Below are 113,576 nucleotides of genomic sequence, written 5' to 3'. Positions count from 1 at the left end.
CAGAACCTTCGCAAGATGGCCAAGCTGATCCCAATGCCCACCTTGGGGTAGAAACCGCCAAAGCCATTGGGCCGCATCGCGCTGACGCCAATACATCCGATTACTGTTTCCCTTTTTCAACGGAATCGGTCAAAAGGCGAAGAACTCAACCTGAGCAAATTTGGCTCGCCGTGCCCCAATGAGCGGACTCCCACGAAGTGCGCTGCTACTTCGCTGCTGGGCCATTTCCCGACATTGTATCCTGGTTGCGAGTCCCGGAGAGGAAGGCATGACTACCCGCGCTCGGTGTCACCGGTCGTTGCTGTCGGAGCTCAAGGCGTGCTTGATTAGTTCTGTTCGCTCATCCTCGGAAAAGCGGTGTCCTATGTCGACCTCATGATGTTGCCAGCAATCGGCAAAGGCGTCGTTGTAATGCTGAACTCGAATCAAGGCGCGATGGCGGCTAAGGGCCAACAGGCGACATCGCAGGCTTAGCGCTGACATGAAAGAGGCCGCCAATTGGAGCGGCCCCAACTTGTTCTGTCGCGCCAACTTCGCCATCAGCGAACGGTGCCGCTCACTCTGTCGTACGGTTGAGCGCTGCACCATTGAGAAGTGGTATTTAGATCCCAAGCCCACTTCTTTCCGGCTGCCTGGCAAGCTTCGAAAGTGGCCCACTTGGGAGGCCAAGGCTCACCTGGATTCCATACCGGCGCTGTCTGTGGTTTCTGGATCTTTTGGGTATCGCGGGCATTCGTCGATGCCACCGACAAGATCGCGACAACGATACCTATGGACAAAAGTGCTGAGACTTTCACTGCTATGTCCTCCTAGATTACCAAGACAGCAAACGCCATCCCAAGAGGCATGATAGCACATTTTCAACCAACGGGATTCCGAACGTTGTTCTTCTTCGGGTCAAACGCGGTAGTTCTCTGAAAGAGCGGGATAATTCCGCCTTGCCTCCGAGACCGGACATCCGCGCTTATCGCACCGCGCCCTCGTCTCGTCGCGTTCAGGCGCCGCGAAACAGCGAATAGCCCCAGCGGGTGAATTTCAGCGGCAGATGAAAATGCTCGTTGACATCCTTGATGCGAAAGCGGAACGGCGTCACGGTGAGAAAACCGTCGCTGTCGCCAAAGAACTCGCCGAGATGAAACAGGACCTCGTACACGCCCGCCATCACGCCTTCGCCTTGTGCGACGGGATGATCGAGCACGCCGTTGGCGCCGAGCCGCCCGTCGGCGATGCGCTGGGAGTCCGGATCGATCCGCCAAATCTCGACGCGCAGCCCCTGCGCAGGGCGCCCGCTCGCCACATCGACCGCGTGAATGGAAATGCCGCCTGCCACCTTGCCGATCCTCCCGTGAGCACTGCGCCATGGTAGACGCAAACACGGCCGTTCGGCCAGCGCCGGCGCTGCTGCCGGCCCTGGGGGCGATGACCTCGCTTCAGGCGCTGGTGGCGCTCGCTTTGTTCGCGCCGGGCGTGGTCGCGCCGCGCGCCCATATCGAGGTCTGGCAGCTCTCGCTGTTCTCATGCGCGGTGTTCGCGGTCGGCATCCCCGCTTCGTTCTGGGGCGGCAGCTTCATCGCCCGGATGGGTTCGCTCAGGATCGCAAGCCTGTGTGCGGCGGCCATCGTCGTCAGCATGGCGCTGGCCTCGCTCGGATCGAGCGCCGCTCTGCTTGCCGCGGGGCTCTGCCTCGGTCTTGCCATGGGGCCCGAGACGCCCGCGAGCGCGGCGCTGCTGGCGCGGCTCGTGACCGCCGAGCGGCGCGCCTTCGTGTTCTCGGTGCGCCAGACCGGCAACCAGATCGGCGCGGTCTTGGGGTCGCTGGCCCTGCCCGCGATCGCGATCTCGTTCGGGCCGGCCTGGTGCTATGCCGCCGTTGGCGCCTGCGCGCTGCTGGGGATTTTGATGTTCGAATGGCTGCGGCCGGCCTATGCCGACAAGGTCGCTCCGCCGCCGAAGCTCGATCTGCGTGCGCGGCTGGCGCTGATGACCGCGGACCGGCGGATCGCGATGCTGGCGCTGGCCTCGATGCCGTTCAGCGCGATGCAGGTGTCGCTCAACACCGTCTTCGTCACGCTCGGCACGCGAGAGCTCGGCCTCAGCCATATCGAAGCCGGCATGGCGCTCGCCTGCGCGCAAGCCAGCGGCCTGGTCGGCCGCCTCGGCTGGGGATACCTCGCCATGCGCCTCGACGCCTCACGCGCAGTGCTCGTCGTGATCGGCCTCGGCATGGCCTTCTGCGCCGCGCTGCTTGGCCTCGCTGGCGCATCGCTCGGTCGCTCCGTGCAGTTCGTTGTTGCGGCGCTGTTCGGACTGACGGCTTCGGGCTGGAACGGCGTCTTCATCGCCGAAATCGCCCGCCTCGCCCCGCAGGACCGGATCGGCGAGACCACGGGCGCGGTGCTGACGGCGTCCTATATGGGCCTGCTGGCCGCACCGGTGCTGGTGTCGATCCTCGATGGCGCCGCCGGCCTCGGCGCGGCCCTTGCCACCTTGGCGTGCCTTGCCCTCGGTGGCACACTGGCGCTGATCTGGGGGAGGCCATGACAAGCCGAAACAATAGCGCGCGCGAGATCGCAGCCGACGTCACGGCCGGACGAACCAGCGCGGTCGAGACCGCCACAGCCGCGCTCGGGCGTATCGAGGCCGCCAGGGCGTTGAACGCGGTGGTGACGATCGATCCCGCGCGCACGCTGGCCGATGCCGCAGCAGTCGACGAGCGCGTGCGCGCTGGCGAAAAGATGCCGCTCGCGGGCGTTCCCATCATCGTCAAGGACAACATCTGGGTCGGCGGCTGGCGCATCACGCAGGGATCGCGCCTGTTCGCCGATTTCGTCGCGCCGCAGGATGCGATCGCGATCGAGCGACTGCGCAAGGCCGGTGCCGTCATCGTCGGCATCGGCGCAACCTCAGAGTTCGCCAGCAAAGGTGTCACGACCTCCCAGCTCTACGGGCCGACGCGGCATCCGCTCGGTCCCACGCTGACGCCCGGCGGCTCATCCGGCGGTCCTGCCGCCGCGGTCGCAGCCGGGCTCGTGCCGCTCGCGATCGGCACCGATGCAGGCGGCTCCAGCCGCAGGCCGCCGGCTCATGTCGGCGTCGCCGGCTTCAAGCCGTCCTACGGTGCGATCCCCTACGGGCCCAGTTTCGCCGAGCCGTTCTTCGGCCTCTCGGTCACTGCGCCGATCGCTGCCGATGTCAGCGATATCATGCTGGCGTTCGAAGTCATGGCCGGCACCGATCCGCGCGATCCGGATTCCGCCGACATCGCGCAAAAGGCCGATGACATCGCCGGCTTGCGCATCGCCTTCTCGCCGCGCCTCGGACTTGATATCGCCGTCGATGATGTCGTCGCCAATGGGCTCATTTCCACCGTTCAACGTCTCTCCGACGCGGGCCTGCATATCGCCCACCGCGATCCCGTCTGGCCGGCGGGCGCAACGGAAGAGGCCATCATGCCGCTGCAGCATGCCGGCCTCGCCGCGCTCTATGGCGACACCTTCCGCAACGACCCTGATGTCTTCGACCCCGATATCGCCAGGCAGATCGAGCGAGGGCTATCCTGGTCGGGCACCGACGTTGCGGGCGCCCTGGTCGCAAGCGCGGCGATTGCCAATGCCTTTGCGGCCTTCTTCACCGAGGTCGATCTGCTGCTGACACCAACAGTCCCCTGCGTCGCCTGGCCGTTCGCCCAGCTCGGCCCCGACATGATCGGCGGCCGCCCTGCCAGTCCCCGCGGGCACGCCGTGTTTACGCCCTTCGTCAATCACGCCCGCCTGCCGGCGATCTCGATTCCGTGCGGGACCGATGCGAACGGTCTTCCCTTCGGCCTCCAGATCATTGCCCGGCGCGGACAAGACCGCTCGCTGCTGCGCGCGGCCGGGCATATCGAAATGATGATTTCGGAATAATAGCAGTATGCTCCTGTTTTGCCCGACGTGTCAAATCGCACCATCACCTGCGTAAGCCGTTGATTTTGTTTTCACCGGCTACTGTGCATGGGGTTGTTTTTGAATTTTATGTTCGATCGAGTGTCCTAAGACAGCAACAACCGCCGCCAGCCGATCACAATGCCTGACATGGAGAACACCAACCCGACCGCGCAGAGGCCCACGATCACGACATCGCGTAGTCGCGGATGCGCCACAAGGAACGGAAAATCGAGCGTGTGGAGCGCGCTGTAGACCCAGCGATAGGCCCGCCGCGAGGCATCGAGCCTCTGCACCACGCTGCCATCCGCACCATCGATGTCGAACCAGAGGTCGCCGCAACGAGAACGGTAGACGGGTGCACCTGGGACGATGGACTGCGCGGGATAATCGTCATTGCTGGCGACAACGGACGGCGCGCCGCAGCCGGCCGCGAGGCGCGCCACCAAGCGCTCGACCTCTTGCGCGCTGAGCGCCTTTGCTACTCGCTCGTCCGGTCGCACCAGAACCTGCTTGTCGAGACCGATCCGCTCACGCCGATAGATCCTGCCGTCATAGCCAAACCATTCGACCTCGCGCGCCGAGGACGATATCGGCTTCCGATCGAGCGCGACGGCCGTTGTCCAGCCCGGCACAGAATTCGTCGTGCCAGCCTCAGCCGCGGTCAATTGCCCGCGCGAGAACAGCCGGCCATGGTCCATCGAGAGCCAGCCGCTGAAAATCCAGGTCAGCACGAAACTTGTCGCGATGAGACCAATGACATGATGCAGCGCGTGCCAGCCACGGTAAGGCGTTGCGATCCGGCCTGCCCGCATCTTCGCCCGCACAACACCGAGCACCGCGCCCAGCACCGCCGCGATCAAGGCCAGCAGCGACAACGTCCAGACCACGCCGTCCCACAGCGCCCAGTTGCTTCTGAGGACCGTTGGGTAGATCCAGTGCAAAACGCTGCCGGCAAGATTCCAGCCGCGTTCGCTCCGCGTCGTGTCCAGCACGACCTCGCCGGTCTGCGAGGAGACGTAAACCTCCGTGCCGGCGGCATCGCCAAGCGCGACACGGAACAGCGGCCGGTGGCGATCAAAGCCGTTCGGAACGCTCCATTGATCGTGGTCCGCGGAAGCAACGACAGCCGCATGCGCGGCATCGAGCCCGCGCTGGCCCGCATGAGCCTTCGCGATGGCGAGCGCGACCTCGGGCGACGACACCGATGCACCCTGCCCATCCGAAGCGCGGACCGCACGAAGCCGCGACGGTCCCGACACGACGTAGGCCGGTCCATCGCTCCGCCGGATCAGGCGCACGCGTGTGGCATCGGCAATGCCGCTCGCCGCCACCACATCGGCAATCGCCATGCTTGGCTGCGCACGATCGACAGGAACAAGCCCGGTAAAGCGCTCCGCTTCCGTCAACGACGGAAACGGAACGAAGTGCATCACGATCCCCGTCGCGAACCACATCGCGAACAGCAGGCAGAACGCGATCCCGAGCCAGCGATGCAGCAGGACGATCGCGCCCATCATGTGGTCAGCGTCCTACCATTTGAACGCCGCCGAGATCTCGTAGGTTCGGGGCGCACCAACCAGGATCTGGTCGGGATAGAACGGATCGCCCCAGATGGCGTAGCGCTTATCAGCGATGTTGCGCACGCGAAAAGTCAGGCGGGCCTGGTCGACCGCGTTGAACACCGTTTTGGGGATGTCGACGAACGCATAGACGTCGGCGACGGTGTAGGCCTTCAGCGTCACCACATTGGCGTCGGTGTTGTAGCGGTCGCCGACATGGCGGCCGGTGATGCCGAACTCGACAGGCCAGGGCGTGAAGAACCGGTACGACGCGCCGGCATTGGCAACGATGCGCGGCACGTTCGGCGGCGTGTTGCCGGAGAACGAGCCGCCGACGAAATTGTAGTCGGCATAGCGCGCATCGACATAAGCGATGTTGCCCCAGAGACGCAGAGGCTCGATCGGACGCACCGAGGCGGCAAGCTCTACGCCCTTCGACTCCTGCCGCCCGGCGATGTTGAGCGCCATGCCGCCGGCCGCCGCATAGACGTTCTTGCGCAGGATGTCATAGGCCGAGAACGACCACTCGGCCCGGTTGTCCCAGAACAGGTGCTTGACGCCGGTCTCATAGGTGCGCGCGGTGGTCAGGTCGAGCGGCTGCGTCGGCGCGAGCAGAAAAATGTTGTTGGCGGAGATGTCGGCGCCGGTGGCGTACTGGCTGAAGAAGGTCAGGCCCGGGACAGCTTCCCACGTGTAGCCGATACGGCCGGTCACCGGCGCCCAGTCTTTCGTGAACGGGAAGCTCGCCTTCTCCAGCCCGTTCTTGTCGGTCGAATTGCGATCGAGCCCGATATGCTCGACGCGCAGGCCGCCAATAAGCGCGAAAGTCCGCGTCAGCTTCAGCCGGTCCTCGAACGACAGAGCCTCGTTGTCGATACGAGCGGTCTGCTGCTGTGTCGTCAGCAGGCCGTAAGTACCGCGCGCGGGATCGACCAGTGAGACAGAATCGCCCGGGAAGTTTGCAGCACCCGGCCTGACGAAATCGAGATAGCTCGACGACAGCGTCGTGACCATACGGTTGTCGAAGCCCGCGATGTTCGCGTCCCAGATCAGGTCGGTGATGTTGCCGACCAGACGCTGACTGTGCGCGACGTAGAAGCGCTCACGATCGACCGTGTTCGTACCGGCGTTGAACGCCTCGACCTCGTTGTTGAACCACGTGCGCTCGGCGCCATACCCATAAGCCTGGCTCTTCAGCGTCAAGTCAGGTGCGAGCTTCAGCTCGAAGCCGCCGCGCAGCCACACCTCCTGTGCGACGTTGCGATTGTCGAGGACGTTGTAGTTGGTGTTGAAGGTGCGGTCGTCGATGGTGACCGCGCCGAGATTGGTTCCGTTGTAGTTCGAGATGTAATTGCCGGAAACGATACCGCTCGTCGCATGCGAGCCGCTGAAGGCGACCGGCACCAGTGGCGCGCCCCAATACGCTTTCGACCGATCTTCGCGGTACTCGATCGCGCCCCAGACCTTGAGACTGTCGGAGATGCGGTAGTTGAGCTGGCCCGACACATCCAGCGTCTTGGTGTTGGTGTCGTCGGCAAAGCCGTTGAGCGAGGAGCGGCTGATATCGAAGCGGTAGTCGAGGCCCTGCACGTTAGTGCTGCCGCCCGAGCCGTAATGCGCGCGGAACGAGTTCAGCGAGTCCCAGGAGAAATCCGCCTCGTTGCTGATAGCTCCGGTGTGCGGCTGCTTGGTGACGAAGTTGATCGCGCCGCCGGCGGCGCCTTCGCCCGAGATCAGCGAGGCCGGACCTTTCAGGATTTCCACCGCCTCCAGATTGGCCGTGTCCATGACCCGCGAGGTCATGTTCTGCGGGCCGATCTTGATGCCGTTGTAGAGCGTGTTGATCTGGCTGTTGGTGAAGCCGCGCATCGAGAAGGCGGAAGGCTCGGCCGGATTGTCGCCGGAGGTGACGCCGACCGCGCCCTGCGCGACCTCGGACACGGTGCGATAACCCTGCTCGCGCATGGTCTCGGCCGAGATCACTTCGACCGTTGCGGGCGTCTCGCGCACGGTCAGGCCGAGCCGCGAGGCGCTTTCCGCCACCGCGTTGCTGTTGAGCGGCGTTTGCGCCGTTGCCGCCGGCACGGCGGGCTTGGGCGCAGTCGATGCCGCCACAGGCCTGCGCGCTGGAGCGCGATGCGCGCTCTGCGCATCCCGGCCGGCGGGCTTTGCTTGCTTGCGGGGTTGGGCGGGCGACACCTCGACCGGCGGCAGCGGTTCGCGGGCCTGCTGCGCCAATGCGGCAGGCGGATCAAGCGCGGCAAAGGATGTCAGCGCGGCGGAGGCAAGCAGGAATCTGCGCGAGCGTGGAATGCGGATGGACAACACGGCTTTGAACCTCGGTATGACGTCAGTGGCACGTCACAGCGAACCAAGGTCCCACCTTCGGCCTTCAGGCCTCCCGATGAAGCCGAATGTCTGTACTCCCCGACCGACATCTTCGCGTGTGACCACGGCTGACGGCAGGTCTCCTGGCTCGCGGGTCGTTACCTTGCATCGCCTTCCCGGGACCGAGATACCCAGTGGCTCGTGACACAAGATTCGCCGCTTACAGTTGCGGGGGCAGCCACGGCATTGGGGACAATGTCCCCGCACCGCATTCCCTTTTCATCCCCTCTCGGGGAAACCGTCGAAGCCATCTAGGATTACGATCAAGACAGAGTCAATGTGCAAGCTGCGGCGTTATTGCCACAGCGACCAACTTCCTTGGGAGATCTGCATGGAAGGCGAGACCTTCCTCTGGCTGATACGGCATGCCCCCGTCGACGGCATCAAAGGGACGATCCATGCGGCCGACGCGCCAGCCGATCTCGGCGATCGCGCACAGCTGGAAGCGCTGCGGCAGAGCCTGCCGCGGGATGCCGCCAGCTATGCCAGCCCGTCACGACGCACGGTCGAGACCGCGCGGGCGCTGGGGCTCGACCCCAGGTTGGTGCCCGAGTTTAGCGAACAGAATTTTGGTGGCTGGACCGGCCGCCGGCATGACGAGCTCGCTGCGACCGGTGGCGAGGCCTATACGCAGTTCTGGAGTGATCCGGCGCGCGGAAAGCCGCCGGGCGGTGAGAGCTTTGAAGATCAGGTCGCGCGCGTCCGGCTGGGGCTCTTGCGAATCGGCGCCGGACCAGCAACGCTGGTCGTACATTCCGGCACGATCCGCGCTGCGCTCTGTGTTGCACTGGATCTCACACCACAAGCAGCCTTGCGCTTCGTGATCGATCCGCTGTCGCTGACCCGGATCGACCGGCTCGCGAACGGCTGGCGCGTCGTCTCGGTCAATCAGCGGATCAGCTAGGTCTGTCAGGCACATTGGCCTGCGCAAACGTCGCCATGCCGTTGTGGAGGCTGCATGCCAACCGCACCAGTGGCAGCGCGATGGCGGCGCCCGATCCCTCGCCGAGCCTGAGATCGAGGCTGATCAGCGGCTGCACGTTCAGCGCGCGCAGCACCAGCCGATGCCCCTGCTCCGCCGATTGATGCGACGGCAGCAGGAATGGCTGGCACGACGGGTTGAGCCGCGTCGCCGCCAAAGCTGCGACCGAGACAATGAAGCCGTCGATCAGCACCGGAATGCGGCGCTGTGCAGCCGCGATGATCGCGCCGCAGATCGCCGCGATCTCGAGACCGCCGACGGCAGACAGAATTTCTTCAGGCGCCGCGCCAGCAACGCCATGCCGCCCAATCGCGGCATCGATCACACGCGCCTTGTGCGCGCGGCCGGCCGCATCGATACCGGTGCCGCTGCCCGCAATCTCCTCGGCGCTGATGCCGAGCAGGCTCGCGGCAATTGCGGCCGAGGTCGTGGTGTTGCCGATTCCCATCTCGCCGAAGATCAGAAGATCGGGTTGGCTGGTCGCGGCGCGCGCAACCGCGCGCTGCCCAGCTTCAAAGGCGAACGCCAGCTCGGACGGCGCGAGCGCCGGCTCGACGCTGAAATCGCGGGTGCCGTTGCACGGCTTGTCGGTGACCACGCCCGGCATCTGCTCCTGCGCCAACGTGCCGGCGTCGACCACTTCCAGGCTGGAACCAAGTTCGCGTGCGAGCACGGAGATCGCTGCGCCGCCGGAGGCAAAATTTGCCATCATCGCGATGGTCACGGCTTGCGGATAGGCCGACACACCCTGCGCGACGATGCCGTGATCGCCGGCGAAGATGATGATGGGCACCCGCGCCGCGCGCGGCTGCTCGGTCGCTTGCAGGCCTGCAAGCTCGATCGCGAGTTGCTCCAGCCGGCCGAGCGCGCCAGTCGGTTTCGTCAGTTGCGCCTGCCGCGCAATCGCCGCGTCGCGGTGGACCGCGGAGACATCGGGGCACTTCTTGTAGACCCATTCGGGGAGCATGCTGCCTCGCTTACGGCCTGCGCTTGAGAATGTAGCTGTCCATGATCCAGCCGTGCCGCGCGCGCGCGTCCTGCCGCGCGGCGACGATGCGTGCGCCCGCTTCGGCGAGCGCGCCGGACATGATGATCTGATCGGGCATGCCGAGATACGCGCCCCACCAGATATGAAGACCTTCCGGATCGAGCGACTGGAATGCGGTGCCGCCGTCGAGCATCACCACAACGGTATCGACGCCTTGCGGCCAGCCGCCTTCGAGCAAGCGACGGCCTGTCGTGACCAGAAATGGCTCGCCGATGTCGTTGAGCGGCAGCGCGTGCGCCGCGCACAGCGCCTGGATCGAGGTGATGCCGGGCACGACCTCGATATCAGGCAAGGGATCGAGCCGCCGCGCAATGCGCAGCGAGGAATCGTAGAGCGAGGGATCGCCCCAGATCAGCAGCGCGATCCTGCCGTCACTGCCGAGATGATCTGCGATCGTCTGCGACCACGTCGCAGCAACCGCATCGTGCCAATCGTCCACGCCCTTGCGGTAATCGGCTTCGGCTGCGTCGCGCACGGGAAGATCGAACTCGGCGATGCGCGTCTTATCGCTAGTGAGCACATCGGCGCAGATTGTCCGCCGCAAATCTGCGAGATCGGATTTCGCGATCCCCTTGCGCGGGATCAGGACGAGATCAGCCGCATTAATGGTACCAATCGCGGCGCGCGTGAGCTGGGCGGGATCGCCGCAACCGATGCCTATCAGGGAGAGCGTGAGCATCGCGTGTGGGGGCGGCCATCGCGGCCGCCCCTTGGTCTCTTAAGCCGCGTTGTGCAGGCGCGGCGTGACGAAGCCGGACGCGGTGACACCGCGCAGCGACTTCGCCAGCGCCAGCACACCGAGATCAGCCAGCGGCTCGATCACAATGACCAGCGCATAGGAGGCCGCGAACGTCGCGATGCTGGCGAGGTTGCTCATGGCGAAGCCGGAGCCGTAGAGCGCCCAGAACGCCACCCAGGCGATGACGCCCGCCTGATAGGTCGTGGAAAGCGCCAGCGCCTGGCGATACCTGAGGTCTACATACGCAGTGCTGCGCGGAATGATCCGCGCGGCAATCGCCTGGATCGCGAACAGCGGCACCAGCAGCGTGGTGACGTTCATGCCGTATTGCGGCAAGTCGGGCGGCTCAAAGAAGATGCCCTGGAACAGAAGGCCGAACGCGAGGCCGAAGGCCGCGGGCGCAGCGCCAAACAGCAGGAACAAGGTCGAGCCGAGGATGAAGTGCACCTCGGAGACGCCGACCGGGAAGTGCGGCATGATCTCGAAGAAGATGAAGACGAGGCCGGTGGTGGCGAGCGTCCGCGCGGCGAACGAGACGATGCCCTGCTCGCGCACGGTCTCGACCGCGAGCTTCAAGGCAACGCCGCCTGCGGCGATGCCGGTTGCGTAACTCAATACAAGCTTGGCGCCCGTCACGATTCCGGGTTCGATATGCATGGCTCAGATCCTTCCTGCCGTCACACCCGACGGCCTTGGCCTCAAAACATGCACGGCCGGTCTCCTGGCTCGCGGTTCACTGGGTTCTCCGGCCTTCCCGGACCTTGCGGCCCAGTGGCTGATCGGAGTCCCTCACCGCTTACAGTCGCGGGGGCGGCTGGGGTTTTGGGCGCCGCAACTGGGTCCGCCCATCCCCATTCCCGATTATGCTCTAAGCGCTTTGCGCCGCGTCGAGCACCATGCCTCCCATGTGTGCCCCTTTCGCCAGCGGGGCGTCAAGGGGCGACCGACGGCCGGGGCCGTCATGACCGATAATCCCCCGCCAGCGCGCCGAACAGGATGACGGCAGCGGTCGAAGCCGCGCCTCCCCGGGCAAGTTGCTCGGCCAGCTCGGCAATCGTGGTGCGGACCAGCCGTTCGTCGGCACGGCCAAGGGATTCGGCGAATAGCGCGGGGGTCGTTGGCGCGAGGCCATGTTCGATCAACTTTGCGACAAGCGCCGGAAAGGTACGACGGCCCATATAGACCACGGTCGTCGCTTCGGGATCGGCCAGCGCCGCCCAGTTCAGGTTCTGCGGCAGCTCGCCGGTGACGTCGGCCCCGGTCACGAACTGCACCCGGCGCGAGGTATGGCGCCGGGTCAGGGGAATGCCGGCTTGCGCAGCCGCAACGCAGGCCGAGGTGACGCCCGGAATGATCTCGTAGCCGATGCCGGCCTCGCGCAGCGTCTCGAGCTCCTCCTCGAGCCGGCCGAAAATGCCGGCATCGCCAGATTTCAGCCGCACGACGCGCACGCCGGTGGCGGCATAGTCGACCAAGAGGCGGTTGACGTGATGCTGTTTTGTGGACGGCCGCCCCGCCCGCTTCCCCACCGCCACCAGATTGGCGCCAGGCCGGGCGAGATCGAGGATCGCACCCGAAGCGAGGTCATCATAGAGCACGACATCGGCCTCGCGCAGGCGCGCAGCCCCCTTGAGCGTGAGCAGCTCGGGGTCGCCGGGACCGGCGGAGATGAAGGAAACAAAACCGCTCACCGGTCCTCCGCGATCAGATGGAAGAACGTGCCGGTGGCCTGTCCCCGCCGCGAGCCGGTCTCGGCGATGACCGCGCCCGTCGCGTCATGCACGACCGCCAGCGGCGTGTCGGGCTGCGCGAGGATCGTCGAATAGTGGAACTCGTGGCCGCGCAGACGCGCACCCGCCTGATGCCCCGGCATTGGCGCTGCGAGCGCGGCGAGACGATAGCCCAGATGCATGCGGCGTTTGGCAAAGCTCGTCTCCAGGCCGAGCAGACCCGCCATCTCGTGACGGACGCCCTCGGCGTCGGTCAAACCTGCGCCCAGCACCATATAGCCTCCGCATTCGCCGTGCACCGGCCGTGACTCGGCGAAGGTCCGCAAGCCGCTGCGGAAGCGCGCATTGGCCGCGATTGTCCCGGCATGAAGCTCGGGGTAACCGCCGGGCAGCCAGCAGACGTCCGCGCTCCTATCGGGCGCTTCGTCGGCAAGCGGCGAGAAAGTCGAGATGTCCGCGCCCGCCGCGCGCCAAGCTTCCAGCATATGCGGGTAGACGAAGGAGAATGCCGCATCGCGGGCAAGGGCGATGCGCTGACCGGGCGGTGTTACGTTAAGACCATTGGCGGAAGGTTGCGGCGACCAGCTGGCGGCCGACCGCAGCACCGCATCGAGATCGACATGCTCGGCAACAAAGCGCGCGGCCTCGTCGATCAGCTTGCCTATTTCGGCCTGCTCCTCGGCCTGCACGAGGCCGAGATGCCGCTTCGGCAGGCTGATCTCGGCATGGCGTGGCAGCGCGCCGAACACGGCGACACCAATTTCGTTCAGCGCATGCCGCACGAGAGCTTCATGGCGCGGGCTGGCGACGCGGTTGAGCACGACGCCGGCGAGCCGCACACCGGGACGATAATCACGGAGGCCTGCCGCGATTGCGGCCGCCGTCTGCGCCTGTCCGGAAGGGTCGATCACCAGCACCACCGGCCAGCCCAGCATCTCCGCGAGATCAGCGGTCGCGCCGGTGCCGCAGACACCGCGCGCGGCGACGCCGTCGAACAGGCCCATCGAGCCTTCGGCGAGCACGACATCGGCATCCGCGCCGCGGCTGACGAGATGTGTGATCGCTCCGCGGTCCATAGCCCAGCTATCGACATTGACGGAGGCGCGTCCCGTCGCGGCCGCATGAAAGGCAGGATCGATGTAATCGGGCCCGCTCTTGAAACACTGCACGTTCAATCCGCGATTGCGCCAGGCCCGCGCGAGCGCCAGCGTCAGCGTGGTCTTGCCAACGCCGGAGGCCGGCGCGGAGATGACGAGCCCTGCCGCCATCACGTCGCCTCCGGAAAGCGCGGCTCGGCGCCGACGGGGCGATAGCGGCGGTCGTAATCGGCGGCATAGAGGCGGCTCTCGTCGAAATCCGCCGAGCCAAGCGTCTTGCCGACCAGAATGAGTGCAGTGCGCTCCATCTCGCTGCCGACGGCCGCATCGAGCGTCGCCAGCGTGGCGCGAACGATGCGCTGATCCGGCCAGCTCGCGCGCCAGACGATCGCCACCGGGCAGTCCGCACCATAATGCGGCGTCAGCTCGACGACGACCTTGTCGAGCAGATGGATCGACAGATGGACGGCAAGCACCGCGCCGGTCGCGGCGAAGGCGGCGAGCGTCTCGCCTTCGGGCATCGCGCTGGCGCGGCCCGGCGTGCGTGTTAGCACCACCGTCTGGGCAAGGCCGGGCAGCGTCAGTTCGGCCTCCAGCGCAGCGGCGGCGGCCGAGAATGAGGGAACGCCCGGCGTGACCGTGTAGGGAATGCCGAGCGCGCGTAGGGGGCGGAGCTGCTCGCCCATCGCCGACCAGATCGAGAGGTCGCCGGAATGCAGCCGTGCGACGTCCTTGCCCTCCGCATGGGCGGCAGCGATCTCCGCGATGATGTCGTCGAGCGACAGCGGCGCGGTGTTGACGATCCGTGCGCCCGGCGGGCAATGCGCCAGCACGCCCTCGGGTACCAGCGAGCCGGCATAGAGACAGACCGGACAGGCCGCGATCAGGTCGCGTCCGCGCAGCGTGAGCAAATCGGGAGCACCAGGTCCGGCGCCGATAAAATGCACCGTCATGCGCCGTCTCCTTCGGCGATCGCCGCGGTCGCGGTGCGATCCCGCGAGATCACCCGCGTCGCAATCAATCGTGCGCGAGGGCCGGCCGCAGCGAGAGCCGCAGCTTCGGCAACCGATCCCGTGCCAAACTTTTCCGCGACGAGTTTCGACTGCGTCGGCGTGTCGATGCTGGCCAGCATTTCGGCCGGAACGGCTTTGATCGGCACACCGCATTCGCGCGCGAGCTGTTTCAGCACCTCCGCATCAGCCTTGTCGCTGACGGTCGCCACCGCCGCAAGGCCGTCGGGGCCGCCGGCCGCCACAAGCGCCTCACGCAACGAAGCCAGCGTGACATCCTGTTTGAATCCGAGCCCGGCGACCTTCATCGGGCCGTACTCCACTGCACCACCGGTCGCGATGCCTCCCAGGACCGGTAGCGGCCGAGCGGACCGGCATGCGCGATCTCGACCCGCATCAACTCGCCGCCATGCTGCTGATGCAATTCCCCGAGCAGCGCTTCGGTCTCCAGCGTCACCGCATGCGCGACGAGCCGCGTACCGGGTGCGACGCGTGACCACACAGCATCGAACATTGCGATGTCGAGGCCGCCGCCGATGAACACGGCATCCGGCGCTTCCAGAGCGGCAAGAGCTTCGGGCGCCTTCCCCGTAATGACGGTGATCCGATGCGCCAGCCCGAACGCCTCCGCATTGCTGCGGATATTGGCAGCCCGATCATCGCGCCCCTCGACGGCGATCGCCGTCCCGCCGCACAGCGCCCATTCGACCGAGATCGAGCCCGAGCCGGCGCCGATATCCCACAAGCTCATGCCAGGACAGGGCCAGAGCGCCGACAGCGCCAGCGCGCGCACCGGCCGCTTGGTGATCTGGCCGTCGTGCGCGAAGAGAACATCCGGCAGCCCCGAGCTGCGAGACAGACCGTCCGCCCCCCTCGCCTCCAGCGCGACCGCAACCAGCTTTTCCGCGTCAGCGCGGGTATAGCTCTCAGCACGATACTCGCGAACCCTTTCATGTGGCCCGCCGAGCGCGGCGAGAGTCCAGAATGCCGAGGCTCCCCATCCACGCTCCCTCAGCCATCTCGCGAGATCGCCGGCAGCTTTGCCGTCGCGCACGAGACAGACGATCCGCGCGCCTCGCGCCAGATGCGGCACGAGGCGCTCAAACGGCGCGGCATGAAGCCCGAGACATGTCATGGCTTCGAGGCGCCAGCCAAGCCGCGCGGCAACGAGTGAAAACGTCGAGGGCGCCGGATGCGCGATCCACTCACTGGCGTCAAGCTTTTCGGCAAGGCCGGCACCGGCGCCGTACCAAAACGGATCGCCGGAGGCGAGCACCGCGGTCGGCCGGCCACGGCAACTCAGCACGATGTCTGCGTCGAACGGCACCGGCCACGGGCGGCCGCGACCACCCACATCAGCAAGCGCAAGATGACGCTCACCGCCGAAGACAGTTTCTGCCTTGGCGAGCGCCTTTCGGCTTGCCTCCGACAGCCCGGCAAGGCCATCTTCGCCGACACCGATGATGGTCAGCCAGGGATCAGCCATGACGCGCGCCCTCATTCTGGGCGGAACGAGCGATGCGAGCCAGCTTGCAGCGGAAATCGCGCGCGCGGGCATCGAGGCCGTCTATTCCTATGGCGGCCGCACCCGCATGCCTGCCGATCAGCCCTTGCCGACCCGCATCGGCGGCTTCGGTGGCGTGAGCGGACTTGCCGATTACATCCGGCGAGAAAGCATCACGCATGTGATCGATGCGACGCATCCCTTCGCCGCCGAGATGAGCCGTAACGCAGTCGAAGCGTGCAAGGAAACCGGCACGCCGCTGATTGCGCTGGAACGCGCGCCTTGGGTAAGAGCGCCCGGCGACAACTGGATCGAGGTCACCGACGTGGGTGCCGCAGTCGCCGCTCTGCCTGAGACGCCGGCAAAAGTGTTTCTCGCCATCGGCCGCCAGCACATCGCGCCATTCGCGACCAAGCCGCAGCATCCCTACACGTTGAGATTCGTCGACCCGCCCGAAGCCCCGCTGCCCTTCGCGGCCGAAATGATCGTGTCGCGCGGACCGTTCACGCTCGATGGCGAACTGGAGATGCTGCGTACGCGCGGCATCGCCTGGATCGTTGCCCGCAATTCCGGCGGCGACGGCGCGCGCGCCAAGATCGACGCCGCCCGCATGCTCGGCCTGCCCGTGATCATGATCTCGCGACCAAAACTGCCCGAGCGTCAGCAGGTTGAAAGCGTCGCCGAGATTATGCAGTGGCTCGGTCATCGCGACCGCCTCGGCGCATAGATCCAGCGGCCGACGCGGCGCGTCTGCGAGTTGCCGACGATCACCAGCGTGCGCATGTCGGCCATCTCGGGCGTCGCTTCGTTCAGCGTGACGGTCTCAATCCTCTCATCGTCGGTACTGATCGCGCGCGCGAAGATCACGAGGTGCTCGCCGCAGCCGACCTCTTTCAGCATCGCGAGCGCGCGGCCGAAGCCGTCCGGCCGGCTCGCCGAACGGGGATTATACATCGCGATCGAAAAGTCGGCTTCGGCAGCGAGAAGCAGCCGTTTCTCGATCACGGCCCATGGCTTGAGATTGTCGGAGAGATTGATCGCGCAGAAATCGTGGCCGAGCGGCGCGCCGGCCCGCGCGGCCGCCGCCAGCATCGCGGTGATCCCTGGCAGCACGCGGATCGGCAACTCCTGCCATTGCGGCGCCTGTTCCAATGCCTCGAACACGGCGGAGGCCATCGCGAACACGCCGGGGTCGCCGGAGGAGACAACGACGACCTGGCCGCCTTCGGCCGCAAGCCGCAGCGCCTCGCTCGCTCGCGCGAGCTCTTCGCGGTTATCCGACGGATGCAGTTTGAGCCCCGGTCGTGGCGGCACCCGCGAGACATAGGGCGCATAGCCCAGAATGTCGGTCGCGGAAGCAAGCGCGGCGGAGACCTCGGGCGTCACCAGCACATCGCTGCCCGGCCCGAGACCCGCGATGGTCAGCGTGCCCGTCATTCGGCGGCATCCAGATGCCGGCCCTTGCCGTGCACGAGCACGATCGCAAAGTAAGGACACTCGGCGGCATCGATCTCGGCGAGCCGCACCATGCGCTCGCCGGGCATGGTGCCGCGCTCGACCAGCCAGGCATCATCGAGCCGCCCGGCGGCGGCGAGCGCGCGGCGCACTTTTGCGAGATTGCGGCCGGTCTTCATGATGACGAGCGCATCGGAATCGCGCATGCGCCGTCCGAGTTCGTCTTCAGCGAGCGTGCCCATCAGCACCGTGGTGACGTCGTCGCCGAGCGCGATCGGCTGTCCCACACCGTTCCAACAGCCGACCATGCCGGGAATGCCCGCGATCACCTCGATCTCCACCCGGCCTTGCAGGCGCGTGTGCAGATGCATGAAGGAGCCGTAGAAATAGGGATCGCCCTCGCAGAGCACGACGACGTCCACCGCGCGCGAAAGTCGCGCCAAACGCTCCGCCCATTCGTCGTAGAAGCCGGCCAGCAGCTGCACATATTCAGGACTGTCGAAGGCGATCTCGGTCGTGACCGGATATTCCATCGGATATTCGACGACATCGTCGGCGAGCATGCCTTCAACGATGCGCCGTGCCTGGCCGGGCCGGCCCTTCTTGCGGAAATAGGCGACGTGTTTCGCAGCCCGCACCGTGCGGTCGGCGCGCACGCTCATGAGATCGGGATCGCCGGGGCCGAGACCGCAGCAGATGATGCGCCCCATCTCTATTCGCTCCGGCTCGCCAGCGCGTTCACGGCGGCAACCGTGATCGCGGAACCGCCGAGGCGGCCCTCGACCGTGAGCGCCGGCACAGGCGGATCGGCCATCAGTGCGGCCTTGGACTCGGCCGCGCCGACGAAGCCGACGGGACAGCCGATGATCGCCGCCGGCCGCGGGCAGTCGCGATCCTCCAGCATGTTGAGGAGATGAAACAGCGCGGTCGGCGCGTTGCCGATCGCGACGATCGCGCCGTCGAGATGCGGACGCCACAGCTCCAGCGCGGCGGCCGAGCGAGTGTTGCGCATGGATTGCGCCAGCGCGGGGACGGACTCGTCACCAAGCGTGCAGATGACGGCGTTGGCCGCAGGCAATCGAGCGCGCGTAATTCCCTCCGAGACCATGCGCGCGTCGCAGAGGATCGGCGCGCCCTTCTGCAAGGCGGCACGCGCAGCGGTCGCCATGCCTGACGTAAAGCGGATATACGCCTCCAGACCCACCATGCCGGCGGCATGGATCATCCGCACCACGACCTGCTCCTCGTCCGCCGTGAAGCGGGCAAGATCGGCCTCGGCGCGAATGGTCGCAAAGGACTGCCGGTAGATCGCCGTACCGTCGGTTTCGTAAATGTGCGGCATCAATGCCCTCCCATCAGGATGGAGGGATTGCCAATGATGTCGTCGCGATCCAGGCCGCGCAGAATGGGCTCATCGCGCGTCGATCCGCCGCGCACAAGGTCGAAGCCGGCGCCGGTCGCAACCAGCGTGATCGCGGCCGCTCCGGAATGCGCGCACCCCTTGGCACAGCCTGAGACGTGAAGCCGCGCGGCTGAGCCAATGTTCGGAGCAAGCGCCGCTGCCAGCGCGCGGGTATCGGCATGCGCCTCGCGGCAGCGCGGGGCGCCGCTACAGGCGACGACGCGCAGCGCCGGATCGTAGGCCTCGGTGATGAGGCCGGCGGCGGTCGGCATCGTCCGCTTGCCTTCGCTCAAAACCATCCGCCATGGCGTCATGCGCAGCGCATGCCCGCAGCCGGCAAACTGGGCGAGCGTCGCGTGCGGCATTTGCCCGAAAGCGGCGCCGACCATCGCGCCCTGCGGATAAAGGCCGGGGCGCGCCGCGGCCATGATCGGCGCCGGCTCGGCCTCCCCGCGCAAAGTCTCAGGCAAGATTGCACCGGCAGCGAGATGCGCCGCCATGCGCCCTCTTCCGTCCCTGGCACCGCCGGAGGCGACGAACCAGTTTGCAAGTGTGAGTGCGATCGTCACAGCCTCGCCGCGCGCGACGGAGCGGCCGAGCTTCGCGCCATCGGCCCGCACCAGCAGTCCGCCGGCACGATCGCGCTCGATCCGCACGTCTGCGGAATCGCCGGCGAGCACGCGCGAGGTGCCGTCATCGATCGCGAAGCCGAATTTCGTCGGAAGCGCGAGCGCGCACGCCTCGAGCGCCTCCTCGAGCTCGGCGGCCAGCGCCTGGGTCTCGTCGCCATCGCGCCAGAACGGCGTCACCAGGATGTTGCGACGGGATTCGGTCTCGGCGTCGGGGTCAAGCAGCGCCAGCTGCGAAAGACCGTCGAGCAGCAACCGGTGGCTGGTCTCGCTGACGCCTCTGATCTGGAGATTGGCGCGGCTGGTCACGTCGAGCAGGCCGTTGCCGTGGCGTTCGGCGAGATGCGCCAGTCCGGAAATTTGCGCCGCATCCAGCCGCCCACCGAACGGGCGGACGCGAACCACGAGCCCGTCGCCCGACTGCATCGGCCGCAGCGCACCGGGGCACCAGCCCTTGACCAGAGATGCGCTCATGAGGCCTCCCGCAGCGCCGCCGCGATCGAGTTGCGGCGCGTGAGCCAGAGCGAGGCCTCGTGGAGGCTGTTAAAACACGCCTCCATCGCCGCGAGCGCCGCCGGATTTTCGCGGGCCATGAAGGCGCGGACGTCGGCGTTGCCGAGCGTCGCGTCATAGTAGAGGTCGAACAGATGCGGCGGCACGGCATCCGCCAGATGCGCGAAGGCGGCCATATGCTCGAGCGTCGCCGTGATCTCGGCGGCGCCGCGAAAACCGTGGCGCATCATGCCGGCGATCCAGTCGGGATTGGCCGCGCGCGCGCGGACGACGCGCGAGATTTCTTCCGTCAGCGTGCGCGCGTGCGGCTGCTCTGGGCGCGTCGCGTCGAGATGATAGAGCGATGGCGCGGTCCCGCCCAGATGTGCGGCGGCCGCCGCAACGCCGGCCTCATGCGCGGCATAGTCGGCGGCGAGCAGCAGATCGGTTTCCGGCAGATCCTGGACGTGGACAAAAGCATCGGCTGAAGCGAGCCGCTGTTCGATGCCGGCGCGATCCAGCCTGATCTCGCCATCCGCGGAGAAGGCCCAGGACGATGCCGACAGCCAGGCTTCGCCGGCGGCATCGCGGGTCTCGGACGTGAAAGCGCCCGGGATCGCCGAGAGGCCAACACCGTATTGCCCGGGTCGCGGCGCGAACACGCGAGAAGTGCGGTGGCGATAGGGATTCTCCTCGCCCTCGTCCGCGCGGCTTGCGAGCGCTTGGGCCGCCGCTTCGAACAATTGCGCGAGGCCCGAGAAAACATCACGGAACAGGCCGGATACGCGTAGTGTAACGTCGATGCGGGGGCGGCCGAGCTCGGCCGGCGCGATGATGTCGTAACCGGTGACGCGGCCGGAGGCATGATCCCAGCGCGGTGCGAGGCCGGCCAGATGCAGCGCCATCGCAAACTCTTCGCCCGCAGTGCGCATCGTCGCCGAGCCCCAGAGATCGACCACAAGCCCCTTCGGCCAGTCGCCGTGATCCTGCAGATGGCGACGCAGCAGCTCTTCCGCGAGTTTTATCCCCTGCGCATGCGCCGACGGTGTCGGAACCGCGCGCGGATCGACGGCGAAGAGATTGCGCCCCGTGGGCAAAACGTCATGGCGCCCGCGATAGGGCGAGCCCGACGGTCCCGGCGCGACGCGCTGTCCCGCAAGCGCGGCACGCAGCGCATCCCGCTCCTCTATGCCGCAGGCGCCGCGACCGAACACGTGCAGGCCATCGCCGAACTGGCTTTCCTTGAGATCGCAGACGAAACGATCGATCCGCGGGATCGCTTCGGCCGGCGCGGCCGAGGCATCGAGACCAAGATCGTCTTCGAGCCCCGCAGCGCGCGCCTCGTCACGGATCGCGGCGATCAGACGCTGGCGGCGGGCGGGATCGAGACCGTCGGCAGTCGAGTATTCGTCAAGGAGACGTTCGAGCCGGCGCAACCCTTCCGGCACCGCGGATTGTTCCAGCGGCGGCGGCAGATGGCCGATCGTGACGGCGCCAATGCGCCGCTTGGCCTGCGCGGCTTCGCCGGGATCGTTGACGATGAAGGGATAGATGACGGGGAGATCGCCGATCAGCGCTTCCGGCCAGCACGCAGGCGACAGTGCCACCGATTTTCCGGGCAGCCATTCGAGCGTGCCATGCGCACCCATGTGCACGACGGCGTCGATCCCCCGCTGCCGGAGCCAGAGGTAGAACGCCACATAGGCGTGGCGCGGCGTGCGGGCGAGATCGTGATAATCGGCATCGCGCGTGGTCGCATCGCCGCGCTCCGGCTGGACCGCGACGATCGACTGGCCGCTTGCGATGGCTGCGAAGTGGAACGCACCATCACGGCAACTGGGATCGCTCTCCGGTACGCCCCAGGCTTGCGCGAGATCATCCTGCAAGGATTGCGGCAGGCGCGAAAGCGCCGCGCGGTAATCGGCGACACTCCAGGTCAAATTTTGCTTGAGCAGCGTCTCGCCGAGTGCATGGACCGGCGCGACATCGAAGCCGGCCTCCGCGAGATCAGACACCAAGGCCTCGACTGAAGCCAGTGCATCCAGACCAACGGCATGCGCGATCTGATGCGGACGGCCCGGATAGTTCGAGAGCACGACCGCCAGCCGCTTCTCGGCGGCAGGCTTCTCCGCGAGGCTGTGCCAAGCCGCAACGCGCGCCGCAACAGCCGTCACGCGCTCATCATCGGGCCTGTGTGCCAGATGCAAAAATTGCAGATCGGGATCGCGCACCGACGCCGACTTGAAACTCACGACGCCGGTGAACAGGCGGCCATCGACCTCGGGCAGCACCACATGCATCGCGAGATCGCCGGGCGACAGGCCGCGCAGCGATTCCGCCCAGTCCTCGCGCCGCGCCGATGAGAGCGCGACCTGGAAGACGGGACATGACGCCGCATCGAACGGTGTCGTGCCGTCCTCGCCCATCGCCGAGAACGCCGTTGCATTGACGATCGTCGCCGGAGGATTCTTCGCAAGATAATCCCGCAGCCAATCCGCAACGCCCGTGGCTTTCAACGACGTGACGAACACGCCGTAGGCGTCAAACCCCTTCCCGCGCAGCGCGGCAATCAGGGCATCGACCGGGCCGGTGTCCGCGGCGGTGAGATAGGAGCGATAGAACGTCACCAGCGCGCGCGGTTTGCCCTCATCCGCCAGCGGCGCAGCAATGACGCCCCGCGCGGGATCATAAAAACCCATCTCAGGCACCGTCATCTCGCCGACAACCGGGCCGGCATAGAGACCCGAGGCCAGTGCGAGCTGCGCGATCGCCGCTTGCGCCGCGACCGGACCACCGGTGTCGCAGAGCACCTTGAGCCGGCGGAGGGTCGAGACCGGCAAGGTCGAGTACGCGTCCAGTCGCGTGTCGTCGCGGCCGTCGGCCGGCAGCACGGCCAGCACGATGTTTCGCTCCTTCGCGAGCTGTTGCAGGGCCGCGAGACCATACGGCCAGTAGGACTCACCACCGATCAGGCGCACCAGAATGCCGCGCGCCTGCGACAGCGTGCGCTCGACATAGGTGTCGACCGAGAGCGGATGACGGAGTTCTGCGAGATTGGCGAGCCGCAGCGACGGCAGGCTGTTGCGGCCGCGGCGCCAGCCGGCCGCGAACGCCGCAAGATCGGAATCCGAGTACGAGAGCACCACGAGATCGGCCGGGTCCTGGCCGATGTCTCTTGGCGTCGCGGTCTCCTCCAGACCGCGGCTCTCGCGGAAGACGACGTGCATCAGACTCCCAATCCCGCTCTTATCGCGGCCTCGTCGATATCGCCGTGCTCGCCGATCACGACGAGCTTCGACTGCCTCAAGCCTGCGCCCCAGGGCTTGTCGAACTGGTGGCGCACGCGCTCGCCGACCGCCTGGAGCAGCAGCCGCATCGGCTTGCCCGCGACCGCGATGTACCCTTTGGCGCGCAGCACGTTCTGCTCGCGCGCGAGCTTCTGAACCGATGCGACCAGCGCGTCGACATCGGCCACCTCAGGAAGATCGATCACGACGGACGCGAAATCATCATGCTCGTGCTCCTCCTCGCCGTCGTGATGCGAGGGGCGCGCGGCAAGATCGTTCTCGGCGGCAGCGCCGAGACCGAGGATGAGGCGGGCATCGATCGCGCCGTCAGTGACGGGGAGCATCGGCACGCGACGCGGCATCTCGGCGGTGATCACAGCCTTGGCGGCCTCGATGCCAGCACTGCCTGCGAGATCGGCCTTGGTCAGCAGCACGATATCGGCGCAGGCGATCTGATCCTCGAACACTTCCGACAGCGGCGTCTCGTGATCGAGATTTTGGTCCGCCGCGCGCTGCGCTTCGACCGCGATCGGATCCGGCGCGAAGCGGCCGGCTGCGACAGCCTCGGCATCGGCAAGCGCGATCACGCCATCAACCGTGATGCGCGAGCGGATCTCCGGCCAGTCGAACGCCTTGAGCAGCGGCTTTGGCAGCGCAAGGCCCGAGGTCTCGATCAGGATGTGATCGGGCCGCACCGGGCGCGAAAGCAACTTCTCCATGGTCGGAATGAAGTCGTCGGCAACGGTGCAGCAGATGCAGCCATTAGCGAGCTCGACGATGTTCTCCTCCGGGCAATTTGCGTCGGCGCAGGACTTCAAGATCTCGCCGTCGACGCCTTCGCTGCCGAACTCGTTGACGAGCACGGCAAGCTTCTTCCCATTGGGGTTTGCGAGCAGATGCTGGATCAGCGTCGTCTTGCCGGAGCCGAGAAAACCGGTGACCACCGTGACAGGAACTTTTGCGAGCGAGTTCATTCGGCGGCCTCTGGCACAACGGTAAGGGGAGGAATGCGGGCAAGCGACTGCTTGCGGAAGATTTCCGGCCGGCTGCGCCAGGGCACGAGGCCGTCGGGCGCGGCCGCATAGGCGGCAGCGCCTGCGACGACGTCCTGTGCATTCGCATCCGACAGGCGGCCATAGACATAGGACCAGCGGCCGGGCGCGCTGAGCGCGACCGAGCAGCCCTGGCTGCATGCAGAGAGGCATTCGACGGGAACCACATTGACGCCGTCAGGCACGCCGGCCTCGAGGATCGCGCCATGCAAGCGCTTGCCGGGTGTCGTCTCGCCCTCGCCAGGCGTCTCGCCGGCGCGGCAGGTGATGCAGACGTGAAGTGTGACGGTCATCGCCTCTTCCAGAATAAACAGCGGGAAGCGAAGAGGCCCACGGACCCTGACTCGAGAGGTCCGTTTCCCCGTCGCGGAACACCCCGTCCGCCGGTCCAAAAAACGTCCGCGCTGGCAGGTCTCCCGGCTTGCGGAGCAGGGTTTTCACCCTTCGATCCCCGCCTTCCCGATCCCAGGGGGATCAGTGGCCTCGGGCATCTCTCCGGTCACGGTCGCGGGGGCGGCTGCAGTTTGGATCCAAATCTTGCCGATTCGGACCCTATCGCATTCCCTCTTCGCCTGTCATAGGACAGGAACCAACGCCGGGCCACCATTTGCCCCCGGCCGCCTCTTGTCAAGCCGAAGGACCCCGTCCGATGACCTCCGAACCGGATACCCAAACGGGCGAGGAAACCGACGCCCGGCACGCCCAGAAAATGGCGAAGAAGAAGGTCGCCCGCGACAAGATCATGGCGACCAAGAGCGGCGAAAAGGGCCTGATTATCGTCCACACCGGCGCCGGCAAGGGCAAGTCCTCCTCGGCCTTCGGCATGATCGTGCGCTGCGTCGCCCACGGCTTCCCCTGCGCCGTCGTACAGTTCATCAAGGGCGCCTGGGATACCGGCGAGCGGCGCCTGCTCACCGGCCATTTCGGCGAGCTCTGCCAGTTCCATGCGATGGGCGAAGGCTTTACCTGGGAGACGCAGGATCGCGCCCGCGACATCGCCGCCGCGCGCGCCGGCTGGGAGAAGGCCAAGGAGCTGATCCTCGATTCTAACTTGCGCATGGTCGTGCTCGACGAGATCAACATCGCGCTGCGCTACGACTATCTCGACATCGCCGAGATCGTTGAATTTCTGACGACGCAAAAGCCGCCGCTGACGCATGTCGTGCTCACCGGGCGCAATGCCAAGGACGAGCTGATCGAGATCGCCGACCTCGTCACCGAGATGACGCTGGTCAAGCACCCCTTCCGCTCAGGCATCAAGGCGCAAGCCGGCGTCGAGTTCTAAATTCGATGGCACGCGCGCTGATGATCCAGGGGGCCGGCTCGGACGTGGGCAAATCGCTCATCGTCGCCGGCCTCGCGCGCGCCTTCACGCGTCGCGGCCTGCGCGTGCTCCCGTTCAAGCCGCAGAACATGTCGAACAATGCGGCCGTCACCGTCGATGGCGGCGAGATCGGCCGCGCCCAGGCATTGCAAGCGCTTGCCGCCAGCGTCGAGCCGCACACCGACATGAATCCGGTGCTGCTCAAGCCCGAGACCGATGTTGGCGCACAGGTCATCGTGCAGGGAAAACGTATCGCCACTGCGCGGGCGCGCGAATATGCGGAGATGAAGCCTTCGCTGATGGGCGCCGTGCTGGAGAGCTTTGAGCGGCTGAAAGCGCGCGGCGATCTCGTGCTGGTCGAAGGCGCCGGCAGCCCCGCCGAAGTGAACCTGCGCAAGGCCGACATCGCCAATATGGGTTTTGCGCGCAAGGCCGACGTGCCGGTCGTGCTGGTCGGCGACATCGACCGCGGCGGCGTCATCGCCCAGCTCGTCGGCATCAAGACGGTGATCGACCCCGACGATGCCGCGATGATCCAGGGTTTTGTCATCAACAAGTTCCGTGGCGATCCCACGCTGTTCGACGACGGCTACAGACTGATCGAACAGAAGACCGCATGGCGCGGCCTCGGCGTGCTGCCCTGGTTCACGCGCGCCGGCGAGCTGCCGGCCGAGGATGCGTTGGGCCTGAGTGACGCGCGCAAGCCGGGCCAGTGCAAGATCGCCTGCCTCGCGCTGTCGCGGATCGCCAATTTCGACGATCTCGATCCGCTCAAGCTCGAGCCTGGCGTCGATCTCGTGATGGTGCGCCCGGGCGAAGCGATTCCGGGCGATGTGCGTCTCGTCATCATTCCCGGCTCGAAATCGACGCGAGGCGATCTCGCCTTCCTGCACGCGCAAGGCTGGGACATCGATCTGCTGGCGCATCACCGCAGGGGCGGCCATGTGCTCGGCCTCTGCGGCGGCTATCAGATGCTTGGACGCAGCGTCGCCGACCCTGATGGCATCGAAGGTCCTGCGGGCGACACGCCGGGGCTCGGACTACTGGATGTCGAGACGGCGATGAGCCCGCATAAGACGTTGACGCGTGTCGCGGCCATACATGCCGCGACGGATCAGCCGATCGAGGCTTACGAAATCCATATCGGGCGTACCGATGGGCCGGATCGTGAGCGTCCATTCGCAATGCTGAATGGCGAGCCGGAAGGCGCGATCTCGCGCGATGGCCGCGTGCAGGGCAGTTATCTGCACGGCCTGTTCACGTCGGATGATTTCCGTAAGGCGTTTCTGGCGAAGCTCGACATTCCCGCGGGCGAAGAGCCGTATCACGCGAGGGTCGAGAGCGCGCTCGATGCGCTCGCCGATCACATCGAAAAGCATCTCGACGTCGACGGCCTGCTCGCGCTAGCGCGTTAGGACCTCGGCAAGGCGGGTCCATTCGGACTCGCTGCCCGGGAGCCCCAGCCGCAGCCATGCCGGCTCTCGCGCGAAGACGCGCGACCAGGTATGGCCACGCGCGAGCCTCTCCTGCGCGGCAAGCGCATCAGGCGTCTCATAGAGGCGAAACAGCGACGTGCCGCCGACAAGCCGCCAGCCTTGCGCTTGCGCCATTTCGTCGAGGCGAACACAGTCGCGCGCGAGCCGCGCTGACGTGGCCTCGGCCCACGCATCATCGCGCAACGCGCGGCAACCGATCGTGATCGCCGCACCCGAGACCGGCCATGGCCCCGACATCGCAGCGAGCTTTGCGACGTCGGCCGCATTGCCAAGTGCAAAGCCCAGCCGCAGACCGGCAAGACCATAAAATTTGCCGAACGAGCGCAGGATCAGCAGTCCCGGCCGGTCCGCCTCAGATGCGAGCGACAGCTGCGGAACCGCGTCAGCAAAACTCTCGTCGACGACGAGACGGCCGACGCGCGGCAGCAGTGCGAGCAAATCCTTTGGCGCGGATTGCCGGCCATCGGGATTGTTGGGATTGACGACGATAGCGAGATCCGCGCCCGCCAGCGCGTCGAGCTCGCCGACCTCCTGGACATCCCAGCCCGCGACCGAGAGAACACCTGCATGCTCGTTATAGGTCGGTGCGAGGATGCGCGCGCGGCCGCGCGGCGCCAGTTGCGGCAACAATTGAATCGCGGCCTGCGCGCCGCCCATCGCGACGATCGCAGCGTTCGTGCGGTAGGCATGCCGCGCCGCCTGATGCAGCGCCTCGATCTCGGCGCGCGCCGGCAGCGCGCTCCACGCGCGCGCGTTCACCTCGCCCACGGGATAAGGCAACCGGTTGATCCCGGTCGACAGATCGATCCAGTCTTCCGCGCGTCCGCCAAAACGCCGCTGGGCCAGATCGAGATTTCCACCGTGCTCGCGCATGCCCCGTTCTTTCACGCGAAGGCCAGGATCGCAAGGAGGCCTGCGAGCAGCAGCATGGCGCGGCGATAGACCGTCAATCCCCCCCCGATATCGGCGGCAAGCGGATCGCGCGCCCCTTCGTTGAGCCAGGGCTCGTTCGTGGTGCTGCCGTGATAGATGCGGGGACCGCTCAGCCGCACACTGAGCGCGCCCGCCATAGCCGCTTCCGGCCAGCCGGCGTTCGGCGAGCGATGACGGCGCGCATCCCGTGTCATGCACGACAGTGCGCCCGATCGGCGCGATGCGAGCAGCACGAACAAAGATCCGGTCAGGCGCGCCGGAATGAAGTTTGCGACGTCGTCGATGCGCGCCGCGGCCCAGCCGAAGGCCTCGTGCCGGTCGCTGCGATGGCCGATCATGGAGTCGAGCGTGTTGATCGCCTTGTAGCCCAAAATGCCGGGCAGACCGAACAGCGCGCCCCAGAACACCGGCGCCACGATGCCGTCGGAGGCGTTTTCGGCGAGGCTCTCGATCGCCGCGCGCGCAATGCCGGCCTCATCGAGCGTCGCGGGATCGCGGCCGACGATGCGCGAGACTGCTTCGCGCGCAGCGGTGAGATCGCCGGCCTGCAAAGGCTTGGCGACGGCGGCGACGTGATCATGCAGCGAACGCAGTGCGACCAGCGGCCAGGCCAGGATGCCGACAAGCACGATCTCGATCCAACCCGACGGGAGTACGAACTGAAGCAGCCAGCCGAGTGCGACGGAGAGCGCGATCACCAAAAGCGCTCCAGCAACGCCGGCAGCGCGGCGTAGCGCCGGCGGATCGGACGCGCGATTCCAGCTGGAATCGATGGCGCCAATCAGCCGCCCCAGCCAGGTCACGGGATGGCCGATCCGCGCGAACATCCACGACGGCCAGCCCAGGAGGGCATCCACCGCCATCGCCACCACCATCGCGCCCGCAAAACCCACATTCGTCTCCTGTCCCGCCCCTGTTGCGCAAAGCGAGGGGCGAGCGCAAGCCCCTGCCCGGCTGATTTCGGCTTTGTCTTTGGCCGCGTTTGGTGATTAGTCAGGCCACGGGAGACATTCATGGCCATCATCTTGATCACGGGCGGCGCGCGATCGGGCAAGAGCGCCCACGCGGAAAAGCGCGCGCTCGGCTTTCCGGGCCAGCCGATCTACATCGCGACGGCCGAGGCGCTCGACGCCGAAATGGAGATTCGCATCGCGAAGCATCGTAGGAAGCGCAAGGCCGTCGACTGGATCGAACGGGAGGTCCCGCTCGATCTCCTGCAGGCGCTGATCGACACCGATGGCGGCGGCCCAAGGCTGGTGGACTGCCTGACCTTGTGGCTCTCCAACATGATGCATGCGGGGCGTGACTGGGAGCACGAGGTCACGAAGCTCGCAGCCTTCATGGGCGGCCAGAAGAGCCCCGTCGTTTTCGTCACCAACGAGGTCGGCCTCGGCATCGTGCCCGACAACGCGCTTGCGCGCAGCTATCGTGACGCTGCCGGCATCATGAACCAGTTCATCGCGGCCGTTGCCGACGAGGTCGAGTTCATCGTCGTCGGCCTGCCGATGAAATTGAAATGATGCCGCGCGCCGAGCTTCTCAAGGACGTCATCGCCGATCTCAGGATGGCGGCGTCGTTCGTGACGATCCTTCCCGTCGCATCGACGAAGCCCGCAGCCGACGGTGCCGTCGCGCGGGCGACCTGGGCGCTTCCCCTCGCGGGGCTGCTGGTCGGCCTTGCCGGCGCGTTGATCTACAAGATCGCCATCCGGTTCGGACTGACACCGAACCTTGCTGCCCTGCTCGCACTCGCGACGACCGCCCTCATCACCGGCGCGCTGCACGAGGACGGGCTTGCCGACACCGCCGACGGGCTCGGCGGTGGCCGTACGCGCGATCGCAAGCTCGAGATCATGCGCGACAGCCGGACCGGCACCTATGGCGTCTGCGCGCTGATTCTGTCCTTTGGCCTGCGCTGGAGCGCGCTCGCGGCAATCGCGAATCCGTGGGCCGTCACGCTTGCGCTTTGCGCCGCGCATGCCGCGGCACGTGCGGGCGTGCCGGCCTTCATGTCGCTGGTCCCACCGGCACGGCCGGATGGGCTTTCGGCGAGCGCCGGAGCGCCGCCGGGCCGCAGCGTGGCCGTCGCATTTGCTGTTGGAACGCTCGCGCTCGCGCTCGCGCTTGGGCCGGGCAAGGCGCTGGTCGGCCTGATCCTGCTGTCGCTCGCCGGCCTGATACTGGCGCGCCTCGCCATCCGCCAGATCGGCGGGCAGACCGGCGACATCCTCGGCGCATTCGAGCAGACAGGTGAGATCCTGATCCTGCTGGTTGCCGCAGCCTTCCAGATGGGACGCTGACCTCATGGTCGAGTTCGACGATGCCTTTCGCCAACAACTGCACGAGCTGTTCGTGTGGCGCCGCGACGTGCGCCGCTTTCGCAGCGATCCGCTGCCGGACGGCGCGATCGACCGCCTGATCGAGACCGCCTGCCTCTCGCCCTCGGTCGGCCTGAGCCAGCCCTGGCGCTTCGTCATCGTCGACGATGCCGCGCGGCGTCGCGCGGTGATCGACAACTTCAGGGCATGCAATGCCGATGCGCTGAATTGCTATTCCGGCGAACGTGCCGCACGCTATGCCGCGCTCAAACTGTCGGGCCTCGAACAGGCCCCCGGCCACCTCGCCGTGTTCGCCGACAAGGCCAGCGATATCGGCCACGGCCTCGGCCGCGCCACCATGCCGGAGACGACGGAATATTCCGTGGTCGCCGCCATCACCGCGATGTGGCTCGCCGCGCGTGCCGAAGGCATCGGGCTCGGCTGGGTGTCGATCCTCAATCCGGATCGCATCCACGCCATTCTCGACGTGCCCAGTACCTGGAAATTCATCGCCTATCTCTGCGTCGGCTATCCCGAGGCCGAATGCGACCAGCCCGAGCTGGAACGGGCGAAATGGGAGCACCGGCGGGAAGCGAGCGAGTTCACACTGCGGCGTTAATCAGGCGCTCCATCCTCCGTCATTGCGAGCGCAGCGAAGCAATCCAGAGTCTTTCCGGGGAGACAGTCTGGATTGTTTCGTCGCAAGGGCTCCTCGCACTGACGAAGAGAGAGAAGCACCCAGCCGCTACGACTTGCTCTTGCCCGCCACCGCCGCCACGGGCGCGCGGCTTTCCGGCTTCTCGAACATCAACAGCGGACGCAAGATGACACGGCCATAGGCCTCGTAATGGTTCTGGGTCGAGACCGCCATCTTCAGCGGCGTCGCATAATTCGCCTCGAACGTCATGAACGACGCATAGGTCCAGGAGAAGCCGACGCCGACCGAGGCCAGTTCGGTGACGCCGGGGAATGTCGAATACACTCCGCCCCAGTCGGCGAAGATGTAGGTGTCAAAACCCCTCAGCCATTGCGACCAGTTGTAGTGCAGCTCGGCGTTGAAATAGTAGCCGCTGTCGCCGGACGCCGAGTTGGAGGGATAGCCGCGCACGGTCGTGGGGCCGCCGATCGAAAAGATCTGGTCGCCCGGCAGCAGCTTCTCCTGCGTGTATTGCCAGCTCGCCAAGACGTTGGCGCTGAAATTCGCCGGCCCCGCGGTGCTGGATGCGATCAGCGAGCCGGTATAGGTGTTGAACGCGCGGTTGTTGCCGAGCACATGGTCCTGCCACGCGATGTAGTTCACCGCCGGCGAGACCGTGATCGAATAGGTGTTGCCTGAATTGGTCACCGAGACGCCGGCTGTGGCCTTGTCGTAGTGATCCTCGGTGACGGCGACCGTGGCGAAGCGGCTGACGGTCTTGCCCTCGGTCTCCGCGGCGTTGAGCAGCACCAGCCAGTTCTGCGTCACCCAGACCGGCTGGCTGACATTGACCGCGGCCTGGCTCGAGCGCCCGGTGACGTCGAGCGCGACGAACGGTCCCTGGACGATCTTGATCTTGCCTTCGGTATAGCTGACGCCGACGCGGCCGCCCCACGGATTGACGGGAATGCTGTAGGCGACGTTGCCGTTGAGATTGCCGTCGGACCGCACGCCGTAGAAGGTCAGGCGGTCGTCGACGCCGAACAGGCCGTGTCGCTTGTAGAAGGCCCCGCCCTCCCAGCGCCCGGTATTCTCGGAGCCCTGATTGTCGGTGAAGAGCTGCAAGGTGTCGATCGGCGGCTCGATCACCGCGAACTGGAGGTCGGTCAGGCCAAAACTCGTGCCGGGCTGGAGCAGTGCCTTGATCTGCACATCGTTGGTCCGGTTGAACCAGATCACGTCGCGATTGAGTTTTGGAACGTCAAGGATCTCGCCTTCGGGCTCCCTCACACGCTGCAGGATGTAATCGGTGCGAGTCTGCTTGTTACCCTCGATGGTCGTTTTCTGGAGCCGGCCTTCGGTGAGCTTGATCTTGACCACGCCGTCCTTCGGATCCTGTTCCGGCAGCGTCGCGATGCCCGTGACGATGCCGCGCGCGGCGTAGACGGCGTTGATGTCGGCGACGAGCTGCAACAGCGCGGCAATGTCGACGTTCTGGCCGACATATTTCTTCGCGATCTCGTCGAGCTCCGACGGCGTGATGAATTTGGAGGAGCCGAACTCGACCTTGCGCAGGCGGAATTTCGGTCCGCCCGGCTTGAGCAGCTGGGATTTCTCCCGCTCGCCGCCGATCACCGCGGGACCGTTGAGTTTTGGCGGCGCGCTCTGCTGTTCGAGCTGGCGGCGCTGCCGGTCGACGTCGGTCTGGATCACGCCGGGATTGATCGAGGGCACCTGGGCACGCGCGGGCATGATGCAGCACGCTGCAAGCCCCACCCCCAATGCTGCCCCCCAAATCCGCATCCCGAATCCCGTTACCATGCCTGTGCGAGACGGCCAACGGCCGGCTTCGCCGTCTCAACAGAAGCGTCCTTCCATCCCGGGCGACCCGCACGCTGCCCGTTGCGGCGCAACTTGCGCATGTCGATCAGTCCCTCGATGTTGACGGCGGGACCGGAGCCGATGGTCTCGACCGGCCGCGGCGTCAGCAGCGCATCCAGCCGGGCCTGACCGGAGAGACCGAGCAGGTAGAACATCCCGCCGTCCTTCTTCGCGAGCCAGGTCTCGATGTTCTCGCGGCTCTCGCCGTCGACCGGGACGTTGCGCACCATGCTGGCCCCGGTGAAGCCGTAGCAGCAGGTGTGGCCCGGCCCGTAATTGGTCACGCTCGCCGAGATGTCGCCGGTGTAGAACACCACATAGGCGTTGCTGACATTGGCGTTGCCGACCTGGGTCATCGTGAACACGCCGCCTGGCTGGTAGAGCTGGAGCGTCGGCCCGTTGGACGGCGCCGGCGTGCGGTTGTTGAGCAGCACCTGCTGGGTCGCCGTGGTCAGCATCAGCTGGCCCGGGACATAGCCGTTCAGGATCGTGACCGCGTGCGCGTCGGTGAAGACGTTCGCGTCCACGACCCTGAACTGGTTGATGATGACGTTGTCCGGGTCGATCGAGATGTTGGCAGACTTCGCGACGCCGCCGTTATAGCCGGTGATGTTCATGATCAGCGGGATCGCCGGGTTCGAGCGAACCTGCTCGCCCTTGACGTTGATCGTGTCAGCCGCGAGGTCGAGCTCCCTCACGACGCTGACCCAGCCGATCGTCAGGTCACCCGATGAAGTCATCTTGACGATGTCGCCGCTGATCCGGTCGAACGAGACCGATCCGGCCACATCGAAATGCGTCTCGCCGTTGGCTGTGATCGATCCGCCGTGGAGCGAGCCGGTGTCAGACTTGACGTTGAGGGCGCCGGCATCGCCCGGGATCCCGGTCGTGGTGAGCTGGCTGAAGACGATGTCATTCACGGCATGCAGGGTCTGCGTGCCGCCGCTGATGGCGGTGCCGAGGGTGATCCCTCCAGCGGTCGCGGTGACGTCGAGCGTGCCGCCCACGTTGAGATTGTCCCAATGAACGACCGTGCCGCTCAAGACTGCGTTGCCGGTCGTGGCCGTGAGGCTGTGACCGGTGTTGGTGCCCGCCGCGATCAGCCTGGCCGAGCCGTGGGCCGAAACCGAGCCCAGCGTCGGCACGCCGCCAGCCATCACCGTCTGCGCCAGGATGAAGCCGTTGTCGGCATTGACGATGATATTGCCGACGTCGCCGTTGATGCCCGTCGCCGTCAGCGCGTTGAAGGTGACATTGTCGTGGGCGTGGATGGTCTGCGTGCCGCCGCTCTGCGCGGTCTGGAAGGTGATGCTGCCCTGGCTCGCGGTCGCGCCCAGCGTCGTCCCGACATTGAGGACGTTCCAGTTGACCGGGCCGGCGGCGGTCAGCAGGCCCGCGCCGGCCGTGGCGGCGAGCGTGTTGCCCGTGATCGTCGTGGCGGCAACGAGGCTCGCCGAGCCGTTGGCCGAAACCGAGCCCTGCGTGGCCACGCCGCCCGACATCACCGTCTGCGCCAGGATGAAGCCGTTGTCCGCGGTGACGTTGATGCTGCCGGCGTCGCCACTGACACCTATCGTCGTCAGCGCGTTAAACGTCACGTTGTCATGGGCGTGGATGGTCTGAGTGCCGCCGCTCTGCGCGGTCTGGAAGGTGATGCTGCCCTGGCTCGCGGTCGCGCCCAGCGTCGTCCCGACATTGAGGACGTTCCAGTTGACCGGGCCGGCGGCGGTCAGCAGGCCCGCGCCGGTCGTGGTGGCGAGCGTGTTGCCGGTGATGGTCATGGCGGCCAGCAGCGTCGCGGAGCCATGGGCCGAGAGCGAGCCCAGCGTGGTCACGCCACCCGAAATCACCGTCTGCGCCAGAATGAAGCCGTTGTCGGCGGTGACGTTGACGTTGCCGACGTCGCCATTGATGCCCGTCGTGCTCAGCGCGTTAAACGTCACGTTGTCATGGGCGTGGATGGTCTGAGTGCCGCCGCTCTGGGCGGTCTGGAACGTGATGCTGCCCTGGCCCGAGGTCGCACCCAGCGTCGTTCCGACATTGAGCGTGTTCCAATTGATCGGGCCGGCGGCGGTCAGCAGGCCCGCGCCGGTCGTGGTGGCGAGCGTGTTGCCGGTGATGGTCATGGCGGCCAGCAGCGTCGCGGAGCCATGGGCCGAGAGCGAGCCCAGCGTGGTCACGCCACCCGAAATCACCGTCTGCGCCAGAATGAAGCCGTTGTCGGCGGTGACGTTGACGTTGCCGACGTCGCCATTGATGCCCGTCGTGCTCAGCGCGTTAAACGTCACGTTGTCATGGGCGTGGATGGTCTGCGTGCCGCCGCTCTGCGCGGTCTGGAACGTGATGCTGCCCTGGCTCGCGGTCGCACCCAGCGTCGTTCCGACATTGAGCGTGTTCCAGTTGATCGGGCCAGCCGCGGTCAGCAGGCCCGCGCCGGTCGTGGTGGCGAGCGTGTTGCCGGTGATGGTCATGGCGGCCAGCAGCGTCGCGGAGCCATGGGCCGAGACCGAGCCCAGCGTGGTCACGCCACCCGAAATCACCGTCTGCGCCAGGATGAAGCCACTGTCGGCGGTGACGTTGATGTTACCGGAATCGCCGCTATTGCCGGTGGTCGCGAGCGAGTTGAACGTCACGTTCTGGGTGGCGTGGACGGTCTGCGAGCCGCTGCTCTCGGCGGTGCCGATGACGATACTGCCGTTGCTCGCGACCGCGCTGAAAGACCCGCTCGCGCCGGTCGCGGTGCCCGCCACCACCTGGTCGAGGGTCAGCCCGCCGGTGCCGATGATGTCCACGCTGCCCTTCACGGCGGACAACAGGGTCGCCTCCGTGTCGGTGAGCGCCTTCAGGTAGATACCGCCGGCGCTCGCGCTGGCCGACAGCCGCGCGGCGTTGACGGTGAACCGGCTCGCCGCACTGCCGATGCCGTTCGACGCGCTCAGCGAAACCTCGGCACCCGCACCGGAGGCCACGAACTTGGTCTGGCCGTCGCCATTGTCGAGGATTGCGCCGAGCGAAGCAACGCCGCCGGCGGTGACGATGACCGAGGGTGCGTTCGACGCCGTCGCATAGGACAGCGAGGAATTCAGCTGGCCGATCGTCGCATCGCCTGTGGTGGTCACAGAGATCAATCCGGCCGCGTTGATGGCCGAATAGGCGCCCATCGACAGCGTCGCGGCGACCAGCGTCACACCGTCGGAGCTACTGGTCGCAACCACCGGCGCCGTGCTCGTGCCGGCTGCGAAGGTCATGCCGCGGTTGGCGAGCAGCTGCATCAGGCCGCCGCTGGTGATGTCGGCATTGATGGCGAGCGCGCCGCGCGCAACGTTCAGCGTCATCGCGCCGCCGGCCGTCAGCGTCCCATTGGCGCCGCTGGTGCCGACCATGAGATCGCCGGTGACGGCGAGGAGGCTGAGGTCGCCGACCGCCGAGCCGGTCACCGCGCCGGAGATGTTCACCTGCAGCGGCTGGAAGGTCGAGCCGTTGAATCCGATGCTGCCGCCGGCGCGCAGGTCGAGGTCGGCGCCGAGGATGTGGATCGCCGAACGGTCCGCGAAGCCGGCTTCGGCGTAGATGCTGCCGGTCGCAGCCAGCTGGATCGCATTGCCGGCGGAGATGTTGCCGAGGATCAGATCGCCGGTGGTCTGCTTCACATAGATGCCCTGCGCCGACGCGACCTGGTCGAGCTGGTCGTTGGACGGGTCGGCGAATGCGATCTGAAGCGCGTTCGAATTGGCCGCGGGATTGCTTCCGGCGGCACCGGGGGCGCCGACATTGCCGTGCTCGGCGATCAGGGTCAGGTTGGCGATATCACCCGAGATCACGGGCCCGCTCACATTGGCGGAGATGCTGTTGACGGCGTCGAGCTTGACGTCGCCGCGGCCGGTCACCGCGATGCCGTTGGCCTGCGCGGCCGAGATCGGGCCGTAATTCGCGGTGACGCCGCCGAGCGCGAGGCTGTTCTTGCTGCCGAGATAGACATTGGTCAGCGCCTTGGCCGAGATCGCGATCGGGTTGTCGACGACGACGAGGTTCTGCTGCGACAGGCTGACCGTATAGGTCGTGACGTGGGTCGTCGGGTCGGTGACCGCGCCGACGGTGAGCTGGCCGGGACCGGCCGTGGCCAGCAATCCCCTCTGCTCCGGCGTCAGCGACGAGGAATCGACGCTGGTGAAGGTGAATGTCTGGGGCGCGGCCGAATTGCCGACCGAACCGCGCGGCGCGTACAGCATGATCTGGTTGGCGCTGACATTGGCCACGACGTTCTCGTCGATCGGCGGCGGTGCCGCGCCGACGGCCGACGACGACACCGTGTAGGCGAGCTGGCTCTGGGTCCACTGCGAACCGGCGGTGATGATGCCGTAGACCCGCTCGGTAGATGCGAGCGTATAGGCGTAATTTGCGTTGTAGGTGTTCAGCGCCGTTTGCAGCGCCGTGTTGCTCGGCATGCGCTGATTGGATGTCGAGACGCCGTCGAACAGCTTCGTGAACAACGTCGTCGACAGCGAGCTGCCGAACACCGTCCCCAGCGGATCGGTGGGAACGGTGCCGAGCAATGTCGTCAACGAGGTCTTCAGCTCATCGGTGGTGATCTTGCCGAGCAGGAACTGGTCCCGCAGGAAGCGCGTCGTGGCCTCGGTCTTCATCTGCGTCGTCGTGACGTTGGCGGGGTCGATGCCGAGCTTGGCCGCCACCTGCGCCCGCAGCACCGTCAGCCCCACCGAGGTCGGGTTGTAGGTGCTGCCGTTCGGGAAGGCGATGTTCTTGAGCTGGAAGTAGTCGTTATAGGCCGACGTCACCATCGACTGGTAGCTGTTGACCGCGTTGGTGGCGGCGTTGCCGCTGAGCAGGTCGAGGCTCGCCCAGACGTCCTGCAGATGCTGGCTCTGCGCCTGGGTCAGACCGACCGCGGCCCGGCCGTTCAGGATGCTGGCCTGGTTACCGTCGGAGCCTGCCGCTTCCAGGAAGACCGGGCCGCCGGTCGACTGGATCGTGCCGAGGCGGAGATCGCCCTTGGACTGGATGATGTAGGTGCCGGTGGCCGAGGCGCTGTCGAGAACGCCGCCATCGACGGCGCCGTTCGCCTGAACCGTCCCCGTCGCCTGGATCACCAGCGGATTGATGTTGGTCAGGGTGGACGCGCCATTGACGACGGCACTCTTCGCGCCGATCGCACCCGAGGTGGAGTTGATCTCGATGTTCTTGCCGATCACCACGGGGTTGGCGACGTTGTAGGCGGACGCCGAGTTGATGTCGCCCGTTGCCGAGAGGAAGACGTTGCCCTGCGGCGTTGCGCCGGCCGAGTTCACCTTCACCTGGTTGATCGACAGCGCGCCGATCGCGGAGATCGCGATGTCGTGGTCGATCGAGCTGGCGGTCAGGCTGCCGCCATAGAGCTGCACCTGGACGGGAGCCTTGGTGGTGCCGAGCGTGCCGATGCCGCCGTCACCCCGAAGCGTTACGCTCGTCCCCGAGATCACCGGGTTGTTGGCATTGGCGCCGACCGTGATGGACGAGTTGGCGCCGGTGGCGGCGAGCGTCGTCGTCCCCTGAAGGTTGTTGATCGACCCGTTGATGACGATACCGGAGGTCGAATTGACCACGACGTCGCTGCTGCTGCCGCCGGTGAACTTGATGTTGATCGGATTCGATGCCTTGACCGTGTTGGTCAGCGTGAGCGTCAGATGATCGTAGATCTGCTGGTACCAGTTGTACTGGGCATCCGCGCCGCAGCAAGCGTTGGAGTGGGTGTTGAGTCCAACGGGGGTCCCGTCCGGGTTCACGCCTCCCGCCCAGTGATAGCTGCCGGTGGCGGTGGTGACCTTCTGGTAGTTGCTGGTCTGCGTGCCCGAAACCAGGCTGGTCGCGCGGGTCCAGTCCTGGCCGGCGGTCTGCGTGAAGCTCCAGCCGTAGTCGAACTGCGTGCTGGTCGGCAGACGATCCAGCGTCGCGGTGTCGACCCACTGATAGAGCATGTTCTCCTTCGTCGCGTACTGGATGCCTGCCGTACCGGTCCTGGCTGCAAGCATCGAAGGGTCGATCGCGTTCGCGGTGACGCTGTTGACCTCGTACCGCGACACCTGCTGGCTGCTCGCAGCCTTGGGATCGTAGACCCACCACGTCGTTTTCCCCTTCAGCTGGTCGACGATCTCGACCACGCTCTGGGCGGTAGCCCCGGTATTGATGGTGTTGGTGACGAGCGCAAGCCCGCTGGTGTTGTTGACCGTGACCGTGCCGGCGCCGCCTTTGATCTCGATGTTGCCCTGGGTCTGGGTGCTGTCGGTCGAGGTCGAGATGATCTTGCCGTTCAGATACACGTAGCCGCCGGCGCCCTGCGCCACGCCATTGAGGATGAGCTGGTCGGTGAGCGCGTTGTACCTGACCCCGATCTTGGCGTCGCCGCTGGCCGACGCCGTCACGGAGCCCGAAATATCATAATAGACGCCGTTCCGTGCGTTGGCCTGGGCCGCGGCAAAGTCCGCGCCATTGTTGCGGTTCTTGAGGCCGTTGCTGCCATTGATGGCATCGTAGGCGGCGGCGCCGATGTCGACCGAGTAATTGCTGCTTGAGCCGGCCTGGATGGTGCCGTTGATGTTGATCACCGACGCCGAGATGATGACCGCCTGGCCGGTGATGGTCCGGGTGTCCGTCGCGGTGGCCGGCGCGTCCGCGGTCTTCGGCGTGATCGCATCCGGCTGGATGTTGATGACCTGGAAGAAGCCCGTGTCGTCGCAGTCTCTCGCACAATTGAACGGCGTCTTGTACGGACCGCTATCGGTGTAAACGTTCCGGCCGTCATAAGTCGTTTTCTTCCACTGCGCGATCACGACATTGTTCGAGGTCAACGACTGCCCCTCGATGATCTTGAGGGTATTGACATCAGGCACGCTGCCGGCATCCGGAGTGCTGGTGTTCCCAGGCGTGCCCCGGCCCATCGGCAGGAAGATGGCCGAATAGAGCGAGAGGCCGTCGTAGTATGTCATCAGCATGCGCGCAGTGAAGATCGTGCTGGCGTCGGCGTTGGCGACCGGTTGATACACGCCGTGGCTGCCGTCGGCGCAGCAATAATAGAAATAGGGGTGATCGGATCCCGAACCGATATGCGGAGCGGTATAGTAGTCGCCGTAGGCGCCGAGATAGGTCGCCGCCGTCATCACCGCCGTCAGCGTGTCCTCCGGCCGGTTTTCGGTGCTGGCCCATTGCGAGGTGACCGCGCTGCCGCTGTCGTAGAAGCTGCCGATGCCGCCGAGGAAGGTGAACGTGCCCTTGGGCACCACGATCTGGACGGTCGCTGCGCTGAGCGACTGCGACGCAACGACGCTGCCGAGATTGTTGATGATCTTGAGCAGGCCGTTCGCGTTGTTAACGGCGCCGTTGAAATAGATGTCGGGCGTGCGGGTCAGCACGTTGCCGTTCTGGTCGATGCCTTGACCGCTGTCAGGATCCAGGCGGTTGTAGGTGGCCGAGACGTCGATGACCGGCGTCGCGCTCGGCATCGCGGTGAAGGTCACATTGGAGTGCGAGTCCGGGTCGACATGGTCGATCTGGCGGTAGGTGATGTTGCCTCCGGTCACATCGGTGACCGTGAGGTTGCCCAGGCTCATGAAGTCGAGGCCCTTGTTCTCGATCTTGATCAGCGGCGAGCTGCGCGCGATGACCGCCGGCGCGGCCGGGTTCGTGCCGCTGTTGCCGGTGAGCTTCTGAGCCAGGATCGAGACGTTGCCGGCGGACACCATGATGTCGCCGAAAGCGAAGGCGTTGCCGGCCGCGTCGGAGGTGAACGGCGCCTGCTTGATCAACGTGTCGATCTGGCGCTGGACGTCGCCGGTCGGATCGGTGCCGGACGGCGACATGCTGGCGGGCGCCGTCGGCGTCGCCGCCGCGAGCTGGGAGCGGACTTGCGCCTCCGTCAGGCCGGTCAGCGACGCCAGCTGGTTGACCACCAGCTGGTAGGGATTGAAGTTGCCGACGACGGTGTACTGGACCGTCTGGTGGTTCCAGCTCATCACCGGACTGAAGTGATTGACGTCGGAGACGGACTCGAGGGTCAGCGCGGAGTAAGGGCTCGTCGTGCTCAGGGTCGGCGTGCTCGCGCCGAGCTCGATCGTGATGGTCACGTCGTTGTTGATGCCCGCAACCACCAGGCCGTTGAGCGCGACATCGCCGGTTCCGCTGGTGTGGCTGTGGTTGTCGCTGTTCTTGGCGCTGAAGATGTCCAGATACGGATTGTAATTGCTGCCGTTGCCGGCCGCCGTGACCTGCCCCTGCGTTGCGCCGAGATAGATGTCGCGCGCGCCGAGGATGCTCGAGGTCGGGGCGAGCGTCAGGCTCGTGGCGTCGTCGGCATTGGCCGTGCCGCGGTAGAGGGCGGAGATCGGAATGGCGGTGTTGTTGTAGACGACCGTCGTCGCCATCGCCTGCACGCTGCTGAAGACGCTGCCGTCGCCGGCGAGGCCCGCATAGATGGTGATGTCGCGCCAGGCCACGATCTTCGCGCCGGCGCCGACATTGACGGACTGGTTGGCATGCACCCAGCTGTTGGTGCTGGCGCCGACGCCGGCAATCGCGCCGTACAGGCTGGCATTGGCGTTGTTCGCCGCCGCCATCTTCGCCGCCGTGCCGATATAGATCTTGCCGGCGCTGAACAGCTCGCGGGCATTGATGTTGACCGCAAGCGTGGCATTCGCCGTCATGTTGGATTCGGCGCCGCCGCCGGCGAAGAAGCTGGCCGTGGCAAGGCTCGCGGTGTCGTTGGTGTTCAGCGTGTTGTAGGCCTCGATATTGATGAACGCCGACGAGGTCCGCGGATCGCCGTTGAGGCTCAGCACCGTGCCGGCGCCGATATTGGTGTTGACGGTCTGGGTGACGTGGGAGTCGCTGAGCGCGGCAGCCCCCGAGAACGAGCCGCCGGAGCCCGAACGTGCGCCGCCGCCGCCCTGGTTGACGATGTCGTTGGCAATGACGACCATGTTGCCGCCCGCCGAATTGATGATCAGGTGCGTTCCGATCTCGGCAGTGGTGGTGGAATCGACGTCGTTCTGCGCCTTGCCGGCCGACACGCCGGCCGTGGACGCCTGATAGGCATCGCCGCTGGCGATATAATTGGTGGTGTGCTTGGCATTGATGCGCAGGCCGCCGAAATAGAGCGTGTCATCCGCCGTGCCGCCGTCGAACCGCGCATTTGTCACGGCCGTCGAGCTGGTGGTGGCGACCGCCGCCGCGCCGGCATAGGTGCCGCCCGCGCCGACCTTCGCGTTGGAAACGTTGGTATCCGTGCCAGTGGCCGTGATCCGGAGGATGCCGGTGTAATTGCCGTGGTTCAGATTATCCATGTCCGCGGGCGCACCCAGATAGGCGTAGGTGTGCGCGCTGGACGAGGTCTGCGCGACGGTGGCGCCGAGCGCCAGGAATCCGGTCGAAAGGCCCGTCGCCTCGGCGTATTGGGCGCTGTCATTTTCGGCCGCGATGGTCACGTCGGCATTGGGCAGCGTAATCCCGGTGCCGCCATAGGCGCTGACCGTCGCGTTCTCCGACGCCTTGGCGTAGCTGCCCTGCGCGCCGATCAGCGATCCACCGCCGCCGGCGAGCGCCTTGGCCCAGGTCGTCGTGCCGCTGGTCGGAACCAGCGCCATGGCGGTCACGGCGAGCGCACCGCCGGAGAAGCTGGCATTGTCGCCGACATCGGCCGTCACCGTGGCACCGACGGTGGACTGGGCGATGGCGACGCCGACCGCGCCGCCGCCGACCGAAACGCCGATCGCCTCGCTCGAAAGATTGGGCGTGATCGAGGCCGACACCAGCGTCCCGATATCGGTCGCGGACGTGGTGATCGAGGCACTGGAGCCGATCTCCGCCAGCACGGACGAATTCTCGTGGGCCTCCGCATCCGCGCCGACACCCGCGACGATGCCGCCGCCGAGTGCCGTTGACGTCGTCGTCAACGTGCCAGCTCCGCTTGCCCCGACCGCCAGCTTCAAGACGTTGATGGTGGAGCCATTCAGAACCCTGGCTGCGACCGAGCTCGTCCGGCTCGCCGTTGCGACCGAAGCGCCGACGGCCACGGCACCGCCGGTGACGCCGCCGGTGAAGACCACCTGGGTCGTCGAATCCAGCGCCATGACGGCAGCGCCGTTGCCGCCGGTGCCGGTGATCTGGCCGCCGAGCAGCGCCGTCACGGTGTTGGCGACATTGCCGACCGCCACGGCGGCCTGGGCGCCGAAGTAAAGTGCCGCTCCGCCGGCGATCGCCTCGGTGTCGATGGTCTTGCCGGCATAAGGTCCGGTGGTGGCGTCCTTGACGACCGCGGCAACGGCGACTGACGGCGCCGAGACGGCCAGAGGCGTGTTTGCGGCCATCAGCACGCCGGAGCCGTTGCGTCCGTAGTCGCTCACATTGGCGAGCACGGTGCTGTTGACGCTGGTGTAGCCGATGCCGGCGCCGATGCCGACGTTCTTCGCAAAGCCCGCGCCGAGCAGATACATCTTCGCCGCATTGGCGCTGGTGGCCGCGACATTGACCTCCGTGCCGGTGACGTGGCCGCCCGCGATCTGCGCGACGACGACGTCGTTGCCGCCGCTCAGCACATTGCTCACGTCGTAGGTCGAGCTGATATTGGCGCTGTACGGATTGCCGGCCGTGCCGCTCGCGACGGCATTGCTGCCGTGCGTGTTGCTGGTGCCGTTGTTAACGGACGCGATGGTGCCGTTGCCGTTCTGATTGAGCTGGCCGGTCTGCTGGCCCTGGGTGTCGGCATCGGCGGTGTTGGTGCCGATGATGATGACACCGACGGTCGCACCGATGCCGACGCTGCCGCCGATGCCGGCGGTGACCGCGTAGGACAGCACCTCCTTGGTGCTCAGCGCATTGACGTCGATGGCGCCAAGGGAGTTCAGATTGCTGTTCCAGCTCTCGGCAATGGTCCGGCTCTTGAACACGATGACGTTGGCGGCGGCGCCGACGCCGACCCCTGCCCCGCTGGCGCCGACCGCGAGCGCGCCCGCGATCTCCTTGATCGCCACGTCCTCGTTGGCGTTGATCGTCACCGCACCGGCCGCACCGCCGGTCACCCCTTGCAGCGTGGTGTCGTAGACGCCGGCGATGGTGGTGTTGTTGGCGATCTCGATGTTGGCCATGCCGGCGATCGCGGCCGTGCCGGTCGAGAGCGCGCCGCCGATCGCATAGGCCTCGAACCGGTTCTTGGTCTTGGCCTCGACGTCGAGCGCGCCGCTCAGGTTCAGCGCGGTCGTGTGCGCCGCGCCATTGCCCTGATAGTGGAACTCGTCGCCGACATAGGCCAGCGTCCGGTTCGAGGAGACCTGGACCAGGAACGCCGCGCCGATCGCGGCCTGGCTGCCATAGGCGCCGGAGCCGTTCGCGGAAAAGATGCCGGTGTTGTTGGTGGCGTTCACCGTCAGTGACGCGGCCGTCAGCGCGCCGCCGTCGACATAGGCTTCCGTCGTTGCCTGGAAGACGTTCAGACCGACCGAGCCGCTGTTGAATCCGACGGCGATCGACGAGGCATCCTGCTCGGCATTGGCCTTCACTGTGACGGCGCCGACCGTCGCGCTCGACGACTGGACGCCGCCGACCGTGGCATTGGTGATGGTGGCGAAGGTCTCGCGCGACATCGTCGTCGAGATGATCGTCGCGCCGCCGCCAGCGCCGCCGCTGCCGGTCCCGACGATGCCCAGGCCGAACGCGCCGGAATAGGAGAAGCTCGACGCGGCGACCTCGATCTGCGGCGCCAGCGTCGTGGAGGTCAGGCGCGTGTCGATGGCCGCGCCGTCGATATAGGCCCTGGTCGCTCCGCTCATCACATTGGTGATCGGGTTGATCATGATGGCGATGCTGGAGCTCGCGGCGAGCGAGGCGACGTTGGTCACGACGGCCTGGTGCGAGCTCGCCACCACCGCAAGGCCGCGCAAGGTGTCCTGGTTCTCGGTGAGATCAGGCGTGGCGTCGCTCGGCCTTTGAGCGGTGCCGAGATCGAAAGCATGAACGAGCGACCCGTTGTTGACCGACAGCGTATCGGTGGTGCTGGTGCCGAGCGCGTCGACCTTGGTGTTCGCTCCGCTGATATAGGCCGCCGTCGTCCCGGTGATCTGGTTGGCGACCAGCGAGCCGGCGATGCCGGCAGCGCCCTTGCTGATGGACAGGGCACCGGCGAACACCGCCGCCTTGTCGTTGTTGCCGGCGATCACGCCGACATTGTTGGCGGCGGTGACGTCGGCGCCGTTGATACCGTTGGTGCCGGCGGCCGTGATGCTGGCGGTGACGTTGGTCCCCATCAGATTGGTGGCGACGGAGCCGGCGAACCCGACCTGGGAGGACATCGCGACACCGACGGCGACGGTCGAGATGCTGGCGTTCGAGTTCGCGCCGACGGCGACGTTGCCCGATGCGGTCAGCTTGGAGCCAGTCACGTTGGCGCTGACGTTGTTGGCGATGCTGCTGTAGACGAGCGCAAGACCAGCGGCGCTGCCCTGCGTCGAAGCGCCCGCGACGGCGGCGGTTCCGGTGATGCTGGAATTATCGGTCGCGTTGACGGAAATGTTTTTGGCCGTGACGCTCGATTGCGTCGCGCTGGACTGGCCGTTGCCGATGGCCGCTGAGACCGTGTTGGCGATCGAGCTGATCGTCGTGCCGCCGACGCCCGCGAACTGTCCGGTCGCAAGACCGAAGCCGATCGTGACCGCCTGGATCTTCGAGGAGTCGACCGCACTTACGCTGACACTGCCGTTGCTGCCAGCCGTCATCAGGACGTTGGCAATAAAGGCCGAATGCGTGGTTGCGATGGTGTTGTAGACGATCGAGGCGCCGACATTGTTCTTGCCGGCCTGGATCAGGCCCGCAACGGAGACGATGCTGGCGCCCGGACCGTTACCGGTGCCGCCGTTGAGCGCGGCCGCGCCGAAGTCGATGCAGTTCTGCCCGCCCGTGCCGCCGGCGACCGTGCAGGTGTCGGAGGCGAGATGATTGTTGTTCGACTTCTTGACGAGGTTGCCGAGCGCCGTATCCAGCGCCGACACGGCGCCGCTGTCCGCCAGCACCGTCACGCGTCCAACGTTGATGTTCACCGTCGAGCCGCTGTTGATGTAGGCCGTCGTGGTGGGCGTGATCTCGCTGACGACGATCGCGCCGGCAAGTCCGTTGGACCCCGCCCCGCCCGAGGCGGCACCGGCAGCAATCACGCTGGCGCTGTCGGCCATCACCAGCAGGGTGTCATAGTTCGAGATCGACGTACTGCGGATATGCGCGTCGGTCGCGTTGCCGCCCGTGGGATCGGCGATCGACGCATAGGTGAGCCCGATGCCGACGCCGGCCTGACCGCCCGATATGTAGAGCGAGCCGCCGCCGATCGCGATGTTCGTGGTCTGGTAGGCGTCGACCTCGAGCGCGCGATTGACGCCGGTCGCCTGACCCGTGATCGTCGAGCTCTCGATATAGGCGTTGGCGCTGTCCGTGATGATGCCGACCGAGGCCGACAGCGAAGCCGCATTCGATTTCGATCCCGCCACGCCGAGGGCGACGACGGTCTCCGAGCCGCCATTGAGCGCCTGCACCGTCACTGAACTCTGATTGTTCAGGGTGGTGCCGGAGACATAGGCGAGCGTCGCATTGTTGGACATCGCCGCGGCGATGGCGCCGCCGATCGCGGCCCCCTGGGCGGATGCCCCGGCCAGATTGAGCGCCGCGGAGCCGGACCCGTTGTTGAGCATGGTGTCGTTGAGCGCCTGGACGATCGTATTGGTCACCACGGTGCCGGTCGTGGTGAACTTGTTGACCGTCGTGTTCTTGATATAGGCGCTGGTGCCGAGCGAGACGTCGCTCACCGACGAGCTGCCGGCGAGATCAATGCTGAGGCCTTCGGTGCTCGATCCCGAGCTCGAGCCGATCTTGCTCGCGGCCGTCGTCACGCCGGCCGTCCCTCCGGTCGCGCCGGCGCCGGCCGCGCCCGCCTTGTCGGAGAAGCTGGATGCCTGCGGCTCGGAGATCGACGCCGCGACCGCGGCCGCCGTGATGCGCCCCGAGGTCGTGGCGCTGATCGTGAGATTGTCGACATTGACGGCTCCGCTGCCGCCACTGTTGCCGGCAAACGGATCGTCGGCGCTGAACGGGCCGGGCCGGATGTCGGAATGGTTGTCGCCGATATAGGCGGCGGTGTCGGCATTTGCGCCGAGATAGGCGACCGCCAACCCGACCGCCGAACCGCCGCTGGTGTTCCTGCTCATCGCGCCGGCCAGTGTCACGACCGACAGATCCTGCTGCGCCAGGATGCCGACGGTCGGGGCATAGACGGTGGCCTGGCTCGAGATCGAGGCATGCGTCGTGTTGTTCAGGAAGCCGAGCGAGGTGATGCCGTTGAGCGCCAGCGCGCCGGCGGCCTTGCCGGAGGTCGGCGCAACGGCGACGAACTGGTCGGAGGTGATGGCATTGACCGCGATGTCGTCCGCCGCCCGGAGCGTCGCACGGTCCGAAACGCCGGCAATGGTGTTGGTGTTGAACTGGACGAGGTTGAGCGCGCCGCCGACCGACGATCCGCCCGACGTGTTACCCGTTAGGAAGCCGAGCGTGCCGACATTGCCGGCCGCGTCGATCGACGCCGTGGTCGTGGTCGCCGCGACCTGAATGCTGGCGTCGTAGGTGTGGACGTCGCCATTGTCCATGCCGACCGACCAGCCGGTGCCGCTGCCGCAGGCCGCGGCCGCGCAGGTCGCCGTCAGACTCGCGCTGCCGGCAACCCATGCGGTCGTGTTGTTGTTCACGACGAAATGGTTCAGCGAACCGGCGATGCCGATCGTGTCGCCGGCGTCCGCCGTGGCGTTGGCGTAGCTGGTCAGGATGTTGCCGCCGACGCCGAGATTGCCGTTGAGATGGCTCAGCACCGCACCCAGCCCGTCCCATTTCAACCAGGTGTTGGTGATCGGCAATTCGGTGGTGGCATCCACGGCGATGTTCGCCGCGTTGATCAGCGTGCCGCCGCCGACATAGGCGTTCGAATTGTGGGTGAAATTGCCCCAGGCGACGGCCGCGCTGATCGCGGTGCTCTCGCCGGACACCGGGTCCTTGGTGATTGCGCTGGACGTCGCATTGCTGCGAACGCCGCGATCGATGACATTGCTGGCAACGGCAACGTTACCGCTGGCATAGATGCTCGGCGCGCCGCCGCTCGGATTCTGCGCGATCGCAGCGGTCGCGCTCTGGGTGCTGTTGGCCAGCGACAGCGCGCCTGCGACCTTGAAATCGAAGTTCAGCGGCACCAGCGATCCCATGTGGTCCCTGATGATCGACGTCGGCGAGGTGACGGCGCGCAGCCCTCGTTCGATCGCCGCGACCAGCGCCGGCAGGCCGGCGATGGACGACGCCATCGTCGAATTGCTCGTGGTGTCGGACGTCGCTTCGACCAGGACGGAGCCGTTCATCCGGTTGGCGGCACTGGTTCCGAGCGATGCGCCGAGCGTCGCGGTCACGGACGTCGTGATATCGCTGATGGCCAACGCCCCGCCGACGGCGCCGCTCGCACCCGTCCCGGGCGCCGCGACCGACGTTGCGCTGGTCGAGAACGAGTTGTTGTTGATCGCGCGCACTTTCAGCGTGCTGCCGCTCGTATTCACCAGGCCCGCCGCAATATGCGCGCCGGTCTCGACATTGGCGGTCGTCGTCACCGATCCCTTGGAATAGGCCACCGTCGGGACGATCTGCGCGCTCGTCGATGCCGCGAGGGCAGAGACGGCGATGGTCGCATCGTTGAGCGCCTTGATCTCGAGGTTGCCGCCCGCGTTGATCGTCGCGCCCGAGGCGACGTTGGTCGTGACGCTGCCGTCGATCTTGCCGACGACCACACCGGCCGCAACCGGCGTGAGGCTGCCGAGCAAGGTGGACGCGACCGCCGGATCCGACGCGGTCTCCGTGGCATGCGCGGAAATGGTGACATCGCCGCGGCCGTTGATGTCGGCATGGCTGTTGATGTTGATGGTCGCCGTGGCGCTTGCCGCGACATAACCGCCATTGAGCCCGAGCAGCGAGGCGGCAAGCGTCGAGCCGACCAGCGCGAAATCACCGGCCGCGGAACCGTTCAGGAAACTCGACACGGCCGTCGAGGTCGCGGTGATCGAGATGGTGCCGCCTGTGATCTTGCCGTCGACCGTGATCGACGTCGCGGCGGTGGCCTGGCCGGCCAGCTTGATGTCGCTCGCCGTCGCCCTCAGTGTCACATTGCCGTCGGCGTAGCTGGTTCCGCCGAAATTGACCGACTGGGCCAGGATCTGCGCACCATTCATGATCTCGATGTTCGGCGCGTCGATGATGACGTTGTTGGCATTGCCGGTCGAATGGCCGGAGCCATCGAGACGGCGAGCATCGATCATCGCATGCGCGGCAAGCGTGATGGAATGATCTGCCTGGATGAGGTAGTCGGCACCGGCGCTGAGCCCGGCGAGCGCATTCACGATCGAGCTGTTCGACAGCGTCACGCCGGTGTCGCCCAAGGCAGCATCGCCGACGACCACGTCGGTCGGGTCGATCAGCAGCGTGCCGGCCTTGCCATTGTCGGCGCTGAGGTTGACCTTGACGCCTCGGCCGATGTCGATGATCCCGTTCGCGCTGAAATCGACGAGACCGGCATTGCCCGCCTTCGCGCTGGCGTCGAACTTGGCTCCGCCCGCGACCGTCAGGTTCTGCGCCGCCTTCAGGCGGATCTCGCCGGCATTGCCGTTTGCGCTTGCGATGTTGAGACTGGCTCTCTTGCCGACATCGATGTTGTTGCCGGCCTGCACCGTGATGTTGCTCGGCGTCGCAGTCTTGCTCTGCGCCGTCAGGCGTCCGTTCACCCTGGCATTGTTGACCGCGCCGATATGGATCGAGCCGTTGCTGACGGTGATGGCGCTGGCGCTGCGCAGGCCCTTGGAGTTGACGGAGGCGGCGAACTTCGCGGCGTGATCGAGATTGGCGATGTCGCGCTGGGTGGCGCCACCGACAAAGACGTTCTGCCCGGTCAGGCGCACGCCATCGATGGCGTTGACCCGGCCGTAGATACGGATGTTGCCATCAGGCGAGACCGGGAACGAGCCCGCCATCAAATTGCCGACCGCCGTGCCGTTGATCGCCCCTCCCGGGCCGATCAGGCTGTCGGTGAACTCGCGCGTCGGCGTCGAGACATTGAGGCTGCCGACGTTCACCGTACCGGAGCGGCCGACGACAAACCCCTTGGGGTCGGCGAAATAGACGTTACCGCCGATCGCACCGTTCATGTAGGAGTTCAGCGTGCCGTTGACGTAGACCGGCGCGTCGCGAACGATGTTGACGAGGTTTTGCGTCCCCGTCGGCAGCTGCAGATTGACGGTGTTGCCCTGCCCGACGCTGAACTGCGAGAACGAGTTGAAGGCGTTGTTGCCCGAGACCGTCGACGTCGTGACGTTGGTCACGCTGCCGGAGGTCTGCAGGCTGGTGCCGGTGCGTCCGTCCGGCGTGATCACGTTCGCCGTCTGCGCCTGCAGGCGGACGCTGAACACCGGCAGGAAGACCATCTGCAACGCGCAGAGCAGTGACATCGAACGGAAGCGCGCAAGCCCCGGCAGCGTCAGCTCGTTATTATCTCGCGTCGCAGACGGTCCGCGCATTTCAGATCCTCTTCATCGGCATTGGCGCCGATCCACAACCGGGTGGGAGAATGTCGTGTATCTTGGAGCCGTCCGGCATCAGAACTGGCCGGGGGGCAGCTTGAAGATGTCGGGGCTCTTGGCGTCGGCCACGTAGAACAGCAGCAGGCTGGTCGGCGTCAGCACACGCTGGTTGTTCTCCTTGTTCTCGAACGTGCCCTGGAGCAGCAGGATCACCGAGCGATCCTTGGCATCGCTGCCGCGGAACATCACGATGCCGCCGGCGACGGGCATGTTGACCGCGATGGAGTCGGGCTTGAAGCCCTCGCCCATGAAATGGGCGCGCAGGATATTGGCGTTGGAGAACAGCTTCTCCGGCGTCATCGCCGTGTCGGTCGCCTTCGACCAGACCGCGCCGATCTGGATCAGCGACTTGGACTTGTAGCCGAACACGTAGGAGAGCTCGGCGGTGCCGCCGTTCGGCAGCAGTTCGGGAACGGAGAGCAGCAGGCTGTGCGTCAGTTCGGATGCGTTGTCCTGCGCCCTGATCGCATCGGGCTTGGCGTTGAAGTCCTTGATCATCGCCGCGCGGACGTCGGCCTCGCTCATGCCGAACTTGGCAGCGCGGAAACCATCGATCGCCTTGGCGGTCTTGTCGTCCGCACCGGCGGTCGACGTCTCGGTCGCAGCAGCGACTGGCGCACCGGCGGCGGCAGGTGCCGCACCGGCAGCAACGGCCCTGGGTGCAGGCGCAGCCTTTTGTTTCGGAACGGCGCTCTGAGCCGCAAGCGGCCCGGCTGCAACGGATGTGAGGAGGCCGACGAGAGCCGGCACGAGATAGATTCTGTGCATCGAAAACCTTCGAAAAAATTCTGAAACAATGCTTCAAAAAACGACAGCTACGAACTCGACGTCTCCGAGCCGTCATCGCAACCGAGACGGAATTGCTGCAATGCCACAAGGCGTTACAAAGCATCACGGAGCAGACAAGGATCGAAACAGCGACTCTTTGGCGGCGTAGGAATACGGTATCGGACTGCCGAATGCTGCGAATGAACATTCATAAGCGCATTTTTTCATCAATTGTGGTCGTCAGCCTTTCGCGTTATGCACACGCTCAGGGACAACTTTTGCGAAACATTTCATGATCCAGCGGACCGCTCCTGCCCGCGCTGTGCCGGCGGTTGACCGCCGCGATTTCCTTCGGCTTGCGGGCGCAACCGCTGCGGGATGGATTGCGGTTGGCGCAACGTCGGATCGCATGAAGATCGTCGCCTCGCTGACGAGCTTGTCGCTCGACGACGAGCTGACCAGACGAAACATGTCCGACGGCAACGCCAACTCTCGCCTCGGCGGACTCATCGCGGGCCTGAAGCAGCGAGGCTGGGTCGAAGGGGTCAATTACCGCTTCGAGATCCGTTCGACGTTCGGCGGAGCAGACAAGTTCAAGACTGCGGTGAAGGAGCTCATCGAGCTCAAGCCGGACGTCATCCTGACCGGCTCGACAGTCGAAACCGCGGCCGTCATGGCCGCCACCACGACGATCCCGATCATCTTCGCGACGGCAAACGACCCGGTCGGCAACGGCTTCGTCGAAAGCCTCGCCCATCCCGGCGGCAACGTCACCGGCTTCACCAGCAGCACTGCCGAGATGGGCGGCAAATGGCTTCAGCTGATCCGGGAAGCCGTGCCTGACATCGCGCGTGTCGGCGTCCTGTTCAATCCGGCGACCACGCCCCGTGCCGGGCGCTACTTCCTCGACTCCGTCGAGCAGGAGGCCGCTTCATCCGGACTTGCCGTGATCCTCGCCCCCGTCAGCGCACCCGCGGACATCGACGGAGCTATCAGCCGCTTTGCCGAGCAGCCGAAGGCGGCGATGATCTCGCTGGTCGACAGCTTTCTGGTGATCAACCGGAAAGCGATCATCGAGGCGACCGCGAGGTATCGCGTCCCCATGATCTATCCGTTTCACTATTTCATGGATGCCGGCGGGCTGATGAGTTACGGGCCGACGCTCGAAGTGCGCTCGTCCGACTATGTCGATCTCATCCTGCGCGGCACCAAGGCCGGCGATCTGCCGGTGCAGTCACCGCGGAAATACGAGCTGCTGATCAACCGTACGGTGGCCCGCTCGCTCGGATTGACCATTCCATTCACGCTGCTCGCACGCGCCGACGAGATCCGCGAGTGAACGAAGAGGTCGACCAGGGACATTTGCGGACGCCTCCCGGCCGGCTGTTTCGCAAATATCTCTACTCGATCGTCGCGCTGGCCTTTGCCGCGCTCGCCATCAACACCGGCTTCGACGTCTGGTTCTCATACCGCGAGCAGAAGCAGCTTCTCGCAGCGACCCAGCGCGAGCAGGCAGCAAGTGCGGCCATCCAGATCGGCCAGTTCATCGGCCAGATCGAAAACCAGATCAGATGGCTCTCGCGCCTGCCTCCGGAGCTGTCGACCAACGAAGACGACCGTCTCAACGCCATCCGCCTGCTGCGCCTTTCGCCCGCGATCGCGGAAATTACCGAGCTCGACGCGCAGGGCCGCGAGCAGGTGCGCGTGTCGCGCCGCGTCGCGGACAGGGTCGGCAGCAAGGTCGATCTCTCCGCTTCGCCGGCTTTTCGCGGGGCCAATGAAGGCCGAGCCTATTACGGTCCGGTCTACTTTTTCGGCGACACCGAGCCGTTCATGACGCTCGCCACGCGCGGGATCGGTCGCGAGCCCAACGTGATCGTCGCCGACGTCAACCTGCGCTTCATCTGGGACCTCGTCGCCGGAATCAGGGTCGGCAACACCGGCAAGGCCTATGTGGTCGACCGCATGGGGCTGTTGATCGCGCATCCCGATTTGTGGCCGGCGCTGCGCCGCAGCGACCTCTCCGGACATGCGGACGTGCGTGCGGCGCTCGATGGCGTCGGTCCGCCCTCGGGGGGCCTGGTCAAGGAGGATATGTCCGGTCAACGCGTGCTGTCGACCTATGCGACGGTGCCCTCGCTCGGCTGGCTGGTGTTCGTCGAGCTTCCGCTCACCGAAGCCTACGCACCGATCTACGCCTCGATCGGCCGCTCGACGTTTCTCCTGGTCGCCCTGCTGGTCTGCGCGGTGTTGGTGTCCCTCTGGCTCAGCCGGCGCATGACGGTGCCGATCCAGATCCTGACGCAGGGCGCGCGGCGGATCGGCAGCGGCGATCTCGGGCTGAGGCTCGCGATCAAGACCGGCGACGAGCTGGAGGCGCTCGGCGATCAGTTCAACCGGATGGCCGCTCATTTGCGCGACTCCTATGCGACGCTCGAGCGCAAGGTGATCGAGCGAACCTCCGAGCTCGAGAAGACGCGCGATCACGCCCTTGCCGAACACGACGCGGCCGAGCGCGCACGCAGCATCGCCGTGCAGGCCAACGAAACAAAATCGCGCTTCCTCGCCGTCGTCAGCCACGAGCTGCGCACGCCGCTGAACGGCGTCATGGGCGTGCTGCAATTGCTCGACGACGGCAGCCTCGGCGAGGCGCAGCGCCGCCACCTCGCGACCGCCGCAGCATCAGGCGAAACACTGATCGCGCTGGTCGATGCCATCCTGGAATATGCGCGGCTGGAGGCCAGCACCGAAACGTTGGAGACGCGCGACTTCCGTCTCGACCAGCTGATCGAGACCGCCGCCGACCTGATGCGCCCGCAGGCCTTTGGCAAGGGACTGACGTTCGACCTCGCCTGCGATACGACGGTCAACGCCTCCGTGCACGGCGATCCCGTCAGGCTCAACCGCATCTTGCTCAATCTGATCGGCAATGCGATCAAGTTCACCCCACGCGGCGGGATCAGCTTGAATGCGGCGGCCGAGCGGCGCGACAATCACGTCCTGCTGCACATCACCGTTCGCGACACCGGCATCGGCATCGCGCCCGACATGCATGAACGCATTTTCGAGGATTTCGTCCAGGCCGACGACAGCATCGCGCGGCGGTTCGGCGGCACCGGCCTTGGATTGGCGATCGCGCGACGCCTCACCCGCTTGATGTACGGTGAGCTGACCGTGGAGAGCACGCCTGGCGCGGGCAGCATTTTCACGCTCCAAGTGCCGCTCGGCCGCGCAGCAAGCGGTGTCGCGCCAGGCGCGATCCCGCCACCGTCGCGGCAACTCCGCGTGCTGCTGGTGGACGACGATCCCGTCAATTGCGAGGTCGGCGAAGCGATCCTGAACCGGCTCGGTCACCACCCCACCATCGCCAGGAACGGCGCATCGGCTGTCGCGTTTGCCCGCGATCAGGCGTTCGACATCATCTTGATGGATCTGCACATGCCCGACATGGACGGTGTCGAGGCAGCATCGCGGATCGGCAAGCTCGGCCTGCCAAGGATGCCGCGCATCATCGCCGTCACTGCGGACATGTCGAGCAGCGCGCGCGAGCGGCTCGCCGGCGCAGGCATCGCCAAGATCGTCAGCAAGCCGATCCTGATCAATGCTTTGCGCGAGGCGATCGAGGACGATCCGGAAGTCGAGCCGGCCGCAGCGCAGCTCGCCGCAGGCGCGTTGATCGACCGGCATTTCCTCGACGACCAGAAAGAGCTGCTGGGCGCGACGCAAATCGCAAAGCTGCATCACTTGCTGGAGGAGACCAGCGAAAAGCTGATCGCGGACATCACCAAAGCGGCAGCGATCGGCGATTACAAGCAGCTCGCGCGATTCGCGCATCAGCTCGGCAGCGCGGTGAGCGCGCTCGGCCTCGTGCGGCTGTTCGAGCGCTGCCGCGAGGTCGAGCTGGCGGCGGCCTCGATGTCACCGCCCGAATGCCAGGAGGCCGCGCGCGAACTCGCCGCGCTTCGAGATGCCTCGATGAGCGCGCTGAACGATCTGCTCACACCGGCCGGACGACGTTCAGTCAGCTAGCTGCTCCGGGCTTGCGCACCCGCCTCCTCCTCCCGCCCAAACCGCTCCACCAGAAAATCGATGAACAGCCGCACCTTCACCGACAAATGCCGCGTCGGCGGATAGACCGCATAGAGCGCGAGCGGCGGCGCGGAATAGTTGTCCAGCACCGTCCGCAGCTCGCCTTTCCGCAGGGCGTCGGCCGCGATGAACTCGGGGAGCAGCGCCAGTCCCCTGCCCTTGATCGCGACGTCGCGCAGCACTTCGGCGTTGTTGACGCAGAGCGACCAGGCCGGCTGGATCCAGTGATCACCGTCGGCACCGGTGAGCTTCCACTGATTGCCGGTAAGCAGGAAGCCGTAGGTCAGCGACGCATGCTCGCGCAGATCCTGCGGATGTTTTGGGGTGCCGTGACGCGCCAGGTAGTCGGGCGAAGCGCAGATCATGCGCGCCACCGGCATGATTTTTCGCGCAATCAGGCTAGAGGATTCCAGTTCCGCGATCCGCAGCGTCACGTCGAAGCCGTCCTGCACGGGGTCGAGCAGGTCGTCGCTGAGCACGATCTGGAGCTGAAGCTCGGGATAGCGCCCCATGAACTCGGCGAGCACGGGCCCGAGCCGCATGGTGCCGAACGACATCGGCGCGTTGACGCGCAACAACCCGCGCGGCGCCGACTGGGCTTGCGTCACCGCCTGGTCGGCAGCTTCGATCTCCGAGAGGATCACGACCGCGCGCTCGAAATAGCGCTGGCCGTTCTCGGTCGGGCTGGCGTGGCGGGTGGTCCGGTTCAGGAGCTGAACGCCAAGGCTCTCCTCGAGGTCGGCGATGTATTTGCTGATCGCCGAGCGCGACAGCCGCAATTGCCGGCCCGCCTCGGCGAAACTGCCGCTTTCGACCACTTTGACGAAGGCCCGGAGGCTGGCGACCTTATCCAAGGGCCAGCTCCGGCGATTGTTTCCAAATCGTAGACATATCCGTCATATTTGCATGGATTGTCTCCAATCCAAAGCGGAACGATATTTCGACCCAGAGCAAGACCGCTCCCCGAACTCTGGAGGACGACCATGTCTGGACTGCACCATGTCACCGCGATCGCCGGCGACCCGATTCGCAATTTTGGCTTTTACACCCGGGATCTCGGCCTGCGCTTCGTCAAGAAGACGGTTAATTTCGACGATCCCGGCACCTATCACTTCTACTACGGCGACGAGACCGGCCGCCCCGGCACCATCCTGACCTTCTTCCCCTGGGCTGGCGCACCGGCCGGTCGCCGCGGCGTCGGCGAGACCCATCAGACCGCCTTCCGCGTGCCGCAGCGCTCGCTCGGCTACTGGACGCAGCGTTTCATCGAAAAGGGCATCGCCTTCGAGGCGCTGGAAAAGCGTTTTGGTGAATCCGTGCTGCCGTTGACCGATCCTGACGGCATGGCGCTCGCGCTGGTTGGCATTCCCGACGCGGAGAACGAGCCCGGCTGGAGCAATGGCGACGTGCCGGCCGAGCACGCAATCCGCGGCTTCCACGGCGTGACCTTGCTGCTCGACAGCGCGGCCAAAACGGCGGCCGTCCTCACGGACGTGTTCGGCTTCAAGGAGACGGGCCGCGAAGGCTCCGTGATCCGCTTCAAGGCGCCTGATAATGTCGAAGGCAGCGTCGTCGACATCTACGAAGCCAAGGGCTTTTTGCGCGGCCACCAAGGTAGCGGCTCCGTCCACCACATCGCCTTTCGCGCGGCTGACGATGCCGAGCAGGGCCAGATGGCGCAAAAGCTCGTGAGCGATCATGGCCTGCATCCGACCGAGCAGCGCGACCGCAATTACTTCCGCTCGATCTACTTCCGCGAGCCCGGCGGCGTGCTGTTCGAGATCGCAACCGATATCCCGGGCTTCGCCGTCGACGAACCCGTCGCGACGCTGGGGCGTGACCTGAAGCTGCCTGAATTCCTCGAGCAACACCGCAAGCAAATCGAGGGCGTGCTGCCGAGCCTGGAAGAGACCGCGTCATGACCGACTTCATCCATCGTTTCGAGCCCGCGACCAACGCGGGCTCCCCTCCGCTGCTGCTGCTCCACGGCACCGGCGGCGACGAAAACGACCTGCTCGGACTCGGCAAGATGATCTCGCCCGGCTCGGCCCTGCTCTCGCCGCGCGGCCGGGTGCTCGAGCACGGCATGCCGCGCTTCTTCCGCCGCCTCGCCGAAGGCGTGTTCGACGAGGAGGATTTGCGCCGACGCGCGCGCGAACTCGGTGAGTTCGTCGCGGATGCACGGAAGCAATACGACATCGCAGCACCAGTTGCGGTCGGCTTCTCCAACGGCGCCAACATCGCAGCCGCGCTGTTGCTGCTGAAGCCGGACGTGCTCGCAGGCGCGATCCTGTTGCGTGCGATGGTGCCGCTGTCGGATCCGCCGAAGCCGGAGCTCGGCGGCAAACCGGTGTTGCTACTCTCCGGCCAGGCCGATCCGATCGTGCCGGCGAGCAATTCGGCGGAGCTTGCGGCGTCGTTGTCGGAAGCCGGCGCGCGTGTCGACCACAAGGTGTTGCCGGCAGGCCATCAATTGTCGCAGGCCGACGTGACGCTGGCGCGCAACTGGATCGTCACAGTCGACGCGAAAGCTGCCTGATCCCAGGAAGCGGCGCGCCGTCCAACCGGCGCGCCGCTTCGACATCCTGGCAAGCGACCTTCCGCCGCAGCTGCGCAATCGGGCGCCAGCCTGCGCGAAATTTCCGCTTGCCCGTTTTCACGCCATGCTTAGAATTTGGGACAAGGTTCCGAAATTTGGAACTTCCTTGGACCGACCTTCATGAGCGCCCTCACCAATGCCATCGAGATCCTGCGCTGCTTTTCCAGCGCGCGGCCGGATCTGTCCTTCGCGGACGTGATGGCGTTAACGGGCAAGCCGAAGAGCTCGACCTCGCGGCTGCTACGGTCCTTGCGTGACTGCGGCCTGCTCGAGCAGGACCCGCACACCCGCCGCTACCGGCCGGGCCTCCTCACTTTCGAGCTCGGCCGGCTGCACCGCGCCCATGACGATCTCATCAGCATGGCCGAGCGCGAATTGCGCGAGGTCTGCGCGCGTACTGGTCACACCGGCTACATCGCCGTGCTCGACGGTTTTGAGCAGGTCGTGCTCCGGATCGTGCCGGGCTCGAATCCGCTGCGTGTGGTCAATCCGCCCGGCCAGCGCACGCCGGCACTCGCGACCTCGAACGGCCGCGCCATGCTTGCACGCCTCACCGACGAGGACATCCGCGCCCGCGTGCCCGCGACCTATCCAAAGCTGCCGCGCAATTCGCCGCAAAACTTCAAGCAGTTGATGCTGCGCCTGAACGAGATCCGCGGCACCGGCGTATCGGAAGCAGCCGACGAATCGATCGAGGGCGTCGGCTCCCAAGGTTTTGCGCTGAAGAGCGGCGAGACCGGCGAGATGATCGGGATCGCGGTGTCCTATTCGGTGCAGGCGACCACCGCCGCCGAGCGCGCCAATGTCCGCCGCGAGCTCGCTGCGATGGCCGCAAAGCTCAGGCGCATGACCGGCGATACGCTCGATCAGGACACCGCACGCATCCGGACGGGGACGCGATGAGCAGCACCGCGACCACGCGCCCCAACGGCCTTGCGCTCTTCATCCTGCCGAGCGCGCTGCTGTTCACTCTGTTCTTCTTCCTGCCGATCGGGCTGATGGCGCTGATGAGCGTGCTCACCGGCAATCCGGTGGTGATGCCGAAGGTCGCCTTCACGACGCGTCACTACGCCCGCATGATCGGCGATCCCTTTTATCTCGAAGTGATCTGGACCACGATCCGGATCGGGCTCGTGACCACGCTGGTCGCGCTTGTGATCGGCTATCCCCTGGCGCACTGGATGGCGCGCATCAGGAGCCGCACCGGGCACGCGCTGCTGCTGATGGCGGTGCTGGCGCCGATGCTGACCGGCATCGTGGTGCGCACCTTCGCGTGGATGACGCTGCTGTCCGACAAGGGCGTGGTCAACCAAACCCTGATCTCGCTCGGTCTCATCTCTCAACCCCTGAAACTGATGTACACCGAGACCGGCATCGTGGTCGGCCTCGTCCACATCTACGTCCCCTTCATGGTGCTGACCCTCACCGGCGTGATCGGCCGCATCGACGAGCGACTGGAGCAGGCCGCCGAAAATCTCGGCGCAAGCCCCTTGCGCGCGTTCATCGAAGTGACGCTGCCGCTCAGCCTGCCCGGCATCCTCGCCGGCTCCCTCCTCGTCTTCGCGCTCGCGATCAGCGCCTATGTCACGCCGATCCTGCTCGGTGGCTTCCAGATCATGACGCTGCCGATCCTGATCTACCAGCAGATTTCCGCGAACTTCAACGTCGGCTTCGCCGCCGCGCTCGGCATCGTCCTGCTCATGATCTCGCTTCTGCTCGTCATCGCCTATAACCGCGCGCTCGGCCTCGTCTCCGGCCAGCGCGAATTGCAGTGAGGCCGGTGATGCAAACCACGGCCTCGTCCTCGCTCCCAGTAGCCCAGCAGGCCGCATCTATGCCGGTGCCCGGGCCTACCAGGCCCTACGGCCGCTACCTCTATCTCGCCGTCAACATCGCCATCCTGATCTTCCTGCTGGCACCAATCGCCATCGTCGTCGTCTTCGCGCTGAACCCGACGCCTTTCATCCAGTTTCCGCCAGTCGGCGTGTCCTTGCGCTGGTTCGAAAAGTTCTTCGCCTCGCGCGACTTCATGCACGCGCTCTGGTTCAGCCTCGAAGTCGCGGTCCTCACCACGGTCTCGGCAACGATGCTGGGCGCCTCCGCGGCGCTGGCGCTGGCGCGCGGTAATCTGCCGGGCACGCGGCTGATCGTGGCGACCATGCTCTCGCCGCTGATGCTGCCGGCGATCCTGACCGGGCTTGCGCTATTCCAGACCTATGTGCTGCTCGATGTGGGACGGCCGACCTGGGGCCTCGTTGCCGGCCACACGCTGGTGACGCTGCCTTACGTGGTGCGTACGACGCTCGCAGTGCTGCATAATTTCGATACGCGTCTGGAAGAGGCCGCGCAAAATCTCGGCGCCAGTCCGCTGCGCACCTTCTTCGAGGTGACGCTGCCGCTGATCAAGCCCGGCGTGCTCGCCGGCGCGATCTTCGCCTTCATCGTCTCGTTCGACCAGTTTCCGGTGTCGCTGTTCTTGGTCAGCCCGGGCAACGAGACGCTGCCGGTCACGCTGTTCAACTATCTCAAGTTTGATCTCGACGGCACCATTGGCGCCGCGTCCGTCGTCTCGATCGTGCTTGCCTTTGTCGTCGTCATCGGGCTCGACCGCACGGTGGGCTTGCGCTCCTACGTCAAATTGTAACCGCTCATTGTAACCTTAGGGATTCGAGACATGATGAAAGCCTTGGGACCGCTCAGCCGCCGCCGCTTTCTGACCGCGAGCGCCTCGCTCGGCATCGGCACGATCGCCGCGCCTTACGTCGCGCGCGCCGACGATCCGACGCTGCGCATCACCGGCTGGGGCGGCAAGTGGGGCGACATCATGAAGGCCGAGATCGGTCCAGCCTTCGAGAGCGAGTTCAAGTGCAAGCTCCAGATCGATTCTGCCTTCCCCTATCTGCCAAAGCTCCAGGCGAGCTCGCGCTCCGCGCCGATCTACGACGTGATGCACACCAATTCCAACGAACAGTGGGCCGCCGCCGAAATGGGCCTGGTCGAGCCGAAGATCGATCCCAAGCTCGTGCCGAACCTCGCCGACGTCTATCCCTACGCCATCAGCGACAAGATCGTCGGCGTCTCGATCTTCACCAGCGCCATCGGCCTCGGCATGCGCACCGACAAGGGCTATAACGGCGTCACCTCCTGGAAGGAGCTGTGGGACGCGAAGTACAACGGCGTCCGCGGCGGCTACGTCATTCCCGTCAACAGTCTCGGCCAGGCCTTCCTGATGATGTGCGGCACGCTGTTCGGCAAGGGCCAGACCGATCTCGACGCGGCCTATATGGCGCTGGAGAAGCTGAAGCCGATCAAGATCGTCGACTTCACCGGCGCGATGGAGAAGATGCTGCTGTCGGGCGAAGTCGGCATGTGCGTCATCCACGATTCCGGCATCTACCGCTATGACGGCCAGAACCAGCCGACCGATTTCGTCTCACCGAGCGAAGGTGTGTTGTCGCTGGAGCAAGTTTTGACCATCACGCCGGGCAGCAAGATGAAGGAGCTCGCCAACGCCTACGTCAACTACATGCTCCGCCCCGAGGTGCAGAAGCGTCTCGCGGAGACGGTGTGGTACTCGCCGGCCAACAAGAAGGTGAAGCTCGACGCCAAATACGACGCCAAGCTGCTCACCACGCCCGAGAAGGTGTCGAAGCTGATCCAGGTCGACTGGAAGTGGTACAATGAGCGCAAGGACGAGATCGACCAGCGCGTCAACCGGATCTTCCGCGCATGAGCGCATCGATCGAGATCGCCGGTGTCAGCAAGGTCTATGACGGCGGCGTGCGCGCGGTGGACGCGGTCGCCATGGACATCAGGCAGGGCGAGTTCTTCTCCCTGCTCGGCCCGTCCGGCTGCGGCAAGACCACAACGCTGCGCATGATCGCCGGCTTCGAGATTCCGAGCGCCGGTGCGATCCGGGTCGACGGCGCCGACGTCACCCATGTGCCCGCGCACAAGCGCGACATGGGCATGGTGTTCCAGAACTACGCGCTGTTTCCCCATCGGACCGTCGCCGAGAACGTCGCCTTCGGCTTGCGCATGCGCGGCCTCGACAAGGCGACCATCGCGGTCAAGGTGAAGGCGGCGCTCGCCATGGTCGAGCTCTCCGGTCTGGAAGATCGCCGGCCCGCCCAGCTCTCCGGCGGCCAGCAACAGCGCGTTGCGCTCGCCCGCGCCATCGTGATCGCACCACGCGTCCTGCTCTGCGACGAGCCGCTCGGGGCGCTCGACAAGAAGCTGCGTCAGCAGATGCAGTTCGAGCTCAAGCAGCTCCAGAAGAAGCTCGGCCTGACGCTCGTCTTCGTCACCCACGACCAGGAAGAGGCCCTGGCGATGTCCGACCGCATCGCCGTGATGAACGGCGGCCGCGTCGAGCAGGTCGGCACGCCGACGGAAATCTACAACCAGCCCATCACGCGCTTCGTCGCCGACTTCATCGGCGACACCAACATCTTTCGCGGCGAGCGCGTTGGCCCAAACCTCGATGTGGGCAAAGGCCTGATCCTCGCCCTGCCGCCCTCGGAGATGCAGAGCACCGGCGTTCTCTCGGTGGCGCTGCGCCCTGAAAAGATTCGTCTCTCGCCGCGCACGGACGCCGCCGTCACAGCGGGAAGCTGCGCCCACGGCATCGTCGAGAACACCAACTTCCTCGGCGGCGCGGTGCTCTACCGCGTCACGCTCGAGGGCGGCCATCGCGTCCTCGTGCAGCAGCCCAATGCAGGCACGAGCCGCCTGTTCATTCCCGGCAACGGTGTCACGCTCGAATGGACGCCGGCCGATCTTGTCGTCTTGAAGGACTAGACCAAATGAACATGCCATTGCAGCACCAGCGCATCGGGGTCGTCGTGATCGGCCAGAGCCCGCGCCCCACCGTCGCCGCCGAGATCGCTACCGTGCTCTCGTCGGGCATCCAGATCGAGCTGCGCGGCGCGCTCGACGGCATGAGCCGTGCCGAGATCGACGCCATCCCGCCGATGGACGGCTACGACACGCTGTTCACGCTGCTGCCGAATGGCGACGGCGTCACCATCAGCAAGAAGGAAGTCGAGCGCCGCGCGAGCCAGCAGATCACCCGCTTCAAGCACGAGGGCGTCGGCGTGACGCTGATGGCCTGCACCGGCAAATTTCCCAATCTCGCCGCGGACGGTCTCGTCATTCTCCCCTCGGCCATCCTGCATAATCTCGTCGAAGCCGTGCTGCCGAATGGCCGGCTCGGCGTGTTCTCGCCGCTGGCTGAGCAGACCGCGCTGATCGACAGGAAGTGGCAGCGCGACGGCGTCGAGGTCGTCGGCATCACCCTGCGTCCCGGTTCCGACGATGCCACGGTCGACGAAGCCGCGCGCACGATGGCCGACCTCGAACCCGATCTCGTGGTGATGGACTGCATCAGCTACACCAGCGCCAACAAGGCACGCGTGCGCAAAGCCTATCCCGGTCCTGTGATTCTCGGCATTGCCGCCGCGGCCCGCATTGTCGAGGAGCTGGTGTCGTGAGAAGTGCGGAATTGAAGACGATCAGCCTCGAGGAGATCGAGGCACTCGCGGTCGGCGCCTGGATTCTCGGCACCGGCGGCGGCGGCAGCCCCTATCTCGGCCTGCTCAATCTGCGCCGGCTCTATGCCGAGGGTACCCGCGTGCAATTGATGTCGCCGCTCGACCTCGACGACGACGACTGGGTCGCGGTGGTCTCCAACATGGGCGCGCCGCTGGTCGGGCAGGAACGGCTTGCCGACAGCCGCAACATCGCGCGCGCCGTGCGCATGCAGGAGGAGATCAACGGCATCAAGTTCCGCGCCGTGATGTCGGTTGAGATCGGCGGCGGCAACGGCGTGCAGGCGCTGATGGCGGCCGCCCATCTCGGCATCCCTGTGGTGGACGCCGACTGCATGGGCCGCGCCTTCCCCGAGGCGCAGATGACGTCGGTCGCGATCGGAGATTTACGTCCCTACCCCTGCACGCTGTACGATCCGCGCGGCATCGAGGCTGTCGTGACCAAGGTGCCTACCTGGAAATGGATGGAGCGGGCGAGCCGCAAGATTTGCGTCGAGATGGGCTCGATCGCCTCCACCAGCAAGGCGCCGCGCACCGGCCGCGAGGTGAAGGACTGGGGCATTCACTTCACCACCACCAAGGCTATCGGCATCGGCCGCGCCGTGCAGGAGGCCAATCGCCGTCACGAGGATCCGATCGCCGCGCTGCTCGCAACCGAAGGCGGCAAGAAGCTGTTCACCGGCAAGATCGTCGACGTCGCCCGGCGCACGACGGAAGGATTCTTGCGCGGCACCGCGATGGTCGACGGCAGCGATGCCGATCGGGGCACGAAGCTCAAGCTCTCGTTCCAGAACGAATGGATCGTGGCCTGGCGCGGTGAGGAGGCGATCGCGACGTCGCCCGATTTGATCTGCGTGCTCGACAGCGTCAACGGCCATGGCATCGGCACCGAGACCATCCGCTACGGCCAGCGCGTCACCGTCGTCGCCCTGCCCGCGCCGCCGGTGCTGACGAGCCCCCGCGGTCTCGAATTCGTCGGGCCGCGCGCCTTCGGCTACGACCTCGATTTCCGTTCCCTCTTCTCGCCCGCTGCGGCTGGAGCTTAAGACCCCATGAAGCGTATTGGCATCGACGTCGGCGGCACCAACACGGACGCCGTGCTGATCGTCGACGAGAAGGTCGTCCATTCCGTCAAGCGTCCGACCACGGCCGACGTCACCTCGGGCATCCTCGACGCGCTGAAGGCGTTGCGTGCCGAGCCCGCCGCCGCGGTGAAGGTCGATGCGGTCGTGATCGGCACCACGCATTTCATCAACGCGGTGGTGCAGCGCCGTCACGTCCAGAAGATCGCCGCGATCCGCATCGGCATGCCCGCCAGCGCCTCGCTGCCGCCGTTCTGCGACTGGCCCACTGACCTCGCCACGCTCGTCAATGGCGAGATCTTCATGCTGGAAGGCGGCCACGACTATGATGGCCGCCCGTTCATGCCGCTCGACATCGCCGGCCTCAAGCACGCCGCGCGAAAGATCAAGGATGCGGGCCTGCGCTCGGTCGCGGTGTGCTCGAGCTTCTCGCCGCTCGATCCCTCCTGCGAGACGACGGCCCGCGAGATCCTCGCCGAGATCTGTCCTGATGTCGCGGTGACGATGTCGCACGATCTCGGCCGCATCGGTCTTCTGGAGCGCGAGAACGCCGCGCTGCTCAACGCCTCCCTGCACGACCTCGCCATCACCACGGTCGCGGCCTTCCGCAAGGCGATCGCCGACAGCGGCATCGATGCGCCGCTGTTCCTGACCCAGAACGACGGCACCGTGATGCAGGCCGAGATCGCCACCGCCTTCCCGGTGATGAGCTTTGCCTCCGGCGCCACCAACTCCATGCGTGGCGCCGCGCATCTGTCCGGCCTCGACGACGCCATGGTCGTCGACGTCGGCGGCACCACCAGCGACATCGGCCAGCTTCGCCACGGTTTTCCGCGCGAGGCCAATGCCGTGGTTGAGGTCGGCGGCGTACGCACGCTGTTCCGGATGCCTGACCTCCTGTCGATCGGGCTCGGCGGCGGCAGCCATGTCGACGAGGACCCGGTCCGCGTCGGCCCGCTCAGCGTCGGCTATCGCCTGACGTCGGATGCGCTGGTGTTCGGCGGCGCGCGCCTCACTGCGACGGACATCGCAGTTGCGGCAGGTCTCATCGACATCGGCGACCGCTCACGCGTCGCCAATCTGCCGAAACGCCTGATCGAGGCCGCGCTGCGCGACGCCTGGCGCAAGCTGGAGGAAGACATCGACCGCATGAAGACCGAGGCCGGCGACGTGCCGCTGCTGGCGGTTGGCGGCGGCGCCTTCCTGGTGCCGGATCGCCTGCCCGGCATTTCCGAGATCGTGCGCGTGCCGCATGGCGACTGCGCCAATGCGGTGGGCGCCGCGATCGCGCAAGTCTCTGGCGAAGCCGACCAGGTGTTCCGCGACCTCAGCCGCGAGGATGCGATTGCCGCCGCACGCGATATCGCCGCCGACCGCGCGGTTCAGGCCGGAGCCGCGCGCGACAGTCTCAAGACCGTCGACGTCGAGGACATGCCGATTGCGTATCTGCCGGGCAATGCGTTGCGGGTGCGGGTGCGCGTGGCGGGCGCGATTGCGGATCCGGATCTGCCGGCGGCGGCTTGACGACGTGCGGCTAAACACAAATTTCGAAAACAACCCCATGCACAGTAGACGGGGATAGTGGAATCAATGGCTTACGCGGATGGGGTCGCTCAGGCTTGAGAGACAAGTATCTGCGGAGACATACCCCTCACCCAAGTGAGTTCGTGTCTGCCAGCGTCGCTGCCCTCTCCCGCAAGGGACAACGGGCAGGCGCGCCATTTGACTCGTCGGGCAAAACAGGGGTATGATGCTAATATTCCGAAATCGTCACGCGCCGCTGAGCAGGCTGCTCGCCCCATCATCCTGAGGTGCGAGTTCGGCAGCGCGACTCCGCTGCCGGGCGAGCCTCGAAGGATGTACGGCCGTGATGCAGCCGGGCCGCCGCCCTTCGAGGGCCGCTGAAGAGCGGCCACCTCAGGGGGACGGTGATAGATGCACGCCAAGCGTCATGCGCCGCTGAGCACCCTGCTTGCCCCGTCATCCTGAGGTGCGAGTGATGGGACGCAAAGCGTCCCATCGGGAGCCTCGAAGGATGTACGGCCCGGACGCAGCCGGGCCGTCGCCCTTCGAGGGCCGCTGAAGAAGCGGCCACCTCAGGGTGACGGTGATGGATGCACGCCAAGCGTCATGCGCCGCTGAGCACCCTGCTTGCCCCGTCATCCTGAGGTGCGAGTGATGGGACGCAAAGCGTCCCATCGGGAGCCTCGAAGGATGTACGGCCCGGATGCCGCCGGACCAGCGCTTACTTCTTCTGCCTGGGTGCTCCAGCGCGCCTGCGTGCAAGCTGGCTCACGGATTTCCAATCAGACCGAATGAGCGCTTGCTTCTTGGCGCGGCTCCATCCCTTGAGCTGGCGCTCGGCCGCAATGCCGTCAGTGATGCGATCGAAATATTCCGACCACACCAGAACGACCGGTCGTCGCGAATAGGTGTATCCTGGATAAGCGCCGGCATTGTGCTCGTCGACCCGCTTGGACGTGTCCTCGCCAGTGGCGCTTCCAATGTAGAACGAGCCGTCCGCGCAGCGCAGCATGTAGACATAGATGCCCACAACATCATCCTTCGAGGCTCGCCACGTGGCGCGTTGCGCCGCGCGTCTCGCACCTCAGGATGACGGCGGAGTGCTGGTTGTTAACGCTTTATAAAGCAATTTTTGAGTGTGCCGCTGTTTTATTTCGTTCTCTGCACTTCGAAAACGACGGACCTTGTCACTCCGTCATCCTGAGGTGCGAGTGATGGGACGCAACGCGTCCCATCGGGAGCCTCGAAGGATGCACGGCCGGGATGCAGCCGGGCCGTCGCCCTTCGAGGGCCGCTGAAGAAGCGGCCACCTCTGGGTGACGGTGATAGATCTGCTTCAGGCGCTGAGGCTGCGGACTCGTGCCCTCGCCCCTTATTCCCAAGACCACGTCGAGAAATCGTTCTCGTATTGGGGCACGTCTTTCCAGACGCCCTTCAGCTTCTTGGCTGTGATGGTGATCAGCTGCGGCTGGTACATGTAGGCGGAGACGGCGTCGGTGGCGAGCATGCGCTGGGCGTCGCCGAGAAGTTTGGCACGGGCGGCATCGTCGGGCGTCGAGACGATCTGCTTGTAGAGCGCGTTGAAGGCCTCGTTGTTGTAGCCGAGATAGTAGTCGGGCTCGGTGACCTTGACGAGGTCAAACGGCTCGACGTGGCTGACGATGGTGAGGTCGAAATTATGCGGACCATTGCCGGCGAACACCTGCGACAGCCATTGCGCCCATTCGACGTTCTCGATCTTGGCGATGATGCCGATCTTGGCGAGCTGGGCCGCGACGATCTCGCCACCCTGCCGCGCATAGGACGGCGGCGGCAGCTTGAGCGACAGTTCGAGCGGCGTGGTGACACCGGCCTCCGCAAGGAGCTTCTTGGCCTTCTCGGGGTCGTAGAGGTTGATGCCTGTGGTGTCGACATAGCCGAGCGATCCCGGCACGTAGAAGCTGCCGATCGGCGTGCCGAAGCCGTCCACCGCACCGTCGATCATGGCCTTGCGGTCGATCGCGGCGATGATGGCGCGACGGACGCGGACGTCATCAAGCGGCTTCTTGCGGTGGTTGAACGCGACGATGGTCTTGGCCTTGGAGCCGCCAACCAGCACCGAAAAGCGCGGATCGGATTTGAACTGGGGCAAGGCGCGGGCAGCTGCGACGCGCGGGAACGCATCGACGTCGCCCGACAGCAGCGCCGCCACCTGCGCCGCCGGATCGGAGATGAAGCGGATCGTCACCTTGGACAGCTTGATCGCGGAGGCGTTGCGATAATCGGCCCATTTGTTCAGCGTGATCGACGAACCCTTGGCCCAGGCTCCGAGCTGATAGGGTCCAGTACCGACCGGCTGCGTGACGTTGGTGGCCGCGCTCTTCGGCTCGACGATCGAGCCGCCCGCCTGTCCCAGCAGGAACGGCAGGTTCGGCTCGGAGTATTTCACTGTGATCACGATCGTGTCGGCATCCGGCGCGTCGACCTTATCAAAAGCCTGGTACAGGCTCTTGTCCTTGTTGGTGCTGGTCGGCGCCGCATTGCGCTCGAACGAGAACTTCACCGCCGCGGAATCGAAGGGTTCACCGTTGTGGAATTTGACGCCCTTGCGCAGCTTGAAAGTATAGGTCTTCAGATCAGGCGAGGCAGTCCAGCTCTCGGCCAGCAGCGGCGAGACCGAGCCGTCCTCGTTGATCTTGGTCAGGGTCTCATAGATGTTGTAGAGCGTGACCTCGGCGATCGCGGCGGCGGCGGCATTGGTGGGATCGAGCCCCGGCGGCTCCAGCGCCATCGCCATGACGACGCTGTCCTTCTTGCTCTGCGCCAGGACCGGCAGCGGCGCTGCGACGAGCGCGGCCGCAAATGCAACGATCGATAGTTTTTTGAACATGCCCAACTCTCCGGCCCTCTGTCTTCCCAAGACTACGCCCATTCCGCGCGGGACACTAACCTTCCATGGCGGCTGGCGGCAACGCCATCACGGCCTCGGCCTTGTGACAGGCGGCAAGGTGCCCCTCGCCCACCTTGCGTAGCTCAGGCAGGGCTTCGCGGCAATGCTGGTCGGCAAGCGCACAGCGCGCGACATAGGGACACCCCGTTGCAGTCGCCGATTGCGAGGCGATCGCCTGGGCTCCGCGCCGGCGCCGGCCACCGCCGGCCCGTGCCCGCGGCACCGCGTCCAGCAGCGCCCGCGTGTAGGGATGGGCGCAGTGCTCGAACAAATCCTCCGGCCGCCCCTGCTCGACGATCCGGCCGAGATACATCACCGCGACCTCGTCACAGAGATAGTCGACCACCGCGAGGTCGTGGCTGATCAGGACGTAGCTGAGGCCAAACTGCTCCTGGAGGTCCTGCATCAGGTTGAGGACCTGGGCCTGCACGGAGACGTCGAGCGCGGAAACCGGCTCGTCGGCGACGATCAGTTTTGGCTGGGTGATCAGTGCACGCGCGATCGCGATGCGCTGGCGCTGGCCGCCGGAGAACTCGTGCGGATATTTGTCCGTGTCGGCATCACGCAAGCCGACCTGGCGCAGCACCGCGGCGACGCGATCGCGAAAGGTGGTGCGGTCGGCGCCATCAAGCACAGTGAGCGGCTCGGCCACGATGCGCGCGATGGTCTGACGCGGGTCGAGCGATCCATAGGGATCCTGGAACACCATCTGGAAATCGCGGCGTGCGCGGCGCAACTCGTCAGGCGGAATGCGGTTGAGGTCGCGCCCGAGCAGCGCGACCTGCCCCGCGGTCGGCCGCTCCAGCGCCATCACGACCCGCGCCAAGGTGGACTTGCCCGAGCCGGACTCGCCGACGATGCCGAGGCTCTTGCCGGCCTGGACCTGCACGCTGACGCCGTTGAGCGCGCGCACCTGGCCGGGCGGGCGGAACAGGCTCTCGCGGGGCAGCGTGTAGCGCTGCTCGAGATCCTTCACGTCGAGAAGAGGCGCGGTGCTCATGCGGACAGCGCTCCGACATTCGCGGCCATCGAGACATCGGTGCGCACGCAGCGCACGCCATGGCCGGCGCCGACTTCGACCATCGGCGGAAGCGCCGCGCGGCATTGATCGATCACAAGCGGACATCGTTCGGAGAAGGTACAGCCGGACGGCAAATCGGCGAGTTCCGGCACTGTCCCCGGAATCGTCGTCAGCCGCGTCCCCTTGCGTGCGCCGAGCTTCGGCCGGGCCCGGAACAGGCCCTGCGTGTAGGGATGTCCCATCCGCCGGAACACCTCGTCGGTCGGCCCGCTCTCGACGACGGTGCCGCCATACATCACCATCATGCGCTGCACGTTCTCGGCGATGACGCCAAGATCGTGCGAGATCAGGATCATCGACATGCCGCGCTCGTCGACGAGATCGGCGATGAGGTCGAGGATCTGGCCCTGGATGGTGACGTCGAGCGCCGTGGTCGGCTCGTCCGCGATCAGAAGGTCGGGTTCGCAGGCGAGCGCCATTGCGATGGTGACCCGCTGGCGCTGGCCGCCGGAGAACTGGTGCGGATAGGCATCGATGCGCTTTGCCGGATCCGGCAGCCCGACACGGTCGAGCAAGGCGATCGCCTCGCGCCGCGCCTGCGCCGCCGAATATTTCTTGTGACGCCGCAGCGGCTCGGCGACCTGATGGCCGATCGTGTGCATCGGATTGAGTGCGGTCATCGGCTCCTGGAAGATCATGCTGATGCGATTGCCGCGCAGCTTGCAATAATCCGCATCCGCAAGCCCGGCGAGCTCGCTGCCGTCGAGCCTGATGCTGCCGGTGACGACGGCGCTGTCAGGCAACAGGCCCATCAGCGACATCGCGGTGACCGATTTGCCGCAGCCGGATTCACCGACGAGCCCGAGCGTCTCGCCGCGCTTCAGCGCAAAACTGACGCCGCGCACGGCCTGCGCCGGCCCGCGGCTGGTGTTGAGGCGGACGCCGAGATTGCTGACTTCGATCAGTGTCCTGTCGGAGCGCTCAGCCATCGTCATCGCTCCCGCGCCAGCCGGGGATCGAGCAGATCGCGCAATCCGTCCCCGAGAAGATTGAGGCCGAGCACGGCGACCGCGATGGCGGCGCCCGGATAGACCGCGAGCATCGGCGACTGGAACAGCAGCGTCTGCGCGTCATTCAGCATCCGGCCCCAGGACGGCTGCGGCGGCTGGGTGCCGAGGCCGAGATAGGATAGAGCGGCCTCCGCGAGAATGGCGAGCGCGAACTGGGTCGTGACCTGCACGATCAGGATCGACATGATGTTGGGCAGCACGTGCTCGATGGTGATCCGAAACTTGCCCTTCCCCGAGGCACGCGCCGCCAGCACGAACTCACGCGCCCAGATCGCGTTGGCCGAGCCGCGCGTCAGCCGGGTCAGCGTCGGAATCTGGAAAATGCCGATCGCGACGATCGAGGTCAGCATGCCGGGTCCTGCGACCGCGGCGAGCATGATCGCCGAGAGCACGGCCGGAAAGGCGAAGGTGAAGTCGGAGAAGCGCATGATGATCTCTTCGGTCCAGCCGCGCCGGGCCGAGGCGGTCAGGCCGAGGCAGAGGCCGAAGGTGAGACCGATGCTGACCGCGATGATGCCGACCATGATGGTGGAACGGGCGCCGGCGAGCAGCAGCGAGACGATGTCGCGGCCGAAGGAATCAGTGCCGAGCCAGTGCGCCGCCGAGGGCGGCCGGAGTTTCGAAGCGATGTCGATCTCGTAAGGCGACCACGGCGTCCACACCAGCGACAGCAGCGCCGAGGCAAGCACCAGCAGGCTGAGCGCGCCGCCCAGCACAAAACTGCGATGGCGCAGCGCGCGGCCCCAGAAGGTTTTGGCCGGCAGGCGGCGCGTTGCGGCGGGTAGCTCAATCGGGGTGGTCAAGGGCGCGCTCACAGGTCGTGCACCTTGATGCGAGGATCGATATAGGCATAGAGCACGTCGACCACGAAATTGACGATGACGACCATGGTCGCAAGCAGCATCACGCAATTGCGCACCACGATCAGGTCGCGGTTGGCGATCGACTGGAAGATCAGCCGGCCGAGACCGGGCAGATAGAACACGTTCTCGATCACGATGGTGCCTGCGAGCAGGTTGGCGAATTGCAGGCCCATCACCGTCATCACGGGGATCATGGCGTTGCGCAGTACATGGCGCCACAGCACCTCGCGCTTGCCGAGGCCTTTTGCGCGCGCCGTGCGGACGAAGTCTTCGCGCAACACTTCGAGCACGGCGGAGCGCGTGACGCGAGCAAGGATCGCGGCCTGCACCACTGCGAGCGAGATTGCCGGGAGCAGCAGCGATTTGATGCCGAGCCAGATGCCGTCCTCCCAGCCCGGGAAGCCGCCAGCCGAGAGCCATTGCAGCCGCACCGAGAACAGCAGCACCAGCAGGATCGCGAACCAGAAGTTCGGCAGCGCGATGCCCACTTGCGTCAACGACATCACGCCGACATCGCCGAGCTTGTTGTGGTTGGCGGCGGTGTAGATGCCGGCCGAAAGCGCCAGCGTCACCGTGATCAGCATCGACATGACCGCGAGCGGGATCGTCAGCACCAGTCGCTCCGCGATCAGGCTGCCGACCGGCGTGCCGTAGACATAGGAATTGCCGAGATCGCCGACGAGAAGGCCCTTGATCCATTGCAGATAGCGGACCGCCAGCGGCTGGTCGAGCCCGAGCTTGACCGTGAGCGCGCGGACCGCATCCGGCGAGGCGTCGGCGCCCATCAGCATCTGCGCGGCATTGCCCGGAAGCGCATCCAGCACCAGGAAGATGATGAGGGATGCGCCTACCAGCGTCGCCAGCAAGGTCACCAGACGTCGGAGGACAAATACGCTCATGCGCGCTCGGCTTCAGGGCTCATCAGCGGCACGAACACCATGTCCGGACGGCGGACGCAAGGGCTTTGCGAGCGCACAGCCACTCCGTCACCCTGAGGTGCGCGCCCTTCGGCGCATCGCGCCGCAGGGCAAGCCTCGAAGGGCGACGGCCCGGCTGCATCTCGGCCGTTCATCCTTCGAGGCTCGCGGCACGATGCTTTGCATCGCGCCACTCGCACCTCAGGATGACGGAACAAGCGAGTTGCCATCAGCCCGGCCAACGGGACAGAAGGTCGGTCGACGCCTCGAGCAGCGCGCTGACGCGCAGCAAGTCGGCATCGGCCCGGAAGCGGCCGACCAGCTGGAGGCCAATCGGCAGGCCGTCGCGGCCGAAGCCCGAGGGAAGGCTGATCGCGGGATGCCCGGTCATGTTGAACGGCATGGTCCAGGGGAACCAATGCGGCCGGACGCTGTCGAAATGCGCCCCGTCGATCTCGATGGTGCCGAACAGGTCCTGCTTGATCGGCAGCGCGGTGCGGGTGAGCGTCGGCATCGCCAGAAAGTGTCCGCGCGCAAGCAGGGATTGCACGCGGCGGAACAGCGCGGTGCGCGCGAACATCGCCTCCTGGTAGTCGACGCCGCTGACCTCGGTGGCGAGCGCGAGCTGCTTGAGGAAGGCCTCGCTCAGCTCGTCCTTGTGCTCGGCCGCAAGTTTGGCAAAGCGCGTGCGCCAGACGGTGTGGTTGATGGCGCGCCAGATCGGCTCGATGTCAAAACCCTCGCCGGAGAATTCCTCGAGCTCGGCGCCGAGCCCCGCAAGCCGGTCGAGGCTCGCCTTGAAGCTGGCTTCGACCTCGGCGGCCACCGGGCGGCCCGGCGGCGTCAGGCAGTACAGGATCCGTTGCCCGCGCAGGTCGCCGCGCGGGGCGGCCGTGCAGACGAAATCGGGCACGGGAACGCCGATCGACCAGGGATCGACAGCATCCTCGCCGGCCATTGCCTGCATCATCAGCGCGGTGTCGGCGACATCGCGCGTCATCGGCGTGACATAGGTCTGGTTGCCGAACACGTCGAGGGCCTGGCTGTGCGGGATGACCCCGTTGCTCTGCTTCAGCCCGACCACGCCATTGCAGGCGGCGGGAATCCGCGTCGAGCCGCCGCCGTCGGTTGCGATCGCCAGCGGTGCGATGCCGCTCGCCACCGCCACCGCCGCGCCGCCGCTGGAGCCGCCGGAGGAACGGCAGGCGTCCCAGGCATTGCGGGTGCGGCCGAACAACGGCGAATCCGTCAGGCACTTGCTGCCGAATTCCGGCGTCGTGGTCTTGCCGATCAGGATCGCGCCAGCGCTGCGCAGCCGCGCCACGGCCACCGCATCCTCGGTGGGCACATTGTCCTTGTAGGGGACGGCGCCAAAGGTCGTTTTGACGCCTTTGGTGTTGACGATGTCCTTGACGGTGACGGGGATGCCATGGAGCAGGCCGAGCGGCTCGCCGGCCATCATCTTGCGCTCGGCCGCGCGGGCCTCGGCAAGCGCCTCGTCGCCACAGAGCGTGATGAAGCAGCTCAATTCGGGCTGAAGCGCCTCGGCGCGGGCGAGCACGGCGCGGGTGAGCTCGACGGGGGAGATCTGCTTTGTCGCGATGAGGCCGCGCAGCTCGGTTGCAGACAGCCGACAGGGATCGCCGTTCATCGTCACATCGCTCCGAAGCCGGCCGCCGTTGGCCGATAGCATTGACAGCGATCATGACAGTTTTGTTAACTCGCCGTCCAATACGATTTTGATCGCCAACCCATACGTTTTCGGTATGCCAATGGATCTTCGCCGGCTTCGCTATTTCGTCGCCGTCGCCGAGGCGCGCGGCATCGGCAAGGCCGCAGAGCGCCTGCGAATGGCGCAGCCACCGCTTTCGGTGCAGATCCGCAAGCTCGAGGCCGAGATCGGCGCGCCGCTGTTCCGCCGAGGCACCCGCGGCATGGACCTCACCGAAGCGGGCCAGGCGCTGCTGGCGCGCGCCAGCGAAGCACTGGCGCTGGCGGCCGACGGCGCCGAAGCCGCGCGCGCGGTCGCCTCCGGACGACGCGGGCGGCTGTCGGTCGGCTATATGTTCGTGCTGGCGAATGCGATGCTGCCGCGACTGATCCCCGAGCTGCGGCGATCCATCCCCGGCGTCGACCTCGACTTCGCCGAGCTCAGCGCCTCGACGCGCGAGGCCCGGCTGCTCGACCGCAGCGTCACGGTGGCGCTATGCATGCCGGCGATCCACCATCCCGAGATCCAGGTGGCGCGGATCGGCGCGCAGCGGTTCATGCTGGCGATGCCGAACCGCTCGCCGCTCGCGCGTCTCGGCGCCGTGCCGATGGCCCGGTTGCAGGGCCGGCCCCTGATCGCGCTGCCACCGCCGGAGCAAGACCCCGCCTCCTCCGCAGTCGCGGCCCTGCTGCGGCGGCACCAGATCGTGATGCCGATCGCAAGCCGGGTGGAGACGGTGCATTCGGCGATGAGCCTGGTGCTGGCGGGCGAAGGTTTAGCGATCCTGCCGGCCTGCGCGCAGCTCGGCGCGCCACGCGGCATCGTGTTCAGGCCACTGCGTGACGTCAGCGATTCCCTCGACATCGCCGTGTGCTGGCGGCGGGATTCGCAGAGCCCGCTGATCAAAACCTTCCTCAAATGCGCCGAGAAGGCTGTCGCGCGGCTGTGACACCGGCTACAAGCTCCACTTGATCTCGTGGCTCCAGGGCGGATCGGCGCCCGGGCGGGTGCAGGTCAGGCCGGCGCAATTGGCGGCAAAGGACAGTGCCCGGCGGAGCTCATCAGTGCTGATGTCCTTCAGCCTGTCGCGCGCAAGACGCTCCAGCTTGTGCAGGGCGAACAGCAGCGCCGCCTGAAAGCTGTCGCCCGCGCCGATGGTGTCGGCGACTTCGACCTTGGGCGCTTGTACTTCGATCTGCCCCGCTCCCGCGTGCCAGGCGATCGCGCCGTCGTTGCCGCGGGTGATGACGACGAGGCTCGTGCCCTGCCCCAGCAGCGCTGCCGCGCGCTGCTGATAAGGCTCCTCGCCGTAGAGATAGGCGAAGTCGACGTCGGACATCTTGATGAGATCGGCGTGGCTCGCGAACTCGGTCATGCGCGCGAGATAGGCCGGCTTGTCCCTGACCAGATTGGGACGGCAGTTCGGATCGAAGGAGATCGTGGAGGACGCGCGCGCATCCGCGATCAGCGCTTTGGTCTCGGCGGCGCCCTGGTCGTTGACCAGCGTGGTCGAGCCGACATGGAGTGCTTCGACGTCTGCAAACGGAATTGTCCCGCGCCGATAGGTCCAGCTCCGCGTCGCGGTCTCGGCGTCGTAGAAGGCATAGTGCGACTCGCCTGCGACGATGCGGACGAAGGCTAGCGTGGTCTGGTGACCGCTGCGGGTGGCGAGGCCAAGGTCGACATTCGACGCCGCGACATGATCCGCGATCATGCGGCCGAACAGGTCGGTCGAGATGCCGCCGACAAAGCCGGAGGGCGCGCCGAGCCGCGCCATCCCGATGGCGACGTTGAGGCAGGAGCCGCCGACGGCGGGCATCACCGCCTCGCGTCCCTCAGTATTTCGCGTCGGCACGAAATCGATCAGCGCATCGCCGCAAGAAATCAGCATTCGTATCGACCTTTGGCGATGTCGCGCATCGCGGCACGGCTGCCGCGATCGACCTCGCGCAAGAGCTTGTAGACCTCGCGCTTGCGGGCGTGAAAGGCGGCCATGTCGGGCGCGGTCGGCTCGCTCTTGCGCCCCAGCGCCGACATTTTTGCCATGGTTTCGCCGATGGAGGCGCAAGCGCCACCGGCCACCGCCCCGAGCATTGCGGCGCCCAGCAGCACCGGCTCCTTGGTCTGCGGCAGCGCAACGGTGAGGCCCGTGGTGTCGGCCATGATCTGCCGCACCAGCGGACTGCGGCTGGCGCCGCCGCCCATGATCATGATGCCCGCATGGACACCATGCGCGGCAAAGGCCTCGATCACCTCGGCGAGCCCATAGGCGAGACCGCAGAGGCCGGCAACGAACAGCCGCTCCATGGACGCGACGTCGGTGTCGAGATCGAGGCCGGCGATCACCGCGCGGGTGTCGGGGTCTGCGTAAGGCGAGCGATTGCCGATGAATTCGGGCAGCACGTGGATGTCGCGGGCCAGCAGCGCGGCACGGCTGGCGTCACCCGCGCGCGCGATGATGCGCCGTTCGAGGTACTCGATCAGATCGATACCCTCGCTGCGCGCCGCCGCGCTCGCATCCGTGTGGCCGGGATGCGACTTGAGGAGATGGTCGATCGCCGCGCCCGCGGCCGACTGGCCGCCCTCGTTGAGCCAGAAGTCCGGCACCATGCCGGAGTAATAAGGCCCCCACACGCCCGGCACGAAGCACGGCTCCTTCGTCGTCGCCATGATGCAGGCCGACGTTCCCATGATGTAGGCGAGACGGTCGCTGACATCGGTCGCGCCACCCGAGCCGTCACGACCGCCGATCGCGCCGATGCCGCCGGCATGGGCGTCAATCAGCGACGCGCCGACCGGCGTGCCCGGCGACAGGCCGAGCTCAGCGGCGGCTGTGCGGGTGAGACCTTCGCCAAGCCGCGTGCCGGGCGCGACGATCTCTGTGCCGATGCGGGTGTATTTTTCGGCGACGAAGTCAGACAGGCCGATGCGCTTGAAGAACGGCGCACTCCAGCCGCCGCCGTCATGGGCGAGATAGTTCCATTTGCAGGTGACGGTGCAGGTCGAGCGCTGGAGCGAGCCGGTCGCGCGCCAGGTCAGATAGTCTGCCAGATCGAAGAAATGACCGGCGGCATCGAAGCTCGCGCGCATGTGCCGCTTCAGCCACAACAGTTTCGGCATCTCCATCTCGGGCGAAATGGAGCCACCGACATAGCGCAGCACGGCGTCTCCGGTCTCGTTGATCAGCCGTGCCTCGGCCGTGGCGCGGTGATCCATCCAGACGATGACGTTGCGCTGCGCCTCGCCTGAGGCACTGACGGTGATCGGCTCGCCCTGGCGGTCGAGCACCACGAGAGAACAAGTCGCGTCAAAACCGATGCCGCCGACGCTGTCGGGGGCAATCGCTGCTTCCGCCATCGCCGCCCGCACGGATTTGACACAAGCGTCCCAGATATCCTGGGATGATTGCTCGACGATATCGCCGGCCTCGTGCCAGATCCGGATCGGATGCTTCGCAGTCGCGAGCAGCGTGCCGGCCTCGTCAAACACCCCTGCCCGCGTGCTCGTGGTCCCCACGTCGACGCCGATATACGCTCGCGGCATTGTCGCTCCCGGTCGCTCTCGTCAATTCTGACGGCAAGCCTACCAGCAAGTGTAGCCGCCATCCACCAGCACGATGCTGCCGGTCATCAGGCTCGCGGCCTCTGAGCTAAGGAACAGCACGACGGAGGCGATCTCCTCGACCTGCCCCATCCGCGCCATCGGGGTTCCACCGATCCAGGCGTCGTACATCTTGGCGTTGCTCTTGACGAAGGCGTTGAGCGGCGTCTCGATATAGGTCGGCGCCACCGCATTGACGCGGATGCCGCGCGCGCCCCATTCGGCAGCGAGCGATTTTGTCAGATGATGCACGCCGGCCTTGGAGGCGTTGTAGAAGCACTGCTCCTGCGGCTTATTGACGATAAAACCGGACATCGAGCCGACATTGACGATGGCGCCGCTCTTCGCCTTCAGCATGTGCTTGCCGAATTCGCGGCAGCACCAGAAGGTCCCATTGAGATTGACGTCGATGACGTTGAGCCAGTGTTCGTCGGTGACGGTCTCGGCCGGGGTCTCGCTGCGGGCGATGCCGGCATTGTTGACGAGGATATCGACCTTGCCGTGGCGGGCGACGAGGTCGTTCGCAACCTCGGCCACACGTTTGGTGTCGGTGACGTCCATGATCGCGGTCTCGATGTCATAACCTTTCGCTTTCAGCTCGGCTTTCGCACTGTCGGCGACCTTGCTGTCGCGGTCGCCGATGATCACTTTCGCGCCAGCTTCGGCCAGCGCTTCGGCGCAGCCAAGGCCGATGCCCTGCCCGCCGCCGGTGATGAACGCGGTCTTGCCGCTCAGCTTGAATTTTTCCAGGTACATGTTGGTCTTTCCGTCTTCTTGCGTTTCTTGTTAGTGCCGAAGAGCGTTGCCGCTCTGGTCGAAGCGGTGGATGCGCGCGGGGTCCGGCAGCAGCGACACATGGTCGCCGGCATGCAGGCTCAATTCGCCGATGTAGCGTGCGGTCAACATGCCGACCGGACCGGCGTCGACGTAAAGAAAAGTGTCGCTGCCGAGATGCTCGGCGACCGCGATCGTGCCTTGCCAGCCGCCGGCACCATCGCGCTCGATTTTGAGATGCTCCGGACGCACACCGATCGTGGCCGCGCCGCGTTGCAAGGCGTTCTCGCCGGTCACGAAGTTCATCTTGGGCGAGCCGATGAAGCCGGCGACGAAGAGATTGGCGGGCTTCTCGTAGAGATCCAGCGGCGAGCCGTATTGCTCGATCTTGCCGCCGTTGAGCACGACGATCTTGTCGGCCATGGTCATGGCCTCGACCTGGTCGTGGGTCACGTAGATCGCGGTGGTCCCGAGCTGCTTCTGGAGCCGCGTGACTTCTATGCGCATCTGCACGCGCAGCGCCGCGTCGAGATTGGAGAGCGGCTCGTCGAACAAAAACGCCTTGGGCTCACGGACGATGGCCCGTCCGATCGCGACGCGCTGACGCTGGCCGCCGGAGAGCTCGCGCGGCTTGCGGTCGAGATAGGGTGTGAGGTTCAGCGTGGCGGCGGCCGCTTCGACCTTGCGGTTGGTCTCGTCCTTCGACAAGCCGGCCATCTTCAGGCCGAAGCCGATATTGCCGCGCACGCTCATATGCGGATAGAGCGCGTAGGACTGGAATACCATCGACAGCCCACGCTTGGCGGGCGGCGTGTCGACGACGTTCTTGCCGTCGATCAGGATCTTGCCGCCGGAGACGTCCTCGAGGCCCGCGATCAACCGCAGCAGCGTGGTCTTGCCGCAGCCTGACGGTCCCACGAACACCACGAAGGAGCCATCGGCAATCTCGAGATCGGCGCCCTTGATGATGTGCACCGGGCCGAACGATTTCTGCACGCCTTGAAGTGTGATCTGACCCATGATCCGGCAGCCCCTTTACTTCACTGCGCCAAAGGTGAGCCCGCGCACGAGCTGTTTCTGGCTGAACCAACCGAGGACGAGAATGGGCGCGATCGCCAGCGTCGAGGCCGCCGACAGCTTTGCCCAGAACAGCCCTTCCGGGCTCGAATAGGACGCGATGAACGTGGTGAGCGGCGCAGCTTCCGAGGTCGACAGATTGAGCGTCCAGAACGCCTCGTTCCAGGCCAGGATCAAATTGAGCAGCATGGTCGAGGCCAGCCCCGGGATCGCCATCGGCGTCAGCACGTAGACGAGCTCGCGGCCGATGGTGGCGCCGTCCATCCGTGCGGCCTCGAGGATGTCGCGCGGGATCTCCTTGAAATAGGTGAACAGCATCCAGATCACGATCGGCAGATTGCCGAGGCAGAGGATGAAGACGAGGCCGATGCGGGAATCGAGCAAACCAAAATTCTTGAAGATCAGGTAGATCGGCACCAGCACGCCGACCGGCGGCATCATTTTGGTCGAGAGCATCCAGAGCAGGATGTCCTTGGTGCGCTTGGTCGGCGAGAACGCCATCGACCACGCCGCGGGGATCGCGATCAGCAGCGCAATCAAGGTCGAGCCGCCGGCGATGATGACCGAGTTCAGCGCATGGTGGAAATAGTCGCTGCGCTCCTGCACGGTCGCATAGTTTTCCGTAGTCCAGTGGAAGAACAGGAAGGACGGGGGAATGGCGAAGGCCTCGAGTTCGGTCTTGAAGCTCGCCAGCACCATCCACAGGATCGGGAAGAAGATCAGGAAGCCGAAGAACCAAGCCCCGATCGTCGAGACCAACACCTGCTGCGTCGTTGACTTGCGCGCCATGATGTCAGGCTTCCAGATTGCGGCCGACGATGCGGACCAGGAAGAAGGCGACGATGTTGGCGATCACGACGGCGACGAGCCCGCCTGCGGAGGCGCTGCCGACGTCGAACTGGATCAGCGCCTGCGAATAGATCAGGAAGGCGATGTTGGTGGTCGACAGTCCGGGACCGCCGCCCGTGGTGACGTAAATTTCCGCAAAGACGGTCAGCAGGAAGATGGTCTCGATCAGGATCACCACGGTGATGGGACGCGCCAGATGCGGCAGCGTGATGTAGATGAAGGTCGAGACCGCGCTCGCACCGTCCATCTCGGCGGCCTCCTTCTGCTCCTCATCGAGCGATTGCAGCGCCGTGAGCAGGATCAGCGTCGCGAACGGCAGCCATTGCCAGGTGACGATCAGGATCACCGCAAACAGCGGCACGTCATTGAACCAGTCGACCGGGGTCAGCCCGACAAGCTGGGCGAGCCAGGCGAACAGGCCCGAGACCGGGTGCATCAGCAAATTCTTCCAGACCAGCGCGCTCACCGTCGGCATCACGAAGAACGGCGCGATCACCATCAGCCGGACGAAATTACGCCCGATCACCGGCTGGTCCATCAGCAGCGCCAGCGGAATGCCGAGCAGGATCGTCAGCGCCAGCACCGAGCCGACCAGCACCAGCGTGTTCTGGAGCGAGGCGAGGAAGGCGGGATCGGTGAGGAAGTAGCGGAAGTTTTCCAGCCCGACGAATGATTCCGAGCCGGGATCGAGCAGGCTGTAATGCAGCGTCGAGAAATAGAGCGTCAGCGCCAGCGGGACGATCATCCAGATAAACAGGAGCCCGACCGCAGGCGTCAGGAGCGAGCGCGCAAGAAGTTGCGTCTGCCGGGTTGCCATTCCAGACTTCTCCGCTTGCGGGAAGAAGGCGGCCATCCATCCGGGGCTGGGCCGGTGGATGGCCGCCAGTTTGAGCTCAGGAGGGAGAGCTCGGGTTCACTTGATGTAGCCGGCGCGCTTCATCTCGCGCTCGGTCACCGATTGTGCTGCGGTGAGCGCGGCATCGACCGTCATCGATCCCGCAAGCGCCGCCGAGAATTGCTGGCCGACCTGCGTGCCGATGCCCTGGAATTCCGGGATCGCCGCGTATTGCACGCCGACGTAAGGCACCGGCTTCACCGTCGGCTTGTTCGGATCGGCAGCATCAATCGAGGCCAGCGTCAGCTTGGCGAAGGGTGCAACCTTCAGATAATCGGGGTTCTGGTACAGCGAGGTGCGCGTGCCCGGCGGCACGTTGGCCCAGCCCTCCTTCGCCGCCACCAGTTTCGTGTAGTCCTTGCTCGTCGCCCAGGCGATGAACTTCTCGGCGGCTTCCGTCTTCTTGGAGCCGGCGGGGATCGCCAGATTCCAGGCCCACAGCCAGTTGGCGTTCTTGCCGAGCCCGGTATTGGGCGCGAGCGCGAAGCCGACCTTGTCGGCGACCTTGGAATCCTTCGGATTGGTGACGAAGGACGCCGCCACCGTGGCGTCGATCCACATCGCGCACTTGCCGGCGTTGAACAGCGCGAGGTTCTCGTTAAAACCGTTGGAGCTCGCGCCGGGAGGACCGGCGTCCTTCATGAGGTTGACATAGGTCGTGAGCGTCGCCTTCCATTCCGGCGTGTTGAACTGCGGCTCCCACTTCTCGTCGAACCAGCGCGCGCCGTAGGAATTGGCCATCGCCGAGAGGAACGCCATGTTCTCGCCCCAGCCGGCCTTGCCGCGCAGGCAGATGCCGTAGGTGCCGGCGCTCTTGTCGGTGAGCTTCTTGGCGGCGTCGATGACGAAATCCCAGGTCGGCTTTTCCGGCATCTTCAGGCCGGCCTTGTCGAACAGATCGGTGCGGTACATCACCATCGAGCTCTCGCCGTAGAACGGCGCGGCATAGAGCTTGCCGTCGGCCGAGACGGCGTCCTTGATCTTGGGCAGGAGGTCGGCGACGTCGTAGTCGGCGCCGAGATTGGCGAGCGGCACCAGCCAGCCCTTCTTGGCCCAGATCGGCACCTCATAGGTGCCGATGGTCAGCACGTCGAACTGGCCGCCCTTGGTGGCGATGTCAGTGGTGACGCGCTGGCGCAGCACGTTCTCCTCCAGCGTCACCCATTTGACGGTGATGTCGGGGTTCTTCTTGGTGAATTCAGCCGTCAGCCCCTGCATGCGGATCATGTCGCCATTGTTGACGGTGGCGATCGTCAGGGTCGTTTCGGCCATCGCGGGGACGGCCAGCAGGACGGACGCGCCGCAGACGGCGCCGAGGAATTGTTTCACGGTGACCTCCCTAAGCTCGCGCTTTTGAGCATATGCCCACGCGTTGGGCGTATGTTCAGCTTATGGCGGGGGTGTTGTCAAGCAGGCGGGAGGGTATTCACGCAACTTATGAGTGCTGCGGTGCGGGAGGTGGGCCGAGCCGTCGTCCCACACTCAGTGTCATGCCCCGCGAAGGCGGGGCATCCAGTACTCCGTGCAATCAGTTGGTTTGCCTCAAGAGAGGCCGCGGCGTACTGGATCGTCCGCCTTCGCGGACGATGACAGCGTTGTTTAGAGAAAGACCGCCTGCCTCGCAGGCACGCGAACGGCAAGCCCCCCCTACCGCTCCAGAATCGCCCTTGCCGTCGTCTCGTCCGTGATCAGGCCGTTGATCAGGCCGCCGTTCAGCGCCGCTGATATCGCGGCGACCTTGGCCGCACCGACCGCGGCGCCGATGGTCGTGGTCTTCGCCGGCACTTCCGGCGGGATGCTGGTCAGGCGCTTGTTGGTGCCGGCCTTGAGCAGACGGCCCTTGGAATCATAGGCCCAGCCGGTGATCTCTCCGATGGCGCCCTGCCGCATCATCTCGAACAATTCATCACGCGTGACAAAGCCGTCGACATGGACCTGGGCCTTCTGGTCCATCTGGCCGATGCCGACGAGGCGCAAGTCCGCCTTGGCCGCAACGGCCTTCACTTTCGCGATCGGCTCGATCCGCACCATCTTGTTGCGCTCGTCTTCCGACGACATCAGGAACGGCAGCGGCATCGGATAGTGCCGCGCGCCGGTGCGGTCGGCGAGCCGGCCGACGGTGTCGTAGAAGCTCGCCGAGCCGTCGGCGGAGATGTTGCCGACCAGGGAGACGATCTGGTGGTTGGGCCGGTCGATCGGCGTGACGCGCTCGACTGCGGCGCGCACCGCCCGCCCCGTGCCGAGCGCGACGATGACGGGCGTCTCCGAGCGCAGCGTCGCGTCGAGCAGATTGGCGCAGCGTTCCGCGATGCCTGCGGTCGCCTGCGGCGCGGCAGGATCGGCCGGCACGACCTCGCAATGGGCGAGATCAAACCGCGCCTTCAGGCGCGCGGCCAATTCCATGCAGGCGGCGATGGGATGTTCGAGCCGGAAGGTGATAAGACGCTCGGCAAGGCAGAGCGAGACCAGCCGCTGCGCCGAGGCGCGCGAGACCTGCAGCATCCTTGCGATCTCGTCCTGGGTGTGGCCGGCAATGAAATAGAGCCAGCCGGCGCGCGCGGCATCGTCGAGCCTGGATTTGTCGTTCTCGGCGGCCATGCGGCCTCACGCCTCCCAGAAATCGCTCATCTGCGCGAAGACCCGATCGGCCCCGGCGGCGGACAATATAGCGCGGCCATCGCGGGCGCGATAATGGCCACCGCCGACAAATCCCCAGACCATCATGCCCGCCGCCTTGGCGGCCTGCACGCCACTGACGCTGTCCTCAATCACCAGCGTGTGCGTGGGATCGGCGCGCATCTTGCCGGCGGCGTGAAGAAAGAGATCCGGCGCCGGCTTGCCGTGCCTGACCATCTGCGCGGTGTAAAGCTGGTCGCCGAAGTGCGGCGCGAGGCCGGTGACGTCAAGCGACAACGAGACGCGGTCGAGGTCGCTCGACGACGCGACACAACGCGGCGTCTCCAATCTGGACAGCACCGCAGCTATGCCGGGGATCGGTTGGAGCGCGCCCGCAAACGACTCGAGCACGCGAGCCTTCAGGCGCGGAAGAAAGTCGTCAGGCAAGGCCTGCCCGAGAGCGCGATAGTGCTGCTCGATCGCCTTGGTGCTGCGTCCGAGGAAAAGTTCGAGCGCCTGCTCCACACTCAGCTGAAGGCCGAGTTCCGCCAGAACCTCGGACAGGCAGCGACAGCTGAGCAGCTCGCTGTCGACGAGCACGCCGTCGCAATCGAAGATGATCAGATCGGGCCTGCCGGGATCCATCAGGCCATTCGATCATATACTCAGAAGCTGAGCAATAGCTCAACTGGGAGGCCCTTCCACCCTGATCTCACCGGACCCCGATCACGCGCATCCGAACAGAGCGCCAGATCGCGACGAGGCTTTGTTCAAAACAGGAAAAATGCCCCGATCAGCAGACCCACGGCAAAGGAGCAAAGTCCCAGGGTCGCGGCAGAAACGATACGAATGAGGACGCGAAGCCGGTCCGCGTACTCCTGCTCCGTCATCTCACGATACTGAGCCGCCATCAGCGCTGCCCTGCCCCGCTTCACCCGACCGGCGGGATCTAGGTCCCAAATCATGGTCAAGGCGAGGCACTGCTGCCCGCAGCAATGCCAATACCGTGATCGACTTCCAGCGGTCGAGGTCGCGCGCTCCTACCGCCGCTGATTATAAACGTCGATGCACACGGCACCGAGCAGCACCAGGCCCTTGATCACCTGCTGGTAGTCGATGCCGATGCCGAGGATGGACATGCCGTTGTTCATCACGCCCATGATCATGGCGCCGACCACGGCGCCGCCGACGCGCCCGACGCCGCCATAGGCCGAGGCGCCGCCGATGAAGCACGCGGCGATGACGTCGAGCTCGAAGCCGAGGCCCGCCTTGGGCGTCGCGGTGTTGAGGCGCGCGGCGAAGACGAGGCCGGCAAGGGCTGCCAGCACGCCCATGTTGACGAAGGTGAGGAAGGTCAGGCGCTCGGTCTTGATGCCCGACAGGCTGGCCGCCTTGGCGTTGCCGCCGACCGCATAGATCTGCCGGCCGATCACGGTGCGGCGGGTGACGAAGCCGTAGAGCGCGATCAGCGCGGTCATGATCACCAGCACATTGGGCAGGCCGCGATGCGAGGCGATCAGATAGGTGAAATAGAGCACGGCGCAGGCCAGCAAAATGCTCTTGCCGAGGAAGAACGCATAAGGCTCGACCTCGATGCCGTGCAACTGCTCGCGCGACCTTCCCTTGGCGCTGGCATAGACGAGGCCCAGCGCCAGCACGGCGCCGATCAGCATGGAGGTCGGATGCAGCGTGCCGGCCTCGGGCAATATCTCGGGAATGAAGCCGGAGGACAGCTTCTGGAAGGTCGCCGGGAACGGCCCGAGCGACTGGCCCTGCAGCACCGCAAGCGCAAGCCCCTTGAACACCAGCATGCCGGCCAGCGTCACGATGAAGGACGGGATCTTGAAATAGGCGACCCAATAGCCTTGCGCCGCGCCGATGGCGGCGCCGACCACGAGGCAAGCGATGAAGGCGAGCGTGTAGTCGACCTTGTAGGTCACCATCAGCACGGCAGCGACCGCGCCGACGAAACCCGCGACTGAGCCGACCGAGAGGTCGATGTGGCCGGTGACGATCACCAGCAGCATGCCCAGCGCCATGATGACGATGTAGCTGTTCTGGAGCACCAGATTGGTGAGGTTGAGCGGCTGCAGCAGCGTGCCGCCGGTCATCACCTGGAAGAACAGCATGATCGCGATCAGCGACATCAGCATGCCGTAGTTGCGCAAATTGTTCTTGATGAAGCTGCCGTGCCGGCGCTCCTCGGGCAGCGAAACCGTCTTGTCGGTCATGGCTGCAATCCTCCCATCTCCGCGGCCTCAGGCACGCCGTTTCCATTGCTTCGTTCGTTGCGCATGATCGCGCGCATGATCTTTTCCTGCGTCGCCTCTGCGCCCTTGAACTCGCCGACGAAGGCGCCGTCGTTCATGACGCAGATGCGGTCGCAGATGCCGAGCAGTTCGGGCATCTCCGAGGAGATCACCACGACGCCGCGGCCGGCCTCCGCCAGCTCGTTGATGATACAGTAAATCTCGTATTTGGCACCGACGTCGATGCCCCGTGTCGGTTCGTCCAGGATCAAGACCTTGGGATCGGTCATCAGCCATTTCGACAGCACCACCTTCTGCTGATTGCCGCCGGAGAGCTGGCCGGTCTCCTGATAGACGTCGGAGCAGCGGATGCGCATGCGATTGCGGTAATCGCTGGCGACCTTCAGCTCGGCGATATCGTCGATCACCCGGCCGGGCGCGACCTGCTTGAGGCTCGCCAGCGTGATGTTCTTGCGGACGTCGTCGGCCAGGATGAGCCCGAGCTGCTTGCGGTCCTCGGTGACATAGGCAAGGCCGGCGTCGATCGCAGCCGCAACGCTCGGCAGCGCGATCTCATGGCCTTCGAGGCGGATGCGGCCGCTGATATTGGTGCCCCAGGAGCGCCCGAACAGGCTCATCGCGAACTCGGTGCGGCCGGCGCCCATCAGGCCGGCAATACCGACGACCTCGCCACGCCTGACGCCGAAATTGATGTTCTTGATGACCTGCCGTTCGGGATGAATGGGGTGATAGACCGACCAGTTCTCGACGGTCAGGACGGGCTCACCGATTTTCGTGTTGCGCTCGGGAAAGCGATGGGCGAGATCGCGGTTGACCATGCTGCGGATGATGCGGTCCTCCTGGATCGGCTCGGCGCGGCAGTCGATGCCGTCGACGGTGCGGCCGTCGCGCAGCACGGTGATGTGGTCGGCGACCTTGGCGACTTCGTTGAGCTTGTGCGAAATCAGGATCGAGCCGATACCCTGCGCGCGGAACGCCGTCAGGCGTTCGAGCAGCGCGGCGCTATCGGCCTCGTTCAGGCTCGCGGTCGGCTCGTCCAGGATCAGCATCCGCACCCGCTTGGACAGCGCCTTCGCGATCTCGACAAGCTGCTGCTTACCGACACCGAGATCGGTGATCAGCGTATCCGGAGATTCCTTGAGGCCGACCTGCGCGAGCAGCTCGCGCGTGCGGCGGTAGACTTCATCGCGATCGATCACACCGAGTTTCGACGGCGGATGCGACAGAAAAATGTTTTCTGCGATCGACATCAGCGGGATCAGCGCGAGTTCCTGGTGGATGATGATGATACCGAGCGCCTCGGAATCGTTGATGTCGCGGAAGCGGCGCTCCTCGCCGTCAAAGACGATGGTGCCCTCGTAGCTGCCGTGCGGATAGACGCCGCTCAGCACCTTCATCAGCGTCGACTTGCCGGCGCCGTTCTCGCCGACGAGCGCGTGGATCTGCCCGGCCTGAACCGAGAAGTTGACGTCGCGCAGCGCCTGGACGCCTGCAAAGCTCTTGCTGACGTTGCGCATTTCCAGCATGGCGGTCATCGTCGTTGTCCCTTGCTTCGCCTTCCCCTCACCCCGACCCTCTCCCCGTAAGAACGGGGAGAGGGAGAAGAGAGAGAGTCTTACTGGAACTGCGACTTCTTGTAGTAGCCGCTGTCGACCAGCACCTTCTCCCAATTGTCCTTGTAGACCACGACCGGCTTGAGCAGATAGGACGGCACGGTCTTGGCACCGTTCTCGTAGGTCTTGGTGTCGTTGACGGTGACCTGCTTGCCGGCGAGCGCGGCGTCGACCATGTCGGCGGTCACCTTGGCGAGATCGCGGGTGTCCTTGAAGATGGTCGAGTATTGATCGCCGCGCAGCATCGCCTTGATCGAGGGCACCTCGGCGTCCTGGCCCGAGATGACGGGCATCGGCTGGTCGGCGCTGCCGTAACCAACGCCCTTCAGCGAGGAGATGATGCCGATCGAGAGGCCGTCATAGGGCGACAGCACGGCGTTGACCTTCTTGTTGCCGTAGTAGGCGCTGAGCAGATTGTCCATACGGGCCTGGGCGGTGGCGCCGTCCCAGCGCAGCGTCGCGACCTTGTCCATGCCCATCTGGCCGGAGACGACGACGAGCTTGCCGCTGTCGATATACGGCTTCAGCACGCTCATCGCGCCGTTGTAGAAGAAGTAGGCGTTGTTGTCGTCGGGCGAGCCGCCGAACAGCTCGATGTTGAACGGACCCTTGCCGTCCTTGAGGCCGAGGCCCTGCACGATAGACTCCGCCTGGAGCACGCCGACCTGGAAATTGTCGAAGGTCGCGTAATAGTCGACGTTCGGCGTGCCGCGGATCAGGCGGTCATAGGCGATCACGGTGATGCCCTTTGCTTTCGCCTGCTTGAGCACGTCGGACAGCGTGGTGCCGTCGATCGCGGCGATCACCAGCGCCTTGGCGCCCTTGGTCACCATGTTCTCGATCTGCGAGAGCTGGTTCGGGATGTCGTCCTCGGCATATTGCAAATCGGTGTTGTAGCCGCGTTCCTTCAGCACCTTGACCATGTTGTTGCCGTCGTCGATCCAGCGCGCCGACGATTTGGTCGGCATCGCGATGCCGACGGTCGCCTTGTCCTGCGCGGAGGCGGTGACGCCTGTTACCATCGTTGCAGCGCCGGCCAGCGCCAGCGCCAAAAATGTCGTCTTCAGTTTCAGCATGTTTCACTCCCTTGGGTGTCAGACAGTTTCTTCGTGTCGTCGAGAACTTGGGTGGGCTGCTTCGGATCTCCTATGCGAGCTTGACATCAGGCTCCGCACGACCGCGCGCGGATGCCTCGAGCAGAAAAGTGCAGCCGGCTTGCGGATCGGCGGCGCGGGCTGCTGCGTCCATATCCTGCCAGGCCGAGGTGACGAGCAGGCGCGACAGATCAGGACCGACGAAAGCGGGGCAGCTCGACTGCGTGGCCGGCACGCTGAGCGAACGCAGGCGCTCGCCTTGCGGCGAGTAGACGTCGATACGGCCGGCGCCCCAGCACGCGTTCCAGATCTGCCCGTCGGCGTCACACACCGAGCCGTCGAGGCCGCCGATGCCGCTGTGGCGCAGCAGCACCTCCGGCTCGCCGCGCGGCAGGCCGGTCGCGGGATTGAGCGGCACGGAATAGAGCACGGCGCGCGCGGTGTCGGTGAAGTAGCCGGTGGCGCCATCCGGCGAGAAGCAGATCGAGTTGGGAATGCTGATGCCGGGAAACAGCGTCGAGATCTTGCCGCGGTGAAGCGCGTAGATCGCGCCGGCAGCTCGCTCAGCCTTGCGGCCCATGGTGCCGATCCAGAACGTACCGGACTGGTGCACGCGACAATCATTGGAGCGCGTCGCTTGATTGTCGGCCTCGAGCGGGAGGAACGGCGTCATCGCGCCGTCGGCGTGAGTACGGATGTAGAGGCCGTCCTCCGCGACAATCAATTGCCGCCCTGCATCGATGCGCCCGAGCGCGCTCGCCATCCGGCCGAGCGCGTGGACGCGAATGCTGCCGCTGCCGAGATGCGCCTCGAACAGACGCCCCTCGCGAATGTCGAACCACCAGGCGGTGTCGGTGGTCACATCATAGGTCGGCCCTTCGCCGAGATGACATTGTTCGGCCGACAGGACGGTGGTCGGCACCTGTTCCATCATGGCGCCCTCACTGCAAAGCGATAGACGGTGTGATGCCGATAGACTTTGCCGGGATCGAGGCGCGGGCTCGGGAAATCCGGCCGGTTCGGCGCGTCGGGCCAGATGTGCGGCTCGAGGCACATGGCGTCCGACTGCCGGATCAGCTTTCCGCCCTTGCCGGAGATCGTGCCGTCGAGATAGTTGCCGGAATAGACCTGAAGGCCGGGCTGGTCGGTGAACAGCTCCATGACGCGGCCTGCGCGCGGCGCTTCCAGCCGGGCCGCAAGGGCAAGCTTGCCGTCGCGGCCGAGACAATAGGTGTGGTCGTAGCCCTTGCCGTTGCGCAATTGCTCGTGGCTGTCGCGGATGCGCGCGCCCACGGTCTGGCTGTCGCGGAAGTCGAACGGCGTGCCGGCCACCGCGCGCGGCGGCTCCGGCAGCGGGATCGAGGTCGGATCAATCGCGAGGAAATGGTCCGCAGCGACCGTCAGCTTGTGGTCGAGGATGGGCGTGCCTGACGCCGCGCCCTCCAGATTGAAGAAGCTGTGGTTGGTGAGATTGACGATGGTCGGACGGTCCGTCCGCGCTTCCATCATGAGCGACAGCTCCGCCGGGCCGGTGACGCGATAGGTCAGGCGCACATCGAGCTTGCCGGGATAGTTCTCCTCGCCATGCGGGCTGGTGTAAGTCAGCGTCACGGCGGGCTCGTCGCCCTCCTCGATCGCGGCAATGTCCCAGAGCTTGCGATCAAAACCGTCGAGGCCGCCATGCAGCGCGTTCGGACCGTTGTTGACGGGAAGCTGCACGCTCTCGCCGTCGAGCGAGAACTGTCCCCTGGCGATGCGGTTGGCGTAGCGGCCGACGGTGGCGCCGAAGAATTTTCGTTCGGCGAGATAGCCGGGGAACGCATCGTGGCCGAGCACGACGTCGTCGGTGCCACCCTTGGCATCCGGTGCGATCAGCGCCTGGATCACCGCGCCATGGGTGATGATCCGCGCCTCGAACCCGCCCTCCCCGCGCAGCACAATGCGCTCGACCTTGCGGCCATCCGGCAGCGTTCCAAAAACGTCTTTTTCTATTTTTCTTGAGCCCGCCATGTTCAGTCCACAAACGGTTCGACGATGTTGCGCCTGCCGAGCAGGAAGGCGTCGGCGACAAGACGCAGCGGCGCCAGATCGACATCGCTTGCGCCTGTTACCGCCAGCTTGACGAAGCGCCGGTACAGTTCGCGATATTCCTGATCGGGCGCGTCGGCAACAACCTTGCCATCAATCGCCATGATCCGGCCGCCGCGGGACAACGTCATCTGCCCCTGATCGGTTTCCGCGACGATATCCCAGCTCTGCGGCCCGGTCTGGCGGAAATCGAACTCGGCGGTGATGGCCAGGCCGCCAATGTCGGTCAGCTTCAGGTCCGCGGCGATCGGCGCCTGGCAATTGGCGGGAAAATCAAGCTCGGCCGCGGTGACGAACACGGGCCTCGGCAGGATGCGGGTCAGGATCGAGAGCGCATTGATCCCGGGATCGAACACGCCGAGCCCGCCCGGCTCCCAGATCCAGGCCTGCCCGGGATGCCAGACGCGGACGTCTTCCTTCCAGTTGATGTGCACGGATTTGATCCGGCGGCTCGCCAGCCATGCGCGGGCCGGCTCGACCGCGGGCGCATAGCGCGAATGCCAGGTCGCAAACAGCGTGCGCTTTGCATCACGCGCCATCGCGATCAGCGGATCGAGCTCGGCAACGCCGGTGCCGGGCGGCTTCTCCAGCATCACATGCTTGCCGGCAGCGAGTGCGGTGGCGGCCTGGGCACGGCGCACCTGCGGCGGCGTACAGAGCGAAACGGCGTCGATCGGCGGCCCCTTCTCCAGCAATTCTTCGACCGTGGCGAAATGCGGCAGCTCCGGCAGCGAGGCGTTGCGGCTGGCGACGGCCGCCAGCGTCGCGCCCGGCACGGCAGCGATCGCGCCGACATGCTGATCGCGCGCGATCTTGCCGAAGCCCACGATGGCGATGCGAAGATCGGTCACGCTTATTCTCCAGTATCGGCAGACGGCAGCGGGTCCGCGGGGGCGGTCTCTATCACCGTGCCCTCGTGGCGGCGCATGCCGTTGTGAATGACATAGACCATCGCCTCCGATGCGGCTTCGGCATCGCCGGCCGCAATGGCATCGACGATCTTCTGATGCCAGAGCAGCACGGTGTCGCGGTCCTCGGGCTCGACCGGGGCACTGAGCAGGAACGAGGCGCGCAAGGCAGCCTCGATGACGTGCCCGATCGAGCGCATGAACAGATTGCCGGACGCGCGCGCCACCGCGACGTGGAGTGCGAGGTCGGCATCGGCAAAGCCGACCGAGTCCGACGCTTCGAGGCGCATGCGCTCCATGCTGCGACGGAGCTCGGCGACGTCCTCCTCGGACCGCTGCGCCGCCGCGAGCATGGCCGCACGCGGCTCGACCGCAAGACGGATCTCGGCGAGGTCGTTGAGGAAGCGCTTGTCGATCCCGGCATCGAGGTGCCAGGCCAGCACGTCAGCGTCGAACATGTTCCAGGCGGCTCGCTCGCGCACGACGGTGCCGACCCGCGCCTTGGTGGTGAGAAGCCCCTTGGCGACCAGCGTCTTCACGCTCTCGCGCAGCACCGGCCGCGACACGCCGAACATCGCGATCATCTCGGCATCGCCCGGCAGACGCGTTCCTTGCGCATAGCGGCCGGCGATGATGTCGACGCCGATCGAGCGCGCCACTTCCGCGTGGTTGGAGTGGGCCCGTCGTGTCGGGATGACGACGATGCGCGAGGTCATGAGGCAGCTCCCGCGCGCTTCGCCACCGGCCGGCGCGCCAGCGCGACCAGTCCCTGCTGCAAGGCAATGAAAGCGAACAGCAGCACGCCGGTCGCGATCTTGGTCCACCAGCTCGACAGCGTGCCGTCGAAATTGATGTAGGTCTGGATCATGCCCTGGATCAGCACGCCGAGGAAGGTGCCGATCACCGAGCCCTGCCCACCGGTGAGCAACGTGCCGCCGATCACGACGGCGGCGATGGTGTCGAGCTCGACGCCGACGGCCGAGAGCGAATAGCCGGCGCTGGTGTAGAAGGAGAAGACGATGCCGGCGATGCCTGCGAGCAGGCTCGACAGCATGTAGATTTTGACCGTCATCTTGCCGACCGCGACGCCCATCAGGCTGGCGGTGGTCCGGCTGCCGCCGAGGGCATAGACGTTGGCGCCGAACCTCGTGAGATGCAGCAGCAAGGCGCCGCCGATCACGATCACGATCATGATGATCGCGACCGCCGTCAATCGCCCGCCGCCCGGCATCCGCAGCGCAAAGTCCGACACGGTGGAGTATACGGGCGCGGTGATCGGTACCGATTCCGTCGAGAGCAGGAAGCTTGCGCCGCGGGCCAGGAACATGCCGGCCAGCGTCACGATGAAAGGCGGCAGATCGAAGACGTGGATGATTGCACCCATCGCCGCGCCAAAGCCCGCCGACAGCACGAGGATGGCGACGAAGGCGACCAGCGGCGGCACGCCCCAGCGCTCGATTGCGAGGGCGACGAACACGGTGGTGAAGCCGATCACCGAGCCGACCGAGAGGTCGATGCCGCCGGAGATGATCACAAATGTCATGCCGGTCGCGACGATGCCCAGGAAGGCATTGTCGGTGAGGAGATTGCCGACCACGCGGGTCGAGGCGATGTTGGGGAACTGCACGGCGCAGAGCGCAAAACCCGCAACGAGCACGAATGCGGTGATAACGACCGGCGGTAGGCCTTTCATGGCTTAGTCCCCCGTAGCCGCGCCATGATGCCGGCAAAGCCGGACAGCTTTGGCGATTGCAGCAGCAGCACCGCGAGCACCACCGCCGCCTTGACCAGCAAGTTGAACTCCGGCGGATAGCCTGACAGCAGAATGCCGGTGTTCATGGTCTGGATGATCAGCGCACCCAACACCGCCAGGACAAGACTGAACCGGCCGCCGAACAGCGAGGTGCCGCCGATCACGACGGCAAGGATGGCGTCGAGCTCGAGCCAGAGGCCGGCGTTGTTGGCATCCGCGCCCATGATGTCGGCGGCCGCGATCACGCCGGCGAGCGCGGCGCAGACGCCGCACCAGACATAGACCGAAAGGATCATCGCGCGCGTGCCGACGCCGGCAAGCTCGCTTGCGCGCGCGTTGCCGCCGGTCGCCTCGATCAGCAGCCCGAGCGCCGAGCCGCGCACCACCGCGCCGGTGAGGATCAGCATGCCCAAGGCAATCGCGACTGGTACCGGCAGACCGAGCACCGAGCCGTTGCCGAGCCAGACGAGGTCTGGCGAGGAGAACGTCACGATGCGCCCCTCGGTGATGAGCTGGGCGATGCCGCGCCCCGCGACCATCAGGATCAAGGTCGCCACGATCGGCTGCATGCCGAGCACGGCGACGAGAAAGCCGTTCCACAATCCGCAGATCAAGCCAGCGCCGAGTGCAGCCGCCAGCACCACTGGCAGGCCGTGACTGTCGGCGAGGCTCGCCGCGATTGCGCCGCAGATTGCCATCACCGCACCAACAGAGAGATCGATGCCGCGTGTCGCAATCACCAGCACCATGCCGAGCGAGAGCAGCGCCACCGGCGTGCCGCGATTGAGCACGTCGATCAGGCTGCCGAACAGACGGCCGTCCTGAAGCCGCAGGTCGAAGAATTGCGGCGACACGACGCGATCGACCGCGAGGATGACGATCAGCGCGAGGATCTGGGCAAGGCCGCGGCGCGGCAGCAGCGCGGTCATGTGTGGGCCTCAAGCGCAACAGTGACGCTATCGGCAGCAATGGCCGCGAGAATGTTGCCGACGTCGACCGCCTCGCCCGCGAGCTCCTCGACATGGGCGCGGTCGCGCAGCACCACGACACGGTCCGAATAGGTCACGATCTCGTCGAGTTCGGAGGAAATCACCAGCAGCGCAAGGCCATCGTCGCAGAGCTCGCGGATCAGGCGGATGATCTCGGCATGCGCGCCGACATCGATGCCGCGAGTGGGCTCGTCCAGCACGAGGAGCCGCGGCGATGTCGCGAGCCAGCGCGCCAGCAACACCTTTTGCTGGTTGCCGCCGGAGAGCAGGCCCACCGGGCGCTCCGGATCGGGCGGACGGATGTCGAGCATCTTCACATAACGCTTCGCGATCTCATCTTGCTCGCGGCGCGACAGCGGCCTGTGCAGCCCGCGCTTGGCCTGGAGCGCAAGCACGATGTTCTCGCGCACGCTGAGCTCGGCGACGATGCCGTCGGTCTTGCGCTCCTCCGGGCAATAGCCAAAGCCATGGCGCACGCCGTCGCGCGGCGACTGCAGCCGCACGGGCGCGCCCTCCACCCTCGCCTGCCCGCCATCGGCGCGCTCGGCACCGAACACCAGCCGCGCCGTCTCGGTGCGGCCCGAGCCGAGCAGGCCGGCAAGGCCCACCACCTCGCCACGGCGCAGCTCGAGATTGAACGGGGCGACATAGCCGGCCTTGCCGTAATTCTCGAAACTGGCGCAGACCTCGCGTGCCCCGTGCTCGCCCTCCGATGCCCGCACGCTGGTGGTCTCGGCCAGTTCCCGGCCGAGCATCATCCGGATCAGATCCAGCCGCGGCAGCGAGGCGGTCTCGCGCTCGCCGACCAGGCGGCCGTTGCGCAACACCGTGATGCGATCGGAGATCTCGTAGACCTGGTCGAGGAAATGGCTGACGAAGACGATGCCGATGCCGCGCTTGGCCAGCTGGCGCATGATGCCGAACAGAATCTCGACCTCATGGCGGTCGAGGCTCGCGGTCGGCTCGTCCAGGATAAGCACGCGCGCGGAGAGATCGACGGCACGCGCAATCGCGGTGACGTGCTGGATCGCCACCGAATAATTGCCGAGTGCTGCTGCGACATCGATGTCGAGGCCGAAGTCGGCGAGCAGCGTCTTCGCGCGGCGTCGCATCTCGCCTTCGCGCACAATGCCGAAGCGCATCGGCTGGCGGTCGAGGAACAGGTTCTGCGCCACCGAGAGGTTCGGCAGCAAATTGACTTCCTGGTAGACGGTGGCGATGCCGACTTGAAGCGCGGCCTTGGCCGAGCGCGGCGCGACCTCTTCGCCGCCCAGCCTGACGATGCCGGCATCGCGCGGGAATACACCGGTGACGACCTTGATCAGCGTGGATTTGCCGGCGCCGTTCTCGCCCAGCAGCGCATGGATCTCGCCGGCGCGAAGCGTGAAGTCGACCTCCTGCAACGCACGCACCGCACCAAAGCTCTTGCTGATCCCGCGCACCTCAAGCAGGGGCGGAGCAGGATCAAGGCCGTTCTCCATGGCAAATTCACTCCCACCGGTGCCCGCTTGTGACGCGGACACCCAGCCTATTCGTTTGCGCAGCGGATTCGAAGGGGCTTGCCGGACCACAAGACGCGGTCCGGCAAGGTATCCGCCTCAGTAACCGAGGCCCTTCTTGCTGTCGTATTCCTTCTGCGGATTGTCGGCGGCGGTGAGCAGCCTGGATTCGGTCTGGATCCATTTCGGCGGAACGGTGCCCTTCTCCTTGAACGCCGCGACGACATCGAAGGCCGGGCCTGCCATGTTCGGAGTCAGCTCGACCGTCGCATTGGCCTCGCCCGCAACCATCGCCTTGAAGATGTCGGGGACCGCGTCGATCGAGACGGTGAGGATGTCCTTACCCGGCTTGAGGCCGGCTTCCTTCATCGCCTGGATCGCACCGACCATCATGTCGTCATTGTGCGCATAGACCGCACAGATGTTCTTGCCGCCGCCTTCGGCCTTGATGAAGCTCTCCATGACTTCCTTGCCCTTGGCGCGGGTGAAGTCGCCGGTCTGGCTGCGCACCACCTTCAGGTTCGGATGCTTGGCGACGGCGGTGTCAAAACCCTTCTTGCGGTTGGCGGCGACGCTGGCGCCGACCGTGCCTTGCAACTCGACGACGTTGCAGGCCTTGTCACCGACGGTCTTGGCGAGCCAGTCGCCGGCGACCGCGCCTTCGTGCACGCTGTCTGACGTGACGGCCGTAAGATAGAGTTCCTTGCCGGAGGGATCGATGTCGCGGTCGAGCAGCACGACCGGGATCTTGGCTTCCTTGGCTTCCTTCAGCACCGAATCCCAGCCTGTCGAGACCACGGGCGCAAGGAAGATCGCGTCGACGTTCTGCGCGATGAAGGAGCGGATCGCCTTGATCTGGTTCTCCTGCTTCTGCTGGGCGTCGGCGATCTTGAGATTGACCTTGCGCTTGGCGGCCTCCTGCTTGGAGACCGACGTCTCGGCCGCGCGCCAGCCGGATTCCGATCCGATCTGCGAGAAGCCGATGGTGAGCTCGGCGGCATTCGCCGGCAGCGCGAACAGCAACGCAACCGTGGCGCTGGCCGCAAACAGGGCTTTAGGGGTCATCAGGCGTGTCTCCCAAGAGTGATCTTGTGTTATCCCGGGCGCCGGTTGGTAGCATGGCACCCAAAGGCCGGCCCTTGAGGCGGCGGGAGAGACTATTTCACGGAAGATCGGTTCCGTATAGTCATATTATCTGACTATTCCGACGAATGAAGCCGACCTGCGGGAGGCTGGCGAGAAGACACGCCAAGCGCGATTTTGTTCCAAGGATGCAACGGGGAGATGAAGGAAAATTGGGGGACGGCACTATTGGTTCCGTCATCCTGAGGTGCGAGCCATGGGACGCAGCGCGGCCCATGGAGAACCTCGAAGGATGAGCGGCCGAGATGCAGCCGGGCCGTCGCCCTTCGAGGCTTGCTCTGCAGCGCTGCGCGCAGCAGAGCGCGCACCTCAGGGTGACGGGGACAGATGAGCGCTCGCTGCTCAATCCCATCGTTGCAATGACGCGGAGAGAGTTCGGCGTATATCGACCCAAGCGCTTCGCGGAGAGTCCCCCTCACCCGGATTCGCATCTACGACGCGATCCGGCCTCTCCCCGCGCGCGGGGAGGGGCGAAGGGCAGCGAGCTAGATCAGCTTCCGCTGCGCGAGGTTCTTCATCAGCGCGCCGATGCCGAAGGTCCAGGGCTCGCACTCGTCGCTGGTGCGCATGCGGTTGACGAGCTTGCCGAGCTGGGGCGCCGCGATCGTGACGATGTCGTCGCGCTTGTGGGTAAAACCCTGCCCCGGTGCGTCGCGATCCTTGACCGGTGCGAACATCGTGCCGAGGAAAAGCACGAAGCCGTCAGGATATTGATGCACCTTGCCGATGGTCTGCGCGACGAGGTCGGTAGGATCGCGACTGATCATGCTGATCGAGGAATGGCCGTCGAGGACGAAGCCGTCCATGCCCTTCACATTCAGGCTGATGTCGAGCTTTCGCGCATCGTCGAGCGTGAAGGTGTCGTCGAACAGGCGCAGCAACGGTCCGATCGCGCAGGATGCGTTGTTGTCCTTGGCCTTCGACAGCAGCAGCGCCGAGCGCCCCTCGAAGTCGCGCAAATTGACGTCGTTGCCGAGCGCGCCGCCGACGATCTTGCCGCGGCTCGAGACGAACAGCACCAGCTCAGGCTCCGGATTGTTCCAGGTCGACTTCGGATGCAGGCCGGCGTCCATGCCGGTGCCGACCGAGGACAGAGTCGGCGCCTTGGTGAAGACCTCGGCATCCGGCCCGATGCCGACTTCGAGATACTGGCTCCAGGCGTTCTGGTCGATCAGCACCTGCTTCAGGTGCATCGCCTGGTCCGAGCCGGGCTTGAGTTTTGACAGATCGTCACCGATCAGCCGCGTCACTTCTTTGCGGATCGCTTCGGCCGAAGCCGGATTGCCTTTTGCGCGTTCCTCGATCACGCGTTCAAGCATCGAGATCGCGAAGGTGACGCCCGCGGCCTTCAGTGTCTGGAGATCGACCGGCGCAAGCAGCCACGGCTTCTTGGAGTCACGACCATCAGGCGCCGTGTTGGCGACGATCGCGTCGAGATCGCCGATGCGCTCGCCCTTGACCGCGGCCAGCGCCTTGGCCGGATTGTCCTCTTCGCAGAGGGCGCTGACGGTCGGGAATTTCGCGGTGACGTCGAAGACGCCGTCGGCGCGCACGGCGACCACGGCCGGTCCGTTGGCCTGCGGCAGCCAGACGCGGCCGACCAGCGTCCCCCTCGTTCCATCCTCGGGGAGAAGGTCTTTGGTTGTCAGTGTCGTCATGGCCGCGTCCTCGCTGTTTCTTGGCGAAGACCAATAAACGTCTGGCCCCGGAAGTCCAGAGCGGCAGGATGCCCGCTGCTATGCCCCTGCCCGCGCCTTGCGGGCCGCGATCTGCTGGAGCGCCCAGCGCGCGTTCTTGCGGACATCGGGATCAGCGTCGTCGGCGATGACGGCCAAAAACGCCTCGCCGTCGGGATGGGCGATCTCGCCGAGCGCGGCCGCCGCCTCTTTGCGCAAATTGGCCTGATCATGATTGACGCAATTGCCGATCGGGCGCACCGCGCGCTCGACCTTCATCTTGCCGAGGCTGCGGATCGCCTTCAGCCGCACCTGCCAGAACTCGTCGGCGAGCGAGCCGACGAGCTGATCGGCTGCAAGCGAGCCATTGACGTTGAGACCGAGCGTTTCTGCCGCCATCTCGCGGACCATCCAGTCGGAATCCTTCAAGGCACGCGTGATCGTCTCGGCCGCCGGCTTCAGGTGCGAGAAGGCCAGCGCGCTCACGGCGGCGCGGCGCACATGCGCGTCGGGATCGTTGATCAATGCAGTCAGCGCGGGAATGGACTCTTCGAGCTTGAGGAAGCCGATCACGCCGATCGCCTGCACCCGCACGGCGGCATCGGAATCCTGGAGCGCTTCCAGCGCCGGCTTGAGCGTGTCCTTGCAGCGCAACTCCTTCAGCGCGCGCAACGCACCCATGCGGACGAAGGCGTGGGCGTGCCTGACCAGCGGCAGGATGATGTCCGCGCAGGCGGGATCCTTGAACTCGGCCATGCTGTCGGCCGCAGCGGCTGCGACGATTCGTTCCGGGTCGACCAGCAGCTTCACCAGCGCGCTCGCGGCGTCCGGCCCGTCGAACTCGCCGAGCGCCATCGCGACCTGCTGGCGCACGCCGGCATCGGGATCGGCGACCATGTTGGCGAGATGGGCCACCGCCGCAGGATCGCCGGAATGGCCGAGCGCGATGATGGCGACGCGGCGCTCGGCGGGATCCGCGGCCTGAAGCCGCTCGTCGGCATCTTCGAGATCGTCGTAGGATTCGAACGGGCTCGACATGATCACCTCAAGAGATAGGGAATGTTGACGGTGACGGCGCCGGTCGGGCAATCGGCTTCGCAGGGCATGCAGTACCAGCACTCGTCATAGGCCATGTAGGCCTTGTTGGTCATGTCGCTGATGCGGAGCACGTCGAGCGGGCAGACGTCGACGCAGACGGTGCAGCCCTTGTCGGCGATGCATTTGGCGTCGTCGACGACCACCGGAACTGACGTCTGATAGGACGCGAGAGGCATTTGATGTCTCCTGTTGCTTGCTATTGGCGGTGGATCAGGCGGTCGCGCGGATGCGCTGCTTGTCGTAGAGGTCCTTCTCGTCGTCCGCGATCGGCACGACATAGGGCTCCACGGCACGCTTCTCGCTGGTCATCTTGCCGTCCTGCTTGGACAGCAGCGTGTGGCAGAACCAGTTCTCGTTGTCCTTCTCCGGGAAATCCGTGCGCCAGTGATAGAGGCCCCAGCGGCTTTCCTCGCGGTAGAGCGAGGCATGCACCGCCATGTCGGCGCAATCCATGATCGACTGCACTTCCAGCGCGCGGAGCAGCTCGTGCGCGTTGCGGGCGATCATGTGCTCCTGCATGTCCTGCCTCGTCTCGGCGAGGCGGCGCATGCCGAGCTCGTATTTGCGTGTGACTTTTGGCGGCTGGAGATAGTCGTTGACGAGGCGGCGGGTCTTGTACTCGACCTGGTTCGGCGGAATGCCGTCCTCGCGCTTGGTCGGCGCCATGACGCGGTCGCGCTCCTTCGCCACATCGGCAGCGTCGAAGTCCGCGAAGTCATGGCTGTCGGCGAACTCCATCGCATCGATGCCGGCAACCGCGCCGTTGGTGAAGGCGCCGAGCATGTAGTTGTGCGGCACGCTCGCCATGTCGCCGGCAGCGTAAAGGCCGGGCACGGTGGTGCGGGCATTGTCGTCGACGAACACGCCGGAGGCGCTGTGGCCGGAGCAGAATCCGATCTCGGAGATGTGCATCTCGATCGATTCTTTTCGGTAGTCTACTCCACGCCCCTGCTGGAACAGTCCACGGGTTGGGCGCTCCACCTTGTGCAGCGTGGTTTCAATTTCCTCGATGGTGTTCGGATGCAGATGCTTGAGCTGGAGGAACACCGGGCCCTTGCCCGAGAGCAGCTCGTTGTAGAACTCCAGCATCATCTGGCCGGACCAATAGTCGCATTCGATGAAGCGCGAGCCCTCGTTGTTGGCGGTAAAGGCGCCGAAGGGACCGGCGACATAGGCGCAGGCCGGGCCGTTATAGTCCTTGATCAGCGGATTGATCTGGTAGCATTCGAGGTTCGCGAGCGCGGCGCCGGCGTGATAGGCCATGGCATAGCCGTCGCCGGAATTGGCGGCGTTCTCATAGGTGCCGAACATGTAGCCGGAGGTCGGCAGGCCCAGGCGGCCGGCGGCGCCCATGCAGAGGATGACGGCCTTGGCCTTGATCACCAGCATCTCGGCGGTCCGGGTGTTGACGCTGATCGCGCCCGCGATGCGACCATCGGAGGATTTCAAAAGCCGCGTCGCCATGTAGCGGTTGGAGATCAGGATGCGGGCGCGGCGGAGCTGGCGATACAGCGCCTTCTTCACGGTCTCGCCGTTCGGCATCGGCAGAACATAGCTGCCGATGTGATGCACCTTCTTGACGGCGTAGTCGCCGTTCTCGTTCTTCAGGAAGCGGATGCCGAAACTGTCGAGCTCCTCGACGATCTTGTAGCAGTTCTGGGCGTATTTATAGACCGCCTTCTGATCGACGATGCCGTCGTTGGCGATCGTAATTTCCTTGGTGTACTGCTCCGGCGTCGCGTAGCCGGGAATGACGGCGTTGTTCAATCCGTCCATGCCCATCGAGATCGCGCCGGAGCGCTTGACGTTGGCCTTTTCGAGCAGCACGACATTGGCCTTCGGATTCTTCAGCTTCGCCTTCAGCGCCGCCATCGGGCCGGCGGTGCCGCCGCCGATCACCAGCACATCACAGGAAACCTCCGAAAGTCCGTCGACGATCTGATCTAGTGCCATCGCTTGCTCCTGGTCCGCCGGCAGGTCCGGCGCCTTTGCATCAGATTTGTTCAGTGGCTCGTCCGGCGATAGCAATTAGTTGTCGCCGGGCAGCGATTTGGCCTCAGCGCTCGACAAAGGCCTTTTCGATGACGAAATGGCCGGGCTGGCTGTGATTGCCCTCGACAAAGCCGCGCGCGGAGAACATCGCGGGGAGTTCCTCCAGCATGGCTGGGCTGCCGCACAGCATGATGCGATCCGTCTCGATATCGAGGCCCGACTGCCCGATATCGTCGAAGAGCTGGTTGGAGGCGATCAGATCGGTGATGCGGCCGCGATTTTTGAACGGCTCGCGGGTGACGGTCGGGTAGTAGACGAGTTTATCGCGGATCAGCGGTCCGAAGAATTCATGATTGCGCAGGCCATCGACGAGGTGCTCGCCATAAGCCAGTTCCGAAACCTGGCGGCAGCCATGGGCGAGAACGATGGTCTCGTAATTCTCGTAGACGTCGGGGTCCTTGATCAGGCTGGCGAACGGCGCAAGGCCCGTTCCGGTCGAGAGCAGCAGCAGGCGCTTTCCGGGAATGAGATTGCCGGTGATCAGTGTGCCTGTCGCCTTGCGGCCGACCAGGATGATATCGCCCTCCCTGATCTTCTGGAGACGCGAGGTCAGCGGGCCGTCCTGCACCTTGATCGAAAAGAACTCCAGCTCTTCCTCGTGATTGGCGCTCGCCATGCTGTAGGCCCGCATCAACGGCTTGCCCTCGACCTCGAGGCCGATCATCGCGAACTGGCCGTTCTGAAAGCGGAAGCCGGGATCGCGCGTCGCGGTGAAGCTGAACAGGCTGTCGGTCCAGTGCCTGACCGACAACACCGTTTCCTTTTGAAATACGCTCATGGTCTCTCCTCAGTCCTCGTTGGCGCACAAGGTTTCGGAGAGAGGAGAGTCCGGCAATTCGGAAGTGAAATTCCCGGTCGATTAGTTTCACATTTCCCGGGCGGTGATTGAAGAGGAGGCAGTGCCACTGCGCCCGCGCTGGCAATTAGTTGCTATCGCGGTCTTGTCGCTGCGACGTAGACAGGAGTCGGAGGTTTGTCATGACCATGACCCTGGTGGCACCGACCGCGGCCGACTATGAGACAAGCGCCGATCTTGCGACGCTCCTCGTGCGCACCACCGAGGGGGATGCGCTGAGCGTGCCTGCGGAAAAACTCCGCCTCTCCTGCAAATGCGCCCACTGCACCCGCGCCCGCTTCGATGGCCGCTTCCCGGAAGCGTTTCCGGGCATCGCCATCACCGAGATCGGCGATCTCGGCTACGGGCTGAACATCGCGTTTTCGGATGGGCATAATCGGGGGATTTACCCGAAGCCGTATCTATTGAGCTTGGCGGAGCGTTGAGGACGCTCCTCAGGCTGCACTGTCATTCCCCGCGAAAGCGGGGAATCCAGTACGCCGCGGCCCCACCGTAACCCACTGACGCCTCTGGAATACTGGATCGCCCGGTCAAGCCGGGCGATGACAGCGGAGTTCATCTGGCACGGACATTGCTCCTCTTTAGAACGGTTTGAACGTTCCGGAGGCGGATGATGTTGCAGGCGGCCAATGTAGTTCGCGGGGCTGTTCCACCAGCCGTCCGGCCCGCGGGCAGTTCCTCGCTGCTGCTCACCGAGAACCAGCAATGGATCGGCGGGCCGCCGCCGCTGATGGACAAGCTCTCACCGCGCGAGCGGGAACTGGTGTTGAAGCAGGGGCGCCGAAAGGTGCTCAACCGCGGCCAGACGCTGTTCAGCCAGGGCGGCAAGCATGACGGCATCTGGCTGATCGAGAGCGGCCGTATCCGGGTGTTCTACACCTCCCCGCTCGGGCGCGAGATCACGCTCGCCTATTGGCATGTCCGCAATTTCGTCGGCGGCCCCGAAGTGTTCGAGGGCACCGTGCATCAATGGTCCGGCGTCGCATCCAGCAATTGCAGCGTGGTGCACCTGCCCGGAAAGGAGCTGCGGTCACTTGCCGTGGAGATCCCGAACCTTGCGATCGGCCTGATCGAGGGCCTCACCTTCAAGGGCAAATGCTATTCAGCGCTGGCCCAGATGCTGGGAACACGATCGATCACGCAGCGCCTCGCGCATTTGCTGCTGCATCTCGTCGATCTCTACGGCGTCGAGGATGCCGACGGCCGGGTGATCGCAGCCGCCTTCACTCATGCCGACATCGCCCACATGGTCGGCGCCACAAGGCAATGGGTCACGATCAGCCTGAAGCGGATGCAGGAGAAGGGAATCGTCGTCACCAAGCGCTCGCAGATCGTGGTGTGCCGGACCGACGTGCTGGAGGAGATGCGCGGTCAGGGCGCCGACTAAGGCCGCTGCACAGGCAAGCGGCTTTATAGTGCAGGACTGCCCAAGGAGTATGCAATCAGCTTTTCCCGGCAACTAATCGACTGCGGTCATCATTCCGGATTTGCCCTGCCCGAGCCCTCACCCAATCATGGCAACCACAGCACATCCAACCGAATGAGGATGAGAATGGTCCGCCATCTTCCCACGCTCTCGCTCGCGATGTCGGTGACGTCGCTGGCGCTTCTGATCGCGCAGCCGGCTTCGGCGGAAACCGTCACCCTCGGCATCGGAACGCAGGACACCACGACCAACACGGTGACCGCCGGCGTCGTCATCCGGCAGCTTCATCTCCTCGAAAAATATCTGCCGAAGGACGGCAAGTACGCCAACATCAAGTTCGAGATGGAGTGGCAGAACTTTACGTCCGGCCCACCCGTCACCAATGCGATGATGGCGAACAAGCTGCAGATCGGCATGATGGGCGATTATCCGCTGATCGTGAACGGCTTCACCTTCGACAGCAACCCCGAGAGCAAGAGCCGCCTGATCGGCATCGCCGCCTACAGCCTGTCCGGCTCCGGCAACGGTCTCGTCGTCCACAAGGACTCGCCCTACTACGATCTCGCGGATCTCAAGGGCAAGCTCGTCAGCGTGCCCTTCGGCTCCGCCGCGCACGGCATGGTGCTGAAGGCGATGCAGGACCGCGGCTACCCTGCGGACTTCTTCCAGCTCGTCAGCCAGAGCCCGGAGGTCGGCTCGACCAATCTCCAGGAGAAGAAGATCGACGCGCATGCCGACTTCGTCCCCTTCGCCGAACTGCTGCCGTTCCGCGGCTTTGCGCGCAAGATCTTTGACGGCGTCGAGACCAATTTGCCGACCTTCCACGGCATCGTGGTCCGCACCGACTTCGCCGAGAAATATCCTGAGGTCATCGTCGCCTATTTCAAGGCGCTGATCGCCGCCAACCAGTGGCTGCGCGACGATCCGAAGCTTGCCGCAGAAAAGATCCAGGAATGGACCGGCATCAACAAGGAAGTCGTCTACATCTTCCTCGGCCCCAGCGGCAACATGACGACCGATCCCACGGTTAAGCCGGCGCTGATCGATGCCGCCGCGACCGACGTCAAGGTTTTGCAAAACCTCGCCCGCATGAAGGAGTTCGATCCCAAGAAGTGGGTCGACGACAGCTACATCCGCAAGGCCTATGCCGAGATGAAGCTCGACTACGACGCGCAGCTTGCGAGCACCAAGAACTACGAAATCACAGGCGAGGATGCTTTTTGCAAGAAGCCGATTCCCGACCCCCGCAAGGCCGGCGAGGTCTGGGTCGACGAAGCCGGCATCATGCCGTTCTCGTCGGCCAGCTGCACCCTCGGCGCCTATGCCGACTTCAAGGCGAAGGGCAAGAAGATCAACGTCGCCTATGTCTTCGACACCATTCGCGGCATCAAGCTGTTCGCTGACCAGGCTTTCTATGCGGTCGGCAATAGCGATGTCGCACCGTTCCTGCTCAAGAGGGACGCGGAAGCCTATGCCGCCAAGATCAGCGGCAAGGTGCTCGGTTTCGACGACGCGGTGAAGGCGGCCGTCAGCGGAGGCAAGACGTGAGCAGCCCCGCCCTCGTCAGACATCCCGAGGACAGTATGCCGGCAACAACTGCAATCGCCGAGGCGGGCTCTGTGCCCGCCGCTGCGCCTCCGCCCTCATTCGGTACGCTCGCGCTGCGCTGGTATCGACTTAACCGGGGCGGCCTGGGCGCGATGGCGATCGGCATCCTTTCCCTGCTCGCCTTCCTGCTGGTCTGGCACCTACTCACGACCTATCGCGTCGTGTTCTTCGTGCGCTTCACCAACGTGCCCTCGCCGCTCGCGGTCTATGCCAGCTTCACCAAGGCGATCCACGATCCCAAATTCCTGATGCACATCGTCTTGAGCTGCCGGCGCATCCTCATCGGCTTCTCGCTTGCGGCCATCGTCGGCGTGCCGCTCGGGCTAATCATGGGCCGCTTCAAGCTGGTGCATGAGATCATCTTCCCGGTCGCCGAAGTGCTGCGGCCGATCCCGGCCATCGCCTGGGTACCAATGGCGATCATGCTGTGGCCGACCAACGAGCAGAGCATCGTCTTCATCACTTTCCTCGGCTCGTTCTTCCCGATCCTGGTGAATACACTTCATGGCATGACACTAGTCGATCCCGTGCTGGTACGCGCCGCGCAATGTCTCGGCGCGCGCGAGCGCTCGATCTTCCGGGAGGTGTATTTTCCGGCCTCGCTGCCGCACATCTTCACCGGCCTCACCGTCGGCATGGGCGTCGCCTGGGTGTCGCTGATCGCCGCCGAGATGATCTCCGGCCAGTACGGCATCGGCTATTTTACGTGGGAAGCTTATTCGCTGGTCCAGTATGCCGACATCGCGCTCGGCATGATCGCGATTGGCGTGCTCGGCCTGGGATCGAGCCTGCTGATCCGCGGCGCGGGGCAGTTGGTGATGCCGTGGAGGTCAAGATGAACGAGATCCTCACCAAATCGCCGCAGGGCCATATCGAGGTCAGGAATTTCTCTCTCAGCTATGACAGCATCGAGGGACCAGTTCAGGCCGTCACCGATACGCAGATCCATGTGAGGCCGGGCGAGTTCGTTTCCATCGTCGGCCCCTCCGGCTGCGGAAAGTCGACGCTGCTCAATGCGGTCGCCGGCTTCCTCAAGCCGACTACGGGGATCGTCACCGTCGACGGCGAGCGCGTGAACGGCCCCAGTGCCGAGCGCGGCATGGTGTTCCAGCAATATTCGCTGTTTCCCTGGAAGACGGTGCGGGAAAATGTCGAGTTCGGCCTGAAGATGCGCGGCATGCCGCGCTCCCAGCGCGAACGCGCCGCGCGGACACTGCTCGGCCTTGCAGGGCTCGAGGCGTTTGAAAAGCACTATCCGGAAAAACTCTCCGGCGGCATGAAGCAGCGTGTCGGCATCGTGCGGGCGCTCGCAACCGGGCCAAAAGTGCTGCTGCTCGACGAGCCCTTCGGGGCGCTCGACGCGCAGACGCGCGTCATCATGCAGCAGATCCTCACCAACATGTGGCAGCGGCTGAAGATCTCGGTGCTGTTCGTCACCCACGACATTGACGAAGCGATCTTCCTGTCCGACCGCGTCTACTGCATGACCGCGCGCCCCGGCTCGATCAAGGCGGAAATCCCGATCCCGCTGGAGCGGCCGCGGCAGCAATCGATGATGATGTCGTCGGAATTTCTGGCGCTGCGCCGCGGGCTGATGTCGCTGATCCGCGAGGAGAGCCTGAAAGCGATGGGCGGCGAGATCAACGACATGGGCTTGCAGGGGCTGAACATCGAGCTGCACGGCCATTCGCTGGCGGATGTGATTTAGGAATCCGTCTCTACGCTTGCGCTCTTACTTCCCTTCTCCCCTTGCGGGAGATGGAAGAGTTCGCGATCGCAACTCTATCTCACTTGAACCAGTGCACCAGCGCGATGCTGATGCCGAGCAGCAGCATCAGCGACAGCGTTACGGCTGCCGTCACCCGGCCCCCGACATTGGCGAGCACCTTCACGTCGACGCCGAGGCCGAGCGCGGCCATCGACACCACAGTCAAGAAGCTGGTGATCTTCGTCACCGGACCGACCACCGTTACAGGCACGATCTCCAGCGAGCGCAACGTCGCCAGCGCGAGGAAGCCGAGGATGAACCAGGGGACCAGGCGGAAGAAGCCGACATTGGTCTTCTTGGCGCCGGTCTGCCAACGCGAGGCGACCAGCGAAAGACCAACGACGACGGGGCCGAGCATCAGCACGCGCATCAGTTTCACGAGCGTCCCGATCTGCGTTGAGATCAGACCCGCCGGCACCGTCGCCGCGAGCACCTGCGGCACCGCATAGACGGTGAGGCCCGCGAGGATGCCGTATTGCGTGGCCGACAACTGCAGCAACGGGATCAGCAGCGGCAGGCCCAGCACCATCATCACGCCGAGGATGGCGGTGAAGGAGATCGATGAGGCGATCTCATCGTTGTTGGCGCCGATGATCGGGGCCACGGCGGCGATCGCCGAATTTCCGCAGATCGAGTTGCCGCAGGCGATCAGGATCGACAGCCGCGTGGAGAGACCGAGCAGGCGGCTGAGGCCGAAAGAGGCGCTGAGCGCGATCACGACGACCGCCGCAATCGATGCCAGCAGGGCGATGCCGGAGGCGGCGATGGCGGCAAAGCTGATCGAGGCGCCCAGCAGCATCACCGCGACTTCGAGCAGCTGTTTGGCGCTGAAGGCGATACCGGCCTGCCAGCGCGGCGCGGGTTTCCAGAAGCTGCGCAGCGCCATGCCGAGCAGGATGGCCATCACCAGCGCCTCGACATAGGGGTGCTCGAAAACGCCGAGTTCCGCCCGTTCGAGCAGGGCCGAAACACCGGCGACGGCGATGCAGAGGAGGATGCCCGGAATCAGCGCAACGACGCGGCTAACGGTAGTGGTCGGTTTGGCGTCGGTGGGGCTGGATGCTTGATTCTGCGACACAAATCTCTCCCGGAAGAGAAGGATTTATACGCAGCGATGTCCGATTGGGGAATAAGTTTTCGACATATCAGGGGCGAGGGAAGTTCTGTCCCCGACCCGGAATAATCGGGCTCAGAAGACCAGGCTTTTGGCCAGCGAGGCGACGCGGCTGAAGCCGTCATAGATGCCTGGCTCGAAGAAGGCGGCGCGCGCCAGCACGATGCCTGCCACCAGCGACCAAAACACCGTGGTGCCGGCCCGCAGCAGGAGCTTCGAGGCGCGCGATTTCGGCTGGGTGTCCGTTGCGGACACCAGCTGCTCGCCGAAGGGCTCAAATCCAGTGCGTTCCATGGTCGTCAATCCATCAAATCCTGAACGGAATGTCGTCGTTTCGGCCCCAAACGGCAATGGAAGCGATTGGCGTTTTTGGCCCCTGGCAGGGAAACTCCTTCCGCCTGATACCCCCGAGGCAATAGTTTTCTTCTTTTGGCCGGTCTGGCGGTCCGAGCCCCGCTACAGGGCCAGATAACGGCGGCGAATGGTGTCGTTGGCCTTCAGCTCGTCGATCCCGGCGGCATAGACGATCTGGCCCTTGTCGATGACGGTGGCATGGCTCGCCAGCCCCAGGCAGAAATGCATATTCTGCTCGGCGATCAGCACGGTCGAGCCGAGCTGGCGGAGTTGCCGCAACAGCTCGCCGATCCGCTGCACGATGATCGGCGCGAGGCCCTCGCTCGGCTCGTCCAGCAGCAACAGCGCAGGATTGCCCATCAGCGTGCGCGCGATCGCCAGCATCTGCTGCTCACCGCCAGAGAGGCGTCCGGCGATACGATTCCGCAAGGGCTCCAGCAGTGGAAACACTTCATAGATGCGCTTGATCGGCCATTCGTCCTGGCCCTCCGGTCCCTTCTTGCGACCGATGAGGAGATTGTCCTCGACCGTGTGCTCCGGAAAGATCTGGCGATCCTCCGGCACGAAGCCGAGGCCGGCGCGCGCGATATGGTGCGGCTTGCGGCCTGAGATCACCGCACCGCGCAGGCTCACTCTGCCCCGCCGCGGCGGGGCCAGGCCCATGATCGCCTTCATCGTCGTCGACTTCCCGGCGCCGTTGCGCCCGAGCAGCGCCATAGTCTCGCCCTGCCGCACCGAGAGGCCGACGCCGAACAGGATCTGGCTCGTGCCATAGTAGACGTCGAGATCGGCGACTTCGATGATGGCTGCGCTCATGCGGCGGCTCCCGCATGTTCGGTGCCGAGATAGGCGTCGATCACCGCACTGTTGTTGCGGATCTCGTCGGGCGAGCCGGTCGCGAGGATGTGGCCATAGCAGAGCACGACGATTTTTGGGGCGATCTTGAACACGATGTCCATGTCGTGCTCGATGAAGACGACGGTGATTTTTTGCGTCTCCCAGAGCTCGCGCACCTTGTCGATCATGCGCCAGCGCTCTTCCGGCCCCATGCCGGCGGTCGGCTCGTCCAGCAGCAGCACTTTTGGTTCGAGCACGAGCGCCAGTGCGATGTCGAGAAGCTTTTGATCGCCGTGCGACAGCGTTGCAGCGGTGCGATTGCGTTTGCCGGCAAGGCCCAACAGCTCCATCACATGCTCAGCGCGGTCGCGCGTCTCGGGCAGTGGAAAGCGCTTGTGCAGCACGGCGGACGTGCGCTGGTCGGCGCTAACGGCGGCGAGCATGGTTTCCTGCACCGTCAGCGATTTGAAGATGCTCGCGACCTGGAAGGCGCGGCCAATGCCGTGACGGACGATCTCCGGCGGCGCGCGCCCGGCGAGATCGACGCCGTCGAGCAATATCTGGCCGGAGTCGGGCTTCAACGCGCCGGTGATCAGGTTGAAGAAGGTGCTCTTGCCGGCGCCGTTCGGGCCAATGACAGCGGTGAGCGAGCCGTCGGGAAACTCCAGCGAGACGTCGTTGGTCGCTTTCACGCCGCCGAATGATTTTGCGAGGTTGCGGATCTCGAGCATGGCTAGCGCCCCTCGCCTGCGTCGCGGTGCGAAAACCATTCGGCGACGAAATCGAGCAGGCCTTTGCGCAGGCCCAGCGCGAAGAACAGGATGACCACGCCGAGCACGATGCCGTGATACTCGGTGAAGCGCGTGACGGTGTCGTTGAGCAGCAGCAACAGCACGGTACCGACCATCGGCCCCAAAAAGGTCGAGACGCCGCCGAGCATGTTGATGAAGATGCCCTCGCCCGAAATGGTCCAGTAAGCGAATTCGGGATAGGCGCCGGAGACGAACAGCGCCATCACCATGCCGCCCATCGCGGCGAACAACGCGGCCAGCACGAACACGGTGAGCTTTGCGCGCCAGACATCGATGCCGAGAAAACTCGCGCGCGCGGCGTTGTCGCGGATCATGCGCAAGGTGTAGCCGAATGGCGACTGGGCGATCTGGCGCATCGCGAGCAGGCCGAGGATCAAGAGCGCGCAGCTCGCGATGTAGAGATGGACGTGGTTGGCGAGATTGATGCCGAGGAATGCGGGGCGCGGAATGCCACCACGCAGGCCCTGGTCGCCGCCGGTGAAGGAGGCCCAGGACAAAATGGTCGAGTGGATCAGCATCTGGAAGGCGAGCGTGACGAAGGCGAAATAGATGTCCTTCAGCCGCACGCAGATCGCGCCGATGATGGCCGCAATCACGGCGGTGATCGCCAGCGTCGCGACGAAGGCGACCGGAACGGGCACGCCGAGCTTCTGCATGATCAGGCCAAAGCTGTAGGCCCCTAAGCCGAAGAACATGCCGTGGCCGAACGAGGTCAGGCCGGTGTAGCCGACCAAGAGGTTGAGCGAGGTCGCGAACAGGCCGTAAGCCGAGCAGCGGATGACGAAATCGAGCAGCGCCTTGCTGCCGGTGAAGAATGGCAGGCTCGCCAGTACGGCGAAGGCAATCAGCGCGATCAGGACGTCGCGGTAGCGCTGTAGCGCCGCGCCGCTCCGCACCGGCACCAGCACTTGCGCGCGTCCGGCCTCGAGCTCGGTCATGCCGCCTCCTTGCCGAACAGGCCGGTGGGTTTTGAGACCAGCACGATCACCATGAACAGGTACATCAGCCCTTCCGTGAACAGGGGAAAGCCGAGCGAGCCGAAGGAGCGGATCAGGCCGAGCAGCAGCGCTCCGATCAACGCGCCCAGGATCGAGCCCATGCCGCCGATTACGGTGACGATGAAGGACTCAATGAGGACCGAGAATCCCATCCCCGGCGTCAACGAACGCACGGGTGCTGCGAGCGCGCCGGCAAGACCCGCCAGCATGCCACCGAGCGCGAACACGCCGCCATAGATCAGGCCGGTGTTGATGCCGAGCGCAGAGACCATGCCGGGATTGTGCGCGGCGGCGCGGATCACCTTGCCGATGCGGCTGCGCGAGAGGCCAATGCCGAGCACGATGGCCGCGACCAGCGCGACGCCGATCAGCAGCAGGTAATAAGGCGGCACCACGCCGCCGGCGATGAACAGCGGCATCACCTGGAACGCGGACGGCATGCCCATCGATTTGAATTCCGGTCCCCAGATCAACCGCACGACATCGTCGAAGATCAGCACGAAGGCGTAGCAGACAAGCAGCTGCATCAGCACGTCGGCGCCATAGACGCGGCTCATGAAGACGCGTTCGAAGATCAGGCCGAGAATGGCGGTGCCGGCCGCACCTGCCAGCATCGCCAGCGCAAAGCTCTCGGTGAGGTGGTAGGCCGTCATCGCGAAATAAGCGCCGAACATATAGAAGGCGCCGTGGCTGAAATTGACGATCTTGAGCACGCCGAAAATCAGCGTCAGCCCGACCGCGACCAAAAACAGCAGCATGCCGATGATGAGGCCGCTGGTGGTTTGTGTCACCAGGCAGGCGGAGCTGGAGAGGCAGCCGGTGAGCGCGTCGAGATCCACGGGGGCACTTTCATTGTCGTGCGCCAGACCGGCGCGGAAAACAAGACAAAGGCGGGGACGGTTGCCCGCCTCCGCCCTGCGCGTGATCAGGTGTAGCCCTTGCTCTTCTTCCACTCGGCCTCGAGCTCAAAAATGGTCCTCCAGTCGCCGGCCTTGACCTCGGGCACATAGGGCTCCTGCGGGATCGTGGTGCCCCAACCGATGGCGTAGCCGACCAGCGTGTGATCGTCGCCGCGCATCGTCACGGTGCCGTCGGCACCGAACGGGCACTTGATGGTGAGG

The 113,576-nt window shown here is 65.5% G+C and carries 92 protein-coding genes and 3 riboswitches (1 of these 95 running past the window's edge); of the genes, 28 read left to right on the top strand and 64 right to left on the bottom strand.

Going from position 1 to position 113,576, the window contains the following annotated elements; all coding sequences use genetic code 11:
* Positions 1-182, top strand: a 182-nt coding sequence (locus tag B5V03_RS42015; protein WP_206736133.1) for a hypothetical protein, incomplete at its 5' end; no start/stop codon positions are given.
* A gap of 812 nt (positions 183-994) precedes the next feature.
* Here B5V03_RS42015 and B5V03_RS10120 read toward each other — a convergent pair.
* Positions 995-1,330 (bottom strand): hydroxyisourate hydrolase, encoded by a 336-nt coding sequence (locus B5V03_RS10120; RefSeq protein WP_164987909.1) that lies wholly within the window; start codon positions 1,328-1,330, stop codon positions 995-997.
* A 29-nt stretch (positions 1,331-1,359) separates the two neighbouring features.
* Here B5V03_RS10120 and B5V03_RS10115 point away from each other — a divergent pair, with 29 nt between their 5' ends.
* Together B5V03_RS10115 and B5V03_RS10110 are read left to right on the top strand one after the other, a co-directional pair.
* Complete coding sequence (locus B5V03_RS10115; protein ID WP_129269673.1) at positions 1,360-2,541, top strand: MFS transporter; 1,182 nt, start codon at positions 1,360-1,362, stop codon at positions 2,539-2,541.
* Positions 2,538-3,905: an amidase gene (locus B5V03_RS10110; RefSeq protein WP_129269671.1), complete on the top strand. Its 1,368-nt coding sequence runs from the start codon at positions 2,538-2,540 to the stop codon at positions 3,903-3,905. Before B5V03_RS10115 ends, B5V03_RS10110 begins: the two co-directional genes overlap by 4 nt.
* 125 nt (positions 3,906-4,030) lie before the next feature.
* Here B5V03_RS10110 and B5V03_RS10105 read toward each other — a convergent pair whose 3' ends face one another.
* Entirely contained in the window at positions 4,031-5,443 is a 1,413-nt protein-coding gene (locus B5V03_RS10105; RefSeq protein WP_129269669.1) for a PepSY domain-containing protein, read from the bottom strand.
* Between the two features lie 12 nt (positions 5,444-5,455).
* Complete coding sequence (locus B5V03_RS41405) at positions 5,456-7,813, bottom strand: TonB-dependent receptor (protein WP_164987908.1); 2,358 nt, start codon at positions 7,811-7,813, stop codon at positions 5,456-5,458.
* Between the two features lie 116 nt (positions 7,814-7,929).
* Positions 7,930-8,131: riboswitch (cobalamin riboswitch) on the bottom strand.
* 73 nt (positions 8,132-8,204) lie between these two features.
* Here B5V03_RS41405 and B5V03_RS10090 point away from each other — a divergent pair.
* Positions 8,205-8,777 carry a histidine phosphatase family protein gene (locus tag B5V03_RS10090; protein WP_129269665.1) on the top strand — a complete coding sequence of 191 codons (573 nt, stop codon included), beginning with the start codon at positions 8,205-8,207 and terminating at the stop codon, positions 8,775-8,777.
* On the opposite strand, the gene cobT is transcribed toward B5V03_RS10090, so the two are convergent.
* The 8 genes from cobT to cbiE form a co-directional block, all read right to left on the bottom strand.
* Entirely contained in the window at positions 8,770-9,822 is a 1,053-nt protein-coding gene (gene cobT / locus B5V03_RS10085; protein WP_129269663.1) for a nicotinate-nucleotide--dimethylbenzimidazole phosphoribosyltransferase, read from the bottom strand. The genes B5V03_RS10090 and cobT overlap by 8 nt on opposite strands.
* Before the next feature lie 10 nt (positions 9,823-9,832).
* Positions 9,833-10,582 carry a precorrin-6A synthase (deacetylating) gene (gene cobF, locus B5V03_RS10080; protein WP_129269661.1) on the bottom strand — a complete coding sequence of 250 codons (750 nt, stop codon included), beginning with the start codon at positions 10,580-10,582 and terminating at the stop codon, positions 9,833-9,835.
* 39 nt (positions 10,583-10,621) lie between these two features.
* Positions 10,622-11,299, bottom strand: a complete 678-nt coding sequence (locus B5V03_RS10075; protein ID WP_129269659.1) for an energy-coupling factor ABC transporter permease — start codon at positions 11,297-11,299, stop codon at positions 10,622-10,624.
* 37 nt (positions 11,300-11,336) lie between these two features.
* Positions 11,337-11,556: riboswitch (cobalamin riboswitch) on the bottom strand.
* 45 nt (positions 11,557-11,601) lie between these two features.
* Positions 11,602-12,333 (bottom strand): uroporphyrinogen-III C-methyltransferase, encoded by a 732-nt coding sequence (cobA, locus tag B5V03_RS10070; RefSeq protein ID WP_129269657.1) that lies wholly within the window; start codon positions 12,331-12,333, stop codon positions 11,602-11,604.
* Positions 12,330-13,640, bottom strand: a complete 1,311-nt coding sequence (locus B5V03_RS10065) for a cobyrinate a,c-diamide synthase (protein WP_129269655.1) — start codon at positions 13,638-13,640, stop codon at positions 12,330-12,332. The genes cobA and B5V03_RS10065 overlap by 4 nt, the downstream gene beginning before the upstream one ends.
* The gene (gene cobM / locus B5V03_RS10060; protein WP_129269653.1) at positions 13,640-14,422 is read right to left on the bottom strand and encodes a precorrin-4 C(11)-methyltransferase; all 783 of its coding nucleotides are present in this window, start codon (positions 14,420-14,422) and stop codon (positions 13,640-13,642) included. Before cobM ends, B5V03_RS10065 begins: the two co-directional genes overlap by 1 nt.
* Positions 14,419-14,787, bottom strand: coding sequence for a cobalamin biosynthesis protein (locus B5V03_RS10055; RefSeq protein ID WP_164987907.1), 369 nt, complete (start codon positions 14,785-14,787; stop codon positions 14,419-14,421). The genes cobM and B5V03_RS10055 overlap by 4 nt, the downstream gene beginning before the upstream one ends.
* Positions 14,784-15,965 (bottom strand): precorrin-6y C5,15-methyltransferase (decarboxylating) subunit CbiE, encoded by a 1,182-nt coding sequence (cbiE, locus tag B5V03_RS10050; protein WP_129269649.1) that lies wholly within the window; start codon positions 15,963-15,965, stop codon positions 14,784-14,786. The genes B5V03_RS10055 and cbiE overlap by 4 nt, the downstream gene beginning before the upstream one ends.
* On the opposite strand from cbiE, the gene B5V03_RS10045 reads away from it, so the two are divergent.
* On the top strand, positions 15,964-16,710 hold the full coding sequence (locus B5V03_RS10045) for a cobalt-precorrin-6A reductase (protein WP_129269647.1): 747 nt from the start codon (positions 15,964-15,966) through the stop codon (positions 16,708-16,710). The two genes, cbiE and B5V03_RS10045, sit on opposite strands and share 2 nt — an antisense overlap.
* Here the strand turns inward: B5V03_RS10045 and cobJ are convergent.
* Genes cobJ through B5V03_RS10010 form a run of 7 tightly spaced genes read right to left on the bottom strand, consistent with a single transcriptional unit; the run spans position 16,686 to position 24,593 of the window.
* A complete protein-coding gene (cobJ, locus tag B5V03_RS10040; protein ID WP_129269645.1) occupies positions 16,686-17,420 on the bottom strand; it encodes a precorrin-3B C(17)-methyltransferase in 735 nt (244 codons plus the stop codon). The two genes, B5V03_RS10045 and cobJ, sit on opposite strands and share 25 nt — an antisense overlap.
* Positions 17,417-18,148, bottom strand: a complete 732-nt coding sequence (locus tag B5V03_RS10035) for a precorrin-2 C(20)-methyltransferase (protein ID WP_129269643.1) — start codon at positions 18,146-18,148, stop codon at positions 17,417-17,419. Before B5V03_RS10035 ends, cobJ begins: the two co-directional genes overlap by 4 nt.
* A gap of 2 nt (positions 18,149-18,150) precedes the next feature.
* The gene (locus tag B5V03_RS10030) at positions 18,151-18,780 is read right to left on the bottom strand and encodes a precorrin-8X methylmutase (protein WP_129269641.1); all 630 of its coding nucleotides are present in this window, start codon (positions 18,778-18,780) and stop codon (positions 18,151-18,153) included.
* A complete protein-coding gene (gene cobG / locus B5V03_RS10025) occupies positions 18,780-19,943 on the bottom strand; it encodes a precorrin-3B synthase (protein WP_129269639.1) in 1,164 nt (387 codons plus the stop codon). Before cobG ends, B5V03_RS10030 begins: the two co-directional genes overlap by 1 nt.
* Positions 19,940-23,188 carry a cobaltochelatase subunit CobN gene (cobN, locus tag B5V03_RS10020; protein ID WP_129269637.1) on the bottom strand — a complete coding sequence of 1,083 codons (3,249 nt, stop codon included), beginning with the start codon at positions 23,186-23,188 and terminating at the stop codon, positions 19,940-19,942. Before cobN ends, cobG begins: the two co-directional genes overlap by 4 nt.
* Positions 23,188-24,222 carry a cobalamin biosynthesis protein CobW gene (cobW, locus tag B5V03_RS10015; RefSeq protein WP_129269635.1) on the bottom strand — a complete coding sequence of 345 codons (1,035 nt, stop codon included), beginning with the start codon at positions 24,220-24,222 and terminating at the stop codon, positions 23,188-23,190. Before cobW ends, cobN begins: the two co-directional genes overlap by 1 nt.
* The gene (locus B5V03_RS10010) at positions 24,219-24,593 is read right to left on the bottom strand and encodes a DUF1636 family protein (RefSeq protein ID WP_129269632.1); all 375 of its coding nucleotides are present in this window, start codon (positions 24,591-24,593) and stop codon (positions 24,219-24,221) included. The genes cobW and B5V03_RS10010 overlap by 4 nt, the downstream gene beginning before the upstream one ends.
* Before the next feature lie 96 nt (positions 24,594-24,689).
* Positions 24,690-24,909, bottom strand: a riboswitch (cobalamin riboswitch).
* Positions 24,910-24,949: 40 nt separating this feature from the next.
* Between B5V03_RS10010 and cobO the strand changes: the two genes are divergently transcribed.
* Positions 24,950-25,585, top strand: a complete 636-nt coding sequence (gene cobO, locus B5V03_RS10005; RefSeq protein ID WP_129269630.1) for a cob(I)yrinic acid a,c-diamide adenosyltransferase — start codon at positions 24,950-24,952, stop codon at positions 25,583-25,585.
* Between the two features lie 5 nt (positions 25,586-25,590).
* Positions 25,591-27,039, top strand: a complete 1,449-nt coding sequence (locus B5V03_RS10000) for a cobyric acid synthase (protein WP_129269628.1) — start codon at positions 25,591-25,593, stop codon at positions 27,037-27,039.
* Here the strand turns inward: B5V03_RS10000 and cobD are convergent.
* Positions 27,028-27,993: a threonine-phosphate decarboxylase CobD gene (gene cobD / locus B5V03_RS09995; RefSeq protein WP_164987906.1), complete on the bottom strand. Its 966-nt coding sequence runs from the start codon at positions 27,991-27,993 to the stop codon at positions 27,028-27,030. The genes B5V03_RS10000 and cobD overlap by 12 nt on opposite strands.
* An 11-nt stretch (positions 27,994-28,004) precedes the next feature.
* Positions 28,005-28,946, bottom strand: coding sequence for an adenosylcobinamide-phosphate synthase CbiB (cbiB, locus tag B5V03_RS09990; RefSeq protein ID WP_164987905.1), 942 nt, complete (start codon positions 28,944-28,946; stop codon positions 28,005-28,007).
* A 120-nt stretch (positions 28,947-29,066) separates the two neighbouring features.
* Here cbiB and cobU point away from each other — a divergent pair, with 120 nt between their 5' ends.
* The 3 genes from cobU to bluB are packed head-to-tail and all read left to right on the top strand — an operon-like array spanning position 29,067 to position 30,989.
* Positions 29,067-29,573, top strand: a complete 507-nt coding sequence (gene cobU / locus B5V03_RS09985) for a bifunctional adenosylcobinamide kinase/adenosylcobinamide-phosphate guanylyltransferase (RefSeq protein ID WP_129269624.1) — start codon at positions 29,067-29,069, stop codon at positions 29,571-29,573.
* Positions 29,570-30,352, top strand: coding sequence for an adenosylcobinamide-GDP ribazoletransferase (gene cobS, locus B5V03_RS09980; protein ID WP_129269622.1), 783 nt, complete (start codon positions 29,570-29,572; stop codon positions 30,350-30,352). Before cobU ends, cobS begins: the two co-directional genes overlap by 4 nt.
* Positions 30,353-30,356: 4 nt before the next feature.
* Complete coding sequence (gene bluB, locus B5V03_RS09975; RefSeq protein ID WP_129269620.1) at positions 30,357-30,989, top strand: 5,6-dimethylbenzimidazole synthase; 633 nt, start codon at positions 30,357-30,359, stop codon at positions 30,987-30,989.
* Between the two features lie 126 nt (positions 30,990-31,115).
* Here the strand turns inward: bluB and B5V03_RS09970 are convergent, their stop codons facing one another.
* The 3 genes from B5V03_RS09970 to B5V03_RS09960 form a co-directional block, all read right to left on the bottom strand.
* A complete protein-coding gene (locus B5V03_RS09970) occupies positions 31,116-32,810 on the bottom strand; it encodes a ShlB/FhaC/HecB family hemolysin secretion/activation protein (RefSeq protein ID WP_129269618.1) in 1,695 nt (564 codons plus the stop codon).
* Between the two features lie 11 nt (positions 32,811-32,821).
* Positions 32,822-50,503 carry a leukotoxin LktA family filamentous adhesin gene (locus B5V03_RS09965; protein WP_245502187.1) on the bottom strand — a complete coding sequence of 5,894 codons (17,682 nt, stop codon included), beginning with the start codon at positions 50,501-50,503 and terminating at the stop codon, positions 32,822-32,824.
* Positions 50,504-50,581: 78 nt separating this feature from the next.
* Complete coding sequence (locus tag B5V03_RS09960) at positions 50,582-51,334, bottom strand: hypothetical protein (RefSeq protein ID WP_129269616.1); 753 nt, start codon at positions 51,332-51,334, stop codon at positions 50,582-50,584.
* A gap of 292 nt (positions 51,335-51,626) precedes the next feature.
* On the opposite strand from B5V03_RS09960, the gene B5V03_RS09955 reads away from it, so the two are divergent.
* Entirely contained in the window at positions 51,627-52,673 is a 1,047-nt protein-coding gene (locus B5V03_RS09955; protein WP_129269614.1) for an ABC transporter substrate-binding protein, read from the top strand.
* Positions 52,670-55,363, top strand: coding sequence for a hybrid sensor histidine kinase/response regulator (locus B5V03_RS09950; protein WP_129269612.1), 2,694 nt, complete (start codon positions 52,670-52,672; stop codon positions 55,361-55,363). The genes B5V03_RS09955 and B5V03_RS09950 overlap by 4 nt, the downstream gene beginning before the upstream one ends.
* On the opposite strand, the gene B5V03_RS09945 is transcribed toward B5V03_RS09950, so the two are convergent.
* Positions 55,360-56,277, bottom strand: a complete 918-nt coding sequence (locus B5V03_RS09945; protein ID WP_129269610.1) for a LysR family transcriptional regulator — start codon at positions 56,275-56,277, stop codon at positions 55,360-55,362. The two genes, B5V03_RS09950 and B5V03_RS09945, sit on opposite strands and share 4 nt — an antisense overlap.
* A gap of 129 nt (positions 56,278-56,406) precedes the next feature.
* Between B5V03_RS09945 and B5V03_RS09940 the strand changes: the two genes are divergently transcribed.
* From B5V03_RS09940 to B5V03_RS09895, 10 genes are all read left to right on the top strand, one after another.
* On the top strand, positions 56,407-57,345 hold the full coding sequence (locus tag B5V03_RS09940) for a ring-cleaving dioxygenase (RefSeq protein WP_129269608.1): 939 nt from the start codon (positions 56,407-56,409) through the stop codon (positions 57,343-57,345).
* The gene (locus tag B5V03_RS09935) at positions 57,342-57,962 is read left to right on the top strand and encodes an alpha/beta hydrolase (protein ID WP_129269606.1); all 621 of its coding nucleotides are present in this window, start codon (positions 57,342-57,344) and stop codon (positions 57,960-57,962) included. Before B5V03_RS09940 ends, B5V03_RS09935 begins: the two co-directional genes overlap by 4 nt.
* 180 nt (positions 57,963-58,142) lie before the next feature.
* Positions 58,143-58,925, top strand: a complete 783-nt coding sequence (locus B5V03_RS09930) for an IclR family transcriptional regulator (protein WP_129269604.1) — start codon at positions 58,143-58,145, stop codon at positions 58,923-58,925.
* Positions 58,922-59,797 (top strand): ABC transporter permease, encoded by an 876-nt coding sequence (locus B5V03_RS09925; RefSeq protein WP_129269602.1) that lies wholly within the window; start codon positions 58,922-58,924, stop codon positions 59,795-59,797. Before B5V03_RS09930 ends, B5V03_RS09925 begins: the two co-directional genes overlap by 4 nt.
* A gap of 59 nt (positions 59,798-59,856) precedes the next feature.
* Complete coding sequence (locus B5V03_RS09920; protein WP_245502190.1) at positions 59,857-60,666, top strand: ABC transporter permease; 810 nt, start codon at positions 59,857-59,859, stop codon at positions 60,664-60,666.
* 30 nt (positions 60,667-60,696) lie between these two features.
* Complete coding sequence (locus tag B5V03_RS09915; RefSeq protein ID WP_129269598.1) at positions 60,697-61,755, top strand: extracellular solute-binding protein; 1,059 nt, start codon at positions 60,697-60,699, stop codon at positions 61,753-61,755.
* Positions 61,752-62,822: an ABC transporter ATP-binding protein gene (locus tag B5V03_RS09910; RefSeq protein ID WP_129269596.1), complete on the top strand. Its 1,071-nt coding sequence runs from the start codon at positions 61,752-61,754 to the stop codon at positions 62,820-62,822. Before B5V03_RS09915 ends, B5V03_RS09910 begins: the two co-directional genes overlap by 4 nt.
* Positions 62,823-62,827: 5 nt before the next feature.
* Positions 62,828-63,514, top strand: coding sequence for an AroM family protein (locus tag B5V03_RS09905; RefSeq protein ID WP_129269594.1), 687 nt, complete (start codon positions 62,828-62,830; stop codon positions 63,512-63,514).
* Entirely contained in the window at positions 63,511-64,617 is a 1,107-nt protein-coding gene (locus tag B5V03_RS09900) for a DUF917 domain-containing protein (protein ID WP_129269592.1), read from the top strand. The genes B5V03_RS09905 and B5V03_RS09900 overlap by 4 nt, the downstream gene beginning before the upstream one ends.
* A gap of 6 nt (positions 64,618-64,623) precedes the next feature.
* Positions 64,624-66,177, top strand: a complete 1,554-nt coding sequence (locus B5V03_RS09895) for a hydantoinase/oxoprolinase N-terminal domain-containing protein (RefSeq protein WP_129269590.1) — start codon at positions 64,624-64,626, stop codon at positions 66,175-66,177.
* Positions 66,178-66,898: 721 nt separating this feature from the next.
* Here B5V03_RS09895 and B5V03_RS09890 read toward each other — a convergent pair.
* From B5V03_RS09890 to B5V03_RS09860, 7 genes are all read right to left on the bottom strand, one after another.
* Complete coding sequence (locus B5V03_RS09890) at positions 66,899-67,207, bottom strand: GIY-YIG nuclease family protein (RefSeq protein ID WP_129269588.1); 309 nt, start codon at positions 67,205-67,207, stop codon at positions 66,899-66,901.
* A gap of 342 nt (positions 67,208-67,549) precedes the next feature.
* A complete protein-coding gene (locus B5V03_RS09885) occupies positions 67,550-69,046 on the bottom strand; it encodes an ABC transporter substrate-binding protein (RefSeq protein WP_129269586.1) in 1,497 nt (498 codons plus the stop codon).
* A 55-nt stretch (positions 69,047-69,101) separates the two neighbouring features.
* Positions 69,102-70,106 (bottom strand): ABC transporter ATP-binding protein, encoded by a 1,005-nt coding sequence (locus B5V03_RS09880; RefSeq protein ID WP_129269584.1) that lies wholly within the window; start codon positions 70,104-70,106, stop codon positions 69,102-69,104.
* Positions 70,103-71,116: an ABC transporter ATP-binding protein gene (locus B5V03_RS09875; RefSeq protein ID WP_164987903.1), complete on the bottom strand. Its 1,014-nt coding sequence runs from the start codon at positions 71,114-71,116 to the stop codon at positions 70,103-70,105. Before B5V03_RS09875 ends, B5V03_RS09880 begins: the two co-directional genes overlap by 4 nt.
* Before the next feature lie 2 nt (positions 71,117-71,118).
* Complete coding sequence (locus tag B5V03_RS09870) at positions 71,119-72,012, bottom strand: ABC transporter permease (protein ID WP_129269580.1); 894 nt, start codon at positions 72,010-72,012, stop codon at positions 71,119-71,121.
* Positions 72,009-72,959: an ABC transporter permease gene (locus tag B5V03_RS09865; protein ID WP_129269578.1), complete on the bottom strand. Its 951-nt coding sequence runs from the start codon at positions 72,957-72,959 to the stop codon at positions 72,009-72,011. The genes B5V03_RS09870 and B5V03_RS09865 overlap by 4 nt, the downstream gene beginning before the upstream one ends.
* 247 nt (positions 72,960-73,206) lie before the next feature.
* Complete coding sequence (locus tag B5V03_RS09860; protein ID WP_164987902.1) at positions 73,207-74,628, bottom strand: amidase; 1,422 nt, start codon at positions 74,626-74,628, stop codon at positions 73,207-73,209.
* Between the two features lie 121 nt (positions 74,629-74,749).
* On the opposite strand from B5V03_RS09860, the gene B5V03_RS09855 reads away from it, so the two are divergent.
* Positions 74,750-75,637, top strand: coding sequence for a LysR family transcriptional regulator (locus B5V03_RS09855; RefSeq protein ID WP_129269576.1), 888 nt, complete (start codon positions 74,750-74,752; stop codon positions 75,635-75,637).
* 6 nt (positions 75,638-75,643) lie between these two features.
* Here B5V03_RS09855 and B5V03_RS09850 read toward each other — a convergent pair whose 3' ends face one another.
* From B5V03_RS09850 to B5V03_RS09725, 26 genes are all read right to left on the bottom strand, one after another.
* The gene (locus B5V03_RS09850; RefSeq protein WP_129269574.1) at positions 75,644-76,579 is read right to left on the bottom strand and encodes a carbohydrate kinase family protein; all 936 of its coding nucleotides are present in this window, start codon (positions 76,577-76,579) and stop codon (positions 75,644-75,646) included.
* Complete coding sequence (locus B5V03_RS09845; RefSeq protein ID WP_129269572.1) at positions 76,573-78,231, bottom strand: FGGY-family carbohydrate kinase; 1,659 nt, start codon at positions 78,229-78,231, stop codon at positions 76,573-76,575. The genes B5V03_RS09850 and B5V03_RS09845 overlap by 7 nt, the downstream gene beginning before the upstream one ends.
* 39 nt (positions 78,232-78,270) lie before the next feature.
* Positions 78,271-79,044 (bottom strand): SDR family NAD(P)-dependent oxidoreductase, encoded by a 774-nt coding sequence (locus tag B5V03_RS09840; protein WP_129269570.1) that lies wholly within the window; start codon positions 79,042-79,044, stop codon positions 78,271-78,273.
* Positions 79,045-79,074: 30 nt separating this feature from the next.
* On the bottom strand, positions 79,075-80,082 hold the full coding sequence (locus B5V03_RS09835; protein ID WP_129269568.1) for an ABC transporter ATP-binding protein: 1,008 nt from the start codon (positions 80,080-80,082) through the stop codon (positions 79,075-79,077).
* A gap of 15 nt (positions 80,083-80,097) precedes the next feature.
* A complete protein-coding gene (locus B5V03_RS09830; RefSeq protein ID WP_129269566.1) occupies positions 80,098-80,928 on the bottom strand; it encodes a carbohydrate ABC transporter permease in 831 nt (276 codons plus the stop codon).
* A gap of 4 nt (positions 80,929-80,932) precedes the next feature.
* Positions 80,933-81,805: a carbohydrate ABC transporter permease gene (locus B5V03_RS09825; protein ID WP_164987901.1), complete on the bottom strand. Its 873-nt coding sequence runs from the start codon at positions 81,803-81,805 to the stop codon at positions 80,933-80,935.
* Between the two features lie 96 nt (positions 81,806-81,901).
* Positions 81,902-83,212 (bottom strand): ABC transporter substrate-binding protein, encoded by a 1,311-nt coding sequence (locus B5V03_RS09820; RefSeq protein ID WP_129269562.1) that lies wholly within the window; start codon positions 83,210-83,212, stop codon positions 81,902-81,904.
* A gap of 318 nt (positions 83,213-83,530) precedes the next feature.
* Positions 83,531-84,481 (bottom strand): sugar-binding transcriptional regulator, encoded by a 951-nt coding sequence (locus B5V03_RS09815; RefSeq protein ID WP_129269560.1) that lies wholly within the window; start codon positions 84,479-84,481, stop codon positions 83,531-83,533.
* A 6-nt stretch (positions 84,482-84,487) separates the two neighbouring features.
* Complete coding sequence (locus B5V03_RS09810) at positions 84,488-85,144, bottom strand: HAD family hydrolase (protein ID WP_129269558.1); 657 nt, start codon at positions 85,142-85,144, stop codon at positions 84,488-84,490.
* A gap of 125 nt (positions 85,145-85,269) precedes the next feature.
* Positions 85,270-85,470, bottom strand: coding sequence for a hypothetical protein (locus tag B5V03_RS09805; protein ID WP_129269556.1), 201 nt, complete (start codon positions 85,468-85,470; stop codon positions 85,270-85,272).
* A 69-nt stretch (positions 85,471-85,539) separates the two neighbouring features.
* A complete protein-coding gene (gene mmsB, locus B5V03_RS09800; protein ID WP_129269554.1) occupies positions 85,540-86,730 on the bottom strand; it encodes a multiple monosaccharide ABC transporter permease in 1,191 nt (396 codons plus the stop codon).
* Positions 86,727-88,304, bottom strand: coding sequence for a multiple monosaccharide ABC transporter ATP-binding protein (gene mmsA / locus B5V03_RS09795; protein ID WP_129269552.1), 1,578 nt, complete (start codon positions 88,302-88,304; stop codon positions 86,727-86,729). Before mmsA ends, mmsB begins: the two co-directional genes overlap by 4 nt.
* An 80-nt stretch (positions 88,305-88,384) precedes the next feature.
* Positions 88,385-89,458, bottom strand: a complete 1,074-nt coding sequence (gene chvE / locus B5V03_RS09790) for a multiple monosaccharide ABC transporter substrate-binding protein (protein WP_129269550.1) — start codon at positions 89,456-89,458, stop codon at positions 88,385-88,387.
* Between the two features lie 70 nt (positions 89,459-89,528).
* Positions 89,529-90,407 (bottom strand): SMP-30/gluconolactonase/LRE family protein, encoded by an 879-nt coding sequence (locus B5V03_RS09785; protein WP_164987915.1) that lies wholly within the window; start codon positions 90,405-90,407, stop codon positions 89,529-89,531.
* The gene (locus B5V03_RS09780) at positions 90,407-91,486 is read right to left on the bottom strand and encodes an aldose epimerase family protein (RefSeq protein ID WP_129269546.1); all 1,080 of its coding nucleotides are present in this window, start codon (positions 91,484-91,486) and stop codon (positions 90,407-90,409) included. The genes B5V03_RS09785 and B5V03_RS09780 overlap by 1 nt, the downstream gene beginning before the upstream one ends.
* Positions 91,487-91,488: 2 nt before the next feature.
* Entirely contained in the window at positions 91,489-92,415 is a 927-nt protein-coding gene (locus tag B5V03_RS09775; protein WP_129269544.1) for a Gfo/Idh/MocA family protein, read from the bottom strand.
* 2 nt (positions 92,416-92,417) lie between these two features.
* Positions 92,418-93,188: a FadR/GntR family transcriptional regulator gene (locus tag B5V03_RS09770; RefSeq protein WP_129269542.1), complete on the bottom strand. Its 771-nt coding sequence runs from the start codon at positions 93,186-93,188 to the stop codon at positions 92,418-92,420.
* Entirely contained in the window at positions 93,185-94,165 is a 981-nt protein-coding gene (yjfF, locus tag B5V03_RS09765) for a galactofuranose ABC transporter, permease protein YjfF (protein ID WP_129269540.1), read from the bottom strand. The genes B5V03_RS09770 and yjfF overlap by 4 nt, the downstream gene beginning before the upstream one ends.
* Entirely contained in the window at positions 94,162-95,154 is a 993-nt protein-coding gene (locus B5V03_RS09760) for an ABC transporter permease (protein ID WP_129269538.1), read from the bottom strand. The genes yjfF and B5V03_RS09760 overlap by 4 nt, the downstream gene beginning before the upstream one ends.
* Positions 95,151-96,695 carry a sugar ABC transporter ATP-binding protein gene (locus B5V03_RS09755; RefSeq protein WP_164987900.1) on the bottom strand — a complete coding sequence of 515 codons (1,545 nt, stop codon included), beginning with the start codon at positions 96,693-96,695 and terminating at the stop codon, positions 95,151-95,153. Before B5V03_RS09755 ends, B5V03_RS09760 begins: the two co-directional genes overlap by 4 nt.
* 117 nt (positions 96,696-96,812) lie before the next feature.
* Positions 96,813-97,778 (bottom strand): galactofuranose ABC transporter, galactofuranose-binding protein YtfQ, encoded by a 966-nt coding sequence (gene ytfQ, locus B5V03_RS09750; protein ID WP_129269534.1) that lies wholly within the window; start codon positions 97,776-97,778, stop codon positions 96,813-96,815.
* Positions 97,779-98,341: 563 nt separating this feature from the next.
* Positions 98,342-99,514 (bottom strand): fumarylacetoacetate hydrolase family protein, encoded by a 1,173-nt coding sequence (locus B5V03_RS09745; RefSeq protein ID WP_129269532.1) that lies wholly within the window; start codon positions 99,512-99,514, stop codon positions 98,342-98,344.
* Positions 99,515-99,592: 78 nt separating this feature from the next.
* Complete coding sequence (locus B5V03_RS09740) at positions 99,593-100,570, bottom strand: HEAT repeat domain-containing protein (RefSeq protein ID WP_164987899.1); 978 nt, start codon at positions 100,568-100,570, stop codon at positions 99,593-99,595.
* 2 nt (positions 100,571-100,572) lie between these two features.
* A complete protein-coding gene (locus B5V03_RS09735) occupies positions 100,573-100,806 on the bottom strand; it encodes a 4Fe-4S dicluster domain-containing protein (RefSeq protein ID WP_007593252.1) in 234 nt (77 codons plus the stop codon).
* A gap of 34 nt (positions 100,807-100,840) precedes the next feature.
* Positions 100,841-102,583: a fumarate reductase/succinate dehydrogenase flavoprotein subunit gene (locus tag B5V03_RS09730; RefSeq protein WP_129269528.1), complete on the bottom strand. Its 1,743-nt coding sequence runs from the start codon at positions 102,581-102,583 to the stop codon at positions 100,841-100,843.
* A 103-nt stretch (positions 102,584-102,686) separates the two neighbouring features.
* Complete coding sequence (locus B5V03_RS09725) at positions 102,687-103,460, bottom strand: ferredoxin--NADP reductase (protein WP_129269525.1); 774 nt, start codon at positions 103,458-103,460, stop codon at positions 102,687-102,689.
* A 206-nt stretch (positions 103,461-103,666) separates the two neighbouring features.
* On the opposite strand from B5V03_RS09725, the gene B5V03_RS09720 reads away from it, so the two are divergent.
* The 5 genes from B5V03_RS09720 (at position 103,667) to B5V03_RS09700 (ending at position 108,280) form a co-directional block, all read left to right on the top strand.
* Positions 103,667-103,963, top strand: a complete 297-nt coding sequence (locus B5V03_RS09720) for a gamma-butyrobetaine hydroxylase-like domain-containing protein (protein WP_164987914.1) — start codon at positions 103,667-103,669, stop codon at positions 103,961-103,963.
* A gap of 185 nt (positions 103,964-104,148) precedes the next feature.
* Positions 104,149-104,925: a Crp/Fnr family transcriptional regulator gene (locus tag B5V03_RS09715; RefSeq protein ID WP_129269521.1), complete on the top strand. Its 777-nt coding sequence runs from the start codon at positions 104,149-104,151 to the stop codon at positions 104,923-104,925.
* A 165-nt stretch (positions 104,926-105,090) separates the two neighbouring features.
* Positions 105,091-106,512 (top strand): ABC transporter substrate-binding protein, encoded by a 1,422-nt coding sequence (locus tag B5V03_RS09710; protein ID WP_164987898.1) that lies wholly within the window; start codon positions 105,091-105,093, stop codon positions 106,510-106,512.
* Positions 106,509-107,411: an ABC transporter permease gene (locus B5V03_RS09705; RefSeq protein ID WP_129269516.1), complete on the top strand. Its 903-nt coding sequence runs from the start codon at positions 106,509-106,511 to the stop codon at positions 107,409-107,411. Before B5V03_RS09710 ends, B5V03_RS09705 begins: the two co-directional genes overlap by 4 nt.
* Positions 107,408-108,280: an ABC transporter ATP-binding protein gene (locus B5V03_RS09700; protein WP_129269514.1), complete on the top strand. Its 873-nt coding sequence runs from the start codon at positions 107,408-107,410 to the stop codon at positions 108,278-108,280. The genes B5V03_RS09705 and B5V03_RS09700 overlap by 4 nt, the downstream gene beginning before the upstream one ends.
* 79 nt (positions 108,281-108,359) lie before the next feature.
* On the opposite strand, the gene B5V03_RS09695 is transcribed toward B5V03_RS09700, so the two are convergent.
* From B5V03_RS09695 to B5V03_RS09665, 7 genes are all read right to left on the bottom strand, one after another.
* Complete coding sequence (locus B5V03_RS09695; RefSeq protein ID WP_129269512.1) at positions 108,360-109,418, bottom strand: YeiH family protein; 1,059 nt, start codon at positions 109,416-109,418, stop codon at positions 108,360-108,362.
* 111 nt (positions 109,419-109,529) lie between these two features.
* The gene (locus tag B5V03_RS09690) at positions 109,530-109,748 is read right to left on the bottom strand and encodes a hypothetical protein (protein WP_129269510.1); all 219 of its coding nucleotides are present in this window, start codon (positions 109,746-109,748) and stop codon (positions 109,530-109,532) included.
* 162 nt (positions 109,749-109,910) lie between these two features.
* Complete coding sequence (locus B5V03_RS09685; protein ID WP_129269508.1) at positions 109,911-110,624, bottom strand: ABC transporter ATP-binding protein; 714 nt, start codon at positions 110,622-110,624, stop codon at positions 109,911-109,913.
* Entirely contained in the window at positions 110,621-111,376 is a 756-nt protein-coding gene (locus tag B5V03_RS09680; RefSeq protein ID WP_129269505.1) for an ABC transporter ATP-binding protein, read from the bottom strand. Before B5V03_RS09680 ends, B5V03_RS09685 begins: the two co-directional genes overlap by 4 nt.
* A 2-nt stretch (positions 111,377-111,378) precedes the next feature.
* Positions 111,379-112,395 (bottom strand): branched-chain amino acid ABC transporter permease, encoded by a 1,017-nt coding sequence (locus tag B5V03_RS09675; RefSeq protein WP_129269503.1) that lies wholly within the window; start codon positions 112,393-112,395, stop codon positions 111,379-111,381.
* Positions 112,392-113,294, bottom strand: coding sequence for a branched-chain amino acid ABC transporter permease (locus tag B5V03_RS09670; RefSeq protein WP_129269501.1), 903 nt, complete (start codon positions 113,292-113,294; stop codon positions 112,392-112,394). Before B5V03_RS09670 ends, B5V03_RS09675 begins: the two co-directional genes overlap by 4 nt.
* Before the next feature lie 86 nt (positions 113,295-113,380).
* Positions 113,381-113,576 carry the final stretch of an ABC transporter substrate-binding protein gene (locus B5V03_RS09665; RefSeq protein WP_129269499.1) on the bottom strand. 1,064 nt of this gene lie beyond the right edge of the window, so only the last 196 of its 1,260 coding nucleotides appear in the window; its start codon lies off the right edge, out of view; it ends in the stop codon at positions 113,381-113,383.

It is taken from the genome of Bradyrhizobium betae, from assembly GCF_004123905.1.
Taxonomy (GTDB): Bacteria; Pseudomonadota; Alphaproteobacteria; order Rhizobiales; family Xanthobacteraceae; genus Bradyrhizobium; species Bradyrhizobium betae_A.
This window is presented reverse-complemented; position numbering and strand designations above follow the sequence as displayed.

Coding starts and splice junctions, on each gene's coding strand:
- B5V03_RS10115 (WP_129269673.1), top strand. CDS start 1,360: ATGGTAGACGCAAACACGGCCGTTCGGCCAGCGCCGGCGCTGCTGCCG.
- B5V03_RS10110 (WP_129269671.1), top strand. CDS start 2,538: ATGACAAGCCGAAACAATAGCGCGCGCGAGATCGCAGCCGACGTCACG.
- B5V03_RS10105 (WP_129269669.1), bottom strand. CDS start 5,443: ATGATGGGCGCGATCGTCCTGCTGCATCGCTGGCTCGGGATCGCGTTC.
- B5V03_RS10090 (WP_129269665.1), top strand. CDS start 8,205: ATGGAAGGCGAGACCTTCCTCTGGCTGATACGGCATGCCCCCGTCGAC.
- cobT (WP_129269663.1), bottom strand. CDS start 9,822: ATGCTCCCCGAATGGGTCTACAAGAAGTGCCCCGATGTCTCCGCGGTC.
- cobF (WP_129269661.1), bottom strand. CDS start 10,582: ATGCTCACGCTCTCCCTGATAGGCATCGGTTGCGGCGATCCCGCCCAG.
- B5V03_RS10075 (WP_129269659.1), bottom strand. CDS start 11,299: ATGCATATCGAACCCGGAATCGTGACGGGCGCCAAGCTTGTATTGAGT.
- B5V03_RS10065 (WP_129269655.1), bottom strand. CDS start 13,640: ATGGCGGCAGGGCTCGTCATCTCCGCGCCGGCCTCCGGCGTTGGCAAG.
- cobM (WP_129269653.1), bottom strand. CDS start 14,422: ATGACGGTGCATTTTATCGGCGCCGGACCTGGTGCTCCCGATTTGCTC.
- B5V03_RS10055 (WP_164987907.1), bottom strand. CDS start 14,787: ATGAAGGTCGCCGGGCTCGGATTCAAACAGGATGTCACGCTGGCTTCG.
- B5V03_RS10045 (WP_129269647.1), top strand. CDS start 15,964: ATGACGCGCGCCCTCATTCTGGGCGGAACGAGCGATGCGAGCCAGCTT.
- cbiE (WP_129269649.1), bottom strand. CDS start 15,965: ATGGCTGATCCCTGGCTGACCATCATCGGTGTCGGCGAAGATGGCCTT.
- cobJ (WP_129269645.1), bottom strand. CDS start 17,420: ATGACGGGCACGCTGACCATCGCGGGTCTCGGGCCGGGCAGCGATGTG.
- B5V03_RS10035 (WP_129269643.1), bottom strand. CDS start 18,148: ATGGGGCGCATCATCTGCTGCGGTCTCGGCCCCGGCGATCCCGATCTC.
- B5V03_RS10030 (WP_129269641.1), bottom strand. CDS start 18,780: ATGCCGCACATTTACGAAACCGACGGTACGGCGATCTACCGGCAGTCC.
- cobG (WP_129269639.1), bottom strand. CDS start 19,943: ATGAGCGCATCTCTGGTCAAGGGCTGGTGCCCCGGTGCGCTGCGGCCG.
- cobN (WP_129269637.1), bottom strand. CDS start 23,188: ATGCACGTCGTCTTCCGCGAGAGCCGCGGTCTGGAGGAGACCGCGACG.
- cobW (WP_129269635.1), bottom strand. CDS start 24,222: ATGAACTCGCTCGCAAAAGTTCCTGTCACGGTGGTCACCGGTTTTCTC.
- B5V03_RS10010 (WP_129269632.1), bottom strand. CDS start 24,593: ATGACCGTCACACTTCACGTCTGCATCACCTGCCGCGCCGGCGAGACG.
- cobO (WP_129269630.1), top strand. CDS start 24,950: ATGACCTCCGAACCGGATACCCAAACGGGCGAGGAAACCGACGCCCGG.
- B5V03_RS10000 (WP_129269628.1), top strand. CDS start 25,591: ATGGCACGCGCGCTGATGATCCAGGGGGCCGGCTCGGACGTGGGCAAA.
- cobD (WP_164987906.1), bottom strand. CDS start 27,993: ATGCGCGAGCACGGTGGAAATCTCGATCTGGCCCAGCGGCGTTTTGGC.
- cobU (WP_129269624.1), top strand. CDS start 29,067: ATGGCCATCATCTTGATCACGGGCGGCGCGCGATCGGGCAAGAGCGCC.
- cobS (WP_129269622.1), top strand. CDS start 29,570: ATGATGCCGCGCGCCGAGCTTCTCAAGGACGTCATCGCCGATCTCAGG.
- bluB (WP_129269620.1), top strand. CDS start 30,357: ATGGTCGAGTTCGACGATGCCTTTCGCCAACAACTGCACGAGCTGTTC.
- B5V03_RS09970 (WP_129269618.1), bottom strand. CDS start 32,810: ATGCGGATTTGGGGGGCAGCATTGGGGGTGGGGCTTGCAGCGTGCTGC.
- B5V03_RS09965 (WP_245502187.1), bottom strand. CDS start 50,503: ATGCGCGGACCGTCTGCGACGCGAGATAATAACGAGCTGACGCTGCCG.
- B5V03_RS09960 (WP_129269616.1), bottom strand. CDS start 51,334: ATGCACAGAATCTATCTCGTGCCGGCTCTCGTCGGCCTCCTCACATCC.
- B5V03_RS09955 (WP_129269614.1), top strand. CDS start 51,627: ATGATCCAGCGGACCGCTCCTGCCCGCGCTGTGCCGGCGGTTGACCGC.
- B5V03_RS09940 (WP_129269608.1), top strand. CDS start 56,407: ATGTCTGGACTGCACCATGTCACCGCGATCGCCGGCGACCCGATTCGC.
- B5V03_RS09935 (WP_129269606.1), top strand. CDS start 57,342: ATGACCGACTTCATCCATCGTTTCGAGCCCGCGACCAACGCGGGCTCC.
- B5V03_RS09930 (WP_129269604.1), top strand. CDS start 58,143: ATGAGCGCCCTCACCAATGCCATCGAGATCCTGCGCTGCTTTTCCAGC.
- B5V03_RS09925 (WP_129269602.1), top strand. CDS start 58,922: ATGAGCAGCACCGCGACCACGCGCCCCAACGGCCTTGCGCTCTTCATC.
- B5V03_RS09920 (WP_245502190.1), top strand. CDS start 59,857: ATGCCGGTGCCCGGGCCTACCAGGCCCTACGGCCGCTACCTCTATCTC.
- B5V03_RS09915 (WP_129269598.1), top strand. CDS start 60,697: ATGATGAAAGCCTTGGGACCGCTCAGCCGCCGCCGCTTTCTGACCGCG.
- B5V03_RS09910 (WP_129269596.1), top strand. CDS start 61,752: ATGAGCGCATCGATCGAGATCGCCGGTGTCAGCAAGGTCTATGACGGC.
- B5V03_RS09905 (WP_129269594.1), top strand. CDS start 62,828: ATGAACATGCCATTGCAGCACCAGCGCATCGGGGTCGTCGTGATCGGC.
- B5V03_RS09895 (WP_129269590.1), top strand. CDS start 64,624: ATGAAGCGTATTGGCATCGACGTCGGCGGCACCAACACGGACGCCGTG.
- B5V03_RS09885 (WP_129269586.1), bottom strand. CDS start 69,046: ATGTTCAAAAAACTATCGATCGTTGCATTTGCGGCCGCGCTCGTCGCA.
- B5V03_RS09880 (WP_129269584.1), bottom strand. CDS start 70,106: ATGAGCACCGCGCCTCTTCTCGACGTGAAGGATCTCGAGCAGCGCTAC.
- B5V03_RS09875 (WP_164987903.1), bottom strand. CDS start 71,116: ATGGCTGAGCGCTCCGACAGGACACTGATCGAAGTCAGCAATCTCGGC.
- B5V03_RS09865 (WP_129269578.1), bottom strand. CDS start 72,959: ATGAGCGTATTTGTCCTCCGACGTCTGGTGACCTTGCTGGCGACGCTG.
- B5V03_RS09860 (WP_164987902.1), bottom strand. CDS start 74,628: ATGAACGGCGATCCCTGTCGGCTGTCTGCAACCGAGCTGCGCGGCCTC.
- B5V03_RS09855 (WP_129269576.1), top strand. CDS start 74,750: ATGGATCTTCGCCGGCTTCGCTATTTCGTCGCCGTCGCCGAGGCGCGC.
- B5V03_RS09850 (WP_129269574.1), bottom strand. CDS start 76,579: ATGCTGATTTCTTGCGGCGATGCGCTGATCGATTTCGTGCCGACGCGA.
- B5V03_RS09845 (WP_129269572.1), bottom strand. CDS start 78,231: ATGCCGCGAGCGTATATCGGCGTCGACGTGGGGACCACGAGCACGCGG.
- B5V03_RS09840 (WP_129269570.1), bottom strand. CDS start 79,044: ATGTACCTGGAAAAATTCAAGCTGAGCGGCAAGACCGCGTTCATCACC.
- B5V03_RS09835 (WP_129269568.1), bottom strand. CDS start 80,082: ATGGGTCAGATCACACTTCAAGGCGTGCAGAAATCGTTCGGCCCGGTG.
- B5V03_RS09830 (WP_129269566.1), bottom strand. CDS start 80,928: ATGGCGCGCAAGTCAACGACGCAGCAGGTGTTGGTCTCGACGATCGGG.
- B5V03_RS09825 (WP_164987901.1), bottom strand. CDS start 81,805: ATGGCAACCCGGCAGACGCAACTTCTTGCGCGCTCGCTCCTGACGCCT.
- B5V03_RS09815 (WP_129269560.1), bottom strand. CDS start 84,481: ATGGCCGCCGAGAACGACAAATCCAGGCTCGACGATGCCGCGCGCGCC.
- B5V03_RS09810 (WP_129269558.1), bottom strand. CDS start 85,144: ATGGATCCCGGCAGGCCCGATCTGATCATCTTCGATTGCGACGGCGTG.
- mmsB (WP_129269554.1), bottom strand. CDS start 86,730: ATGACCGACAAGACGGTTTCGCTGCCCGAGGAGCGCCGGCACGGCAGC.
- mmsA (WP_129269552.1), bottom strand. CDS start 88,304: ATGACCGCCATGCTGGAAATGCGCAACGTCAGCAAGAGCTTTGCAGGC.
- chvE (WP_129269550.1), bottom strand. CDS start 89,458: ATGCTGAAACTGAAGACGACATTTTTGGCGCTGGCGCTGGCCGGCGCT.
- B5V03_RS09785 (WP_164987915.1), bottom strand. CDS start 90,407: ATGGAACAGGTGCCGACCACCGTCCTGTCGGCCGAACAATGTCATCTC.
- B5V03_RS09780 (WP_129269546.1), bottom strand. CDS start 91,486: ATGGCGGGCTCAAGAAAAATAGAAAAAGACGTTTTTGGAACGCTGCCG.
- B5V03_RS09770 (WP_129269542.1), bottom strand. CDS start 93,188: ATGACCTCGCGCATCGTCGTCATCCCGACACGACGGGCCCACTCCAAC.
- yjfF (WP_129269540.1), bottom strand. CDS start 94,165: ATGAAAGGCCTACCGCCGGTCGTTATCACCGCATTCGTGCTCGTTGCG.
- B5V03_RS09760 (WP_129269538.1), bottom strand. CDS start 95,154: ATGACCGCGCTGCTGCCGCGCCGCGGCCTTGCCCAGATCCTCGCGCTG.
- B5V03_RS09755 (WP_164987900.1), bottom strand. CDS start 96,695: ATGGAGAACGGCCTTGATCCTGCTCCGCCCCTGCTTGAGGTGCGCGGG.
- ytfQ (WP_129269534.1), bottom strand. CDS start 97,778: ATGACCCCTAAAGCCCTGTTTGCGGCCAGCGCCACGGTTGCGTTGCTG.
- B5V03_RS09745 (WP_129269532.1), bottom strand. CDS start 99,514: ATGACGACACTGACAACCAAAGACCTTCTCCCCGAGGATGGAACGAGG.
- B5V03_RS09740 (WP_164987899.1), bottom strand. CDS start 100,570: ATGTCGAGCCCGTTCGAATCCTACGACGATCTCGAAGATGCCGACGAG.
- B5V03_RS09735 (WP_007593252.1), bottom strand. CDS start 100,806: ATGCCTCTCGCGTCCTATCAGACGTCAGTTCCGGTGGTCGTCGACGAC.
- B5V03_RS09730 (WP_129269528.1), bottom strand. CDS start 102,583: ATGGCACTAGATCAGATCGTCGACGGACTTTCGGAGGTTTCCTGTGAT.
- B5V03_RS09725 (WP_129269525.1), bottom strand. CDS start 103,460: ATGAGCGTATTTCAAAAGGAAACGGTGTTGTCGGTCAGGCACTGGACC.
- B5V03_RS09720 (WP_164987914.1), top strand. CDS start 103,667: ATGACCCTGGTGGCACCGACCGCGGCCGACTATGAGACAAGCGCCGAT.
- B5V03_RS09715 (WP_129269521.1), top strand. CDS start 104,149: ATGATGTTGCAGGCGGCCAATGTAGTTCGCGGGGCTGTTCCACCAGCC.
- B5V03_RS09710 (WP_164987898.1), top strand. CDS start 105,091: ATGGTCCGCCATCTTCCCACGCTCTCGCTCGCGATGTCGGTGACGTCG.
- B5V03_RS09700 (WP_129269514.1), top strand. CDS start 107,408: ATGAACGAGATCCTCACCAAATCGCCGCAGGGCCATATCGAGGTCAGG.
- B5V03_RS09690 (WP_129269510.1), bottom strand. CDS start 109,748: ATGGAACGCACTGGATTTGAGCCCTTCGGCGAGCAGCTGGTGTCCGCA.
- B5V03_RS09685 (WP_129269508.1), bottom strand. CDS start 110,624: ATGAGCGCAGCCATCATCGAAGTCGCCGATCTCGACGTCTACTATGGC.
- B5V03_RS09680 (WP_129269505.1), bottom strand. CDS start 111,376: ATGCTCGAGATCCGCAACCTCGCAAAATCATTCGGCGGCGTGAAAGCG.
- B5V03_RS09675 (WP_129269503.1), bottom strand. CDS start 112,395: ATGACCGAGCTCGAGGCCGGACGCGCGCAAGTGCTGGTGCCGGTGCGG.